This is a genomic window from Verrucomicrobia bacterium CG1_02_43_26, from assembly GCA_001872735.1.
Taxonomy (GTDB): domain Bacteria; phylum Verrucomicrobiota; class Verrucomicrobiia; order Opitutales; family CG1-02-43-26; genus CG1-02-43-26.
Window position 1 is genome coordinate 57,672 of record MNWT01000006.1, and the last position, 115,343, is coordinate 173,014.

The 115,343-nt window shown below is 43.6% G+C and carries 103 protein-coding genes, 5 tRNA genes and 1 pseudogene (2 of these 109 cut by a window edge); 58 read left to right on the top strand and 51 right to left on the bottom strand.

All coding sequences use genetic code 11. From position 1 onward, the window contains the following. Both AUJ82_02435 and AUJ82_02440 read right to left on the bottom strand, forming a co-directional pair. On the bottom strand, window positions 1-8 hold the 5' end (the start) of the coding sequence (locus AUJ82_02435) for a hypothetical protein (protein ID OIO60300.1). It extends 1,117 nt beyond the left edge of the window; the window shows 8 of its 1,125 coding nt (coding positions 1-8); the start codon lies at window positions 6-8; the stop codon falls past the left edge of the window. A 254-nt stretch (window positions 9-262) separates the two neighbouring features. Continuing rightward, window positions 263-1,594: an ATPase gene (locus tag AUJ82_02440; protein ID OIO60301.1), complete on the bottom strand. Its 1,332-nt coding sequence runs from the start codon at window positions 1,592-1,594 to the stop codon at window positions 263-265. A 77-nt stretch (window positions 1,595-1,671) separates the two neighbouring features. Here AUJ82_02440 and AUJ82_02445 point away from each other — a divergent pair, with 77 nt between their 5' ends. The 3 genes from AUJ82_02445 (at window position 1,672) to AUJ82_02455 (ending at window position 4,467) form a co-directional block, all read left to right on the top strand. Beyond that, window positions 1,672-2,478 (top strand): bifunctional hydroxymethylpyrimidine kinase/phosphomethylpyrimidine kinase, encoded by an 807-nt coding sequence (locus tag AUJ82_02445; GenBank protein OIO60302.1) that lies wholly within the window; start codon window positions 1,672-1,674, stop codon window positions 2,476-2,478. Then, window positions 2,444-4,114 carry a hypothetical protein gene (locus tag AUJ82_02450; GenBank protein ID OIO60303.1) on the top strand — a complete coding sequence of 557 codons (1,671 nt, stop codon included), beginning with the start codon at window positions 2,444-2,446 and terminating at the stop codon, window positions 4,112-4,114. Before AUJ82_02445 ends, AUJ82_02450 begins: the two co-directional genes overlap by 35 nt. Window positions 4,115-4,182: 68 nt before the next feature. Next, window positions 4,183-4,467, top strand: a complete 285-nt coding sequence (locus AUJ82_02455; protein ID OIO60304.1) for a hypothetical protein — start codon at window positions 4,183-4,185, stop codon at window positions 4,465-4,467. A gap of 17 nt (window positions 4,468-4,484) precedes the next feature. Here AUJ82_02455 and AUJ82_02460 read toward each other — a convergent pair whose 3' ends face one another. Beyond that, entirely contained in the window at window positions 4,485-5,618 is a 1,134-nt protein-coding gene (locus AUJ82_02460) for a DNA polymerase III subunit beta (protein ID OIO60305.1), read from the bottom strand. 259 nt (window positions 5,619-5,877) lie between these two features. Between AUJ82_02460 and AUJ82_02465 the strand changes: the two genes are divergently transcribed. After that, window positions 5,878-7,476 (top strand): hypothetical protein, encoded by a 1,599-nt coding sequence (locus AUJ82_02465; protein ID OIO60306.1) that lies wholly within the window; start codon window positions 5,878-5,880, stop codon window positions 7,474-7,476. An 88-nt stretch (window positions 7,477-7,564) separates the two neighbouring features. On the opposite strand, the gene AUJ82_02470 is transcribed toward AUJ82_02465, so the two are convergent. Continuing rightward, the gene (locus AUJ82_02470) at window positions 7,565-7,981 is read right to left on the bottom strand and encodes a hypothetical protein (protein ID OIO60307.1); all 417 of its coding nucleotides are present in this window, start codon (window positions 7,979-7,981) and stop codon (window positions 7,565-7,567) included. A 107-nt stretch (window positions 7,982-8,088) separates the two neighbouring features. On the opposite strand from AUJ82_02470, the gene AUJ82_02475 reads away from it, so the two are divergent. Further along, window positions 8,089-8,748: a 16S rRNA (guanine(527)-N(7))-methyltransferase RsmG gene (locus tag AUJ82_02475; GenBank protein OIO60308.1), complete on the top strand. Its 660-nt coding sequence runs from the start codon at window positions 8,089-8,091 to the stop codon at window positions 8,746-8,748. A 4-nt stretch (window positions 8,749-8,752) separates the two neighbouring features. On the opposite strand, the gene AUJ82_02480 is transcribed toward AUJ82_02475, so the two are convergent. The 7 genes and pseudogenes from AUJ82_02480 to AUJ82_02510 all read right to left on the bottom strand — a co-directional run bounded on the left by AUJ82_02480 (window position 8,753) and on the right by AUJ82_02510 (window position 19,988). Further along, the gene (locus AUJ82_02480; GenBank protein OIO60309.1) at window positions 8,753-9,334 is read right to left on the bottom strand and encodes a peptide deformylase; all 582 of its coding nucleotides are present in this window, start codon (window positions 9,332-9,334) and stop codon (window positions 8,753-8,755) included. Between the two features lie 38 nt (window positions 9,335-9,372). Next, on the bottom strand, window positions 9,373-11,400 hold the full coding sequence (locus AUJ82_02485; GenBank protein OIO60310.1) for a hypothetical protein: 2,028 nt from the start codon (window positions 11,398-11,400) through the stop codon (window positions 9,373-9,375). Window positions 11,401-11,421: 21 nt separating this feature from the next. Continuing rightward, window positions 11,422-12,696, bottom strand: a complete 1,275-nt coding sequence (locus AUJ82_02490) for a hypothetical protein (protein OIO60311.1) — start codon at window positions 12,694-12,696, stop codon at window positions 11,422-11,424. A 107-nt stretch (window positions 12,697-12,803) separates the two neighbouring features. Next, window positions 12,804-13,274: pseudogene (locus AUJ82_02495) on the bottom strand (hypothetical protein). 325 nt (window positions 13,275-13,599) lie between these two features. Beyond that, a complete protein-coding gene (locus tag AUJ82_02500; protein OIO60312.1) occupies window positions 13,600-16,599 on the bottom strand; it encodes a hypothetical protein in 3,000 nt (999 codons plus the stop codon). Window positions 16,600-16,604: 5 nt separating this feature from the next. Beyond that, a complete protein-coding gene (locus AUJ82_02505; protein OIO60313.1) occupies window positions 16,605-19,544 on the bottom strand; it encodes a hypothetical protein in 2,940 nt (979 codons plus the stop codon). A gap of 21 nt (window positions 19,545-19,565) precedes the next feature. Further along, a complete protein-coding gene (locus tag AUJ82_02510; GenBank protein OIO60314.1) occupies window positions 19,566-19,988 on the bottom strand; it encodes an osmotically inducible protein OsmC in 423 nt (140 codons plus the stop codon). A gap of 101 nt (window positions 19,989-20,089) precedes the next feature. Here AUJ82_02510 and AUJ82_02515 point away from each other — a divergent pair, with 101 nt between their 5' ends. From AUJ82_02515 to AUJ82_02535, 5 genes are all read left to right on the top strand, one after another. Beyond that, window positions 20,090-21,394, top strand: a complete 1,305-nt coding sequence (locus AUJ82_02515) for a hypothetical protein (protein OIO60315.1) — start codon at window positions 20,090-20,092, stop codon at window positions 21,392-21,394. Window positions 21,395-21,474: 80 nt separating this feature from the next. Further along, entirely contained in the window at window positions 21,475-21,933 is a 459-nt protein-coding gene (locus AUJ82_02520) for a hypothetical protein (protein ID OIO60316.1), read from the top strand. Then, on the top strand, window positions 21,930-23,033 hold the full coding sequence (locus AUJ82_02525) for a hypothetical protein (protein OIO60317.1): 1,104 nt from the start codon (window positions 21,930-21,932) through the stop codon (window positions 23,031-23,033). The genes AUJ82_02520 and AUJ82_02525 overlap by 4 nt, the downstream gene beginning before the upstream one ends. Beyond that, complete coding sequence (locus AUJ82_02530) at window positions 23,033-26,161, top strand: MFS transporter (protein OIO60318.1); 3,129 nt, start codon at window positions 23,033-23,035, stop codon at window positions 26,159-26,161. Before AUJ82_02525 ends, AUJ82_02530 begins: the two co-directional genes overlap by 1 nt. Before the next feature lie 82 nt (window positions 26,162-26,243). After that, the gene (locus AUJ82_02535; protein OIO60319.1) at window positions 26,244-26,504 is read left to right on the top strand and encodes a hypothetical protein; all 261 of its coding nucleotides are present in this window, start codon (window positions 26,244-26,246) and stop codon (window positions 26,502-26,504) included. A gap of 8 nt (window positions 26,505-26,512) precedes the next feature. On the opposite strand, the gene AUJ82_02540 is transcribed toward AUJ82_02535, so the two are convergent. Continuing rightward, the gene (locus tag AUJ82_02540; protein ID OIO60320.1) at window positions 26,513-27,778 is read right to left on the bottom strand and encodes a hypothetical protein; all 1,266 of its coding nucleotides are present in this window, start codon (window positions 27,776-27,778) and stop codon (window positions 26,513-26,515) included. Window positions 27,779-27,924: 146 nt separating this feature from the next. Here AUJ82_02540 and AUJ82_02545 point away from each other — a divergent pair, with 146 nt between their 5' ends. From AUJ82_02545 to AUJ82_02560, 4 genes are all read left to right on the top strand, one after another. Beyond that, window positions 27,925-28,287 carry a hypothetical protein gene (locus AUJ82_02545; protein OIO60321.1) on the top strand — a complete coding sequence of 121 codons (363 nt, stop codon included), beginning with the start codon at window positions 27,925-27,927 and terminating at the stop codon, window positions 28,285-28,287. A gap of 16 nt (window positions 28,288-28,303) precedes the next feature. Beyond that, complete coding sequence (locus tag AUJ82_02550; GenBank protein OIO60322.1) at window positions 28,304-29,119, top strand: CDP-diacylglycerol--serine O-phosphatidyltransferase; 816 nt, start codon at window positions 28,304-28,306, stop codon at window positions 29,117-29,119. Continuing rightward, window positions 29,092-30,756, top strand: coding sequence for a hypothetical protein (locus AUJ82_02555; protein OIO60323.1), 1,665 nt, complete (start codon window positions 29,092-29,094; stop codon window positions 30,754-30,756). The genes AUJ82_02550 and AUJ82_02555 overlap by 28 nt, the downstream gene beginning before the upstream one ends. 155 nt (window positions 30,757-30,911) lie before the next feature. Next, the gene (locus AUJ82_02560) at window positions 30,912-32,723 is read left to right on the top strand and encodes a capsule biosynthesis protein CapD (protein ID OIO60472.1); all 1,812 of its coding nucleotides are present in this window, start codon (window positions 30,912-30,914) and stop codon (window positions 32,721-32,723) included. Window positions 32,724-32,729: 6 nt separating this feature from the next. On the opposite strand, the gene AUJ82_02565 is transcribed toward AUJ82_02560, so the two are convergent. The 3 genes from AUJ82_02565 to AUJ82_02575 are packed head-to-tail and all read right to left on the bottom strand — an operon-like array spanning window position 32,730 to window position 35,912. After that, on the bottom strand, window positions 32,730-34,379 hold the full coding sequence (locus AUJ82_02565; GenBank protein ID OIO60324.1) for a hypothetical protein: 1,650 nt from the start codon (window positions 34,377-34,379) through the stop codon (window positions 32,730-32,732). After that, window positions 34,345-35,103 carry a hypothetical protein gene (locus AUJ82_02570; GenBank protein OIO60325.1) on the bottom strand — a complete coding sequence of 253 codons (759 nt, stop codon included), beginning with the start codon at window positions 35,101-35,103 and terminating at the stop codon, window positions 34,345-34,347. The genes AUJ82_02565 and AUJ82_02570 overlap by 35 nt, the downstream gene beginning before the upstream one ends. Continuing rightward, window positions 35,100-35,912, bottom strand: coding sequence for an ATPase (locus tag AUJ82_02575; protein ID OIO60326.1), 813 nt, complete (start codon window positions 35,910-35,912; stop codon window positions 35,100-35,102). The genes AUJ82_02570 and AUJ82_02575 overlap by 4 nt, the downstream gene beginning before the upstream one ends. A 2-nt stretch (window positions 35,913-35,914) precedes the next feature. Here AUJ82_02575 and AUJ82_02580 point away from each other — a divergent pair, with 2 nt between their 5' ends. The 4 genes from AUJ82_02580 to AUJ82_02595 all read left to right on the top strand — a co-directional run bounded on the left by AUJ82_02580 (window position 35,915) and on the right by AUJ82_02595 (window position 38,781). Further along, window positions 35,915-36,280, top strand: a complete 366-nt coding sequence (locus AUJ82_02580) for a hypothetical protein (protein OIO60327.1) — start codon at window positions 35,915-35,917, stop codon at window positions 36,278-36,280. A gap of 9 nt (window positions 36,281-36,289) precedes the next feature. Next, entirely contained in the window at window positions 36,290-37,714 is a 1,425-nt protein-coding gene (locus tag AUJ82_02585) for a hypothetical protein (protein ID OIO60328.1), read from the top strand. Between the two features lie 121 nt (window positions 37,715-37,835). Continuing rightward, window positions 37,836-37,912: transfer RNA gene (locus AUJ82_02590), tRNA-Val, on the top strand. A gap of 104 nt (window positions 37,913-38,016) precedes the next feature. Next, a complete protein-coding gene (locus AUJ82_02595) occupies window positions 38,017-38,781 on the top strand; it encodes a hypothetical protein (GenBank protein ID OIO60473.1) in 765 nt (254 codons plus the stop codon). 48 nt (window positions 38,782-38,829) lie between these two features. On the opposite strand, the gene AUJ82_02600 is transcribed toward AUJ82_02595, so the two are convergent. After that, window positions 38,830-39,381, bottom strand: a complete 552-nt coding sequence (locus AUJ82_02600) for a hypothetical protein (GenBank protein OIO60329.1) — start codon at window positions 39,379-39,381, stop codon at window positions 38,830-38,832. 212 nt (window positions 39,382-39,593) lie between these two features. After that, window positions 39,594-40,139: a hypothetical protein gene (locus AUJ82_02605; GenBank protein OIO60330.1), complete on the bottom strand. Its 546-nt coding sequence runs from the start codon at window positions 40,137-40,139 to the stop codon at window positions 39,594-39,596. 327 nt (window positions 40,140-40,466) lie between these two features. On the opposite strand from AUJ82_02605, the gene AUJ82_02610 reads away from it, so the two are divergent. The 7 genes from AUJ82_02610 (at window position 40,467) to AUJ82_02640 (ending at window position 46,245) form a co-directional block, all read left to right on the top strand. Then, window positions 40,467-40,994 carry a hypothetical protein gene (locus AUJ82_02610; protein OIO60331.1) on the top strand — a complete coding sequence of 176 codons (528 nt, stop codon included), beginning with the start codon at window positions 40,467-40,469 and terminating at the stop codon, window positions 40,992-40,994. A gap of 322 nt (window positions 40,995-41,316) precedes the next feature. Next, window positions 41,317-42,522 (top strand): hypothetical protein, encoded by a 1,206-nt coding sequence (locus tag AUJ82_02615; GenBank protein ID OIO60332.1) that lies wholly within the window; start codon window positions 41,317-41,319, stop codon window positions 42,520-42,522. Window positions 42,523-42,600: 78 nt separating this feature from the next. Further along, entirely contained in the window at window positions 42,601-44,556 is a 1,956-nt protein-coding gene (locus AUJ82_02620; protein OIO60333.1) for a phosphoglucomutase, read from the top strand. A gap of 152 nt (window positions 44,557-44,708) precedes the next feature. Further along, the gene (locus AUJ82_02625) at window positions 44,709-44,996 is read left to right on the top strand and encodes a 30S ribosomal protein S16 (protein ID OIO60334.1); all 288 of its coding nucleotides are present in this window, start codon (window positions 44,709-44,711) and stop codon (window positions 44,994-44,996) included. Window positions 44,997-45,023: 27 nt separating this feature from the next. After that, on the top strand, window positions 45,024-45,707 hold the full coding sequence (locus tag AUJ82_02630; GenBank protein OIO60335.1) for a tRNA (guanosine(37)-N1)-methyltransferase TrmD: 684 nt from the start codon (window positions 45,024-45,026) through the stop codon (window positions 45,705-45,707). A 13-nt stretch (window positions 45,708-45,720) separates the two neighbouring features. Continuing rightward, a complete protein-coding gene (locus AUJ82_02635; GenBank protein OIO60336.1) occupies window positions 45,721-46,083 on the top strand; it encodes a 50S ribosomal protein L19 in 363 nt (120 codons plus the stop codon). 77 nt (window positions 46,084-46,160) lie between these two features. Continuing rightward, window positions 46,161-46,245, top strand: a tRNA-Leu gene (locus AUJ82_02640). Window positions 46,246-46,285: 40 nt separating this feature from the next. Here AUJ82_02640 and AUJ82_02645 read toward each other — a convergent pair. Further along, window positions 46,286-47,242, bottom strand: coding sequence for a mannose-6-phosphate isomerase (locus AUJ82_02645; GenBank protein ID OIO60337.1), 957 nt, complete (start codon window positions 47,240-47,242; stop codon window positions 46,286-46,288). A 262-nt stretch (window positions 47,243-47,504) separates the two neighbouring features. Between AUJ82_02645 and AUJ82_02650 the strand changes: the two genes are divergently transcribed. The 3 genes from AUJ82_02650 to AUJ82_02660 all read left to right on the top strand — a co-directional run bounded on the left by AUJ82_02650 (window position 47,505) and on the right by AUJ82_02660 (window position 52,144). After that, on the top strand, window positions 47,505-47,948 hold the full coding sequence (locus AUJ82_02650; GenBank protein OIO60338.1) for a hypothetical protein: 444 nt from the start codon (window positions 47,505-47,507) through the stop codon (window positions 47,946-47,948). Between the two features lie 278 nt (window positions 47,949-48,226). Continuing rightward, the gene (locus AUJ82_02655; protein OIO60339.1) at window positions 48,227-49,585 is read left to right on the top strand and encodes a hypothetical protein; all 1,359 of its coding nucleotides are present in this window, start codon (window positions 48,227-48,229) and stop codon (window positions 49,583-49,585) included. A gap of 105 nt (window positions 49,586-49,690) precedes the next feature. Beyond that, the gene (locus tag AUJ82_02660; GenBank protein OIO60340.1) at window positions 49,691-52,144 is read left to right on the top strand and encodes a hypothetical protein; all 2,454 of its coding nucleotides are present in this window, start codon (window positions 49,691-49,693) and stop codon (window positions 52,142-52,144) included. A 591-nt stretch (window positions 52,145-52,735) separates the two neighbouring features. Here AUJ82_02660 and AUJ82_02665 read toward each other — a convergent pair. Further along, window positions 52,736-52,810 (bottom strand) — tRNA-Arg (locus AUJ82_02665). 113 nt (window positions 52,811-52,923) lie between these two features. Between AUJ82_02665 and AUJ82_02670 the strand changes: the two genes are divergently transcribed. The 3 genes from AUJ82_02670 (at window position 52,924) to AUJ82_02680 (ending at window position 54,502) form a co-directional block, all read left to right on the top strand. Further along, window positions 52,924-53,130 (top strand): 30S ribosomal protein S18, encoded by a 207-nt coding sequence (locus AUJ82_02670; protein OIO60341.1) that lies wholly within the window; start codon window positions 52,924-52,926, stop codon window positions 53,128-53,130. A 27-nt stretch (window positions 53,131-53,157) separates the two neighbouring features. Continuing rightward, entirely contained in the window at window positions 53,158-54,177 is a 1,020-nt protein-coding gene (locus AUJ82_02675; GenBank protein ID OIO60342.1) for a threonylcarbamoyl-AMP synthase, read from the top strand. Window positions 54,178-54,268: 91 nt separating this feature from the next. Beyond that, on the top strand, window positions 54,269-54,502 hold the full coding sequence (locus AUJ82_02680) for a hypothetical protein (GenBank protein OIO60343.1): 234 nt from the start codon (window positions 54,269-54,271) through the stop codon (window positions 54,500-54,502). Between the two features lie 46 nt (window positions 54,503-54,548). Here AUJ82_02680 and AUJ82_02685 read toward each other — a convergent pair whose 3' ends face one another. From AUJ82_02685 to AUJ82_02700, 4 genes are all read right to left on the bottom strand, one after another. Then, window positions 54,549-56,840 (bottom strand): hypothetical protein, encoded by a 2,292-nt coding sequence (locus AUJ82_02685; protein OIO60344.1) that lies wholly within the window; start codon window positions 56,838-56,840, stop codon window positions 54,549-54,551. Between the two features lie 32 nt (window positions 56,841-56,872). Next, window positions 56,873-57,529 (bottom strand): hypothetical protein, encoded by a 657-nt coding sequence (locus AUJ82_02690; GenBank protein ID OIO60345.1) that lies wholly within the window; start codon window positions 57,527-57,529, stop codon window positions 56,873-56,875. A gap of 77 nt (window positions 57,530-57,606) precedes the next feature. Beyond that, window positions 57,607-58,770, bottom strand: coding sequence for a hypothetical protein (locus AUJ82_02695; protein OIO60346.1), 1,164 nt, complete (start codon window positions 58,768-58,770; stop codon window positions 57,607-57,609). Window positions 58,771-58,896: 126 nt separating this feature from the next. Beyond that, window positions 58,897-60,183, bottom strand: coding sequence for a hypothetical protein (locus AUJ82_02700; protein ID OIO60347.1), 1,287 nt, complete (start codon window positions 60,181-60,183; stop codon window positions 58,897-58,899). A 111-nt stretch (window positions 60,184-60,294) separates the two neighbouring features. On the opposite strand from AUJ82_02700, the gene AUJ82_02705 reads away from it, so the two are divergent. Further along, window positions 60,295-60,370: transfer RNA gene (locus AUJ82_02705), tRNA-Met, on the top strand. 121 nt (window positions 60,371-60,491) lie between these two features. Further along, complete coding sequence (locus AUJ82_02710) at window positions 60,492-61,298, top strand: prolipoprotein diacylglyceryl transferase (protein OIO60474.1); 807 nt, start codon at window positions 60,492-60,494, stop codon at window positions 61,296-61,298. Here the strand turns inward: AUJ82_02710 and AUJ82_02715 are convergent. Next, complete coding sequence (locus AUJ82_02715; protein ID OIO60348.1) at window positions 61,287-62,135, bottom strand: hypothetical protein; 849 nt, start codon at window positions 62,133-62,135, stop codon at window positions 61,287-61,289. The two genes, AUJ82_02710 and AUJ82_02715, sit on opposite strands and share 12 nt — an antisense overlap. 21 nt (window positions 62,136-62,156) lie before the next feature. Next, complete coding sequence (locus AUJ82_02720) at window positions 62,157-63,422, bottom strand: glucose-1-phosphate adenylyltransferase (GenBank protein OIO60475.1); 1,266 nt, start codon at window positions 63,420-63,422, stop codon at window positions 62,157-62,159. A 109-nt stretch (window positions 63,423-63,531) separates the two neighbouring features. Between AUJ82_02720 and AUJ82_02725 the strand changes: the two genes are divergently transcribed. Continuing rightward, entirely contained in the window at window positions 63,532-65,385 is a 1,854-nt protein-coding gene (locus tag AUJ82_02725) for a glutamine--fructose-6-phosphate aminotransferase (GenBank protein OIO60349.1), read from the top strand. Between the two features lie 10 nt (window positions 65,386-65,395). Here AUJ82_02725 and AUJ82_02730 read toward each other — a convergent pair whose 3' ends face one another. The 3 genes from AUJ82_02730 to AUJ82_02740 form a co-directional block, all read right to left on the bottom strand. Further along, window positions 65,396-66,187 (bottom strand): hypothetical protein, encoded by a 792-nt coding sequence (locus tag AUJ82_02730; protein ID OIO60350.1) that lies wholly within the window; start codon window positions 66,185-66,187, stop codon window positions 65,396-65,398. A gap of 124 nt (window positions 66,188-66,311) precedes the next feature. Then, entirely contained in the window at window positions 66,312-67,445 is a 1,134-nt protein-coding gene (locus AUJ82_02735) for an alanine dehydrogenase (protein OIO60351.1), read from the bottom strand. Window positions 67,446-67,554: 109 nt separating this feature from the next. Next, window positions 67,555-67,911, bottom strand: a complete 357-nt coding sequence (locus AUJ82_02740) for a hypothetical protein (protein OIO60352.1) — start codon at window positions 67,909-67,911, stop codon at window positions 67,555-67,557. A gap of 87 nt (window positions 67,912-67,998) precedes the next feature. Between AUJ82_02740 and AUJ82_02745 the strand changes: the two genes are divergently transcribed. From AUJ82_02745 to AUJ82_02755, 3 genes are read left to right on the top strand one after another with little or no spacing between them, the layout of a single operon-like run. Next, on the top strand, window positions 67,999-68,208 hold the full coding sequence (locus AUJ82_02745) for a DNA-directed RNA polymerase subunit omega (protein OIO60476.1): 210 nt from the start codon (window positions 67,999-68,001) through the stop codon (window positions 68,206-68,208). 15 nt (window positions 68,209-68,223) lie between these two features. After that, entirely contained in the window at window positions 68,224-68,700 is a 477-nt protein-coding gene (locus AUJ82_02750) for an SsrA-binding protein (protein ID OIO60353.1), read from the top strand. A gap of 7 nt (window positions 68,701-68,707) precedes the next feature. Next, window positions 68,708-69,175 carry a tRNA (uridine(34)/cytosine(34)/5-carboxymethylaminomethyluridine(34)-2'-O)-methyltransferase TrmL gene (locus tag AUJ82_02755; protein ID OIO60354.1) on the top strand — a complete coding sequence of 156 codons (468 nt, stop codon included), beginning with the start codon at window positions 68,708-68,710 and terminating at the stop codon, window positions 69,173-69,175. 36 nt (window positions 69,176-69,211) lie between these two features. Here AUJ82_02755 and AUJ82_02760 read toward each other — a convergent pair whose 3' ends face one another. From AUJ82_02760 to AUJ82_02790, 7 genes are all read right to left on the bottom strand, one after another. Continuing rightward, window positions 69,212-69,649 (bottom strand): hypothetical protein, encoded by a 438-nt coding sequence (locus AUJ82_02760; protein OIO60355.1) that lies wholly within the window; start codon window positions 69,647-69,649, stop codon window positions 69,212-69,214. A 115-nt stretch (window positions 69,650-69,764) separates the two neighbouring features. Further along, window positions 69,765-70,385, bottom strand: coding sequence for a hypothetical protein (locus AUJ82_02765; protein ID OIO60356.1), 621 nt, complete (start codon window positions 70,383-70,385; stop codon window positions 69,765-69,767). 78 nt (window positions 70,386-70,463) lie between these two features. Further along, window positions 70,464-70,886, bottom strand: a complete 423-nt coding sequence (locus tag AUJ82_02770; GenBank protein OIO60357.1) for a hypothetical protein — start codon at window positions 70,884-70,886, stop codon at window positions 70,464-70,466. A gap of 135 nt (window positions 70,887-71,021) precedes the next feature. Continuing rightward, window positions 71,022-71,882: a peptide ABC transporter permease gene (locus AUJ82_02775; protein ID OIO60358.1), complete on the bottom strand. Its 861-nt coding sequence runs from the start codon at window positions 71,880-71,882 to the stop codon at window positions 71,022-71,024. Then, window positions 71,879-72,799 carry an ABC transporter gene (locus AUJ82_02780; GenBank protein ID OIO60359.1) on the bottom strand — a complete coding sequence of 307 codons (921 nt, stop codon included), beginning with the start codon at window positions 72,797-72,799 and terminating at the stop codon, window positions 71,879-71,881. Before AUJ82_02780 ends, AUJ82_02775 begins: the two co-directional genes overlap by 4 nt. A gap of 6 nt (window positions 72,800-72,805) precedes the next feature. Continuing rightward, window positions 72,806-73,153, bottom strand: coding sequence for a hypothetical protein (locus AUJ82_02785; GenBank protein OIO60360.1), 348 nt, complete (start codon window positions 73,151-73,153; stop codon window positions 72,806-72,808). A gap of 115 nt (window positions 73,154-73,268) precedes the next feature. Beyond that, complete coding sequence (locus AUJ82_02790; protein OIO60361.1) at window positions 73,269-74,333, bottom strand: hypothetical protein; 1,065 nt, start codon at window positions 74,331-74,333, stop codon at window positions 73,269-73,271. 172 nt (window positions 74,334-74,505) lie between these two features. Between AUJ82_02790 and AUJ82_02795 the strand changes: the two genes are divergently transcribed. Genes AUJ82_02795 through AUJ82_02820 form a run of 6 tightly spaced genes read left to right on the top strand, consistent with a single transcriptional unit; the run spans window position 74,506 to window position 79,114 of the window. Continuing rightward, window positions 74,506-75,363, top strand: coding sequence for a hypothetical protein (locus tag AUJ82_02795; GenBank protein ID OIO60362.1), 858 nt, complete (start codon window positions 74,506-74,508; stop codon window positions 75,361-75,363). A gap of 35 nt (window positions 75,364-75,398) precedes the next feature. Further along, a complete protein-coding gene (locus tag AUJ82_02800) occupies window positions 75,399-75,953 on the top strand; it encodes a nucleotide exchange factor GrpE (GenBank protein OIO60363.1) in 555 nt (184 codons plus the stop codon). Between the two features lie 12 nt (window positions 75,954-75,965). After that, window positions 75,966-77,120, top strand: a complete 1,155-nt coding sequence (locus tag AUJ82_02805) for a molecular chaperone DnaJ (protein ID OIO60477.1) — start codon at window positions 75,966-75,968, stop codon at window positions 77,118-77,120. Window positions 77,121-77,126: 6 nt separating this feature from the next. Further along, a complete protein-coding gene (locus tag AUJ82_02810) occupies window positions 77,127-77,639 on the top strand; it encodes a hypothetical protein (protein ID OIO60364.1) in 513 nt (170 codons plus the stop codon). Next, entirely contained in the window at window positions 77,639-78,214 is a 576-nt protein-coding gene (locus AUJ82_02815; protein ID OIO60365.1) for a phosphoribosylglycinamide formyltransferase, read from the top strand. Before AUJ82_02810 ends, AUJ82_02815 begins: the two co-directional genes overlap by 1 nt. A 12-nt stretch (window positions 78,215-78,226) precedes the next feature. Next, the gene (locus tag AUJ82_02820) at window positions 78,227-79,114 is read left to right on the top strand and encodes a hypothetical protein (GenBank protein OIO60366.1); all 888 of its coding nucleotides are present in this window, start codon (window positions 78,227-78,229) and stop codon (window positions 79,112-79,114) included. Window positions 79,115-79,116: 2 nt separating this feature from the next. Here the strand turns inward: AUJ82_02820 and AUJ82_02825 are convergent, their stop codons facing one another. From AUJ82_02825 to AUJ82_02840, 4 genes are all read right to left on the bottom strand, one after another. After that, window positions 79,117-80,586: an excinuclease ABC subunit C gene (locus tag AUJ82_02825; protein OIO60367.1), complete on the bottom strand. Its 1,470-nt coding sequence runs from the start codon at window positions 80,584-80,586 to the stop codon at window positions 79,117-79,119. 24 nt (window positions 80,587-80,610) lie between these two features. After that, entirely contained in the window at window positions 80,611-82,983 is a 2,373-nt protein-coding gene (locus AUJ82_02830) for a hypothetical protein (protein OIO60478.1), read from the bottom strand. Between the two features lie 769 nt (window positions 82,984-83,752). Then, window positions 83,753-85,531 carry a hypothetical protein gene (locus AUJ82_02835; GenBank protein OIO60368.1) on the bottom strand — a complete coding sequence of 593 codons (1,779 nt, stop codon included), beginning with the start codon at window positions 85,529-85,531 and terminating at the stop codon, window positions 83,753-83,755. A 492-nt stretch (window positions 85,532-86,023) separates the two neighbouring features. Beyond that, window positions 86,024-87,382, bottom strand: a complete 1,359-nt coding sequence (locus AUJ82_02840) for a tRNA (N6-isopentenyl adenosine(37)-C2)-methylthiotransferase MiaB (GenBank protein ID OIO60369.1) — start codon at window positions 87,380-87,382, stop codon at window positions 86,024-86,026. Between the two features lie 159 nt (window positions 87,383-87,541). Between AUJ82_02840 and AUJ82_02845 the strand changes: the two genes are divergently transcribed. The 4 genes from AUJ82_02845 to AUJ82_02860 all read left to right on the top strand — a co-directional run bounded on the left by AUJ82_02845 (window position 87,542) and on the right by AUJ82_02860 (window position 90,587). Next, on the top strand, window positions 87,542-88,225 hold the full coding sequence (locus AUJ82_02845; GenBank protein ID OIO60370.1) for a hypothetical protein: 684 nt from the start codon (window positions 87,542-87,544) through the stop codon (window positions 88,223-88,225). An 89-nt stretch (window positions 88,226-88,314) separates the two neighbouring features. After that, entirely contained in the window at window positions 88,315-88,728 is a 414-nt protein-coding gene (locus tag AUJ82_02850; GenBank protein OIO60479.1) for a hypothetical protein, read from the top strand. A 55-nt stretch (window positions 88,729-88,783) separates the two neighbouring features. Continuing rightward, on the top strand, window positions 88,784-90,181 hold the full coding sequence (locus tag AUJ82_02855) for a dihydrolipoyl dehydrogenase (GenBank protein OIO60371.1): 1,398 nt from the start codon (window positions 88,784-88,786) through the stop codon (window positions 90,179-90,181). Window positions 90,182-90,185: 4 nt separating this feature from the next. Then, window positions 90,186-90,587, top strand: a complete 402-nt coding sequence (locus tag AUJ82_02860) for a glyoxalase (GenBank protein ID OIO60372.1) — start codon at window positions 90,186-90,188, stop codon at window positions 90,585-90,587. Between the two features lie 18 nt (window positions 90,588-90,605). Here AUJ82_02860 and AUJ82_02865 read toward each other — a convergent pair whose 3' ends face one another. The 8 genes from AUJ82_02865 to AUJ82_02900 form a co-directional block, all read right to left on the bottom strand. Then, window positions 90,606-91,223 (bottom strand): thiamine-phosphate diphosphorylase, encoded by a 618-nt coding sequence (locus AUJ82_02865; protein ID OIO60480.1) that lies wholly within the window; start codon window positions 91,221-91,223, stop codon window positions 90,606-90,608. A gap of 63 nt (window positions 91,224-91,286) precedes the next feature. Then, window positions 91,287-91,814, bottom strand: coding sequence for a hypothetical protein (locus AUJ82_02870; protein ID OIO60373.1), 528 nt, complete (start codon window positions 91,812-91,814; stop codon window positions 91,287-91,289). 3 nt (window positions 91,815-91,817) lie between these two features. Beyond that, on the bottom strand, window positions 91,818-92,264 hold the full coding sequence (locus AUJ82_02875) for a hypothetical protein (protein ID OIO60374.1): 447 nt from the start codon (window positions 92,262-92,264) through the stop codon (window positions 91,818-91,820). Between the two features lie 22 nt (window positions 92,265-92,286). Beyond that, on the bottom strand, window positions 92,287-93,660 hold the full coding sequence (locus AUJ82_02880) for an acetyl-CoA carboxylase biotin carboxylase subunit (GenBank protein OIO60375.1): 1,374 nt from the start codon (window positions 93,658-93,660) through the stop codon (window positions 92,287-92,289). 22 nt (window positions 93,661-93,682) lie between these two features. Beyond that, the gene (locus tag AUJ82_02885; GenBank protein OIO60376.1) at window positions 93,683-94,150 is read right to left on the bottom strand and encodes an acetyl-CoA carboxylase, biotin carboxyl carrier protein; all 468 of its coding nucleotides are present in this window, start codon (window positions 94,148-94,150) and stop codon (window positions 93,683-93,685) included. A gap of 200 nt (window positions 94,151-94,350) precedes the next feature. Continuing rightward, window positions 94,351-97,074, bottom strand: coding sequence for a hypothetical protein (locus tag AUJ82_02890; GenBank protein OIO60377.1), 2,724 nt, complete (start codon window positions 97,072-97,074; stop codon window positions 94,351-94,353). 10 nt (window positions 97,075-97,084) lie between these two features. Then, window positions 97,085-98,938 (bottom strand): hypothetical protein, encoded by a 1,854-nt coding sequence (locus AUJ82_02895; protein OIO60378.1) that lies wholly within the window; start codon window positions 98,936-98,938, stop codon window positions 97,085-97,087. 117 nt (window positions 98,939-99,055) lie between these two features. Continuing rightward, window positions 99,056-99,280, bottom strand: coding sequence for a hypothetical protein (locus AUJ82_02900; protein OIO60379.1), 225 nt, complete (start codon window positions 99,278-99,280; stop codon window positions 99,056-99,058). Between AUJ82_02900 and AUJ82_02905 the strand changes: the two genes are divergently transcribed. From AUJ82_02905 to AUJ82_02945, 9 genes are all read left to right on the top strand, one after another. Beyond that, window positions 99,279-101,378, top strand: coding sequence for a hypothetical protein (locus tag AUJ82_02905; protein OIO60380.1), 2,100 nt, complete (start codon window positions 99,279-99,281; stop codon window positions 101,376-101,378). The genes AUJ82_02900 and AUJ82_02905 overlap by 2 nt on opposite strands. Window positions 101,379-101,485: 107 nt before the next feature. Continuing rightward, window positions 101,486-102,070: a hypothetical protein gene (locus AUJ82_02910; protein ID OIO60381.1), complete on the top strand. Its 585-nt coding sequence runs from the start codon at window positions 101,486-101,488 to the stop codon at window positions 102,068-102,070. Continuing rightward, the gene (locus tag AUJ82_02915; protein OIO60382.1) at window positions 102,070-103,242 is read left to right on the top strand and encodes a hypothetical protein; all 1,173 of its coding nucleotides are present in this window, start codon (window positions 102,070-102,072) and stop codon (window positions 103,240-103,242) included. Before AUJ82_02910 ends, AUJ82_02915 begins: the two co-directional genes overlap by 1 nt. Before the next feature lie 86 nt (window positions 103,243-103,328). Continuing rightward, a complete protein-coding gene (locus tag AUJ82_02920) occupies window positions 103,329-106,646 on the top strand; it encodes a hypothetical protein (GenBank protein ID OIO60383.1) in 3,318 nt (1,105 codons plus the stop codon). Between the two features lie 146 nt (window positions 106,647-106,792). Then, window positions 106,793-108,043 (top strand): TIGR01777 family protein, encoded by a 1,251-nt coding sequence (locus AUJ82_02925; protein ID OIO60384.1) that lies wholly within the window; start codon window positions 106,793-106,795, stop codon window positions 108,041-108,043. 50 nt (window positions 108,044-108,093) lie between these two features. Beyond that, entirely contained in the window at window positions 108,094-109,203 is a 1,110-nt protein-coding gene (locus tag AUJ82_02930; protein ID OIO60481.1) for a redox-regulated ATPase YchF, read from the top strand. Window positions 109,204-109,293: 90 nt separating this feature from the next. After that, window positions 109,294-110,034: a pyridoxine 5'-phosphate synthase gene (locus AUJ82_02935; protein OIO60385.1), complete on the top strand. Its 741-nt coding sequence runs from the start codon at window positions 109,294-109,296 to the stop codon at window positions 110,032-110,034. Window positions 110,035-110,053: 19 nt separating this feature from the next. Further along, window positions 110,054-111,577, top strand: a complete 1,524-nt coding sequence (locus AUJ82_02940) for an NAD(P)H-hydrate dehydratase (GenBank protein OIO60482.1) — start codon at window positions 110,054-110,056, stop codon at window positions 111,575-111,577. A gap of 47 nt (window positions 111,578-111,624) precedes the next feature. Next, on the top strand, window positions 111,625-112,767 hold the full coding sequence (locus AUJ82_02945) for a DNA protecting protein DprA (protein OIO60386.1): 1,143 nt from the start codon (window positions 111,625-111,627) through the stop codon (window positions 112,765-112,767). Between the two features lie 4 nt (window positions 112,768-112,771). On the opposite strand, the gene AUJ82_02950 is transcribed toward AUJ82_02945, so the two are convergent. Genes AUJ82_02950 through AUJ82_02960 form a run of 3 tightly spaced genes read right to left on the bottom strand, consistent with a single transcriptional unit; the run spans window position 112,772 to window position 114,148 of the window. Continuing rightward, window positions 112,772-113,113, bottom strand: coding sequence for a histidine triad nucleotide-binding protein (locus tag AUJ82_02950; protein ID OIO60483.1), 342 nt, complete (start codon window positions 113,111-113,113; stop codon window positions 112,772-112,774). A 14-nt stretch (window positions 113,114-113,127) separates the two neighbouring features. After that, a complete protein-coding gene (locus tag AUJ82_02955; GenBank protein ID OIO60387.1) occupies window positions 113,128-113,580 on the bottom strand; it encodes a transcriptional regulator NrdR in 453 nt (150 codons plus the stop codon). A 4-nt stretch (window positions 113,581-113,584) separates the two neighbouring features. Further along, a complete protein-coding gene (locus AUJ82_02960) occupies window positions 113,585-114,148 on the bottom strand; it encodes an anthranilate/aminodeoxychorismate synthase component II (GenBank protein OIO60388.1) in 564 nt (187 codons plus the stop codon). Window positions 114,149-114,348: 200 nt separating this feature from the next. Between AUJ82_02960 and AUJ82_02965 the strand changes: the two genes are divergently transcribed. Both AUJ82_02965 and AUJ82_02970 read left to right on the top strand, forming a co-directional pair. Next, window positions 114,349-115,149 carry a hypothetical protein gene (locus AUJ82_02965; GenBank protein ID OIO60389.1) on the top strand — a complete coding sequence of 267 codons (801 nt, stop codon included), beginning with the start codon at window positions 114,349-114,351 and terminating at the stop codon, window positions 115,147-115,149. A gap of 64 nt (window positions 115,150-115,213) precedes the next feature. Beyond that, window positions 115,214-115,290, top strand: a tRNA-His gene (locus AUJ82_02970). A gap of 48 nt (window positions 115,291-115,338) precedes the next feature. On the opposite strand, the gene AUJ82_02975 is transcribed toward AUJ82_02970, so the two are convergent. Beyond that, window positions 115,339-115,343, bottom strand: partial view of a 5'-3' exonuclease gene (locus AUJ82_02975; GenBank protein ID OIO60390.1) — the 3' end only. Its footprint extends 874 nt past the window's final position; only the last 5 of its 879 coding nucleotides appear in the window; the start codon falls outside the window, past its right edge; it ends in the stop codon at window positions 115,339-115,341.

Below are 115,343 nucleotides of genomic sequence, written 5' to 3' on the forward strand. Positions count from 1 at the left end.
CTATTCATATATTTATTTCATTAAATTATTTTATCCCACTTAAAGTCGCACGAACGATAATTAATAAAGCCATCAATGTCAATCACTTAAACAACCCAATCAATAAAATCAAATAACAATACCAATAAGAGCACTTTATTAAAAGATAAACTCAAAATTGGCAAAGATGAAAACACCCAGGGACTGGTGCTTAATAAAACGCCACGCTTTCTCGGTCCACACAGAATGATCCATATGATTTTCTAGAGTGGCTAAAAGAGGACTAATTCTCCTTCGAAGCACATTCTTTTTTGAGCTGCTTCCAGTCAACTAGACGTTGCGCAATGGCCGCTTCTGCACCCGTTGCCTTAGGTTGGTAAAATTGTTGCGGCTTTAGCATGTATTCTTGGCCTGAAATAGCATCTGGGTAGTTATGGCTGTAGCGGTACTCTTTGCCATGGCCAAGAGTACCGCCGATTTTATTATGACCATCACGAAGCCAATCAGGAACGTTTTGCACAGGGCCTTTGCGGATAGTGGCTTGGGCTTCGCCCAGCGCCAATGTGGTGCTATTGCTTTTAGGTGCGGTGGCCAAGAAAACGGTTACATGAGAAAGGTTCAAGGCGCACTCCGGCATACCGATGATCTCGCAGGCCTGGAAGGCTGCTGTAGCTAAAGGCAAAGCACGGGAATCTGCTAAACCAATATCCTCTGATGCCAGGATAATTAAGCGCCGAGCAATAAAACGAGGATCCTCGCCACCTTCCAACATTTTTGCAAGCCAGTAGAGCGCAGCGTCCGGATCACCTCCGCGAATACTTTTTATAAATGCGGAAATCGTGTCGTAGTGTTCGTCTTCGTTGGCATCGTAACGAATTTGACGCTCGGAAGCAAAGATTTGAACCGTTTCATGCGTAATCTCAGAACAAATAGGTTGGCTAAGAACAATTGTTTCGAGCGCATTTAAAGATCTACGAACATCGCCATCCGACAATGCTGCAATTCCAGATAGAGCCTCGTCTGTCAAAGTACAGCGAGTTGATTTCAAACCATGTTCCTCGTGATTTAAAGCAGTTTGAAGAATAGTTACCATTTCCTCTTGGGACAAGGCCTCTAGGCGAAAGAGATGACTGCGACTCAGTAAAGGAGCATTGATATAAAAGCCAGGATTATGAGTTGTAGCACCAATTAAACGGATATTACCCGCTTCTACATCAGGAAGGAGGAGATCTTGTTGCGCACGGTTAAAACGGTGAATCTCATCAATAAAGAGGATGGTGCGCTGGTCTTGGCGGTAACGTGCCATCTTTAGAATTTCACGCAGCTCGGCCACATTGGACAAAACGGCGTTGATGGAAACGAATTTACTACGGGTTTCCTCTGCGATGACAGAAGCCAGCGTTGTCTTACCACAGCCAGGAGGGCCATAGAAGAAGAGACTGCCGAATTGATCCTTTTCAATGAGTTGCGGCAGAAGCTTCCCTTTACCGAGAATGTGGGATTGGCCAACCACCTCCTTCAAACACTTCGGGCGCATACGAACAGCCAGCGGCTGGTTATTTACCAAAGGCTGCTGCTGAGTTGATGAAAAGAGCTCCAGGTTATCCGTATCCATTGTTAGTTGAAGGTTTATTATGAAGAGGGAAAATGTTTCTTGCAAGAATGCAAAGCTGTCCGTTATCGTTTTGCGCAATGGCGATCATTGTACATACCAACAAACAAAATATAGCGCTCACGATTGCAGGGTCTGACAGCGGCGGCAATGCCGGCATACAAGCTGATCTCTTGACCATGAGCGCATTAGACGTGCATGGAACCAGCGCTATCACCTGTTTAACGAGTCAAAACCCAGACAATGTTTCGCAAGTCTTTCCCGTGCCCCCGGAATACGTGATTGGGCAGATAGACCAAGTATTGCGATTCTTTGACGTAAAAGCCTTGAAGACAGGTATGCTCTTTAACGAAGCGGTCATTAAAGCAGTAGCAGACTATTTTAAACGAATACCCCATATATTAAAAGTCATCGACCCAGTGATGATTGCCAGCAGCGGGGCTAAATTACTGGAAGATGCTGCCATCGATGCCTTAAAAAGCAATTTATTACCCCAAGCAACCCTCATAACCCCCAATTTAGACGAGGCCGCTGTATTAATCGGAGAGCGGCCAACAACACCTAAAGCGATTGAAAGTTGTGCTCAAAAAATTGCAAAGCAATATGGCGTAGCCTGCTTATTAAAAGGAGGGCATATGGAAGGGGATAGGTTAATTGATATATTGGCGGATAAAGAGGGCACGCTTTATAAATACGAAACCCACAGAATTCCTAATGTAAACACGCATGGCAGCGGCTGCACCCTATCTGCCGCGATTACCGCCTTTTTAGCAAAGGGATTAACACTCCCTGATGCCGTCGGAAAAGCGCACCGTTATTTACAAAAGGCCTTACTTGCTCCTAAGAAACTCAATGGCCAATCCTTCATCCAGCATAATATCCTCTGAGCCCCAATTGCTGCGCTCGAAGACCCGAAGCCCCTTGCTATGGTTCCTGCTGCCTCTCTTAATCGGCTATTATCTCGGGAGCCTTTGGCATAATGCATGGGCACTTACAATCGTTGGCGTAGTAGTTTGCATGGCAGGCGCTTACTTGTACTATAAGCAGTTGACATATGCGCGGTGGTATGGGTTGGCTGGTTTAGTAATATTATTAAGCTGGGGATATTACATAACACGCGTAGACCATGGCAAAAACTTCCCTCCCCTAGCCCCTCGGGAAGCAATTTTAACCCTGAAGGTTGATCACGTTTTTGCGCAAAACAGTGAGAAACAGACTGTTTTGGGAACCGCCGTAGTCTACCATGCCCCTCTTCACTTAAAAGCATATGAAGGGAAACGGGTATATTTTCAGGCAAGAAACCCGTTGGATATTCCCGTTATAAAAACACAGCTCATAGAAAGCCGTGCGGTGTTAAGCGACCTGAGAAACCAGGAGGAAACAACGGATTTTAACCAATATCTCCTACGCTCAGAAGTGCATCTTGGCTTTACGCGGGGAACTTTATTGAGAGAAGTGACTTCTGCAAACGCATTCTTTCGCTTTTTCAACCAACAAAACGAACGTTTCGAGCGCATATTACGCCAACATATTGACTGGATCAAAGCACCAAACGGCGCTACCGCTGTTTACATTGCCATGCTTTTAGGGAATAAAGTTTATTTAAGCCAGGAACAAAAGGATATTTTCAAACAGTCCGGGACCTTGCATTTGTTTGCAATCAGCGGATTACATGTAGGCGTAATCGCCGGTTGTTTAGCCTATATATTGGGATTAATGCGCCTGCCTAGAAAAGTAGCCGCAATTATTGGGCTTAGCTGCTTACTGTATTATGTATTTGCCACGGGAGCCAGCCCCTCAGCCATGCGAGCGTACTTGATGGTCTTGTTTTTTTGGGGCGCCTACTTCTTTGCACGAAAACCGGCACCGTTTTCGGCGCTGCTTGCCTCCGCAATCTGTACTTTGGTGTGGAACCCTTTACAATTATGGAACATTGGGTTTCAATTATCATATTTGGTTGTCGGTGCAATTTTGCTATACGGCCTGCCGCTGTATGAATGGATCAATATTAAGTTACGAGATGACGAAGACAATAAGTGGATTAATAATCGGTTTATACATGGAGCGATAGGATTATTGGCAATATCGATTGCGGCTACGCTGGGAAGCGCGCCTTTATCCATGATGTACTTTCATATCACAACACCCGGAGGGATATTGATCAACTTGCTCTTAATGCCGATGGCTTCGATTGTGATTGTGACCGGGTGCGTTAGTTTGATAGTGGGAATCATCGGTATTCCTATTTTGTCTTTATGGATGGGGTCAATCATTAACATGATCGCGGTTTATGTCATTGCGGCCATGGAAGCAGTCATTCCGTGGTCATTTCATATAAAAGGCCTTTTTTTTAGAATCGAAACACCCAGCTTAATGATATCAATAGGCTTTTTGCTCTTATTATTTGCCTGGCTGTTGTGGGGACATGCGCGCAACAAGCTAAACGAGGTTTATTACTACACAGCACCGGTGCTTTTGCTGACCATGATTACCGCATATGAAGTCCTTAAGGGGTTTAGATAACTCCCTTATGCCTAAGCGTTTATTTAAAAGACCTTGCCGATAGCGCAATATATGAATACACTATTCTCATGAAAAGCGCATACGAATTAGCCTTGGAAAAACTGGATGCCGAGAACGGAGCTCCTAAGCCATTAACACAAGAACAAAAACTGGCTCTTAAAGGAGTTGAAGAAACGTTTAAGACAAAATTGGCCGAGCGAGAATTGTTTCTTGAAAAGAAATTGGATGCCGCTGAAGCTGCAGGCAATTACGATGAAGCCGATAAAATACGCCGCCAGTTAACCGATGAGCGTGCGATCGCGGAAGAAGAGAAAGAAAAGGAAAAAGAGAAAATACGGAACCAAAACGGTTGAGTATTCAATCATTCCCCTTAGTCATCCAACCGCAAAGGCATGACAACGCACATAAACGCGTCTAATGTCTTTAAGACACCCGGGCTAAGTTCATCCTTAAATTCGAAGAAAACCTCATCCTTGGCAACTGCTTTTAGCGGATCCATTAAGAATTGCGGATTAAAAGAAACCCCAACGGAAGGCCCTTCATAAGCAATTGCAATTGTTTCGTGGGCTTGGCCATATTCCGGGCTTTCGCATGAAATCTCCATATTATTAGGATTCATGGTCAGACGAACCGCATTACTTTTCTCGCTAGTAACGATCGATGCCCGCTGCAAACAATCCAAGAAAAGTTCGCGCTCGATTTTGACACGCTGAAAAGTTTCTTTTGGAATGACCTGCTCGTAATTAGGATAGTTACCCTCTACTATTTTAGAAACGAGATAAATATTAGAAACAAGACCATTAGATTGAGCTTTGTCGCTGTTTACCTCTATTTCAAAAGCAATTTGTCTATTATTGAAAGCAATTTTGACCTTTTCACCCTGGCCTAAGAGCCGCTCGAGCTCATTTGCTGTCCTAGCAGGCAGAATAAGTTTTCCACTATTCTGAGCATTCACGGTAGCATCCTTGCTCATGACCCCTAAGCGACGGCCATCTGTAGCGACAAGCGTTAACTTGCCATCTCCGAAACTCCAATAAATGCCATTTAAGACATGCCTATTTTCGTCCGTTGATTGTGCGTAAGCAACCCCCTTAAGCATTTGGCTAAGGTCTTGCTGAGCCATTGCAAACTCGTTCTTGTCTGAAAATGCGGGCAATGGAGGGAATTCCTCGGCATTGATGCCCATAATTTTAAAAGAAGCGCCCCCAGCCTTAATGTGAGCTTGGTTAGTGGAAGCCTCGAATTGAACCTCGAGATTAGGTAAAGAACGCACCAATGTGGCTAACTTCTTGGCCGGCAACGTAATCGAACCGGGCTTTTCCACCTCTGCCTTAATGTGACAGCGGATACCCAAGTCAAAGTTTGTTGTGGTGAGGGATAGGGTATTACCTTCTGCCTTAATAAGAACATTGTTTAAAATCGAAAGGGAAGCTCGAGAGGAAACAATATTCAAAACTTGCTGCAATCCGGTACTAAAATGATCTCGATTAATTTTAAATTTCATGGGCACGCGTCTTTAAGAAAGATTAATTTATGTAATTTTTTTTAGTTTTTTGCAATACATAACTGCATTTTTGGCCGGAAAAGCTTAATTAAGCTTCGCCGAAGGCATTCGGCGGGTACTTTTAGGTCGATTTTCGAAGAAATGAGCCACAAAACGAGTAAAAAAAGATTGCATATCTACAATTTGCGGTTCAATATTCTATACCTTAATCGTTTTCAACAACTTGATAAGTATAATTTTTAAATAACAAAAAATCACTATGACAAACGAAAAACAACCGCAATTTTCTAAACTGAGGTCGATGCTATTCCCAGTTTATGCTTTCGAATTGAAAAAGGTCCTGCCGATGTGCTTGATCTTCTTTTTTATTCTGTTTATCTATACCTGTTTTCGTAATATCAAGGATAGCTTGATCGTACCTGCGTGTGGCGCGGGAGCGATTGCGTTCTTAAAACTATACTTTGTATTACCTTGCTCGGTATTGTTTTTCGTATTTTACGCTAAAGCGAGTAACATCTTCAATAAAGAGAACTTGTTTTACGTATCCATTATACCGTTCTTAGGCTTTTTTGCTCTATTTGCGTTTGTACTGTATCCATTAAAAGATCAGCTACATATGGCTCCGGAGACGATGGATTCATTAATCGCATCTTACCCGCAATTTGAATATTTCTTCCGCGTGATTGGTAATTGGACCTTTACAGCGTTCTATATCTCCGCAGAACTTTGGGGCAGTGTGGCGTTAACACTTCTATTCTGGCAGTTCGCTAACCGCGTGACTCGCATTCCTGAAGCAAAACGTTTCTATGCTCTTTTCAGCCTTGCAGCCCAATTTGCGATGATTCTTTCCGGAGAATTAGGCTCTTTCTTCTCAAAAGTTAAAAGCAACATCCCAGCCGGTGTTGACCCATGGGGTGAATCATTAAAGCTGATCATAGGTACCGGTGTTATCTTTGGTATTCTATGTATGGTCATTTACTGGTGGATGCATCGCGCCGTCCTTACCGACCCACGTTTTTATGACGCAACAGAAGCAGCCAACAAACCTAAGAAACAAAAGGTTAAGTTGAGCGTTATGGAGAGCATGAAAGTGATCTTCACCTCCCCTTACCTAGGCTTGATTGCTATGCTAGTATTTTCTTACGGGACAACGGTAAACTTGGCTGAAGCGGTTTGGAAGAGCCAGCTGAAGCTTAACTATCCTGACCCAAATGCATACAACATGTTTATGAGCACGTTTACGACCTATACAGGTATTGCAACGATGATTATGCTTGTGGTAGGTGGTAACTTGCTTCGCATGTTCCGCTGGGCAACCTGTGCTGCGATCACTCCATTAGTGATGCTTTTGGGCGGCGTTGTATTCTTTAGCTTAGTAGTCTTCCGCGAGCAATTGGGCCCAATCATGGCAAACATAGGCACTAACCCAGTCGCATTGGCCGTCCTTTCAGGCGCGATTGTTGTGATCTGTATCAAGGCTACCAAATATGCTTTGTTTGATTTGACCAAAGAAATGTCTTACATCCCCTTGGATGAGGAACTCAAAGTAAAAGGTAAAGCGGCAGTTGACGTTATCGGTGGCCGATTTGGTAAAGCCGGTGGCGCTTTCTTTATCTCTACAATCATCATGATTGCTAGCTCCGTTACAGGAGAAAAGACACAATTGTTGGATATCGCTACAATCCTGTCAGGAATATTCATCGTATTCACTGTCTTGTGGATCTTTGCAGTTAAGGCTCTTGGAAAACGGGTTGAGGCCATCTCTGGTGACCAAAGCAAGCACAAGAAATCTGCTGACGCAACAAAGCCTCAAGTTGACATAAAGGCAGCTGAAGAAGCACCTGCTCCGGTTAAATAAAGTTGGTTACAAGCAAATTTACATAACAAGCAAAGAAGCCGAGGTTATTTTTCCTCGGCTTCTTTATTTACCTAGCTGACCCAATGCGTCAAACCTCTAAGCAATAGTTGTCTAACATTTCTGCTACCTGCTCCCGTAAAGACATACTCCCTTTGTTTTCATCATTTTCAATAACCCCCTCGATATAAGCGAGAATGGAGGGTAGACTGTAATAACGTTCATTAAGACTGAGCCACTCATAAAAGTAATCCAGCGCTTCGAACCAATCCTCCACCAAGTAAGGGGATTTTGACTGATATTCTTGAAGTAATATAAACCCATTTATTACCTCCGGATTTTCCTTAGCATATCCTGCAAATGCCTCTAAAATAAGGTTAAATCGGCTTGTTGACTCGCATTTGACCATGATCTCCCCGACATCTTCTTCCGATAGTCTTGCTTGTTCCACCAAAATTCTTACTTCAGACAGGGTAATCATTCTCTCCATACGCTTTGGGACTTCCATTGGGGTTTTAACGAGATTCTACGCTAGACATCATCTCATTTAGGTACTATACCTTATAAACAAGATACACTGAAAATCTAAAATAATAAAGTTATAGCGCGTTTTTTATGAAATTTGTTCCTACAATATATCCTTGGTTATCCGAAGACGCATTGGCCAAGATGGAGCAATTTCTGGAAGAGATACGGGATTGGAATCAAAAAATTAACGTTATCTCGCGTAAAGATATCGATTTTCTAGAAGAAAGGCATTTGTTGCCGAGCTTAGCCATTGGCGCAGTGTGTCCCTTTAAAGAGGGCGCTACCATATTAGATGTGGGCACTGGAGGGGGGTTCCCGGGGATTCCACTGGCAATCTGTTTTCCTGAAGCGCATTTCACCTTAATAGACTCTATCGGAAAAAAGGTGCATGTTGTAGAGAATATTATCAAAAATCTTGGCCTAAAGAACGCTGTAGCCACGCAGAACAGGGTCGAAAACATCAATAAAAAGTACGACTATGTGGTTGCGCGAGCGGTCACGGCGTTGCCCAAATTTATCCCTATCGTGAAGAACAACTTAAGAAACGGGGATAGCGGGCGCTTAAGAAATGGTGTCTTGTATCTCAAAGGGGGTGATTATTCTACAGAAATAGAAGAATTAGGCATACAGCCCGGCAAAATATATCCTTTGGTTGATGTTTTCCAAGGAAAAATAGAGACGGATAAGAGTATCGTTTACTTTCCCGCAGACAGGCTTCTCCCACAAAAGAAGCTTATTGAGCGTTAATCTTTCAGCTCGTTTCCTTCAGGAAATCTCGAGATTCCCGCTTCAATTTGTTAAGCTTTGGCTTAACTTTAGTCAGCTCGTGCGGTGGAAGTTTGTCCACAATCAAGATACCATTGATGTGATCCACTTCGTGTTGAATGCAGCGGGCAAGTATGCCATCGCACTCGAGTACGTGCACCACGCCCTGTAAATCCTGGTATTTGACACGAATATTTTCAACACGCTCGATATTCGGGCAAGTTATTCCGGGGAGCGATAAACAACCCTCGTCATGAACAGCTGTATCCTGTCCTACAAATTCGATAACTGGGTTTACTAACACCAAAGGCATCAAGACTTCAATGGGTATACTGCGTTTATCTAGCGCAGCTTTCTCGTCATCTCGAATACGGCAATCCGAGGTATCCACAACACATAATTGTATAGCTTGACCGATTTGCTGGGCAGCGAGGCCAATGCCCTCATAATCATACACGGTTTCAATCATATCCGCGGCTAATTGCTCTAGCTTAGCGTCAAAGCGGTCAACCCTTACCCCTTTTTCTCTTAAAATTGGCTCTCCGTACTGCGTAACCCTTAATACCATAAGAATATTGTATCAAGCAAAACAGCCTAGAACAAGGCTCAAGTATGGAATCGGGAGATTTCGCCCTGCAGGGATTTGGTCGTATTTCGAAGTTTATCGATCTGGTTAGACGTGTTTTTCAAAGAAGTAACCGTTTGTTGAGCAGAGTTGCTCAAGCGGTTAATAGCTTCCTTAATTTGGTCTGCCCCATCCGCCTGGGACTGCATGCCCTGGAGCACCATTTCAAAGCGAGGAGGAAGCCCCTGAACTTGTTGAATGACATTTGCCAAATGGCTACTGACGGTCGTGATTTCATCCACACTATACTCAACTTTTTGAGACAAGTGCTTCATGGCGTTTACACCGGTTTGTACCGCACCTAACATTTCGCCGATCATTGACTCGATCTCAAGGGATGAGCCGGCAGTTTGGTCTGCTAGCCGGCGGATTTCTTTAGCAACGACACGGAAACCGGTTCCGTACTCCTTTGCCTTGCGAGCCTCAATGGCTGCGTTGAGCGACAAGAGGTTGGTTTGGTCCGCCACCTTTGTCATAGTGGTGATAATAAAACTGATATCTGCTGCCTTTTTCTGGATGACCGCGAGTTGAGCAGAGACGGAGCTATTCGCATCTGCCAATTCACCCATGGAAGCCTCCATAATCTGGAGCCCATCGATACCAGACTCTGCAAGGAGGGCAGTATCCTGGGCGACCTCGTTTACCTCTTGCATAGTACCGGCCAAATCTTTCGCGGTAACAGAAATTTCCTTAGCGGAAGCTGTGATTTCTAGCGCGGCTCCACCGTATTGTTGCGCGGCATCGCTTTGTTCACGAACGGCTTGAGAGAGGTCTTGGGTGAAATCTGCCACTTGGGTACTAGAATTTTTCACCTGGTTGACCAATGATTTTAAATTCCTGGCCATGGTTTCGATTGCGCGAGCCAAAACGCCGATTTCGTTACTAGGAGCTCTCTCCACATGAGGCGTAAGGTCCCCCCTAGCAATACGGCTAGCAACTTCTGTCAACGCAATGATCGGTTGAGAAATCGTACCTGCTGCGAGAATAGCGGCTGCCAAGACAACGATGAGCGTACCTAGCCCAATAAAAATAGATAGCTGGCGCAGTTCGACAACCGGAACCAAGGTTTCATCACGATCAATCTTAACCTCTAAACCCCAACGCAGTTTAGGAAAATACTCCCAAGCTGCCAGAACCTTTTTTTCTCTATAGTCCACTATATCCTCTCCGTAGCCGCTTTGGCCTCTCAATGCTTTTTCAATTGGTAGCAATTGCCCTGCGGAGCTCTTGGATTTAAAGAATATATTAAACGCTGCATCCGGGATATGCCTTAACGGGTTGAGTGCAACGATACGCCCCCCCTGCTCAGAGGCGAGGATAGTCTCACCCGTTTCCCCTAAGCCATTGTAATTTTCGGCAATTCGATAAATTTTGGAAGGATCTAATTGCAGAATGAGCATTCCTTTGAGCCTACCCTCCTCGAGAATAGGAGCTCCTATAAAAATAGCCGGACCATTATTCGGGGCAAAAAGCGCAAAATCGGAAAATTGGGGCGACATCAGCATAGAAGTATCCTGAAAAGCCTGCGCCAACGGAGTCTGGCTCAAGGGTCCCGTTAACAAATTAGAATAAATAACAGAATTTTTACCCACACTGATCATGATGTCCCCTGCGTTACTCACCAAATATAATTGGGTAAAGCCATATTGGTAAGCTAGCCCCTTGAGTACCGGTTCGAAACTAGCACGAATACTATCTAATTCAGCGGAATTGCGTTTTACCTCGGCATCATACACGGAACCTAAAAGGCTTGCAGCTTGGGTAATTTCCGGCGTGAGGGCTATAATCGAAGCAAATTGCTCTTTATTTTGAAACAAATTGCGTAAAGAATTAGACTGCCGTTGCGCGATAGCCCATAAATTTTCTGATACTTGTCTTTCGACTGTTCTAGCCGCATTCTGGTAGTTAAAGAAGGTGGCTATCGTAAGCGGAAACAAAGAAATAGCAGCGAACCAAATAACCATTTGAATGGCCAGTCTATTTTGCATAATTGTGGGTCGTTGCGCCATAATGTTATTTCGCGAAAAAAATCAATTTAGCCCCCATTTGTCGTGTATGATATTCGAAAGCTCTTCCCACTCTTGTTGAGAACGGAACATAGGGTAAACAACAGGAGACACAGGATAGTCACTTTCCCAAACGAGCTTATATTGTCCATTAGACAACGCTTCCCCGATGTAAACCGTCTTATATAAATGATTGGTTTGGGGGTCGACATAAACGAGCCCACCAGGTGATTCCATACTCTTACCGCCAACATGATCCAATACATCTGCTTCACGGAAAGATTTTCCGGATTTCACCGCCTCTGCCCAAAGCTTCACGCCTATGTAGGCGGACACCATAGTATCTGAAACGGCTCTATTTTGGCCGTATTTCTTTTTAAACTCGTTAAGAAAAGCGTGGTTCTGCTGGCTTTGTATGCTTTGAAAATAGTTCCAGACACCGTAATCGCCAGCCATATCAATGTTTGCCTGCATCAATTGCTGGAGCAGTACCTCATCAATCGTAAACCCAATAGATGGAATGTCATCCGGGCTAATGCCAGCCTTTCTCAGTGATTGGTAGAGGGCAATCGTGGTCTTTCCCAAGGTTGTGCAAACAATCACCTCCGGCTTAACATTTTTAATGATGCTGACAATGGAATCAATATCCTCGCTTTCAATGGAAATGTACTCTTCACCAACAATGCTGCCTCCTAGTGCATAAATATGGTCCTTGATAACGGTATTGGCGGCATAAGGAAATACTTCCTTTGATCCCACTAAAAAGAACCGTTGCCCTAAATTGCGATAAGCCCAGCTGATTCCGGGAACGACTTGTTGGTTAAGCAAAGCGCCTGTATTAACCACATGCGTGGATGAAGCCATGCCCTTACTTTGGTAGGGATAGAACAGCAGAGATTCTCTGTCCTCAAATACAGGGCGTACAATGTCCCTACTGAGAAGCATCCAGCCACCGAAGATCACTGCCACCTTGTCTTTCTCAATTAAATTAATCGCTTGCTCTTTAAAGACGGATCTCCTCGAAGCACCATCCACGACTACAGGTTCTATGCGCCTACCCAGCAAACCGCCACTTTGATTAATCTCATCAATAGCGAATAAAATGGCGTCCACAACAGGCTTTTCTTCGGACTCCATTCTGCCGGACATCGAATAAAGCACACCTACGCGAACAGGTCTATTATCTGTGGCTTGCGGCCCTTCACAGCCAGAAAATAATAATACGCCAAAAGCGACTGCGATAAAAAGAAAGCAAGGTACAAAAGGGCAATTAAACTTATAACGACAGGAAGTCCGCATTTGTTTTAATTCTACTGGAGATTACCGCCGCGACAACCTTTTTTGTCGCTAGAATGGTACATCTCCACTTTTAAGTTAAGCGCGTATTATCACGTTTACACCCAAAACTACTCTTTAATATACTGAAAGGCCTTGGCATCCATCTTAATGACCCGTGTCCGGCAAATATAGTCATGCAGTCCGCATTTTTGGGAGGTAAAGGCTATCATAATATACCCGATGTAGAAAATGAGGGCAGAAAGAATTTTAGCAAAAAACCTCCCTAGGGCTAATCCATAACCTACCGGTGAACCGTCTTCTCGGATAATTCTGATGCCAACTGCTTTTTTGCCGGGTGTTGCTCCATATTTTCCGACAAAATAAACAGAATACAAGATTGGCAAAAGAACTTGGAAAAGTTGCGCCAAAATAGCGGTTCCTCCTCCATGGGCACTACCTGGTTCCATGGCACTCCACATAAAGACAGAAAATCCGAAAAGCAGGGCAACCCCCAGATCAATCCCAAGCAAAATAAAAATGTCTATCAAAGTGGCAGCAACGCGAATCCAAAAACCGGCAAAGGAAAGGTTACTTAGGGAAGTTTTTTGATTAAACGCAAAAGCAGGTTGCGTTAAACCGGAGGAAGCGCTTTGTTGAAGACGGACTTGCCCCAAGTAAATTTCACGGACATCGCCAAAAAGAGCCCACTGCTTTAGCCCATGCCACCAGACGTATGTCGCGTTATCAATAACGCCTTGCTGAACAAGCTCATAAAAATCGGCCTCTAGGTACGGGCCTTTTTTTTCTCCATCGGAAACATAATAAAATTTCATTAAAAATAACTTTAAATTGAGACAAGGGGCTACCTTTATAGTAGCGATTAGCGCTCATTTAGTCAAGCTATACGAACAGTATAAACTCCGCTTATAATGGTATGAGCTCACCCTTATGCGTGCTATAAATAAAGCACTTGCCCGGTATTTGGTAAATACCACCGAGCGCCTCCGCATACAGGTTTATCTGGGGAGCGTAGCGTTGTTTGAGAATATCTGCTGCGGTAGCGCTATCTCCTTCAATAAAATCCGTTTTCCAATCGAGCAAGAGCCATTGCGCTTCCTTTTTGTTAAATGCGAGAAAATCGATAATCCCTTCAATCGCTGTTTTATCATCCTTTTTCCAGAGAAAGGGTACTTCCGTAACCGCCAGCCAAGTCCTGCCTGATAACAGATCCAAAAATCCAGAAGCGAGCAATGTATCGACCTCAATTGCGCCCCGCTCTGGAAGTGGACATAGAGGGAGCTTGCTTTTAAAACAATCAGCCAATTCAGATTTCGAAAGACTCCAAGGGGCGTGCTCCATCATCTCATGCCACCAGTTGCCATAATCTATGCCAACATGAGTTATCAGGCCTTCGTCTTCTCCCTGATAAAAATCCCGCCCGTGGCTTGCAAGGCCACTTGGCGTGTATCGCGAAAAATAGGCCTTTGCGTTTCGCTTTCCTCGAGCAAATGTTGCGCTATCAATAGTCGCAATTTTGCGTATCCAATCTTCGGTTACAGAAGGGGCTTTATCGTCAACATCATCTTCTGGGAGCACTGTTTCGGGCAAGGATTCCCAATATTCACGGTTACCTTTTTCTGGCAATATGGCCAAAAGATCAGCAAAACTGTTATCGGATTTTTTAAAAAGGTTCTCGTCATCAATCAGGATTAATTTTTCGCGAGGGCGCGTCATAGCAACATAAAGCAGACGCTCATACTCAGCGTGCTTTTTATTTTTTTCAAAATCCTTATCCTCTTCTGTTATCTGAGAATTGTCTAAAACAAAAACAGCATCCCCTCTCCTTTCGATAATTCTTGGATACTCCGGACGAGGCTCTCGAATAGCGCGAAAAAGACATGGCAAAACTACCACTTTCCATTCTAGCCCCTTTGCCTTGTGGCATGAATAAAGTTGAATGTGATCCGGCAACGGAACGACCTCTCCTGACACTTGGTTATACTTTCTCTTTAATATTTCAACCCAATCATGCAGAGATAGCCCTTGTTCTTCTGCGGCAGAAGCATTTAGCAACAGATCATTAACCATATTCTCTTGCAAAACATAGCCCGGCAAGCAGTTTACACGCGCGCGCAAATCCGTTTTATTAACCCAGTACTCTGCCAAAGCACGCAGGGAAAGCCCCCTTGCTGCTCCCGAGATGTTATTCAAATCATTTAAAATAGCCTCAACAGGACCCTCCCCCTCGCTTTTATCGGTAATCTGCAACGAGCAACCTGAGCAAACATAAGTGGCTATATCATGATCCGAAATGCCATATATTTCCCGTAACACGCCAGCGAGCTCAAAAGAGTCATCCGGCTTATCCGCTATCAACATTAAAGCCGTAAACCAAGCATAAGCAGGATTATCCCCGAGTATGTCATTCTTGGAATGTATTTGGCATTTTAATCCCTGTTCTTGCAATGCCTTTGCAAAAGGAATCAACCACCTATTGCGAGGAGAAAGAATCGAAACGAACTTCCAATCATCTATTCCAAGACCTATTTTTCCTTCCTTTGATAACAGCTGGGCCACCTCTTTTGCCTCCCATTCTATAGCATGGTCATCTTTCTCAAATTCATTTTCAACGGAAAGTGGTATTTTAATCACTTGGCCTGCCCCTGCCCAAGGCCGTGGCTCTAGCACTGAGAATTCGATTTGACCGGCCCTAATGGAGCTATTTAATATATTAGGGAAAATGCGGTTGGCGTGGCTGACAATCTGCCGATCGCAGCGCATTGTAACTGAAAACTTAAGCGCAGTGGATACCCCACTTGTTGTCATTTGATTGTGAATACGAATATAGGTCGGCAAATCAGCGCGTGAACTATAAATAGATTGCTGAGGATCCCCTACCATACAAAAGCGCCCGTTGTCTTCCGCAGCTATGCCACCACGATCAAAGCCGGCAATTTTCAAAAAAATGTCAAACTGCGCCGCATCCGTATCCTGCGCTTCATCTAATATGACGATTGATTCGGCTGCTTGAACTTTCGCAAGTAAATTATCATCTGCCAATATACGCGTAGCCAGCTGGATCATATCATCATACTTAAGCACTCCCTTTCTTAAGCGAAAGCGCTGGTAATCTTCAGCTATCTTTTGCAGAACAATGCTTCCCACTTCAGAAACCCATTGCTTTAGTGGAGAAAAAACCGCCTTCCACGCTTCTTGAAAATCCTTTCCCCCATAATCGTAATCAGGCATACCTAAACCCGTAATATGTTGTTCGTAGTCCCTCAACCATTCCTCCAGAAGACGCTTCCCCTCTTCTACTTTGGCTTTGTTTCTTGCAGTAGGCTCGAAGTTTAATAATTCATTAAAATTAATTTGTGGAAACGCGGGATAATTATCCCCTTTTCTTGAGGCACAAGAATAGCTTTTAGCGTATTTTAATAAATGCGATAATGATGCGAATCTCAAAAATAAGCTTTTTACATCATCTGGCAAAAAATCAACAATTCGATCCTTCTGGCGAATGTAGGAAAGCCAAAGCTCTTCATCATCCTCCAACAAGTCTAGCTTGCCAGGTATCCCTAAATATGATCCGTATTTATTTATTAGATACAGGCAATAACTGTGAATCGTCCCAAAAAACGCTTGGTTAAAATGAGAGATGATATTCCCAGATGCTTTTTTGACAATTTCCTGACGCGCCCTTAACTGCATTTCATCAGCTGCTTTTTTGGTATACGTAACCACTACGAGCCTGGGCAAACGCACCGCATCCTTTAGTGCTATGGCGACAATCCGGTTGACAATAGACGTTGTCTTACCTACGCCTGCCGGCGCGATTACGGAAAAATTACGATCAATTGAATTGCAAAATTCATCTCGTGCGGGCTGGTCAGCTAATTGAACTGGATTTTTCGTTGTTCCCATAACTTTTACTCCACAAGCAAAGGATTAGTAAGCGCCCATTTTTTCTCTAGTATTTCCGAGTCAACAAATAAGCTAGCGATGGGGTAATCTCCTGTGTAAGAAAAGTTGGATCGCTTATCGCCCCGATCTCCAAAGATTCCGGTTATTGAAAGATTCTCTAGCCCCTTAAAAAAAGCCGCTTCGTCTAAAAACACTTCTAGTTTTTGAGTTTCCAACGTTGCATTATTCTTTTTCGCCAAGCATAAAGAAACATCCCTAAAGCCAAGCTGCCGAATGGCTAGCCCATATAAAACAAGTTGAAGAGCATTTCCCTTCTTAAGGTTCTTGGCAGTAAAGGGATCCATATTGCCTGTCTTAAAATCGACCACTGAAACGCTGTTTTCGCTACGACTACTCTCTTTCAAATCAAACGGCTTAGCCGATGCTAATAAATCGATACGCCCGTGAAGCTGTATATCATAAAATCGCTTATCATTACAGTTTTCCGGAATATCGTATTCACTTATAAGATACGAACAACACCCTTCTTCAGCCCCTAAAACGGCAACAAAATGAGCAACGATTCTTTTTGAGGCATTCCAGCGCTCTGCCCATATATCGGGTAAACTTCTCCCAGAAGAGCGATAGGCTTGCGTAACACGCCCGCGCACTACCTCTGCTTTCTCGCAGGCCAATTTCAGCCAAAGTTCCGCGTCGGGTCTTTTTTGTGAAAAGGCTTTTAAGCTTATCCAATCATGCACCCAGAGCCCCTCCACCATAGACGAGATATCTTTTTCCGAATCCAGGTTGTTTCGCTTCAACTTAAGCACATGTCGATACCACGCCGATGCCGGATACTTTAAAACGTCTTCCCAGGCCTTACAGGAAAGTCTAACAAGAGCCCCAGGGGGTGTTTTAAAAGCAAAGGAAAATTCATCGAACGGTCGCTCTTCGTCTCTTCTTTTTGCGTATGCGATCCGAGTATTATCCAGAGACAGCAAAGCTGCCTGGTCCTTTTTATCATTAATAATTGAATACAGGTTACTCGCACCTGCTTCCTGTATTGCTCTAAAAACTTCAGGGCCGGGAACTTTTCCTGAAAATGCTGATACAATTTGAAGCAACAGTTCACTTGGTACGCATTCACCTCCGCCGTCTGCTTGATTTTTAATAGAAAACGTCAATGCTAATTTTTGAGTAACATTGCGAATTAATCGGTAAAACGTGCGTTGCAAATACGTGCACCTTTCTCTGCCAGACATCATCCACCTATGACCTTCTTTTAGACAAAGATCGCCTTCGCCATGCAGCCCTTGTTTTAGAGCCTTTTGATTATATTCATAAATACAAGCTTCGCTTAACAGGGAAGCATCCTTCACTTCTCCTGGCCAATCTTCTTGCCGCATACCGACTAAAATAAGATGAGACCATTTCTGGCTAACCGCTTCATTCGCAGTCAACAAATGCACCTTAGCAAATATTTGTTGGCCGGTAACGTTACTGGTTCGTTTTGGCGGCATAATGATACCCTTCAACCAGTTTTGGAAATAGCCGCGCTGTACCGGTTTTAGAATTGCTTTCGTTAATAAATCCGATCTTTCCTGGAGGATTGCTACCTTATTCTCCCAGCTGATTTTTTCACAAAATGCGGATGCCACCTTCACAAAAACATCCCAAGACGCTATTTTGGGCCACAATGGCCAGTCTTCCAAAAATTGAGTACACTCTTCTGAACGCGAACATTTCAGCATATAAGCGCGCAGCACTTCAAAATCATCTGTCAATACCTCTCGAAACGCTTGAGAAAAGCCCTTCCTTAGCTTTGATATTGTCTCCTTTTTTTCAGGATAATACCTATAAAGTGATTCCAAAAAATGATCCCATTGCTTTAGAAACGGCTCGTCTTGAAAAGCACACCAAGCGGAAAAAATCATTTCCGGCATTTCTCCGGAATCATTGTATCCTAAATGGTTAAAATGCGGTATAGATTGGCCTTCAAGGCTCGCGGCAATCTCACGCGCAATCACTAATTTTTCACGCGCCACAATGATCCCCACTCGATCGCACGTTGGGTCCGCCAAAAAAGCCAAAGTTTTACCAAGCACGAAACAGGCTTCTTTGTCCGGGGAATCTGAAACATAAATATCCGGCAAAACGCATGCGTTGCCCTCTGGAACAACCCTGTCAGGAAACGCTGCTTTATGAGCTAAGTTTAAATAAGGCCTCAATGGAGGCTTATCCCCCAATAAAACTTCCGCGAAGGATCCAAAAGCATTCTCCCAACTTCCCTTCCAGACGGCTGCCACATCAACGACATCGCCTGTACTCTCAAAACAAATACAAGTATTTTGGGCATGCAAAACGGCAATTCTAGCTATAGTATATGCATCCCAATGCCTCCAGGAAAAGCCCCAAAGAAGAAAGCGATCGAAAGAGATATCCACTTGCTGTTTCTCCGAAATCACCTGATCTACAGCCTGCACGGTAGATACTCCCGCTGCATCAATTTTAGTTTGAAAACGTTCCAACAGCAGCCGAATCTCTTCTTCCGGATACGATGCAACCGGCCAACCGGCTTTAGTCCATTGGTCATAAACCTGAACTACTTCATCTGGCTGCATTTGGGTCGCAGCAGCAAAGGGTGTATGCGCTAACTCTTCGGCAGCCGTGCGCATCAACAGATGGAGATCCTCGCGAAGCGCCATAGGAGAATTTAACGAATAAATAGCTCGTAAGTACTTACGTATGCGCCCAGGCGTACAGAATTCGACTCCAATAGCAGGTATATTTGCCTTTAATAGCTCGTTCTTAATGAAGACTGTAGCAGAAGTACTTGGCGAAAGAAAAATATTTTTCTGGTGTGGCGATTTCAAACAATCTAAAAACCAAGGGGCAATAATGCGTTCCCAGGCTTGATCAAACCAAGCGTATTCCCACAAATCCACATTGGGCGATTTTGCATCCATAGTCTCAATCGCCCATAAACCTTACTCGGAACATACTTTATTCCAATAAAACTGCACCTCAATTTCTATATCCGGGTGCAAGCTTTGGTGCACAGGGCATTTTTTAGCCGCGGCCTCGAGGCGTCTCTGGTTATCTTCTGAAACATCGTGCGGAATATGTATCGCCATCGTAATTTTCCCGATACGGCGCAGGCCTCCTTGAGCCATTACTTTTTCGGAATCAATTTTCGTGCCCGAAATATCCAGCTTTAAAATATTAGCCTGAATACCCATTAAGGTAGCATAACACGTGGCTAGTGCTGTTACACAAAGGTCGGTTGGGCTAAAAAACTCCCCCTTGCCATGATTGTCGACAGGAGCATCTGTCATGATCTTCGTCCCGGAGTCGACATGCTCTACCTCGCAGCGCAAATCCCCCCTATACTCAACTGCTATTTTAGTCATACCTACCACTACACAAAATCTATTCAATAAAGGCAAACCCCTAAATTCGGGATTGCTTGCATTTTCTGGCATAATCAAGCTATATAATAATTAAAGCCCCCATGATCACCCAAGAGGATTACAAACGTCAAAAAAAACTTGAAATTGATTGCCTCAGCAGTTTTACCGGAAAGCCATATTCGCTAAACACCTTTTCGCCAGATGAAGTATTTGCAGTCAAAGAGGAGATCAAAATAGAATTACAAAAACAAGCAATCGATACCTTGCTCCCTTGGGGGGAAACAAATTGTTCGCCTTTCCTGGATTTTGAATTCCATGATCACCACTTCAGATATACCTATCAACGGGAAGATTTGCATGCGGAGCCCCAAACTCTCTTTTCCAAAACCTACAATTTCCCACTACCAAAAGAAGTTGATACAGCGGGGTTTTACACCAATTGCGGCATGTCTGCCATTTCAGGAACCTTATTCACGATCGCTAGCATTTTCCCAAACACATATCACCTCTACTGCGATGAGGATACCTATTTCGAAACACGGTTATTAATCAAACACCACATCCCCTCCCTTCTTCAAGCGGGATCAAACGGTACAGGCCCTTACCTGTATATTGTAGACACATCTGCTGTACCCGATATTGATTCATGGACTCCAAAGATAGAGGCTTCGAAAAACGGTGATCTCTCAATTGTTATAATAGACACTACTTGCTACCCATTACAGTCTCATAAAATACAAAATTTCGTAGAAATCGCATTACAAAAAAATGTTCTCGTAGTCCTCGTGCGAAGCCATGAGAAACTGGATTTTATGGCCATGGAATATAGCCGCCTCGGTTCTGCCAATTTTATATACAATAACACACTGCCAGACCCCACAAAGCGCAAAATATCAACACTCATTGAGGGGTTCAAGCAAACCATGGCTCTTTTGGGGCTCAACTTCAGCCTTACAAGCATTCCTCCCTTTTTGACCAACAAGGAATTTCACGAAATAAACGCTACGCGCATACAACGTTCTGCTCAAAACAACCTGGAAATAGCAATAAAGCTTAATGCAGAGATAACCGGCAAGACGCCCTTTTCAGTAAAGCGATCAGCGCACAATCTCTTTTTTTGCATCAATTTTAACAACTTTTTCTCGGATAAAAAACTGTTCGCGCTCGAAGATAATCTCGTCAAAATATTGAGCAAAAACAACATCCCAACAAGAGAAGTTGCTAGCTTTGCTTTTGATTTTATAGCCATTATCGATTTTGCGCTTCCCAATGAAGACAAACTGCTGCGTTTTTCCATACCCGATTTCCCATCGGAGAACATAGCTAAATGCGTGTCCATTATAGCTTCAGCCGTAATTGAGGCTTCACGCGACCCCAATTCGCCGCTTCTGGTCAAGCATAAATAACTCGTTTTGGCGCTCATCAATTTTCTTTGCGCTTTTCATATGCTTTTGCTAGCTTATAAAACCGCTAATAAAAATTGATTATGTCTGACGAAAAACATTCCCATACCCGCAAAATACATATTACCCAAATCACACCTCAGGGAATGAATTCCCTTTCCTTTTCAGCGGATGAAGCACAGCAATTTGGCTTCTTGAACCCAACGGGGTACGATCTTCTGGCATACTACAAAAGTTTGAAAGATAACTATGCTTGCCCCACGTGCGATCGCACTCGTGTGGAAATCGAAACATTAGGTAAGGTAGGTTGCGCGGATTGCTACGAAACATTTAGCGAAATTTTAAATCCCTTCATCACAACATCTCACAAGGACACGATACATTGCGGAAAAGTTCCCGCGATTAACGAAAAATGCCAATATTTCTGGAAAAACAAGGTCGTACAGCTCAAAAGCGCTCTTGGCGAAGCCATCAAATCTGAACGTTTTGAAGATGCGGCTGAATTCCGTGATCTCATCACTCAAATAGAATCCACTTTATGAAATTATCTTTTAAGAAAAACTGGTTAATTGCCTACATTACCTTCATCATCCTATTTTTGTGGCTGATCAGTGGTTGCTTTTCCTCCAGGGAAACCCAATTCGACATAAATGGTCCCGAAAAACATCTTTTACTCAAGGTTCAAACAAAGAAAATGCGCGCCGAAAGCGTTGACAGGGAAATCGTTGTGAGCGCTAAAACAGAACCGGCCCGCCGCGTGAGCTTAAAAGCTGAAATCACCGGAAAAATTGTGGCCACGGGCGCACACCGCGGTGCTATTGTTAAAAAGGGCGAGTTAATTGCGAAAATTGACGAACGCAATCTGCCCCAGCGACTAGCAGAGGCAGAAGCTTTGCTTCATCAACGAGAACTAGAATACGTTGCCTCAAAGAGTTTGTTTGAGAGTAACTTTCAGGCAGAAACTAAACTGGCAGAATCAAAAACATTACTCGAGCAAGCCAAGGCGAATACCGAAGCACTCAAAATAGATCTTCGCAATTCAAACGTTCTCGCCCCCTTTGACGGGCTTCTTGATAACCGCTTTGTTGAAATTGGAGACTTTTTGTCCGTGGGCGATCCTATCGCAGAAATCATTGAAATTAACCCCTTTATCGTTGTCGCACAAATCACAGAGTATGACGTTTCGCGCATTCAAAAGGGTATGACGGGCTATGTAACCCTTGCTTCCGGAGAAAAATTTGAAGGCGAAATTCGCTACATCGCCCCAAGCTCGAACTCAAAAAGCAGGACATTCACGGTTGAGCTGCTTGTCCTAAATGGCAACCCCCATCTTCCTGTTGGAGAAACTGCTGAGCTTCGTTTACCCGTAGGAAAAGTGCTTGCTTACGCTATCTCACCCGGTCATTTAACCTTAAATGAAGAAGGTGATCTTGGAGTAAAAGTTGTTGGCGAAGATCATAAAGTAGTTTTTTATCCAATCGATATAATCAAAACCTCTGAGGATAATATATGGATCGGTGGGATGCCGGAATCAATAGAACTGATCACGATCGGCCAGGGTTTTGCGGCAACAGGCCAAGAAGTCGTCCCCGTTCCTGAAACATCTGAGCCAACACATTCCGCTTCAGTACTCAACATATAATGGATCGTTTACTTGAAATTATTTTAGGCCGTTCCAGGACCATCCTATCCCTGCTCGCCTTCTTATTAGTTGTTGGGTTATACGCCTACATGGCAATGCCTACGGAGTCTAACCCAGATATTCCGATTCCGATTATATACGTTTCCATGACGCATGAAGGCATTTCCCCCGAAGATGCCGAACGGTTACTCATACGCCCTATGGAAAAGGAGCTTCGCTCTATTGCCGGGGTAAAGGAAATGACGGCTACGGCAAACCAAGGTCAAGCCTCTGTTGTCCTCGAATTCGAGGCCGGTTTTGACAAAGCTAAGGCTTTGCAGGATGTTCGTGAACGCGTAGATATCGCTAAGCCTGACCTCCCGAGCGAAACAGACGAACCCACTGTCAACGAAGTGAATTTCTCTTTGTTTCCTGTGCTGGTTGTTTCTTTATCAGGGGATGTACCCGAGCGCACTTTGCTTAATTTAGCCAAAAAATTACGTGATGCCATCGAAACAATCCCCGAAATTCTAGAAGTAGATATTGCAGGGGAACGAGAAGAAGCACTTGAAATCATTATAGATCCAGCCTCCTTCGAAATGTACGACCTCAAGTTCGAAGAGCTTAACCCGCTTTTTCAAAGCAACAATAAACTCGTTGCCGCAGGAAACCTGGATGTTGGGGCAGGCCGCATCCCTATAAAAGTTCCTGGTCTTTTCGAAACAGCCGAAGATATTTTCAATGTTCCTATCAAGGTGGTTGGGGATAACGTCATACGCCTGCGGGATATAGCTACTCTGCGCAAAAGCTATAAGGATCGTACCGGTTTCGCACGCTCCTGGGGCAAACCTGCTATCGCCCTGGAAATCAAAAAAAGAGCCGGGGAAAACGCAATTCAAACGATCGAAAAAATTCGAGAAATGGTTGCGCAAGAATCTCAATATTGGCCCGAAGGCATTGCCATTGATTTCTTCCAAGACCAGTCCAAGGACATCCGTAACATGCTCGCTAGTCTACAGAACAACCTCATCAGCGCAATTGTCTTAGTAATGGTTGTAGTGGTTGCCGCTCTTGGTTTAAGGTCTTCTATCCTCGTTGGCATATCCATTCCAGGATCTTTTCTCACGGGCATTTTCGTCCTCTATTTGATGGGCGTAACCATCAATATTGTCGTCCTCTTTAGCTTAATTCTCGCAGTAGGGATGCTCGTAGACGGCGCAATCGTGGTAACAGAATACGCGGACCGAAAAATGATTGAAGGCGTTCACCGCGCAAAGGCTTATTTATTAGCCTCCCAGCGTATGGCTCTTCCTATTATTGCCTCCACGGCAACGACTTTAGCAGCTTTTATGCCCCTTCTTTTCTGGCCGGGCGTAGTGGGTGAGTTCATGAAATACTTGCCAATGACGCTTATTTGTACGTTGTCGGCATCCCTCCTTATGGCGCTTATTTTTGTACCCGCGCTTGGAGCCCTAATCGGCAAACCGGGTGAAGGAAATGAAGAAGTCCTCCGTCACCTTGCTGCTGCAGAAAAAGGAAACCTGGATGAACTGCATGCGTTTACCGGTCTTTATATTCGCACGCTCAAAAAATTACTAAAGCACCCAGGTCGCGTCTTTTTAGTGGCTGTCGCCATTCTCCTCGCCACTTATGCTGTGAGCATCATCTTCGGCAAAGGAGTAGAATTCTTTCCAAAGGTAGAGCCAGATCGCGCCGCTTTCCAGATGCGCGTTCGGGGCAACTTATCCATCTATGAAATAGATAGTCTCTTAAAAGAAGTCGAAAATCGTATTATTGATATGGATGAGTTTTCGACTTTATATTCCAAAAGTGATCAAACCCTACAGGGCGAGGATATGCCAGAAGATGCCCATGGCGTGATTTATATCGAATTTAAGGATTGGCGCGTGCGCAGAAAAGCGGATGTTATTTTAGCAGAGGTTCAACAACGCCTAAACGATGTTCCCGGCATCATCGTTGAACTCAGCACGGAGGAAGCCGGCCCTCCTGTTGGCAAGCCAATTAATATCCAACTTTCTTCCCGTTATCCAGAGCTTCTTGAGCCGGCAATCGCTAAAATATATGATAAACTGGCAAGCATGCCGGAGCTTAAGGACGTGGAGGATTCTCGCCCCGTTCCCGGCTTTGAATGGCGTATCGATGTGGATCGTGCCGAAGCCAGCCGCTATGGCGCCAATATTCAACTCGTAGGCGATATGGTGCAATTTGTTACCAATGGCCTTAAAATCGGGGCGTATCGACCGCTTGATTCTGATGACGAAGTGGACATTCTTGCACGTTATCCCGTAAGCTACCGAAGCTTGGATCAAATTGCGCGCATGCGTGTTCCCACTGCCAGTGGCTCTGTTCCGCTCAGTAATTTCATTACGTATAAAGCTGCGCCAAAAGTCAACGCGATCAAACGCTCAGATGGCAAAAGAGTCCTAAACGTACGCGCGGATGTGCAACACGGCGTACTGGCAGATGACATGACACAAAAATTGAAAACCTGGATCACTAAACAAGCTGATCTCGATCCCAGTATTGATGTAAAATTCAAAGGTCAAGATGAAGAACAGCGGGAATCCTCGGAATTCCTAAATAGAGCCTTCATAGTAGCGCTAGCGGTGATGGCCATCATTCTGATAACGCAATTTAACAGCTTCTACGATGCTCTTTTAATTTTGACCGCTGTTATCTTCTCAACTGTAGGTGTCTTCCTCGGCCTCCTCATTACAGGACAACCGTTTGGCATCGTTATGAATGGCATTGGAGTAATCGCCCTTGCTGGAATTGTTGTTAATAACAATATTGTGCTCATAGATACCTATATACGTATCCGGCATGATGAAGGGCTTTCTGCCGTAGAGGCAGTTTTAAGAACGTGCGCGCAACGCCTGCGCCCTGTCATGCTGACCACCATTACGACCATATTGGGCCTTATTCCCATGGTACTTGGTATTGATATTGATTTCATTCAACGAGGTATCGACATCGGCAGTCCTTCCACCCAGTGGTGGACTCAACTCTCCACATCTGTCGCCTTCGGCCTAGCCTTTGCTACCGTACTGACATTGGTGCTGACACCCGCATTGCTCGTTTTGGGAGATCGTACGGCTACCTACTGGAAAGCGAAGTTTCAAAAATAATTTCAAGGAAAAGAGATTGCACAAAAGGTCGGTTTTCGCTTCAATAACGCTGTTACCAAACAAATGAGGCTAAAATACAGTCATGTCTTTCATCCTGGATATTATACTTTACCTAATTTTTGCATCTGTCATCGCATTTACTGCCTTTACAGGCGCAACCCTTATTCTTTTACCCAGAAGAAAACTGCTTGTCTATTATCAGGATTTTGCCCTGCGTAAATCCAAGCGCTCCCTTAAGGATGAAGATTTTAAAGGATTTTATAAAAAACTGACATTGGCCAAACCAATCGGAATGCTCCTCATCCTGCTAAGCGCCATGTTCTCCTTCTTTATTCTTTCTTAAGGAACGGGTTATCCCGGCATATCCGGGCCAAAATCACCAGGCAACTTATCTGCATTATTGCCCCCCATTGCACCGAATGCTTTTTGGGCTAAATCTCCCTGAAAATAAATACTCCTGGATGGGAACGCGATGGACGACCCTCTAGACTGGATCGTTTTCATAATTTTCACATTTACCCGCTGGCGAATATCCATATACTCTTTCCACACAATCGTGGCCGTGAAGTAATATACTAAAATATTGAGCGAACTCTCCCCAAAATCGGTAAAATTAACCAAATAATAGGTCTGATCCACCCCAGTATCCTCTTTTAAAATGGTTCGTATATCCTCCACAATCAAATCCACGACATCAGGCTGAGTATCATAACTAATACCCACAACTTGCTTCACCCGACGTTTAGGCATACGTGACCAATTATTAATAAATTCGTTTGCCATCACGCTGTTGGGCACAGAAACCAAGGTCTTCGGCCAAGTACGTATCCGCGTAGATCGTATACCGATAGACTCTACATCACCATCAACTTTGTCTCCAATTTGGATCCAATCCCCCACCTTAAACGGTCTGTCCAAAACAATACACAAGGAGCCGAAAAAATTAGCCACAGTGTCTTTCGATGCAAAGGCTATTGCCGCACCCCCTATACCCAAAGTTGCCAGTATACCGCTAATTTGATAGCCCAAATTATCCACCACCATTAAAGCACCCACGACAAAAAACAATATCTGTATCGTCTTCTTTATTAACGGCGTAAACCCTTTCAATACAGATTCATTACCGTGCGCAATCACACGAGCAATGGCTATCGTAAAAATATCACTCAACCGCATTAAGGCCCAGAAGATGATCACCATCGAGGCACCTCGGTAAAACTTTGTAACCAAAAGCTCCACTCTCGCATCTAACGGCAATGCCAATATCCCTAAATAAATACCTAAAACCAAAATAAATATCGAGGCCGGCTTTTCAAGCGCCTGCAGCATTATTTCACTCAAACCGCTCTTATTGCGCTGAATCAAGGCATGCAGCTTCTTAAAAACGGCTTTCGCGATAACGTTTCGAAAAATCAAAGCTAATAAAATAATGGCAAAGCTTGTGATCAAATCAATCAACGCATACCCGCCAATTTCGTAACCCATAATGTTGCCCATCCAGACACGTAGAATAGATCCACTTATTGATTCTTTTTGAATAGTGGGCTCGGCAAACAAAAATCCACCGCCAAGCACTGCAATAATTAGTAAAATTGTTAATAATCTATTTTTTCGCATATTGGAAACTTTCGTTAACTAGCTATGCTGCCCCATATATCACATTTATTCAAAAGAAAAATCCCCTTTCTCTATTTCCCATGTCTGAAGTTAAGAGTTGAGATATTGGCGCTAATGGTTAATCTTCAGTATTATTAATTCTAGCAATGAGCTCACCTACGCTTTATCAACTCATTTTCTGCGAGCAAGCTTTAAAAGAACTTTATAAGCTCGAACCTGCCATGCAATGCGAGCTCATGGACAAATTAAGCCAACTCAAGCCCAAGGATTTGCAAAAAAACAATTCCAGCATGGGAAGTTTTCAGCGCGATGGCAAAACGTACTATCGTTTCCGCGCCAATGACTTTCGTATCTACATTGAAATCGAAGGTGAAATCATCCACTGCCGCTACATTTTGCCTCATCACTCTCTTTCAGACTTCTTATTCCGTTTCAAGTTGCCTATATCGGAAGAGCAAATGGTAGAACACCATCACTCCTTTTGGAAATATCTCGATAGCTTAAAGTAAAATCAAAAAATATTATATGAACGCACCAAACAAAATTGAGCCATCTTCTCATGCACGCATCTACATAATACCCAATGCGATCACGGCAGGGAACCTCTTCTTTGGCTTTTTAGCCATCATTCGCTGCATACAAGCACGGTACACCGCGTTGACAGAAATCGAATCAACAACGCTGTATACGCAAGCGGTGTGGTTCATCATTTTGGCGTTTATTTGCGATGCGCTGGATGGCCGAGTCGCTCGCTTAGGAGGCAGAGATTCTCTCTTCGGTAAGGAGTTTGACTCCCTGGCTGACATCGTTTCCTTTGGGGTAGCGCCAGCCCTCATGCTCTTTTTCCTCATCCTTTCTCCAACGGAAGGCTATCCTATATTTCGCCAAATCGGATGGCTCATTGGGTTCATTTACCTCATGTGCGCCGCCGTTCGCTTGGCTCGATTTAATGTGATCACACACCCTTTACTTCCAGAAAAAGAACGTCCCATCAATTTAAAACAGTTTCTAGGACTGCCTGTACCAGCCGCTGCCGCTTTAATCGCTTCTCTTGTGCTTGTTTTGACGAGACTGGAAACGCGGGTGATCTGGCTTGCCATGCCTGGCCTCATGCTCCTTATTTCATGGCTCATGGTCAGCTCTATCCCCTACCCAAACTTTAAAAACATAGATTGGCATACGCACGCTCCTTTAAAAACCTTTTTAGCGCTCGTGATTTTAGTAGCCATCATTTTCATATTTCAGGAATTCGCTTTCGCACTCATATTTGTGAGCTATATCTTTTACGGTCCTATTCGACACTTTAATAGTAAATGGCGCAGACGAAACAAGTCCACATAGAAAATAATACGCTCATTTTTGGAGATCCCTCCTTTTCTAAATCAACTGAATTAGAAGGGCACTTGGCCGCTTTTGCCTTTGAATCTTTAGCAAGAGACCCTTCCAGGGAAATCATAACCGATTATTCGGGCAAAGGTAAGCAACCCATAAAAGCCGGTATGCTATTGGCTTTGGCGTACTTACTTTCGTCTAAACTAAAACGCCTCTACCCTGATCAAGAGCATATCGGCATTGTTCTGCCTCCCGGCATTGGAGCATTTATCGCGAACCTGGCAGTCACATTGGCTGATAAAACACCGGTAAATATAAACTTTACCGTCAGCCCTTCAGCAATCGCAGTTTCAATATTAAAAGCAAACATACATGTCATCATTTCTTCGCCTGTTTTACGCGAGAAGTTGCCGAACTTCCCCTGGACAGAAACGTTTTTCGATCTCTCCAAACAGTTGAAAAAACTTTCGAAAGTAAAAATACTGGCTTTCTTAACAAGTCTAAGTGTTTTTTCTTCAAAAAACCTCATTAAATGGCTAAAAGTCCCTACAGTTGGAGGGGATAAAAAGGCCGCCATTATTTTCACCTCCGGTAGTTCAGGTACCCCCAAGGGCGCAATCCTCACCCACCGAAATATCCTTGGTAATATCTTTCAAATTCAATCCCTCAGCCTGATTACGCCTAAGGATAAGATACTTGCGTGCTTACCTATATTTCACAGTTTTGGCTTCACCGTCACACTCTGGTATCCGTTAATATCAGGAACCCTTGTCACGACTGTACCAAATCCTCTTGAAACGCGGAAAATCGCAGATGTCATCGAAGCAGAGAAAGCTACCTTACTCCTGGGCACGCCGACATTTCTTCAACCTCATTTAAAGAAAACAGATCCTGCGAAAATCGCTTCCCTCAAGGCAGTCATTGCAGGTGCTGAAAAAACTCCTCCGGCTTTCAAAAAGGCGTGGGAAGCTCAGTTTAACAGTCGTTACCTGGAAGGTTATGGTCTTACTGAAACTTCTCCGGTTGTTTCTGTAAACCTTCCCTACGTCTTTAATAACAATGTTTTACATAAACCGGGTTCTGTCGGAATCCCCTTGATCGGGCACGAGGCTAGAATCGTTGATCCTGAAACAGAGGAAGTGCTTCCCCCAAATAAATCCGGTATACTGGAGCTTTGTGGCCCTAACATTTTCGCTGGTTATCTCAACGATCCCGAGGAGACAAATAAGGTCTTTCGGGGTAAATGGTTCCACACAAAGGACATTGCTCATTTCGATAATGAGGGGTTTTTATTCATACAAGGGCGAACAGCTCGTTTCTCCAAAATTGGCGGCGAAATGGTACCTCATATAACAGTTGAGCACCACATTCTGGAAGCATTCGATATTCACGCTACTCAAAAAATGCCTATTGCGGTCACTTCTCGTGAACATGCGTCAAGGGGCGAAATTCTGGTTCTCCTCGTAACAATTGAGATCTCCCAGCAAGAATTGATCTCAAAATTGCAAGCCTTCGGCATTCCCAATCTTTGGATCCCAAAGGAAATCGTGTCCGTTGATGAAATCCCCTGCCTTCCCTCCGGAAAAATAGACTTATGCGCCTGCCAGAAAATTGCCTCAATCCGACACACCAATACCACCGCCTAGATGTTAGGCAAACGGCATTCTAAAAGAATATCCGTATCCAGTCTTGTCAATTCATTGGTGTCCGTTTAAAATTTTTGCAGTAATTACTTCTATACAACATGATGCATCAACCAAAATCGTTTCGATTTCAACTTCGTTTTTTTGCCCTTCTTTTCATATACACGTGTTGTTGTACCTTTAGCTTGTATTTAGCGTACTACCTGCGCTACGACTTTATTATCCCCGAAGATGTTCAAATAGAACGATGGGAATCGCTCATTTGGTTTATCCCGTTCGAGCTCCTCTTACTCTATATGTTCGGGCAATTTAATGGCTTGCTTTCTTACTTTCGCTTACCCGATTTGTACCGAATTTTTAGCGCTTTCACGATTGCTTCTACCACGCTTCTGTTTCTCTGGTTCTTATTTGGGGGCAATTATGTCCCGCCTCGCGGTGTTATTTTGGCAGATTACATTTTGTCCATCTTATCAATTACAATCTTCCGAGTGGCACTGCGTATTTACCGAGAGCGTTTCCTCAACTCTAAATCCCATACGCATACCGCACAGCGAGTTGCCATCATCGGTGCCGGTGATGTGGGCGCTACATTGGTTGCAGATCTTCTCATGCGCCGTTCTCTTGGCATGAGGCCTATCATATTCCTTGACGACAACAGAAAAAAAATCGGCAGCCATATACACGGTATCCCCGTGGTCGGCACTCCCGACAATCTGGAAGCAATCAAAAATGCCTACATGATTGATAAAGTCATCCTAGCCCTCCCCTCAAGCGCATCGCAACGCATTCGCAAAATAACAGAATCCGCAAGAGCGCTTAATATTAAAGCAGAACTTGTCCCTTCATGGCATGACATTGCGTCAGGCCGGATCAAAGCCTCACGCATTCGTTCTGTAGAACTGGAAGATATTCTAGGAAGAGAGCCTGTAAAATTAGACTCCGAGCACATTCGAGATCTCCTTAAATCTAAATCCGTCTTAGTAACCGGAGCGGGCGGGAGCATAGGAAGCGAGCTTTGTCGACAAATAGCGGCAAAAACACCCAACAAACTTATCCTCGTGGAACAATCCGAGGGTCAGCTCTTCCAAATCGAGCAAGAACTGATTGAGGATGGCTATAAGGGGATAATTTTCGCTGTTGTTGCCGATATCCTGGACGAGCCTCGTATGAACCATATTTTCAAACAATACCAGCCCTCTATCGTGTTCCACGCTGCCGCGCATAAGCACGTCCCCATGATGGAATACCAACCCCATGAAGCCATCAAGAATAACGTCCTGGGCACAGACATCCTGACTCGTCTGGCAGCTAAATTCCATGTCGAGCGCTTTGTGTTTATATCGACCGATAAAGCCATTAATCCCACTAATGTCATGGGCGCAACCAAGCGTATGGCCGAAATCATCACACAATCAAACCAATGTTTACCCGATAACAAAACGAATTTCATGGCCGTACGCTTCGGGAACGTCCTAGGCTCCTCAGGCAGTGTTATTCCTATTTTCAAAAAACAAATCGCAGCTGGAGGCCCTATTACGGTAACGCACCCCGAAGTCACGCGTTACTTCATGACAATTCCGGAAGCCGTTGGGCTTGTCTTGCAATGCGCCACACAAGGCAATGGCGGCGAAATATTTATCCTCGATATGGGCCAACCGATGAAAATTGTAGATGTCGCCCGTCAACTGGCGGAGCTCAGTGGATTCAAGCCAGAGGTGGATATAGAGATCAAGTATGTTGGGCTACGTCCAGGTGAAAAATTATTTGAAGAACTGCTCTACAACAAGGAAGAGGTTACTTCTACCAATCACCCACGTATTCTACGATTAAAATCTCAGCCGCAAGCACATGCAGCCATTCAAGCAACGGCGACATGGATACGCGATGATCTTTACCATTTTTCTGCAAACGATCTCAAGAAGCGTTTACAAGATTTCGTACCGGAATATTCCCCGTTCATCGATCAATAAACGCTTTTATTGTCGCTTCAGATATATATTCCCAAACTCGTCCTGAAAGTATAATTCGTGCTTGGATGCATGTACTTTCACCCATCGTAATTCCCCCCTGGGGTTAACAACGGCTCCTAGGTAAAAAATCTTTCCGTCGAGGATCATGCGGCTGCTATCCCCTTTAAAAATAACACTCGTTATTTTAACGCCTTCCAACCACGTAGCCAATACAGGATCAGGTCCCGTGAACACATCTTCTGCCGCTTCAGTAACGACCTCTTGCGTTGCCTTATCTTTTTTGATTTTCGCATAAGGCAAACGATCGCTTACCCCTAAAGTATTTTCTTCGCCCGCCTTAAAAACTTGAACAGCTTTCACGGTTGATTCTGTAGCAGGTGCCTTCTCAGCCTGCCCGTTCACTAGTTTGTTACTTGGTTTTCCTGCGGCAGATGCCTCTGCTGGTTGCTCCGAAGCTAATACATCAGCAATCGCAGCTTTGAGCTCTGCTTCAGATACCCCCATTTCAGCAGCTTTTTCCTGTATCACCTGTTGGTTAAATTCGTGCTCAGATAACTCAATCGTTGTCGTCTCTTTAGCTCTTGGTTGAGACACTCCATTTGCAGCCGCAGAAACACCGGTCTTTGCCGTTGAACCGTTTTTAGCAGCACTAACCGCTTCTTGTAATTTTTCAGCAGATACGCCCATCTGGGAAGCCTTCTCTTGAACCTTTGCTGCGCTAGCCGGCTCTTGCGCTTTTCCAATATTAGACTGCACGGCCTTACTATTAAGTACTTGGTCAGCTGTCACGGCATTGGGTTGTTGCTCTAAAGCAACTCCTGGGACTGCCCCTTCTTGTGCTGGCTGAGTCTTAGCACCTTGGCTTTTCGAGGCAACCGGCTGTTGCGGTTTATCAAATTCTCCGGTCAATTTTTTTAGCTCTGTCATCGCCTCTTCCACAACGGCGGTATCGCTCACTCCTGCTTTTTCGTCTTTAAGGAAAGGTAACCCTATCATCACAATTCCCGCAATAACGACAAACAAAACCGCAATCATGCCAATTATCGGCAAAACTCTTTTGCTCACCCTGTTACCTCCATTTCCTCCATTAGATTTTGGCAACAAAGCCTCTGGAGGTAATACTGGCGGCTCCTCGCCTTCTTCATCGTTAGCACCGGGCATAGATTCAGGCTCGTTAAAGGGTTTTGGTGTTTTTAATAAATAATGAGAATGCTTTGGCGGCGGCGGTGGCGGTGGTTTAATCTCTACCTTTTCCTCCTCCTCTTGGGGGATCCCTTTAGAATTTGAATCCTTATATCGCGGCGATTGCTTGGAATGAAATGCCATGCGAAAAGGAATCGCAGTATTGTTCAAATCCGGCATGCCTTCCGTTTCTGCATGAGTCTTCTCTGTTGCCTCTGGCGGCTTGGGCAACTTTACTTCAGGTTCATTCGCTTGTTCTACAGGCTTCTTCCCACTACCATCCAAAGGAATACCGCTTTGGGTGCGTTTGATCGGCCTTCTTGAGCCCATTGTGTGCGCATCCGTTCTGCGTTCTAAACGCAGTTTACGTTTCTCCTCTTTTATTTCAGGAGATTTTTCGGGACTTGGGGGGCCTAGCTTACGCCCCTTTTTCTCTTTATCAGAGTTCCCTTCTGTATTCCGTTCCTGACTCATCAATAAACACAAGCTCCTTGGGGGTGATTTCTACAATTTTTACGGGTAATTGATAACCTATGTATGAACCAATACTGTAAACTCGATTATTCAGCAATACCTTACTGTTTTCGCCCGCAATCTTAAGACCCGAGATATCCAACGCCTCTATATAGTCTTCTATCTTCTGTTCCTGCGCTTCGCGTACCTCTATAATCGCGGATTCTGTTTTGGTAGCCTCCATGCCTTTATTTAAAGGCGATACACTCGTATCTTTTTCTGGCAAAACAAGCTCACGTCCAGGAGTGGGTGCGGGTGATTTTTTCAAAACAGCGCTTGATTCCCGGTCTTGGGCGAATAAATGATCCGTCTGTTCTTTTATAGAATCCGCAATCGCTGCTCCGGTTATTATTTCCGGTACAGGAGCTTCTATTTCATCCCCTGCTTTTACGATTGTAACTTCCCCAAATGCCGATCGCTCTATTGCCTTAGTTGGTTTACCCAGACCGCCTTGGGATGTTTTCTCTAAATCCGTAGCACCATCCTGCGGTTTTAATAAAACAACGAGCAATAATATAAAAAGCATGCCGATAAAAGTGCCCCCTATCAATAATCCCCAAAACAACTTGGGGTTAGGTGGCGAAGAAGATACCACAACTCGCTTCTGGGGCTTATGCCCTTGTGCATGCGGCGCGTTCATTCTATCTCGCTGTGCTTTCTTTAAAGCTTCACTTATTAAACTCATGATAATTGTCTCAATTCCTTATGCGCCCGACGTACATGCCTATAACTCACACAATCACTCATACCAATATATGCCGAAAGCAACGATTTGTCACATAAATTGTTGATTATACGGGGTATGCCTTTGCTTTTTTTGAAAATCGAGCGCAATGCCCAATAACTAAATTGCGGCAGTTTCTTTCCTTTAGCTAAAGTAAGCCTGTGCTGAATATACAAAAATGTTTCTGAAAAATTTAACGGCGTTAGCTCATAGTAAACCAACACCCGTTGCTTCAATTGCCTCAGCCTCTTGGCTCTCAATTTCTCTTTAAATTCGGGTTGGCCCATTAGAATAATTTGCAACAATTTCTGATTATCTGTTTCTAAATTAGAAAGCAAACGTATCTGCTCTAAAACCTCATCAGAGAGGTTTTGAGATTCGTCTACGATCATGATGATTTCTTTACCACTAGCAATCTGCTTTAATAAAACTTCGTATATCTTGTTTACTAAATCAACCTTCGTATTGAGAGCCACTTTTACTCCCAGCTCCCTCAAAATATCGCGCAGCAACTGGTCTTTTGTCACTTCAGGGTTTAATAACAATACCGTTTCAAAATTCTCTTCATCCAGCTCCTCTAGTAATTTGCGGCACAGGGTAGTCTTTCCGCAACCCACTTCCCCTGTCAGCACGATAAAGCCTTTGCGTTGCTGTATACCATACCGCAAATGCTCCAACGCTTCTTGATGCTTAGGGCTTAAATATAAAAACCGTGGATCTGGGGTTATATTAAAGGGCATCTCTTCAAATCCGTAGTAATCCTTATACATACATGATTATACCCTATCTTTTTTTAACGGCCTTGAAAATACTTTATTTTATTGATAAATACTTAACCTTCATGAGTATGTTTCAAAAAATTATTATCGTTTTCTTGTGCCTCTTGTTATTGATCGTCTCAACATTTTTTCTTTCCCTCTGGTTTAAAACTAAAAAGGAATATCAAGGTTTTGCTAACCGTGAACAAAAATTGTCAAATGAGCTCTGCGAATTGCAGAGCGCGCTAAAGGCTCAAGAACTTTATCTCGATAAACTCATTTCAGATCCAGAGTTCTTTGAGCGTGTCGTCCGCCAAAAACTGGGATACTCAAGCCCGAATGAGCTCATATTCCGCTTCCCCAATCAGCAGACCCAATAAACCCATACTATGTTTGCTACAGAAAACGAAGTCGTTCAAACCTTTAAAAATGCGGGGCAATCTCACGTTTTTGAATCCTATAGTGTCCTTTCGCTTGAACAAAAAAAAGCGCTTCTTGCCCAAGCATCACAAATAGATCTCCCCTTCCTGCACAGCTTAGCGAGCAAATTTTTGCCGGTCACACAGCCTACTTCTCATACTAACGCAGGGCATATTTTACCCCCAAAAGCGCTTCGACTTCCTCAAAACGGGGGTGATCCTTCCGCTTGGAATTGCGCTCGTACTCTGGGCGAAAGGTACCTGACAGCAGGAAAAATAGCCGTCTTAACCGTTGCAGGGGGTCATGGGACGCGTCTTGGCATTACTTGCCCGAAGGGGACGTTCTCCGTCACGCCTATTAAGGAAAAATCGCTTTTCCAAGTCTTTGCGGAAAAAATCGTTGCTGCTCAAAATAAATATGACTGTGTGATTCATTGGTTTATCATGACCAGTTTTGCTAACCACGAGGATACCCTCGAGTTCTTCAATCAACATAACTATTTTCGTCTCTCGCCCAACCACATCCATTTTTTCCAACAGAGCCAAATGCCGGCAATTGATTTTGAGGGCAAAATAATCATGGAATCCCCTGCTTCCATTTCCATGAGCCCTGATGGCCATGGCGGTTCCTTTTATGCGCTAAAAAATCACAAATTGCTCGACTACATGGCCGAGCGTAATATCGAAATTATCAGTTATCATCAGGTAGATAACCCGCTTGCAAAAATTATAGACCCCGCGTTTATCGGTTTTCATATCGAGGCTCAATCAGACTTTTCGTCCAAAATGGTTCCCAAAACAAAGCCGGAAGAAAGGGTGGGGCTTTTTTGCATCATAAATGGACAGCTTCAAGTAATCGAATATAGTGATTTCCCTTCAAGCTTGGTCGATCAAAGGGATCCAAACGGAAGGCTCACGTTCGATGCGGCAAACGTGGCAATTCATCTCTTCAACAGAACTTTTGTCGAAACGGTTACAGAAAAACAGGGTTTATTAGAAAGCTTGCCTTACCATAGAGCTATAAAAACAATACCGGCATTCAAAGAGGTCAAAGCAATATCTCCCAAAGAGCCTAATGGCATTCGTTTTGAGCGCTTTATCTTCGATGCCCTCCCGTTAGCCCATAATCCCATTCTCATTGAAACAGAACGTACTTCAGAATTTAGCCCTGTTAAAAACAATACCGGCCCGGATTCCCTGGAAACGTGCCTGAAGGACCAGCGAACCCTTTTTCTTTCTTGGATTTCCCATGCTCTCCCTGATGAAACATTGGCCACTATCAACAAAATAGAAGTCTCACCGCTTTTCGCGGATTCCAAGGATGATTTTGTGAAGAAGTGGGCGCAACAGCCCCAAATCGTCTCCCCGGAAGCAAATGAACTGTATATCGAATAAGCGTTTTACTTCGCCTATTTCTTAACAGTTCAGGTTTGAAAATGCCCCCTAAAACAGCTCAAAATAATCTTGCCATTGCCCCTTGCCATACTTATCCTACAAAGATCTCGATTGACTTCAAGGGGGATTAGCTCAGTTGGTTAGAGCGCTTGCATGACACGCAAGAGGTCACTGGTTCGAATCCTGTATCTCCCACCATTTTTATTAAATATTGCCCCGCAATCACTTGTGGGGCATTTTCTATTTTAAAGACACTTATGATCACCTTGGCCAACATAAATGCTCAATCTTGGGTAAACGCCATGCATCGCCTGCCACCAGAAGCAATCTGGGGCATTCTGCTCGTTGCCTGTTTTGCCAGCATTATCCTATTATTACGGCTGTTTGGAGCAATAGGGCTTTATGTCTACATGGCTATTGGGGTTATTGCCGCAAACATTCAGGTACTCAAAGTCGTCCAATTCTCTCTGCTTCCGGAGCCCGTAGCCCTCGGCACAGTCATCTTCTCGACCATCTTCCTTTGCACAGACATCCTTGCCGAATATTATTGCGCGAAAACCGCTCGCAATGGGGTTTATTTAAGCATGCTAGGTATGTTCCTGATGACGCTCTTTATGCACATTACCCTCGGATTTCGTCCACTAGACCCTGCAACCGCTCCCGAAGGCCTTCAATGGGCACTTCCTGCCCACGATAATATAAGCGCTATATTTACCCCTGCACCGGCTCTTTTCCTAGCAGGAATGGTCTCCTTTCTAACCAGTCAATTGTACGATGTTTGGGTTTTCACTGCCATTCGTAAACTCACCCGCGGGCGCTATCTCTGGCTACGAAATAATGTCTCTACGATCCTTTCAGCTCTAATAGACAGCGTCTTATTCAGCACACTTGCCTGGATAGTCCTGGCTCCACACCCCTTGCCCTGGAAAACTGTTTTATTCACCTATATACTAGGCACCTACTGGATACGCGTCATTTTCGCCATTATAGACACCCCCATCATCTACCTGGCACGCCATTTCATACCGCAAAAGGATCCATTACTTATAGCCAATAAGCTAAAGTAAAATCCCTCATGGGCAATTAGGCACACTCGTTTATGCCTACATGTCAGGCTACAGTGGGGCTTTCTTGAAATCAAGTTTTTCAATAGCACTTGATCCTGAATTCATCCTAATCTCAGTTATAGCACTCGTGCGTTCATCAATAAACACTTCAACCCCAGTATTTCCCACCAACTCACCTTTATCATTCAACAACTTTGTATCCACAAACATCCCCTGATTAAACGGCTCAAAGAACGAAACTGACTCTATTTCCCCCGTAGCGATATCCGTGTACAGGGTAAGCGGCCAATAGGTATATCGTTCAATCGTAAATTTACAAGAATGTACCATAACCTGAACAACATCATAAATTTTATTATCGCCCAACTCTATCACCTGCCCTAAATCCCCCTTAACAACAAGGGGTACTCGAGAACTATCCCGAGTCACAAATTCCAAACTAAGTTCTATAAACTTAATGTTCGAAAATTTTGTATTCCAACTGACATGAAAATTTGTCTGAATTCTTTCGATATCCCCAAATGCGGATACTGTTAGTCGTTGAAGCCCAAAAATAAGACTCACAGTACTTATTAAAAAACATATTTTCTTTAAGATCATAATCAACACACTCAAATTTTTATTTATGTAGCTAAATGTATGATATGAGATAATCGAAATCTGTCAAAAAAACATGTGACCTTAAATAACTATTGCAAGAAATCGTACTTTAGCAATTTCAAGCATCAAAAAAGATGAGCTAAGGTTCTACTTAAAGCCCCTTAGCTCATACAAGTGAAAAACCATTTAGTCTTCCCTCTAAAAAATGCTTACTATTTTCTGTATGTGAGGTTGCCTAAGTCTCGCCCCCATGAATTCGCATGAATTGAGGTCAATTTACCCGTAGCTTCATCCAATACTATTTTGAAATATCCATTTCCGACTTCAACACCCTGATCATTCTTAAGCTTTACCATAATTTCCTGGTTATTATTAAACGGCTCAAACAAAGATATCCCTTCAAGTTCTCCTGTCGCGTTCCCTTCCCAAATCGGAAAAGGCCAATAGCTGTGCTGCTCAAGCGTAAACTTACACGAGTGTATAATAATTTGAGTCACATCATCCATACCAGGATCTCCTACACTAACTTCCCCTCCCTCACGTCCGGTGAAAGTCATCTCTCTTGTCTCACCATCTCTTCCAACAAATGTTATTGCAAAAGGGGCATATTTTATATTGGAAAATTTTACACTCCAATGGACATAAAAAGGTATTGTGTATTTTTCTACTTTAATAGATGCAACACTCTGGACGAGCTGCAAACCAAGAAAAACTCCCATTATTGCAACCAAAAAACTAATTTTCTTCAACATAACCATAAACTCCACTTAATTAATAATATTACAAACTTAGTATACCATTATTTCGATATTTGTCAAAAATTGGAAAGGTTTTTTATCTCCCTATTTAATTTCATCAAAAATAAGCTGTTCTTGTTATTCTTCACAGTTTATCCAGAAAGCTACTGACAAATGCTAACCTTACCTTTATACACAAAAAAATAGTGCGTCTCCGTCGTAAATTTACAAGAGTGTATAATTATTTGAACTCGGCATTTTTTGTATAAAAAAACTGCCACTCATTGACGAAATGTCATATTTGGCGTATGCTTAATTATTGCTATATCAAACAAGAATTAAATCATTATGCTAAAGAAAATAACTCTAATAATAGCTTTTTTGGGAATCTGGATGGGTTTCCAAGTTAGTCAGACTGTCGCATCGGTTAAAGTAGGTCAACTTACAGTTCCCTTTTTCGTGCAGTGGAATGCCATTGCCCATTCCTTTCACATATCTAATATAGAATTTGATATAACATTTGTCACTAGAGATGGCGAAAGGGTGGCCATTTCTTACAAGGGCACTCCGGGGCGTGAAGTTAGCGTAGGAGATCCTGGTATAGATGATGTGACTCAAATTGTCATAACTTCATTTAAATTTACTGTTGATGAATATATTGTGGGCGTTTATTCTAAAACAGCCAAAGGAGAGCTGAAAGGCATATCATTGCTAGAACCGTTTAAGACGGGAGATGTCGGGGCAAAGCTTTTGAATGCCAGAGGAGAAGAGGTAGGCTGGGGCTTTTTTAGACTAGTATTGAGCGATAGCGGCGATAAGCTGATTTCTATTCAAGCACAATCTTGGAGAGTTGACCTTTGGAGGCTTTTCCGCTGATAAAAAGCACCGGGTAATTTCTCTGCTAATCGCTCGAGAGACTGCTGAAAGTGATTCAGACTATAGATCACACGCTTGGCCACTTCGAAAGTACTTCATTACGCCCTCGCATCTCGAGCTAGAGGTCGTGTCTCTCCTGAAGTAACAACTCCACCAAGACATATCATTTATTCGATATTTGCCAAAGATTGGGGGGTATTTACTACAGCCCTGAATAGCACCCGAAATACTCATCTGATGTCATCTTCAGCCCAAAGATCATAGGAATAATGACTGCTTTCCTCTTGCGCTTACCCCTTATTGCCTTCTATAAATTCTACCAATGGATACCACCCATCGCAAATCTGTCTTTCGTGCGACATTATTAACCGCCATTGTATCCATTGGCATGATGGATCTGCACGTACCCTCGATGCCTGCAATGGCAAAATATTTTGATGCGCCGGATACCCAAATCCAATACACCATAACGCTGTTCCTCTTGGGGTTCAGTCTATTTCATTTAGTGCTTGGACCTTTATCAGATCGCTACGGCAGGCGGCCTATCCTCATCATATCCCTTATGACAGGTCTCGTGGGATCTGTTATGTGTATGCTTGCCTATAGCATTCCGTTTTTACTCTGGGGAAGGTTTATCGCAGGCATTGGCTGCGGCGGGGCTAGTCTTTTAGCGCGCGCCATGATGAAAGATGCTTTCAGTGGAAACGATTTATCCAAATACAGTTCGTTTATCGGGATCGTCATATCAATTACGATCGGCCTAGCACCTGCCGTAGGCGGTTTTGCACAACAATATGGCCATTGGCGCTTAAATTTCGGCATCGCGTCCATTCTCTTGCTCAGCGTTTTTATTTATATATTTTTCAGATTCCCGGAGACGCACCAACGGCCAAATGCATACGCGCTTCATTTCCGCACGCTCCTGTCTAATTTCCAAAAACCCTTAAAAAGCAGGCATTTTTGGGGCTATACCATGTGCTCGGGGATCGCGTTTTCCGGAATAATGACATATGCCACTGCCGCTCCTTTCATTTTACAGGTTCAACTTGGCGTATCCGCAGCCGTCTTCGGCTTACTTTCTATTTTTATCGCAATCGCTCAATCCGGCGGGTTTAGCCTAAATATACGATATTTACCCATCTTGGGCTTAAACAGAGCCATATTAGTTGGATTGGGCTTTATGCTGCTTGCGGGTCTTTTTTTAATAATAATAGCTTCCACGGGATTTATCTCCGTCCCTTCGATTATTTTAGCCATCGTATTTTATGCCACAGGAGCCGGTTTCATTTTTAGTAACGCTTACGCGGGCGCGTTTGACAATTTTGGGCATATCGCCGGTGTTTGCGCTGCCGTCTACGGATTATTACAAATGGGCTTAGGATCCTTAACCACTTTTATTGTAGCCAAATTAAAGGAGGGCTCCTCCCTGGACATTGGGTTTGTATTTACTGGGTTAGCCATTTTAGGCGCAATACTTTACCACTTCCTCATCCACAGAGCTCCGAAAAAAATAGCGCCTGGTTGGTAAGCATGAAACACCTCATCAGGCTACATCCTAAAACGTTTAAACTTGCCCCAATCGCAGGATTCATTAGCGTAAACATTAATGGTTGGTACACTAAAAAACGCACTTGCTGAAGGAAAACTGCTTGAATCCACTCATGAAAATCTGGAAGGTTGGATTAATAAAGACTTCCTCCCCCAATGGGCAAAGGATTCCATCTATGAATTAATTCAGCAATCAGCCTGGGACGAGTTAAATGACCGTTTCTACAAGACCTTGGAATTCGGAACCGGAGGGATGCGTGGCCGCACCATCGGAAATATTGTTCCCAAATCAGAACTGGGTACCCCCAGCAAAGAGGGCGCTCCGGAGCATGCCAGCGTTGGTTCCGCTTATTTAAACGACTTTAACATCGTGAAGGCCACGTTAGGATTATTTAACTATTGCCAATCTTACCTCAATAATCTGGATGTCCCTAAGCTTGTAATTGCGCATGATATGCGTCACTACTCACGTCATTTTTGCGAACTAGCAGCTTCTGTATGGACTCAATGCGGCGGAGCTGCCTTTATTTTTGACGGCCCTCGCTCTACCCCACAGCTCAGTTTTTCCGTGCGTTATCTCAAGGCAACAGCCGGCATCGTAATCACTGCCAGTCATAACCCACCGCATGATAATGGTTATAAGGTATATTTTGAGGATGGCGGGCAAGTCGTCCCCCCTCACGCAGATGGTATTATTAATGCCGTCAATGCAATTCCCCTAAATGCGATCCCTCTCTATTTAGCAAAGAACATTGAACACGTTATCACCCTCCCAATGGATGCAGATGTAGCGTTTCAGGATGTGTTGCAAGATTCCATCATAGACGAACACCTTTTAAAGGAACAAAAGGTTCAGGTAGTCTTTACTCCGATTCATGGTACCGGGTATATTTCAGCCGTGCCCGCCATGAAGCACTACGGCATACGAGTCGAAGTTGTACCGCAACAAATGGTAATGGATCCTCGCTTCCCAACGGTTAAATCCCCTAACCCGGAAAATCCTGAGGCCATGGCCATGGGAGTAAAATTAGCCAAAGAAAAAAATATTGAAGTCGTCCTCGCAACAGACCCTGATGGAGACAGAATGGGTGTCGCGGTACAAAATGCTAATGGCGAATACCAATATCTCACCGGCAACAATATAGGCTCTCTTCTCCTAGAGTACCGCTTGAGCCGATTTAAGGAATATGGCCTTCTTCAAGAGGGGGATAACTCCAACACCGCGCTCATCAAAACATTTGTCACTACCCCGATGCAGGAAGTCATCGCGGATTCCTACGGCCTTAAAATTATTAACACCCTGACGGGTTTTAAATGGATCGGTGAAAAACTCTACGACTACGAGCTCGCCTTAAAGGCTAAGTTGCTCGAAGAAGAGGGAATCGCACTCGATTACGATAATACTCCTCGAATTGAGCGAGTAAGCCTGCTCCAAAACTATAGTACCTATTTTGCCTTTGGCGGAGAAGAAAGTTACGGTTACTTAGCCGGTGATAAAGTGCGGGACAAAGATGCTAGTGCCGCTGCGTTACAATTTTGCGAGCTCTACTCTTACTTAAAGAAACAGGATATAAGCATTTTGGAGTATTTGGATTCCCTTTACCTAAAATATGGTTATTTCTGCGAAAGCCTCTTAAATGTTTACTACGAAGGCGCCTCTGGTTCTCAAAAAATTAGCAATATTTTGGCGAGTTATCAAAAATCTGCCCCCAAAGCGATCGGGAACCTCGCGGTGAAGGATGTACAAGACTTTTCCAAAGGTGGCATAAAAGATGCCGACGGGAAACCCATTCCGCAACAAGATTTCTTTTTCGTTACCCTGGAGAACGGCTTTAGTTACGCCGTTCGCGCCAGTGGAACAGAGCCTAAGATTAAATTTTACCTATTCGCCCAGTCTCATGTCGCTTCCCCGGAAGAGCTTGAAACGGTCAAAAACACGACTCAGCAGGAAATAGAGGCCTTAAAAACCGCCATCAATGAGGATGCTCAGAAAAGAGCTGACAGAGCTCTTTAAAATAGGTAGATATTTATTAACCCTGACCCCCGTCAGGCACACAATAGCGATTGTTAGGGATGAATTATTTCTCGATTACGCTTGACAATAATCCCTAATTAACGTTTCATGAATAGACTTAGAAAAACTGCTAACATTACGGATATTATACCATGTTAAAAATTAGACTGCAAAGACACGGAAAAAAAGGACATCCTGTTTATCGAATTGTTGTTGTTGATTCACGCGCTCCCAGAGATGGCGGTAACGTTGTTGAATTCCTCGGACACTACGATCCACAAGCATGTGGCCAAGCTTGTGTTTATGACATCAAGATTGACCGTGTTGATCACTGGCTATCAGTTGGCGCACAGCCCTCTGACACCGTCACCAATCTCATCAAAAGAGCTCGTAAACAAACACCGGAAAACGGAACTGTACAATCTTTTGCTGCGGCTTAATTAAGCCACAAAAGCCCTTTCGCTACCATGGAACCTTTGTTAACCATAGACTTGATATCGCTTTTTCCAAGCATGGTCAGTGGTTTTCTAGAGGAAAGCATGCTGGGGAGAGCCCAAAAGCATGGGGTTTTAAAAATCAACTCCCATAACCTACGGGATTGGGCAGAAGATAAGCACAAGTTGACAGATGATAGGCCGTTTGGCGGTGGTGCCGGAATGGTTCTTAAACCTGAGCCACTAGGCAAGGCCATAGAGTCGTTAAAACGCGAGCACACGAAAGTCGTTTATTTGTGCCCAGACGGAAAACCGCTAAAGACTTCCATTGGCAAAACACTGGCCAAGGAAAGTCACATCATTTTGATATCGGGTCATTATGAGGGGGTTGATCAACGTATTCGTGATCTTTACGTAGACGAAGAAATTTCTATCGGTGACTACATTCTCACAAACGGAACAGTGGCAGCGGCTGTATTAATCGATGTTGTCGCACGATTTGTGCCGGGAGTCCTTGGGGAAGAAAAATCCTTGGATCAAGATTCGTTTAGCGATAGCTTACTGACGTTTCCGCAATACACACGGCCCCTCCAATATAATGGCATGGGCATCCCGTCCATATTACTTTCGGGAAACCACCAAAAAATCGATGAATGGCGCAAGCAACAACGTGTTCAAAAGACGCTTGCCTGCCGGCCTGATTTAATTTCAAATTAACCAATTATTTATTATGAATCAAATTATTGAAAACATTACCAAAGAACAATTAAGACCTGAAAACACCAATTTCAAAATTGGGGATGGAGTACGTGTTCACTTACGCATACGTGAAGGCGACAAGGAGAGAGTCCAGATTTTTTCCGGTATCGTAATTGCTCGCAAGGGTGGAGGTATTGAAGAATCCTTTACTGTGCGTCGCTATCATCAAGGTGAAGGCGTAGAGCGCGTTTTCCCTGTTCACTCACCTAGTATCGTAAAGGTTGAAGTGGATCGCGAAAGTGTCGTGATGCGTGCTAAAATGTACTGGTTGCGCACTCGTATTGGTAAAGAAGCCAATAAGGTAAAAGAACAGCGTTATGCGAGAAAGGGTTAATCCCTTTTCCTATAAAGGGTGATATTTTTAGATTGATCCCTTTCGCTAAATGTTCTTTTATTGATGTTTTCCCGGATGCTCAGGTGGTGGAATTGGTAGACACGCACGCTTGAGGGGCGTGTGGCGCAAGCCGTGCGGGTTCGAGTCCCGCTTTGAGCACCATTTTTTTACTACCCCCAAAATCCCCTCTTACATAATCTGCTTAACGAGTAAAGTTGCTTGTTATGAGAATCGTTGCGCTTGGCGATGCCGCCTTAAGTCTAAATTCTCCCGCGTACGGCAGCAATATATTAGTCCCAATCGGGTATGCATGGTCATTGACTGCAATAGCACCCGCTACAACCGAAAGGATGCGGGGCTGTTCGCCGCGAGGGAAAATCATTGCGGGGTCTTCTTCGGCAAGCCTCACACGTTCAATATTGAAGATTTCGGCATCGGCTAATAGTGCAACCTTTTGTGACTCATCCGGATGAACAACTTCTGGCTCGAAGTCGTTAAAATCAATACTTGTTAACGCTTCCTGAACATGCATTTCGCGCGGCTTGCCGTCTAGCCCCACCCTGCCCCAGTCATAGACTCGGTATGTGGTATCTGAATTTTGCTGAATTTCTAGAATAAGGTTTCCCGCGCCAATAGCATGAAAGCGTCCGCTGGGAACAAATAAGCTATCACCCTTTATGACTTTGATTTCATGAATACAGCTTTCCAGATTATTTTCAGATAATGCAGCCTCAAAATCGGCTCTTTTCGTTCCTTTTTTAAGTCCTGCCATCAAAAGCGCCCCGGGCGCTGCATCAGCAATATACCAATTCTCTGTTTTGGGCTCTCCTCCTAATTCTCGAGCAATATCAGCTGGCGGGTGAACTTGTAGGCTTAATTTTTCCTGGCAATCCAGCCATTTTATTAACACAGGAAAGGGCTTAGTGTTGTCCCAATGGCTCCCCATGACCCTGGGTGCATGGTTTTTCAGCAGCTCCCTTAAGGAAAGTCCTTTAAATTCGCCATTCACAACCACGGATTGATCTTCCGCGCGGTCCACGATTTCCCAACTTTCACCGATTTTTTTAACCCCGGGTAGCTCTCTACCCAAGAAATGGGCAAATTTATCTCCACCCCAAACACGTTCCTTATAAAGCGGGTCGAATAAAATACAGTCCATAGCATACCTATGCTGGCCTATATGGAGATAAACGCAAGCCTGAATTCAGGGCGCACACAAATTAACACTATAATCATACTATAGCCATAGCAATAATATTGACAATTTACTAAAATCGTATATAATAAAGTATAGTTAAATTAATCACTCAATAAAAACAACGCAATGTATAAAGCTAATAGCAATTCAAGGGATTCAATGTTTTTTAGGGATTGCTAACTAAGGGATAGACATGCGGGAAAAAGCGGTCTAAGATGAGGGGATGAAGTGCCCAAGATGCAAAACAGAGACAGTAGTAAAGAACGGGAAAGTTCGAACAAATCAGCGGTATAGGTGTAAAAGTTGTGGATATAATTTCACGCTAGAACGCAAAGAAAGAGGCAAGTCAAAAGAGATCAAGCGCCTTGCGCTGCACTTGTATCTGGAAGGGTTAGGGTTTAGAGGGATAGCTCGGGTGCTGAGCGTCAGCAATGTAGCCGTACTGAAGTGGATACGCCATTTTGGTTATACAATCAAAGAGCTGAGTAAAGATAAAAAGCCGGAGGCTGTTGAGATTATGGAGCTTGATGAGATGTGGCATTTTATTCAAAAAAAAAGAAACGATGTTGGGTCTGGATTGCTTTTGATCGAAATAGAGGATGTCCCATTGCCTTCGAGTGCGGTAGTCGTGAAGATGCCACGGGTCAAAAATTATGGAATAAGGTAGCGGATATAAAATGCAGCTGGTATGCTACAGATCACTGGCTCTCTTATGAAACCTTCTTAAATCCATGGAGACACTTAAAGGGTAAGCGATTTACCCATGTCATTGAAAGTTTTAATGCTACGGTCAGGCATTACCTTGCTCGATTCCATAGAAAAACCCATTGTTATTCCAAGTCAAAAGAGATGCTTGAACTCTCCTTACTCCTCTTTTTCTTTAAAAAATATATCAAGTCTATCCCTTAGTTAGCAATCCCGTTTTTTAACCCTCTCGCTAAAAAGATGGAGGTTAGTGAAAAAAAATCCAACCACGAGCTTTTTCAAAAGCGAATTTGTGTATTAAGTGGGCTTGGCAGCACGGGGCTTGGCATAGGTGTAGGTATTGGTGGCGGTATTTTTCTTGGCGGTGTACTGGGAAATGTGCCCGGGGCGGTCATTGGGGGCATTGTTGGCGGTTTTATGGGGGGTGCATTTGGAATTGCATCCGCACTATTTTTAAATGTCGGCATTATTGCGTTAACAAGCCGAAAGGTTGAGGTTGTCGAAAATAATACCTATGAGATCAAAAATAATGAAGAATCAAGCGAAAATAAGGTGTCATCACCTCCGGACGAGAATAGCGTAACCAACGGCACCAAAGGAGATTCTTCAACGATATCCACAACCATTTCCTCTAAGAACGATGAACGAGAACTGCTCATCAAAGAAGAGTCAAAAGATCTTTCTGGCAATGACGATAAGGGCTCCGAAGTTTCCGCAAATGAAATCAAAGAACGCAACAACGACACTATAGAAACATCTAAGGAAAGCGATACCGATGAGTCCAATGAAGAAACGGATCTATTGTCCGAAAATACAGAAAATTCTTATGATAATTACGAATTCTTTTCTGCTCTTGATGAAAATGATGATTATCAAAAGGAGTTTCCAGAAGATGACAATTTGAACGTCAGTAATGATGAGGTTGAAGGCATTGAACTCAAACCAGAAGAAGAACTTGAGTCCGAAACTATTTCCACAAAAGAAACACCGGAAGACAAAGAAAAACGCATTCAAGTAGATGTGGATAACAAAATGCAAACGTTAACGAAGTGTCTCGGAAAAGAAATTCCGAAAGAACACGTACAAACATTGAAAGATTTATTTGCAGACTGTGCCGAGTGGAAGAGCCTCCAAGATAAGCCTGAAAAATACCCGGTTAACGAGACATTTAAAAAGCTTATAACTGATTACGTTTATTTTAGCGGACTACAATCTGATGACAAAAAACAAGAAGCCAGAAAATTCCTCGAAGATAACCTTTATATCACAGAAGGATTCATCCTTACCTACAAAACAGCCGGAGGAGATCCTCTTGCCATTCTAGCAGCTTTTGGGCTTATAGACCAGGACGATGAAACGTTGGTAAAAATAGCTTACGCACTCGTTGACGAAAGCAGTGACATTAGAGGCAACCTTCAAAATATTACCTATTTTCGCCATTTCTGTGAGGTTATTAAGAATGGCAAAGAAAATTCATATGCAGATAATATCAAAGAGTTTAAAGATGGAATTGCTTCGAATAGTAAAGTATACCAAGATTTAGGACGCAAAGCCGTCGATGGTGTTAAAGATTACCTTGCGTCTTGGTTTGGCAATTAATAGCTATATCGAAATCGTATTACGAATTGGGGCACGGTAAATAAACGTCCTTGTTTTCTCTACATAAGCGGGTATTCTGGTTTCAGAACCTAGAAGAAGCCCGTTTTGAGAGAAAAAAAGACCAGAAAAGACACACGATCACCCAATAATAGCAACACGCTTGGCCAAAGAACGATCCAGCCCAAACCACTCTGGGGAATGCTGTTTTTGACACTCGGGATATTAATCTCGGTTGCCTTTTGGGACTATAAGCCTGGGCAAAGCCGCTGGATTACAACTGCGGCACTCGATCCCCACGGGCCAATCAATTTGGTCGGTAAATTCGGGGCAACCCTTTCATTTTGGTTTTCTTATCTACTGGGCTTCACTGCCTGGTTTGTGCCTGTGCTTTTATTTTGGCTCGCCTACGCCTTTGCGTTTCGATTGAGCCATTTGTTTGGCATGTGGAAGTATGTTTTTTTGGGCATCGCGCTGCTCAGCTTTGCTGGTCTTTTAAGCATGGCCGAAACCAGTATTCTTTCCCCTGCATTTTTACGAAAAATCCCCACGAACCTTTATCCAAATGGTTTAGGTGGCTCTGTAGGTTCTTTTTTATTTTCCGGCCTCTTGGTTAGTAATTTAGGAAAATTTGGCGGAACCCTTCTGCTATTAGTCACGTACTGTGTTGGCCTAGTCGGCACGTTTACGCGAGCAGAAACCCCGGCTAAAACGTTTGAAAACATTCAGCGTAATCTTAAAACCTGCGCGCTCCTTTCTGCCAATTTAACTTCTGGCTCAGGAAAGCGTTTATCACAGGTAATCAAAAATATTTTTAAACGAGATGAAACCCGAGTGGACGGTGTTGTAGAAAAATCTGAAACCGTTCGTCTCCCTAAGGTGAAATCTGCTAAAATCAAAGAGGTAGTACCTGTTGCAAAAGAACAGCAGTTCGCTGTAACTGCCCCCAAGGCCGATAAAGGCATCTCTAAAGAATCTGATAATGGTTTGAAAATTTATACCGAAGAGAAAATTGAAAAGGCAGCTGTCGAACTACCGGTTAAACGGGGTAATTATATTTTCCCAACTTTAGAGCTTCTTCAACAGCCGACCGTACAACAACACGCCCAAGAGGACCACCAGCAACGCGCGGACAATCTGGTAAAAACACTTGCTGAATTCGGGGTAGCAGTGATTCCTGCCGAAGTTCATACTGGACCGGTGATCACGCGATATGATGTGACACCTGCTCCTGGCGTGAGGGTTGAGAAAATTGCCAACTTAGAAAAAAATATCGCCCTTGGGCTAAAAGCATTATCAGTCCGTATTTTAGCACCCGTGCCAGGAAGGGGTTGCGTGGGAGTAGAAATCCCCAACCAATACCCCATGCCGGTTTGTTTGCGAGAGATCATTGAATCTACTGCATGGGCCAACACCAAAGCGGAAATTCCAGTTGTCTTGGGTAAAGAAGTAACGGGTAAACCGTTGGTGGCAGACTTAACTAAAATGCCTCACCTTTTGATTGCCGGTTCTACTGGTGCCGGTAAAACAGTCTGTATTAATGCCGTGGTCGCGTCTCTGCTCTATCACTCCAGCCCGGAAGATTTGCGGTTCATCATGGTTGATCCAAAGATCGTGGAAATGCAGTTATATAATTCGCTTCCCCATATGTTGATCCCAGTCGTCACGGAGCCTAAAAAGGTACCGGGGGCTCTTAAATGGCTGATTTCAGAAATGGAGCGGCGATACCAAATTTTTGCAAAAATGGGCGTGCGTAATATTGCCGGCTTTAACGCAAAGGTATTAAAGGACAAGCAAGAAGGGCAAAAGGCCGCCGCTCTAGAGGCTTCCCTCTCTCCTGAGGAGCGTGTTGCCGTAAACAACATCGAAGTCCCACGAGACGCTTCCATCGAAGTTCCTAAATCAAAGTTACCTTACATTGTTTGCATCATAGACGAATTGGCTGATTTGATGATGGTTGCTCCAGCTGATATTGAGACCTGTATCGCACGTTTGGCACAACTAGCTCGCGCAGCCGGTATTCACTTGATTTTAGCCACTCAGCGACCCTCGGTAAATGTAATCACGGGTGTCATTAAAGCCAACTTGCCTTGCCGAATTGCTTTCAAAGTAGCATCTAAGGTAGATAGCAGGACAATTCTAGACTGCGGTGGGGCAGATCAACTCATTGGTCGTGGTGATATGCTTTTCTTGCCTCCCGGTAGCGCGGATTTGGTAAGAGCTCAAGGTGCTTTTGTTTCAGATGAAGAAATTAATGCGATCATCGATTTCTTAAAACAAAACGGTCCTCCACAGATTGCAAAACATATTCAGCAGGAAATAGACTCCGGAGATGAAGGCGGAAGCTCAGATGCCAATGAATGGTCAGATGATCTTGTACCAGAAGCATTGGAAGTCATTCGCACCTCACAAAGAGCCTCGACTTCCATGCTACAAAGGCGTTTAAAGATAGGCTACAACCGCGCCGCGCGCATCATGGAAATTCTGGAAGATGCTGGATACGTAGGGCCCGAAAATGGAGCCCAGCCTCGAGAAATCTTGCGCGACTTGGCTCCGTATTGAGGATAAATCACTTGCAGCACTATCCCGTCTCTATCTAAGAATTTTTGACTGCTTTAGCAAACGCACCTGAAGGAGCCTCAATGACGAGAAATGCATTATAATGAAGTGTGCATAAGTTTTTTTGCGCTAAAGAATCCTACAGCCATTAGCGGATCTTTATAACCCTTGTGAAGTTATCTCACATCGCCAAATCGTAAATTTCGCCCAAAAAAGCTGTCTTTGGGGGAAATAAAGGAAAGAAGTATGCCAAAAATACCGACTGTGAATATCTAGGGAATAAGATCTGAAAAGCATGGGGAGTTTTTGGGGTATCTAAACATATCCACAAGACATGGGAATAACCCCCGAAGTTATTAACAAAGAAAATAATTCGCAAACAACTGTTATTCAATTGCTTAATAAGATTTTAGCGCAAATCCCGAAGCATAATAATAATAAGAAATTTATTTATTTAATATAGTTATATTAGGGTTTGTGAAAAAAAGACGGTCAATAACCCCAGAATTTCATATGATCAAATGTGTACCCAATCAAAATCCTCTAAGAATATCGCTAAAAATCTTAGCCATAAGCAGTTGCAAATGGCAGAAATGGTGCCCCCACCCAGAATCGAACTGGGATTAACGGTTTAGGAAACCGCGGTTCTGTCCATTAAACTATGGGGACCCAAAAAACTTCGTTTCTAAAAGGGTTAGAATAAGTGTCTTGTTAAAAAAGTCAAGAAAGGTTAATTTTTGTGTTGTCATTCTTTGAATAATGAATTTTAATCAATTCCTTCTATGAGTACAGAAAACGAAACAGAACAAAAACCGAAGCATTCTTTGAATCCTTTAGACTTTACGTGGGCTGACGTACAAAAGCTGCAACGCTTCGTAACGGGAACAGGCAAAATATTGCCACGCCGCATTACCCGTTTATCCGCCAAGCAACATCGCCATATTACGAAAACGATCAAACGCGCTCGTAATATGAAAGTGATGATGTAAGGCTGCTAAAAACCGTTTAATAACGGCTTGTTGCACGCGAATACAATTTTACAGGCTGCCCATTTTCTTAAAGAAGGGCAGCTTGTTTCGTTACCAACGGAAACTGTGTACGGGCTTGCGGCAAATGCCCTGGATACTGTTGCCGTACGAAAGATCTTTGAGGTTAAGGGTCGTCCCTTGATTGATCCTTTGATTATCCATGTGCGCGACTTAAAGCAAGCAGAAGCATTGGCTCATTTTACCACGGAAGCTTATAAAGTCGCAGAAGCATTTTGGCCTGGCCCATTAACAATTATCCTTAAGAAAAAGCCGGTTGTGCCAGATTTAGTAACGGCTGGATTGGATACGGTGGCAATCCGCATGCCGAAGCATCCGCTTTTTAGAGCGGTCCTAGAGAAAGCTGGCATTCCCCTAGCCTGCCCAAGCGCAAACCCGTTTGGTTACGTGAGCCCTACAAAGGCTGAACATGTTGAGAAGACTTTAGGAAAAAAAATTGCCATGGTGCTGGATGGCGGAGCCTGTGAAATTGGTCTAGAATCAACTATTTTGTATCTAGGACATAACGAGCAGCCGAAGATCATGCGCTCAGGGCCGATTAGCCGAGAAGATATTGAAAAGGTCTTAGAATGCGCGGTTGCGCAGTTGGAAGCTTCCGCCACTAAGAAAAGTAATGCAGATGAGGAGAGCCAAAATATCGCGCAATTAGCACCTGGTCTGCTGGAGAAGCATTATAGCCCACGGTGTTCAATTTACTTATTTGAGCAGGGCAGCGCGCCGAAAAGTTCAGCAATCGAGGCCATTGAGGGAAAGAAAATCGCTGTCGTTTATCAAAAAAGACCACAGGAGGACATAAAGCCGGTTTTTGAAAACGAAGAACGTTTTTGGTTAAGTGAGCATGGCGACCTTGAAGATGTTGCTCGCAATCTCTTTGACCTGATGCAGGTGCTTGATAATGGGCAATATTGTGCTATGTCTGTTGAAAGAGCCCCTGATAGTGGAATTGGTCGAGCTATTAATGACCGATTATCCCGTGCGGCAGCAAAATGAGCATAGCAGTTGAATTAAGTGATGTTTCAATCGTTCTTCCGGATGGTAAAAAAACCTTTTCAGAACTTTTAGCCTGGGCTTGTCGGAGACAATGGTACCCGCAACGGGAAAAATCGTTTATTTGCCCCAGAACTTCCTTTTAGCTAAAGAACAGACAACTTGTCTATGTCTGGGTATATCTGCGAAATTTGAGGCATTGAGGCGCATTTATAAGGGGTCTGAAGCTTTAACGGATTACGATATATTGGATGATGCCTGGAATATAGCGGAAAGAACCCAAAATCGTTTGGAAAGCTATCGGCATCACTCACGAACTGGAGATTAGGAATGGGCGCTTTTCAAGCCTCTAAAATCCGACTTTCTTTAATCGGCTAAACCAAAGTCTTTTCTTTATTCTTCTTTTTAGACAAAGCAGATTTTACTCGTGTGGCGAGTTTGGTAGCTTTATCTAAATTACTCTTTTTTTCAGGCAGTTCACCGTTGTTGTAATAATCGTAATACGTTTTGTCGTAATAATTACTGTAATAATAGTTGACGATATCCAGGCTGATTTGATTAATAACCGCTCCAAACACAGGCACGTTTGACTCTAATAGTCTAGAGAGATGAGCCTTGGCGGTTTTGCGTTTCACGGAATTGAATTTGACAACGAAAATAAGGCCGTCCGTATAAGGCAAAATATTCATGATATCACTGACGACCCCCAACGGTGGCGTGTCTATAATAATTTTTGAATATCTTGATTTAGCCTCTTCCAGTAATTGCTGAAAGCGAGGGCTTAAGAAAATTTGAGTTGGGTTTGTTGCTTTCCCACCAGCGGTGATAACATCAAAATTAGAATACACATTTTTGTTAACAATATCGTCTAAAGTCGCCCCTTCTTCGCAATATTGAAGAATACCCTTTTTCTTATCGAGCTGGAGTGAACTTCCAATACTCGGCATGCGCAAGTCTGCATCAATAATCAATACCTTTTCATCATTGGCGGCAAAAGTTAACCCAAGGTTGGTCGTAAAGAAAGACTTGCCTTCACTCGGGAGAGTACTGGTAACGGTAATGACTCTAGCGGGTTTGCTGGCTTTATTAAGCCGTAAAAGAGAATCAATGGCTCTAAATGACTCCAGGACGGTTTTTTCTGTACCCTTAACGACCGTTTTTGCCTTTTCTTGTGTATTTAAGTTGGCCATGCGGGGAATGACGCCAAGTAACGGAAGGCCAACAACGGATTCTATATCAAAAGCAGTTTTGATGCGGTCATCAAAAAATGCTATTGCAAACACGGCTCCTAATCCACTAGCTATACCGCCCATAAGCCCAAGCGCAAGTATAATTACTTTTTTGGGTTTGGCTGGGTGCCCGGGGGCAACCGCAAAATCGATGATGCGCGCACTTGGCTTTTTTAAATCTATTTGTGCCATTTCGGTATTAAGCCGTAGCACCATGGACTGATAAAGCCCTTGATTCACTTCGAAATCTCGCGAAAGTGTGCTGTACTCTACTTTTATTTTACTCAGATTAATAATGCCTTTTTCCTTTTGAGCCAATCGTTTTTCGGATTGTATTAAAAAGTCTCTTGCGTGGTCATAATTAGCATAAACCTTGTTAATGGAGGAATCTAACGCGGACTTTAATTCTATTTCTGTTTGCTCTTTTGCGCGAGTCGCTTCGATCATTTTAGGGTGTTTTGCGCCGTATCTTTTCTCTAAGGAGCTGATTTCAATATTTTTTGTAGCAAGATCTGATAGAAGCTGCTCTACTTGAGGGATAGAATTGATGAAAGAAAGATCCCATAGCTTACCCCCAGACTTTATATATTGGTCAACGAGGTTTTTTCTGGACTGAGCGATATCGAAGTCCCTACGAGCATCGGTAACCGTTTTATTAATCTCAGTGAGCTCTTGGTGGTCGATATCGGCTTGCTGTTCCAGGGAAACAGTACCGTACTTTTCACGGTATTCTGCCATTTGGGTTTCAATGTTCTCGACAACTTTTTGTTGCTCTTTCGCACGCTCTTTCAAGTCGAAGATTGCCTTCATTGAGCCATCTATGTTGAGCGTCATATTGTAATTAATATATTCTTCCGCGAACATGTTAGCAACTTTTGCCGCAATTTCAGGATCAGGGTGATTATAGGCCAGCATAATCATTAAGCTGGATCGCTCTGGTACGATTTTTCTGTTATGAAACAGAATCTCTGCAATCGCCTCCTTTGATTTGTTAGAGACGCTATAAGGCGCTAAGAACACATCCGTCAAATTTTCTTTTTGAAGACGATCAGCAACTGCTTTTGCTAAGGTAGAACTCTCAAGAACCTTAATTTGGGTATTTAAGTCCTCACTCGTACGAACTTCATTAGATTCTACGCTACGGACGCCCAAAACCGTTGTGTCATCTCTTAAAATTTGAAGCATAGCCTCTGCTTCATAAATTGGGGTCGCCTTTATCAAATAAATAATACTGCCTAAAAATATAATCGCAAAAACAAACACTAAGAGCCATACGCGCTCCCTGAGAATGAGGAGGTAATCTTTGATGTTTCTTTGGTTGTTTTCTTCGTAAGCACCTGAACCGTAACCGTAAGAGTAACTACCATAGCCGTTGTAATATCCGCCGTAGCTCTTCTGGTCTTCTGGTTCGTTTTTGTTGGAATGATTATCTTTCATGAAAATAGGGTAAGAACTGTTTATCGTTTATTTTAGAAGATACTTTCGGGGACAAAAATGGTGTCTCCATTTTTTAAGTAGATATCTTCTGAATCAGGCTTTTTCAAAATGGACATGAAATCAACTTTCACCACCTCAATTTTGCCATCAGTATTTAATCGTCTGATTTGTACCGCATGGCTATCGGCTCGTAAATTTAGGCCTTCCGCGCCGCTGATTGCTTTTGTGAGGGTAAGGTTTTCTTCAGGCGGAATTAATACATTTCCTGGTTTGTTGACTTGCCCCAATACTTGTACCTTGCGCTCTGCATACTCAATAATTTGAATTTGTACTTGGGGGTCAATGTAGTAACCGTCAAGATAAAGATCTGTAATGATTTTTTCAGTTTCATAAAGTGTTTTACCACCTACAGCTACTTTTCTGATGTGAGGGAGCGAGACTGTCCCGTCCGCAGCTACGCGAACTTCTTTAGGAAATTCAGGTTCTTCCCCAATCTCAACCCTTAGCAAATCCATCGGCATGAGCTTGTATATTTGTTTCAGGCTCTTTTCTTTTTCAATGCCGGCACTGGTTAGCTGAGAAACCTGCATCTTCTTTATAGCACTGTTGTTATTTCTGAATGTGCTGTCTGAGAATGCTGAATGTAGGGATAGAAAAAGGGATATAACGATCAGGAGTTTTTTGTTCATCAGTTCTTGAAATATAACAAAAAAAATGAGGGAAACAACTCTTTAATTTCCCTCATCAAAGTTTTTATTTAAGCTTCTTAATAGCGCAATGATGCAGTGACGTTAACAATGTTATTAACATAACTATTTGCACTGATATTAGAATCATTGTACTGGTAGGTATACCCAGCACCTAAACGTACATATTTATTATAATCATAGCCTACGCCTATGTTACCGTTGTACGTATTGTCTTTTCTATTAGAAAATTGGTAATTGGCGCGATTGTAACTAAACCCAGCCAGAGCAGATATTATTTCGGTAAACTGGTATTTACCATTAACATTTCCACCGAAGTTGTTGATAGACTGACCGGTAGAACCCACGCTATAGTCTCGATTGACGCCACCATCAACGGTTATTTTTTCTGTAGCCTTGTAGGTTAGTTTGGAAATAAGCGCAAAACCTATTGTGTTTCTTGCATTTCTGGCGGTTGTGCTTCGGCCGTAAATGTGACGATGCTGAACACCCACGTTGACTTCGCCCATAAGCTTGGGAGCCAGTTCTCCACGAGCCGCAAAATTGACGAAATGGTCTACTCGATCTCTGCCGCCAGCTCTCATGTCTGTGTACCGGAAGCGATACGCAGGGCCAAATTCGAGCTTAGGTGAATACTTATACCAGAAAACTACCGGGATAGTATAAATTTGATAGTTTACAAGACCGGGCTGCCCTGAACGAAAATAGGTATCATGAAACTCAAATCCACCGCCGACTGCCGTTTTGGTAGATATACGATATTCTTCCTGAATTTTTGCTTCCCATACGGCACGAGATACGAGTGCGCCACGGAAATTAATTGCCGGGGTTGGTTGGTCGGTTTGGTAAAACGTGAAAAAGAAACGAGAGCTCAATCTGCTTTTGTCATAATTGGCAAAGACAATGACGTTGGCATTCTGGGTGTCTAATTTTGTCCTTGTGGCATAAAAATAAAAGTCTTCTCTAAAAAAGGCTTTTACTTTGAGTTCCGCATTCTCGCTGGTCATCAATTCCACACCGGGAGACAAAATGGAAATAAAGTCGTCTTTTCTGTTGGTATTGTCCGCAAAAACATTAGAAACGTAACGTCCGGTTGCACTTCCGTTGAACAGGAGGTACACTTTGTCATTAATATTAACAAGTGGACTTGTAGCAAAACCCGAGGTTACAACCGTAGTTGCAAAAAGGGCTTGTAGGATCAGTTGGTTGATTTTTCTCTTCATGATTGTGAAAATTATCAATAGGTCTTGGGTAACAAATCCTAACCATATGAGGATGTGGTAAAAAAAACAAGAAAAATAATGCTTTTTTAATTTTTATACTATAGATGTGTTTTGTTAACAATTATGCTAGTACGGTTTATGCCTCTTTTCCAATGACACGGTCCCGTAAATGACTCTTTTGTCATCCACGGTATCAATGGTGATTTCCATTCCGTGGAGGTGTAGCTTTTCGTTTTTTTCAGGAATGCGGCCTAATTCAGTAGTAATAAGGCCACTAAACGTAGAAACAGCGTTATTATCGATTGATATGCCTAAAAAGTGCTCTATTTCGTGAATTGTAGTTAACCCAGCCACTTGGTAGCGATTGCGCGCCAAGGGTTTAATATGCATTTCCTCTTCGGTATCAAATTCATCGTGAATGGCACCTACGATTTCTTCCAAAATTCTCTCTAATGTTATTAGCCCAACCGTTCCGCCAAATTCGTCAATGACAATTGCCATATGAATTTTGAGATGCAGCATGCGCTCTAGTGCTTGTTCCACGGGTGTTTTTTCAGGTACGCGTAGAAGTTTCCGTTGTATTTCTCTAAGATCGAGGGATTCATACTTTTGATCGTAATGAAACAGGTCTTTAATATGAATAATGCCGATACAATGATCCAGGTCGCCATTACATAGCGGAAAGCGGGTGTGTCCGCTTTCTTTAGCAACTTTAATGTTTTCACCAATATCGTCTTCCAGGTCTAGATACTGAATTTGATTTCTTGGTAAGAGGACATCAGAGACATCTAACCCTCTGATTCGGAGTGCGTTGAGTGCTATCCTTTTGGTTTGTTTCGAGAAAATGCCTTTTTTCCCTTTAAACTCTTCGGCAAGATAAGCGAGTCGTAGTTTTTTAGCAATCAGGTTACGGTAATTGCTTTCTTTATTTATATTTCGTTGAAATTTCTTTACGAGGGCACGTGAGGGCGCAAATAGCTTTCCTACAACGATAAGGGGCAAAGAAAATTCCGTTAAAATGGATTCGTTGTGCTTATATATCCATTTAGACAGGGAGAATTCGGTCACAAGATACAATACAAGGCTTATCAGTAAAGAACTGAGAACAAATAACAGGAAGACATCTTGTATGCTGGCCAGCTGTTTTGTGTAAAAGAAAAAAAGATATCCCCCAAGACAGGTGAGGCTTAATGATAATAAAATTTTAAGACTCAGGATGAGGTGATCTACATTGTGGATTAGCCGATTTAGCTTGGGCGAAAGGCTAATTCTTTGAAGCTCTTCGTCGTCAATTGTATTGTAGATCGTGAGTAAGAGGGACTTGCGTAAAACGATAATGAGGATGTTGAATATCGTCCAGGTAAGTATGATAAGGAAAGCAAAAAAGATTTGGAGCATAGGAGAATCGTCCATCTGCGGTACGATTTATCGTGTTTTACAACATTAACGCGCTTTCATCCACACTAAAATACATAAAAGCTTGCAAACAACTCCTTTTTTTTCAATATATCCTTAAGCATGATCGGGCTCTTAGCTCAGCGGTTAGAGCAGAGGACTCATAATCCTTTGGTCGCTGGTTCGAATCCAGCAGGGCCCACCATTTTGGAAAACCTGCCCTACCCTGTTTTTCTTTTTTCCTATACGCTTTCTTCTACGAGTTGTTTAATGGCTACTTAACTTTTGCTTTTATGAATGTGTGTTTAGCTTATTGGGTACATGATTTGGATCCCTTCATTGTCCGCTTCCCAGAGGGGTGGTGGCTGGATGGCATCCGTTGGTATGGAATTGCTTACTTACTGGGTTTTTTTGCAGCAGTAGGATTGCTTCGTCTTTATTATAAATACGGAAGATCGCCTTTCAACCCGGACCAACAAGGCGTTTTGATGACCGGCTTGATTCTCGGGGTTTTAATCGGGGGGCGTTTGGGCTACATGTTGTTCTACGATTTTCAGAATTTTATTCATCAGCCGTGGACGCTTTTTTATATCTGGCAAGGCGGTATGGCCAGCCACGGTGGCTTCATGGGTGTTTTTATTGCTATCCTGTGGTTTGCAAAATCGACAAAAACATCTCCGTTTTTAGTAGGGGATATTGTTGTCACGTTAGCCCCCCCGGGGATCCTGTTCGGTCGTTTAGCAAATTTTATTAATGGAGAAATTTGGGGAACGGTTACGGATGTTTCTTGGGCCGTTATTTTTCCCCGCAGTGCCGCTTGGGCGAATATGCCAGTGGAAATGATAGCTCCCCGGCATCCAGTGTCGTTGTATGCTGCTTTTCTCGAGGGACTTGTTCTATTGCTGTACACGCAGCTTCGTTTTTGGAAAAAAAGGCCGTTGCCGGTTGGCTGTATTGCAGGGGAGTTTTTAGCGGCCTATGCCGTTTTGCGCATCGTGGATGAGTTTTTCCGCGAACCCGATGCATCCCTCTTATTGGGGATGAGCCGCGGACAGTTTTATTCCTTGTTTTTACTGATTGCGGGAGTGGGTATTGTTATCTATTCCCGTTTAAAAAGAAAATCAGCGATATAACAGAACGGGTATATGGCATGCGCGAATTAGGTCCATGGAATGGCTGCCCACGAAAAAATCTCTTATGCGGCTATGGCCATGAGCCCCTAAGACTAAAAGACTAATGCCTTCTTTTTGAGCATAACTCGGAACAACGTCTTCAATTTTACCGTCCAAAATTTTATGTATAGGCTGAACGCCGGCATCATGAGCGACAGCGACAGCTTGATGGATGAGCACATTTGCCTTATCCCTAACAACGCTATCATCTAATACCGTTACAATATGCATTTCTAAATCTTTAAAAAACGGATGTGAGACAAGGTGCTCAACGGCCTTAGCGCAAGTAAAGCTGCCGTCATAGGAAATCAATATTTTTTTCGGTTCGATAAATTTTGAAGCGGTTAATAAACAGGGTTTTTTGGTAATACGGATTAGTTTCTCCATTGTTCCCCCTAAGTGACCTGCTGCAAGGTTTGCATTTTCACCTCTTTTTCCCAGAACAACATACTCCGCATCGTGCTCGATGGATTGTATCACGTCTACTATGTGGCCTGTTTTGTGAATAAATTCCCATTTGCCCTGGAACCCCTTCTCTCTAAGAAGTTCGCCAACTCTATTTTTTATCGACTCGCTTTTAAGGGCTTCCATTTCTTGGTATTGCGAAAAGAAAGCTTGGTAAGATTCTGAAGCAATCCCGGTTCTGGTAAGGGGGATCATGGAAAGTTCAAACTGTTCGCTGCTGGAAACGTATAGGCAGTCTATGTCTTTGCGACAATGATTAGCTAACCAACAAGCATATTCAAGTGAAACTTCCGAGTAATGAGAGCCATCGGTGCAAAATAGAATTTTGTTCATGTATGTAGGGGTAAAATCTGATTATGCGATAACTGTGCCGTCCGGAACAATACCATTTTTTGTAACAATGAGAACGCCATCGCGTACGTAAACAGCACCCTCTTCGTAATGATCGGGCTTTCCTTTTGGAGAAAGGACGACATTATTTCCGATGCGCGCGTTTTTATCTATAATTGCGTTTGAAATACGACAATTTTCTCCAATGCCGACTTCAGGGATTCTGCCGTTTTTTGAAATTGGTTTTTCGTCGAGCGTTTTTAAGTCATCTCCGCCCATCATGTATACATTTTCAAGGACAGACCCATCGCGGATGATCGAGCGCACGCTAATCACGCAACGGTTTAATGTCGCTTTTGATATAATGCAGCCTTCCGCTATAATGGAATGGTTTATGTGGGCGTTATTAATCTTCGATGCCGGGAGATATCGCGCATGCGTGTAAATCACATTATCAGAGTCGTAGAAATTAAATTTAGGCAGCGTATCCGTTAGCATCAAATTAGCATTGAAGAAGGCATCAATTGTTCCGATATCCTCCCAGTAACCCTCAAAAATGTAACTGACCATTTTTGATTTTCCGATCATGCTGGGAATGATCTCTTTACCAAAGTCTGCTAAATCCGATTCAAGCGCTTTTTTTAGCGTGGAAGCGTTAAAGACGTAAATCCCCATCGATGCCAGGCAGTATTCTCCTTGTCCTAAAGTAGATGGGGAAGACAGACTTTGCTTGATATGATCGTTGATGACAAGGTCATCCGTTTGTTGTTTGCTTTGTGGTTTTTCAATAAACTCAGAAATCGAAAAATCGTTTCTTATCTTCATAATCCCAAACGAGTGAGCTTGCTCTTTCGGAACCAACGTAGTGGAAATGGTTACTTCGGCTTCAGACTGGCGGTGCTTTTCTACGATTGATCTTAAATCCATGCGGTACAATTGATCACCGGATAAAATGACAAACAAATCGTCATCATTAGCCCGAAAGTGCTTCATGTTTTGGCGTACGGCATCCGCGGTGCCTTGATACCAGTTAGAGCTCATTTCCGTTTGCTCTGCCGATAAAATGTCAACAAAGCCTCCGCCAAAGGGATCAAATTTATAAGAATCTTGAACATGCCTGTGCATAGATGCGGTATTGAACTGGCTCAACAAATAAATGCGATTGTAGCCGGAGTTAAGGCAATTACTGATGGAAATATCCACAAGCCGATACTTCCCTGCTAACGGTACCGCCGGTTTGCATCGGAGTTTCGTTAAGGGGTAAAGCCGCGAGCCACGCCCACCGCCCATAATAACGCATATGATCTTATTTCTCATGGTTGTCTATTTGAAGGTAACAAAATTATGTTTGATTATAAAACGAATTCAAGCAAGTATGCCATAGAAAATATTTGATTTCATGTGCGGTATTATTGGCTATATTGGAGATAAAGACGCAGCCCCTGTTGTCGTTGATGGGTTAAAACGTTTAGAATACCGGGGTTATGACTCCGCAGGGCTTGCCGTGATTAATGGTGGTGATAAAATCAAATTGATCAAGCGCAAAGGGCGAGTGGCTGTCGTTGCAAAAGAAGTTGCCGAAAAACATTTGTCTGGCCATATCGGTTTAGGCCATACGCGTTGGGCGACCCATGGTAAAGTGGATGATTTAAACGCACACCCGCATTTAAGTTCGGATGGGCTTTTCGCGCTTGTTCACAACGGGGTTATCGAGAACTATCACAGCATAAAAGAGTTTTTATTGGGAAAGGGCTATACGTTTAAGTCCGAGACGGACTCCGAAGTCCTCGTTAATTTAATTGCCTACCATTATCATAAAGAACCCAAAGATAATGGCCGAAATAGGTTTATGGAGAGTGTTCGTAAAAGCTTGGCGCATATAGAAGGAACTTATGGGATTGCGGTCATATGCGAAGAGCACCCCAATGAAATGGTCGGAGCGCGTAAGGGATCTCCTTTAGTTCTCGGCATTGGCCACGATGAAAATTTGATTGCCAGTGATGTGGCGGCCTTTGTTCGTTTAACTAAAAATGTTATTTATTTAAATGACGGCGAAGTTGCCCATCTCACTAAAAATAAATTTACCATTTCTACGATCGGAGATGAACGCGTAGAAGCGATTATTCACCAAGTAGACTGGAAAATCGAAGATTCTAGTTTGGGTAAGTATAAGCACTTCATGGAAAAGGAGATCTTCGAGCAGCCAACTGCCTTAGAAAATGCAATGCGGGGGCGCTTTTCTGATGACAACAGTACGGCTCACTTCGGCGGTTTAAACACATCGCCTGCTGAACTCCGTCAAATCGATCGTATTCTCTTTTGTGCTTGTGGAACCGCTTGGCACGCTTGTTTAGTTGCGGAATATTTGATTGAAAAATTTGCCCGTATTCCGGTGGAAGTAGAGTATGCCTCTGAGTTTCGCTATAGGAATTCCCCTATGGAAAAAAATACTTTGGTATTCGTTGTCAGCCAATCTGGCGAAACCATAGATACGTTGGCCGCTTTGAGGGAGTCACGCCGAAGGGGATACCGAACACTCGCCATTTCAAATGTGGTAGGGTCAACTATTGCTCGGGAGTCAGACGGCGGTATCTACCAACATGCCGGTCCTGAAATCGGTGTTGCTTCGACAAAAGCGTTTACCTCGCAATTGCTCATAGTTGCTATGCTCGCTCTTTATTTTGGCCGCATGCGAGATATGGGGTACGAGGCTGGCATACAATATGTTGAAGCCTTAAAACAAGTTCCCAAATTGGTAGAGCAGGTCTTAGCACAAAAAGACCACATTCATGCGATTGCAAAAAAATATGCCGGAATGAACGACAGTCTTTTTCTTGGTAGGCAATTAATGTTTCCCATTGCTTTAGAGGGCGCCCTTAAATTAAAAGAAATATCTTATATTCATGCGGAGGGCTATCCGGCTGCAGAGCTCAAGCACGGACCCATTGCCTTAATATGCCCAGAATGCCCAAGTGTTTTTTTAGCCCCTCAAAGCGAGGTATTCCAGAAGACTCTGTCGAATATCCAGGAAGTAAAAGCCCGTAAAGGCAAAATCATAGCCATAGCCTCAGAGGGGAGTAATTTTCCTAAGGACTTAGTAGACGACCTCATCCTCGTCCCCCAAGCCCATGAAGCTATACAGCCCATTTTAGCCAGTATTCCCGTGCAACTCCTTTCATATTATATAGCTCTAGAAAGAGGATGCGATGTCGATAAGCCTAGAAATTTGGCGAAATCAGTGACGGTGGAGTGAGGTTTTTTAATTACAAATTCTCTGAATAGCTTCCACAACCTTGGTACAAAAGCTTAATCAGCTTATGAAGCTTACTTCCGTGATATAAATCAATTAGCTTTGATTTGAGGTTTGGTTTGGCGAATTTGTACTGAAAAGGTTTTTCGCTTGTTGATTTTTTGTTTAAGACAACTTCAAAAGAAATAGGTGCTCCAAATCTTTTACCGCGCAGGTATTGTCCATTAAAATAATTTATTAGCTCATGATTTTCAGTCCACCCGAATTCATTGAATTTTTTTAGCCACCAAGCTTTGGGGTGCACTGTTTGGTGTAGATTAATGCCGTTTTTCATGTCATCGCATGTCGTGACTGAAAGAATTAAAAGAGCATGGTCAGACGTGTGATCGCTAATGTTTCGAAATAAACCACAGAGGTCTTCTTCTTTAATATGCTCTAGTACTTCAAATGATGTAATGATGTCAAACTTTTTGATTTCATCGTCATTCTGTATCCGAAATTTTTTAGTGATATCTGCAGTGAAAAGACATTTGTCTTTCAATCTTGCCCATTCTGCTCGGTTTCGTTTCTTTGAAAAATCACTCCCCTCAATACCGACGGCATTAAATCCAAAGTCATACATGTCAGAGATATAACCACCTCCAGCACAACCGAGATCTAGTATAGATGAAAAATCATTTTCTTTCATCAGAAATACAAGCTTCTGCTGGAAACGTAACTGTCTTGTTGAATCTCGTCTTGTTCCCCAAGGCACTATATGATCTGGCGAATCCCAAGCAACTTCGTGTTCTGTAATGATTTTCATAGCAACAATTTTCTTAACTCACGATTTATCATACTTTACGGCTTTCGATATGCAATAAAAAATCGCCCCATAAGTGCCTGAGGCGATTTTTCTAAAGATAGAGTTGTTAAGCCTAAGAAATCTCCTAACAAACCTTCTCTGGTGAGCCATTTAATGCTTCTTTAAGCGGAGTGTAAGGCAAATTAAATGCTTCTGCGACTGCTTTATGGGTGATTCGGCCAAAGGCAATATTCACGCCTTTACTGAGTTCTGGATCTTCCTTTAGGAGCGGAATACCACCATTGGCAATTTTGCTGATATATGACAATGTCACATTTGTCAGCGCAATCGTTGAGGTTATTGGCACAGAGCCCGGCATGTTGGTCACGCAGTAATGAATGACTCCTTCTTCGATAAATACTGGCTTATCGTGCGAAGTCGGGCGTGAGGTTTCGAGCGATCCGCCTTGGTCGATACAGACATCTATAATGACACTGCCTTTTTTCATCGTACGCAACATCTCGCGTGTAATCAATTTAGGTGCTTTTGCTCCTGGGATCAGTACGCCGCTCACGACCAAATCCGCGTTTTGGATAAGTTCCCGAATGTTGTGTGGGTTTGATGCCATGGTGATCACATTGGCTGGCATAATGTCACTTAGGTAACGCAGGCGCTCCATCGAAATATCAAGTAAGTAAACTTTTGCACCTAGGCCAGCTGCCATTTTCGCGGCGTTTACACCGACAGCGCCCGCTCCTAGCACAACAACTGTGCCGGGCTCGACTCCAGGAATTCCGCCCAAAAGGAGTCCCCTGCCCTTATTTTCTTTGTGGAGATAAAGTGCTCCGCTTTGTACGGCAAGGCGACCGGCTACTTCACTCATCGGAGTCAATATTGGCAAGCTGCCATTGGCTTTTTCAATGGTTTCATACGCAATTGCAATGCTGTTGCTGTTCTGTATACCACGGGTCAACTCCTCTGAAGAAGCGAAGTGGAAGAAGGTGAAAACAAGCTGACCATCTCTTATTTGAGCATATTCCTCGGGTAGTGGTTCTTTAACTTTTACGATCATCTCAGCCCGGGCAAAAATTTCTTCAGCCGTTTTTGTGATTTCAGCCCCGGCTTTCTGATACGCATTATCGGAGAAGCCACTTGCTTCGCCTGCGGATTTTTCTATTAAAATGTGGTGTCCTTGCTCAACCAGCTTTTCTACGCCGGCAGGCACTAAAGCAACTCTATTTTCCAGGGTCTTTATCTCTTTTGGTACTCCGATGATCATACGTTTTTTAATGTTAGTTTGTTCGTACAAAAAAAACAGGCGTACACCTGTTTAAGTATTTAAATATTTATTCTCGAATGTTACCCAAAGTAAAGCGAAAAACGGGGCATCACGTACTTTCATAAGTAGAGGTAATGACCCAGTTTAGATAACCCGATGAGACTTTATCGACCTCAATAACAATCCACTCAGGAGTATCGTAAGGATGGAGCGATTTTACAAATGCCTCTACCTCAGTAGCTTTCTCGGTGGGGAATTTAAGCATAATGCGATATTCTTCTGCTGAATTAACTTTTCCTTCCCATCTAAAAATAGAGGTAATTGGGCCGTCTATTTGTACGCAAGCCACCAGGTTTTGATCAATTAGCTGCCGCGCAATAGCCTCGGCATCCTCTTTTCTCTCGGTTGTTGTAAGGGCTATGCATAAGGTTGACACGGCAACAGGTAGTCGGCTTGATTTTGTCATAAAGATTCCCTTAATTTTAAGCTTGTTTCGGGTGTCCAATCGATTGTATAATATCCAGTTACAATTAAATCAACAGAGGAATTGGTTTTGAGAAAAGATTATTTAGAACAAGCAAGTAAAATTATTAAAGATCCACGCGTGCTTATCAACGTGGTATCACGCCGCGTCAAGCAATTGAAATTTGGAATGAGGCCTTTGGTGGAGTCACTCGAAAAGCTTGATCCAGAAGATATTGCATTGCGAGAAATTATCGAGGGCAAGCTTTCCTACGAATTCTGGAAGGCACCTGCGCAATAAGGGTAGTCTCCAGGGGTGGCCAAAGAAAAAAAAAGTAAAGGCGCTTTTCAAGAGCTTCGTAATAAAAAAGCCTTCCATAATTATATTATTGAAGACAAGTACGAAGCGGGCATCGTCCTTACGGGCACAGAGGTAAAATCTATTCGTGCGGGTAAGGCTCAGATCACAGAAGCTTTTGTGCGCGTGGAAAATGGGGACGCTATCCTTTACCACGCGCATATTGATGAATACAAGTTCGGAAACGTGAATAATCACAATCCCTTAAGGCCACGCAAGCTTTTACTCCACAAAGCGCAAATCAATAAGCTGCAGTCTGCTATAGATGCCGGGGGCTGTACAGTTGTCCCCTTAAGGCTCTATTTCAAAGGGGCTTTGGTAAAAGTCGAAATCGCTGTTGGCAAGGGTAAGAAACTTCATGATAAACGCGATTCTATAAAGAAAAAAGAGGCTTCGCGTGAAGCCGAACGCGCAATGAAGTTTCGTAGAAAATAGGATTATTTTGATGCTCCACATCATCCTTTATCAACCACAGATACCTCAAAATACAGGCAATATCGGCAGGTTGTGTGCTATTACAAACGCACGGCTTCACCTCATCCACCCGCTCGGATTTAGTATCTCTGATCGCCATCTCAAGCGTAGTGGTATGGATTATTGGTATGATCTGGACCTCTATGAACACGAAAACTGGGAAGCTTTTTTAAAGAGTTCGTCTCGCCCGGAGCGTATCTGGCTTTTCACGACAAAGTCCGAACGTTCTTTTTGGGATGCTTCGTTTCGGGATAATGATGGCCTTTTGTTTGGCAACGAAGGTTCTGGAGCCCCAGAGGCAGTGCACACTTGTTCGAATATCCATGCGCGCATAAAAATCCCGCACATGAATGCTTCTTTGCGCTCCCTTAATCTCTCCACCAGCGCCGGTATAGCGACATACGAAGCCCTACGCCAGATTCAACTTCCAGCGTAACTCACTTTTGTGTTCCTGTAATTTTGTGTTGCTGTGCTAGTTTTGCGAAACTGCGTGTTTCTTTTCGTTTAATTTTTCCAGATAAAGCCGTGTCTTTTCCATATTATCTTTTCTTTCATCCCTTAACTCCAAGGCTTTTTTCAACCGGCTGTCTATGCGGTCCGCCTTTTTGTTTTTCTTAACTTCATCTGTGAATGCCAATTGATGTCTCTTTTCAATTTGTTTGATCGAGCTCAAGGCGCTCAAACGTGCATTTTCCTGTAGATACTGTTCTTTATTGGAAAGTTGTTTTGATGTAGACGTGTTTGTCTTGTTATAACGGTCTATCAACCCAACATATCGATTATACTCTTGGTCGTTTAGCTTTGATTGAGCATTACTAGCTGGCTTCAGTGTTGTGGCATCTGCGTATAATGTTACCAATCCCACGCCCGAAAATGAACATGCCAATATATACACAAGTACAAATGGCATTCTTCTTATTAACGCGCTCATACCTAAATGTACCCCCATTTTGGCATGAAATCAAATTAGAGTGTAAAATATCTCTAATTATTGACAGTGTACTTGGTTATTGCTTTAAAAATGATTAAAGTTTATGAAAAACGTCGATATAGGATCGGGGTGTCAGGGATATGTTAAATACGCCTCCGCCGGCTTTATTTTTAATGAATTCAATGCTTGCGGTGGCCACCACAATCGCTTTCCCGGAATACAATAGGTAGATTTTCCTGGGGCTCCCTTCTGTAATAAATATGGAGTTACGTTCGTACTCGATGGAAAGTTCGGGTTGCGTCTGCTTTTTGCCAGCAGCATACAGGACGTTTACTGTGGTATTAAGGGTTATTTTGTAGCCTTTTACAGACGTTTCCAAATCCAGCACCGCTTCTACAGGCTTATAGTTGCCTTTTGTATCAGGTGAGAACGTAATATCATGTTGCGTGCCGTTTGCTAATTTAACGCTGATATCTATCGATCCTGGCTTCACGTTTTCCAGACCGCGAACTTTTCTGGATATAAAATTAAATGTAAAAAGGTACTTCTCTCCTTTGGGCTGTGTTGCCTCAACAATGGGTGAAGGGGGAGTAGTCGGTGTTTTTGCGGAAACACTGTTAGATGAGTCTGTCGCAGAGGTGAGTGGAACGAACAGTCCACATAGCACGCTGCTAAACATCAAAACATTCCAGCATTTTTGGTAAATTCTCTGCATAGGGATGTTTCAAATATGCATTCGGTTTATTAAAAAAGCAAAATCAATCGCCTCTATTTTTTAACGCATAGATTAACTTTACTCTTCAATTACCCAGGTATAGCGGTCGCTTTCCGTCTTTATAAATTGGCCGGTACTCAAATTGCCGTCATCGATATCAGCATCAATTTCTTTCATTTGTGCGTCATCTCGATTGGGTGTCTTAACACTAAGGCCGGCTGTTACTCCAAAGGCGCCGTTTTCCCAATCCCATGTTCCGTCGATTGCACATTTGTCCGAGAAATTAAATCCTTTTGGCAGATAGTTGGCCATGCCTGCCGGTGTTTGTCCTCGGCTCACATCAGCAGGATGCTCTCCATTTTCAAGCGCGTAAATTTGGAATGCATTACTGACCAAGCGCAAATCATTCATGAAGCGCTTGTTTTGGGACGTTTCGCGCAGTTTCTTGAAGGTCGGAATTGCAATGGAGGCCATAACGCCTATAATCACAACAACCAACATTATCTCTAGCAAGGTAAACCCCCTTCTAGATCTTATTCGGCGATTCATGTTTGTATTATAGAATATTAGGGTATTATACTCCCTATACACAACTTACTACGGCTTTTTTCATTTTACAACCTTTTCTGTAAGAATCTAACTATGAGGGTCTAATGCGCTTCTTAAGGCATCGCCTATATAGTTTAATGAAAATAGGGTAATCGAAAAAAATAGGCTTGGGAAGATCAGCAGCCAGGGTTGTGTTTGCATGGCATTGGCTCCTTCTTTAATCAAATCACCCCAGGATGTCATCGGGGCTTGTATGCCTAGCCCTAGGAAGCTGATGAAGGATTCCATCAACATGACATTTGGAATCGTCAATGTAATGCAGATAATAATAGGGGTCATCGCATTCGGAATCATATGTTTCCATATGATCTTGAGGGGCTTTTGCCCCAATATTTGAGAGGCTTCTACAAAACTTTGTTGTCTTAAGTTCAGTACCTGACCTCGCACGATGCGGGACATCGTTAGCCATTCCACTGCTCCAATAGCGCATAATAAGGGGAATAGGCCTCGGCCTAAAAAAACCATCAGTAAAATGACAAAAACGGTATAGGGTAGAGAGTAAATAATTTCAACAATTCGCATTAACAGTCGATCAATCCTGCCCCCTGCCCAGCCCGAGATCGCGCCATAAGTCACGCCTATTGTTAACGAAACAAAGGTAGCGGAAATGCCCACTAAAAAGGAAATTCTCCCGCCGTATAGAATTCTGGCAAACAAATCTCGGCCTAAAATATCAGTCCCTAGCCAGTGTTCCGCAGAGGGGCCTTCTCCTGCAATGGCTAGATTTTGCTGATCATAGGTATGATGCGTGAAAAAAGGTGCCAAAAAACATAAACCTCCAATAATGACTAGGCAACACACACCAAATACGCCCATCTTGTGCTCGAGAAATTTCCTGGTCACACTTTGGTTTATGTCGCCTATGCTGCTATTATTTGGCGGACTCATGAAAACGATTGCTTTGGGTTTAATAGCACCAATACGATATCTGTTAACAGGTTAAACACAACAATCAGGGCAGCAAAGCAGATCACGGTTCCTAGCACGAGAGTATAGTCTCGGTTAAACGCAGCCATGACAAAAAAACGGCCTATGCCGGGTATGTGAAAGATCGTTTCCACAACAAATGATCCGCTTATCACGCCTGCTAGTGCGGGTCCTAGATAAGATATTACGGGGTTGAGTCCATTGCGTAAGGCGTGCGCCAGAACAACTCTTTTCTCTGAAAGGCCTTTGGCGCGAGCCGTTCTAATAAAACCTTGGTTCATGACTTCCAGCATGCTTCCGCGCGTCAGTCGTGATATATAAGCTAGGTAAAACATCCCTAATGTTATGACGGGAAAAATCTTATCCGGAAAAGTATCCCAGCCCGATGCATTTACCCAACCCAATGTCAGGCCGAAGATTAAAATAAATAGGGGCCCAATCACAAAATTAGGTAAGCAAATACCGGCAAGGGATGCCCCCATTAACGTATAGTCTCTAGTCGAATTAGGCTTTAAGGACGATATCACGCCGACAAATACCCCGCCCACAACTGCAAATACAATAGAATAAAAGCCAAGTTCAAAGGATACCGGTAATTTGTCCAAAATCAATTCATTCACCGTCCAGCCGGGATACTTGAATGAAGGGCCCAAATCCCAGTGAAAGACAACGTTATCGAGGTAACGGAAATACTGAGTGTACAAGGGCTCGCTTAACCCATAAAATGTTTCCAAGGCAGCTTGCGTTTCGGGAGGAAGGCTTTTTTCTTCATCAAAGGGCCCTCCTGGCGCTACTCTTACCATGATAAACGATAAGGTGACTACTATCCATAACAATGGAATCGCCTCAAAAAAGCGTCTTGCGACATATGTTAGCACTCTGTACTAAATATTTGATTTATCCAAATTCTCTAGCGCTTCCTCTAAAGTATCAAAAATAGGAAAAATACTGGTAAAGCCTGATATATCAAACACTTGCTTCACGTTTGGGTTAAGCATGCAAAGACCAATCTTACCATTGTTTAACTTCAACGTTTTAGCTGTTGTTAATAATACTCTTAAACCAGCACTGCTAATGTAGTCTAGCCCGGCACACTGAACAATGATTTTTAAATCAGGTTTCTGTGTCAGGGTTTGAAAAACGGCCTCCAGCTCAGACGCTGTATTAGCATCTAATCGCCCAATAAGACTTATTATTTCATAGCCGTTTTGTTGCTCTTGATTAATTTCCACAATAATGTCCTCTTTTTAGTTTAGTTGGGTCAGATGATTACTTACTTATGATAAGGCTACTTCTTTTCATCTTTCAAGTTAAAATTGTTTTTAAGGGGGAGCCTATCCTTAAGGCTTACGGCTCAAAGTGATCGTAATTGCGTTGCGGCTGGGTTGGCTTTTTCTTGTATCGATTACGTAAGGATGAGCGTTTAACAGGCTTTTTCTCCTCAACTGGTTCTATAATAGGTGCAATAGGCGGCATAGGCGCTTCTTCTATCACTTTGGCTTCTGGCTTAGGTCTACGAGGGGCTTGTTTTTTCTTTGGCCTTTCTGCTAAACTTTCCTTTTGTGGCGGTCTCTTTTGCCTGGAGGGCCTTGGAGTCATCGATTCTTTACCAGATTCTTTTTTTCGTATTGGAGATTTTTTTGCCTGTGGTGTCGGAATCAATGTTTCGTGTTGTGGAATATTATCTTCCGGGGGCAATTGAATATTGCTGTACTCATTGATTCTGTTTTCCATCTTGGGCAAACTCTCGAGTTCTTCAGTCGCTTGAGGTCGAATCTCCATATGCGTGATAACGTTTCCTTCTCCATAGCGAATAAGGCGTTCAACAGCATCGGCTACGAGCTCAGGATTTATAATGCTCTGAGGGGAGTTATACGGATTAATGGGTTTTGAGGATTTAACTAAATTTCTATAAGGGTAAAGGGTGGTTACTTTAATACCGGTGTTGCGTGTTTCGTCAAACAGGGTCTCTGAAAAGGCTTTTAATCCACTGGAACAGGCCATGCTCGTGGGGTCTTGCTCAGGCCAACATAGGTTAATGATATAGCCTCGTTGCTGTTTAAGCGAGGATAGAGCCAGCTTTACGACGAGCATGGGGGCTAGTAATTGTGTATGGACGTGTTTAACCAGATGCTCAGGGGAATCTTCACTGTCAGCTTTAGATTCAGGTGTTTGCGCAGCATGGATAAACGTATGGATCGCTTGCCCTGCGTTTAAAATTTCAAGTGTAGCGCTTTCTATTGCTTTGGGGTCAGTCAAATCCACTTGTTTGGGGATAAAATCTTTATGCGAGAATCCCAATGATTGTGAGGATCCGGAAAAAGCGTATACGCGAAAGCCCAGCATGATCAGTTTTCGGCCAATGCTTTGTCCTATAATATTATCTGCGCCGGTTATTAATGCGACATCCATATATGTTCTTTAACTCTAATTTAGGACGACAGTGTAGGGGGAATATCTTTAAAATGCAAGGGGCGATCTTGTTTCGGTTCTTTATCTTGCTTTTATTTTCAGTGTTTGCAATTTTATCATATAGTGTCTTAAGATACTGTTTTACCCAAAACCACTTTACCCAAAATTATTTATGCCTGCTGCTAAATCTAAAATGAGACCTCTTGGTTGCTTCATATCCTTTATCGGCGCAATTTTATTGCTGTTGGTTATTCTGCTCTCCATTGCTATATGGGGAAGCGATCGCATCGCTGTCAAGGTGGCTCAATATGTGGTCGAAGAGAAAACGGATTTCACGATCACGTTTGAGAAATCCTACATCAGTGTCTTTTCCGGTGAGGCTCGTTTTAACGGTATCCAAATCACTAATCCTCCTAGTTATCCCGAGTCCGGCTTCCTAACCGTAAAAGAAATCGCGGCTAGCGTAGCGCCTATGTCTCTTTTTGGAGATGAGCTTTATGCCCGAGAAATTATAGTCGATGTTGAAAATGTCACTTGGGTTCGTACGGCTTCAGACACGAATAACATCTCCGAATTTGCGGATGGCTTTAAGGGCGAAGAAAAAGAAGAGGCTGCGGAAAAGCCTGCTGCTCCTAAAAAGGAGAAAAAGGAAGCTAAATATCTTATTAAAAGCTTGAAGATACGTTTGGGGACGGTTCGTGTTGCAGATTACTCTAAGGGTGGTTCGACTCCCGATATTAAGGAAATTAACGTAAATTATTCGCGTGAATTCCAGGATGTCCGTTCCGAGAAGGATGTTCGAGATGCTTTGTTGGCCGATTTCACCAAAATTGGGGTCGGTTTCCTTATCCAATCTACGATGCAGGACCTTATCACCGCTCCTTTGGATATTTTAACAAATCCTCAAGAAATTCCTGAAAAAATCATGAATCTGGGTAAGGGTGTGGGTGAAACCGGCAAGGATGTCGGCGAATCCATCGGCCAAGGATTTCAGAGTCTATTTGGGGGCTTGAAAGAGTCTGATGAATAGTATACGATTGATTACTTGAATTTTAAGAAGTAATCATGAGCGAAAATAACCCAAATGCGGAAACAACGGAATCTTCCTTCGAGGAAAACGATATGAGCCAAGTGGCAGGTTTGCTAAAGCGTATCGATGCCCTACAGGAGGAAGCTAATAATAATAAAGAGCATTACATGCGCGCGATGGCTGATTTGGAAAACTATCGCCGTCGTGTTGTTCGAGAGAAAAATGATCTGCGTATCTCTGCGATCTCAGGGCTTATTGAGGAACTATTACCTGTTGTGGATAATCTTCAACTAGGACTCAAGTCTGCTAATGAGCACCACGAAAGTAGCGATGTCATTAATGGCTTTCAAATGGTTCTGGATCGTATGCTTTCTGTTTTAAAAAATCAGGGTGTCGAGATGCTCAATCCCTTGAATGAAGCATTTAATCCGCATGCTCACGAATGTATCGCTCATATGCCGCACGCAACCCTTCCGGAGGGGCATGTGTCAGAGGTCGTGCGTATCGGGTACAGGTTTAATGAAAGGCTTATTCGGCCCGCAAGCGTTGTCGTCTCTAACGGTAAAGCTCCAGAGGCTCCCAAATCCTAACACATGGCAACCATGACTGAAGAAGATTACTACGGATTGCTAGGTGTTTCTCGAGACGCAACAGCTGAGGATATTAAAAAGGCTTATCGCAAAATGGCTGTAAAATACCACCCGGATAAAAATCCTGGGAATGCTGAGGCAGAGGAAAAATTTAAAGAGGTTTCCCACGCTTATGAGATCTTAAAGGATCCTAAAAAGCGCGAGGCTTACGATCGCTATGGTGCTGCGGCCTTTCAGCAAGGAGGCCCAGGTGCCGGAGGTGGTGGCTTCGGTGGGGGTGGTTTCCATGATCCGTTTGATGTCTTTCGTGAGGTCTTTAGCGGGGGTGCCGGTGGTGGCATTTTTGAGGAATTTTTCGGCGGTGGGGGCGGTGGCGCTCGTGCTCAGCAAAACCATGGCGCGGATCTTCGGTATGATCTTGAAATTACGCTCGAAGAGGCGGCTTTTGGAACAGAAAAAGAAATTCGATATCGTCATGCGGCAGCTTGTAAGCCATGCCATGGTTCCGGTGCGGAGCCTGGCTCTAAGAAGGTTACTTGTGGTACTTGTAAGGGGGCGGGGCAAGTCATCTCGTCACGTGGTTTCTTTACGGTAAAGCAGGTATGCCCTACTTGTCAAGGTGCCGGCAAAACATTTGAAAAACCTTGCCGTGCTTGTAGTGGCGAGGGGCGAACAATTGAAACAAATACGCTAAAGTTACGCATTCCTCCTGGAGTAGATACGGGCTCTAAGCTTCGTTCCGGAGGTAATGGCGAAGCCGGGTTACAGGGTGGCCAATCAGGGGACTTATATATCATTATTCATGTTCAGGAGCACGATTTCTTTGAGCGCGAGGGCGATGATCTATCCTGCACCGTAGGGGTTCCTTTTTCATTAGCTGCCCTGGGGGGTACCATTCACGTCAAAACACTCAAGGATCAAGTGGCTTTGAAAATTCCGGCAGGTACGCAAACCGGTACTGTCCTTCGTTTAAAGGGGCATGGTATGCCTAGTATTCGTGGTAAATATCATGGAGATATGTACGTCCGTGTTCAGGTAAAGGTGCCCAAGAAGTTAACGTCAAAACAACGCGCGCTTCTCGAGGAGTTTGCTGTTGCTTGTGGCGAAGCGGGTCAGGATGATGATAAGGAAACTTTTTTCCAAAAAACAAAGCGTTTTTTTGAATAACATTGTATGAAAACACAAGCGAGCACACTTAATAATCCCAAACTGCTCTCAATGGATGAGGCGCTAAAGCTTCGCCAAGCATTGCGAGCTTTGGGTAAAAAAGTGGTTATCACAAATGGTTGCTTCGATCTCATGCACGTGGGGCACTTAACTTACTTGGCCGAAGCCGCCGCTTTGGGTGATGTTTTCTGGGTTCTGTTGAATGGAGATCAAAGTGTCCGTGCGCTCAAAGGCGATTCTCGACCTATTTTATCGGAAGCTGAGCGCGCCTACGCCTTAGCTGCTTTGTCTGCGGTAGATGGTGTCATTGTTTTTAATACTAAGCGTTTAGATAACGAAATTAAATTACTCGAGCCGGATGTTTACGTTAAAGCAGGAGACTACACAATCGAGACTCTCGATGCTGCCGAGCGTACAGCTCTAGAAAGCGTAGGTTCCAAGGTTTGTTTCATGCCTTTTGTGCCTGGTTATAGTACGACTAATTTAATTAAAAAAATCGCTGCTCTGGAAAAGATGTAATGCGAGTTGCTCTCCTCGGTTCCGGTTACGGCTCAAATGCCGAAGCGCTCTTAAGGGCTGGCCAACGTGGGGCGCTTAATTCTGCCGAAATAGTCGGCATTATCTCGGATAATTCTACTGCTCGCATCTTAGAGCTCGGTAACTCGTTTAACATTCCCGCATTATACCTTGATCCTGGCCATTTTCGCACAAAATTAACGCCTGAGGCTGAGCAGGTATATATATCAACACTGAACACCTGGGGGGTAGATTTAGTTGTCTTGGCTGGCTTTATGCGGGTGTTAGAAGCACATTTTTTGAAGGCATTTGAAGGGAAAATTATAAACCTCCACCCTAGCCTTTTGCCGGCATTTCCGGGGTTAGATGCCATTAAACAAGCTTGGGATTCCAGGGCAAGGGTGACGGGGTGCACCGTACATTGGGTTAATGAGGAGATTGATGGTGGCCAAATTATCGCCCAAACTCCGGTTCCTATTGAGCAGGGTGATACGCTCGAGTCCCTGCGTAATAAGGTGCATGCGGCAGAACACGAGCTGCTTCCTTCTATTATTGCGCTTTTAGCAAAAAATGCTTAGCATCTTCTTCTTATGGTAGAAGTTTATGCTGAAATAGATTCCGTCTACGTAGACGCTTTAGAGGAAATTTTTTTTGAGGAGGATGCTGGCGAATCCCGCTGGGTCATCTCTCAAAAAACTAATAATGATCCTTATGTCCTACAGGGTTTTTTTGATAGTATTGAAGAGGCTCGTCTCGCATGGGGCAAGCTCAATGGCAATTTTGAGCAATTCCCAACGCCTCAATTTCGCCAAATCAAAGATGAAGATTGGCAAAATTCCTACAAAGCTTTTTTAAAACCTTGGCATTGTGGACCCATTCACTGGGTTCCTGTTTGGGAAGAAGGCCATTATAATATACCGGCAAACGAGCACGCTATTTGGATGGACGCGGGTATGGCGTTTGGTACTGGTACGCATGAGACTACCCAGTTGTGCGCTATGCGTTTGGTAGACATTTATCGTAATCAATCAAAGGAGGCGTTGTCACAGCTTTCTCTTGTAGACGCGGGTTGCGGAACCGGTATTTTGGCAATGACGGCTAAGCTCCTGGGTTTTGGCAAGGTTGCGGCATTTGATAACGATATCAAGGCGATCACGGTTGCTCAGGAAAATCTTGAATATAACCACTTAGCTGGCCAATTAGAGCTCTTTCACGCGGATCTCATTTCTGGTTTTGCCGGTCGTAAGGCGGATTTTATCGTGGCAAACATTTTAGCGCATGTTCTTAATGAATATGCGGAAAATTTACTACAAGCGCTTAACCCGAAAGGGGTACTTATTCTCAGTGGCATTCTCACTCGGGAAATTGAATTAGTCCATGCACGGTTTTCGGAAACGGCAAATCGCCTCGGCATTGCTTGTAAACTCGGATCTCGCGAATTAGGCGAATGGTCAGATTTGCTGCTAGAGCTTTCTTAACATTATCGGTGTAACCAATCGTGCACCAGTTGAGCGAATTTAGGTCCAATCCCTTCAACGCTTTTTAGCTCTTCAATTGTTGCTTTCTTTAGGTTCAGTATGTTCTTAAAGTGATTCAATAAAAGTTCTTTTCGCTTCTCTCCTAGTCCTGGAATGTCATCGAGCGCAGATTCTTTTATTTTTTTGCTGCGTAATTCGGCATTAAAGCTGTTGGCAAATCGATGAGACTCGTCACGCAATCGTTGCAATAACTGCAGTGCGGGGTTTGTTAATTCTAAGCGTAGCGGTTCGCGTTCGTCTGGGAAAATAATCGTTTCATGCTTCTTTGCTAGGCCAATGATTGCCGGAGGGGCTTTATCGATCATCATAAACGCTTTTAATGCCGCTCGCACTTGTCCCAGTCCGCCGTCTATTACAACGAGGTCAGGGTATATCGAATCCTCGGGCTGTAGTCTTGAATAACGCCGGGCAACAACTTCTTCCATCGCCCGGTAATCATCATTACCGATAAAGGATCTGATCTTATATCGTCTATACAGCTTTTTGTTCGGCAGGCCTTCCGTGAAATGCACCATTGAAGCTACCACAAACTCCCCCGATATATGTGATATATCAAAGCACTCCATTTCTTTAGGTTTCTTCTCTAGGTGGAGTAATTCGTGAAGAAGCTCCAGGGGCTCGTCCATCGATTTTTCTTCAAATATTTTTTTGGAAAACTTTCTGGAGGGCTGTAATGTCTGATGGATCGCGGCGATCAGGTCGCGTATTTCAGCCGCTTTTTCATATTCTTGTTTTTCGGATGCGACATACATTTTCTCTTTCAGCTCATCTACCGTCTGGCGCATCTTGCCTTCTAAGAACGCGCAGGCTTTGTGCGCCCATATTTGGTATTCTTTAGAGCTCACTTCATTTGCGTGGCCGTAAATTTCACCTCTCGCGTCTCCATATAGTTGATACAGATCTTCGCCTATTTTTTTTGGTTGAGCGTCTCCTAGTAGAATGCCGTACTTTGTTCGCAGTTCATGCAGTGTTTTTCGCAGGGACTGTGAATGTACAAACGGGCCAAAGTAAAGTGATCTGCTATCTGTCCGATTTCTTGTCATACGAAACTGCGGTATGGGCGATTGTATATCTACGCGCACTAAGAGGAATTGTTTGTCGTCGGTAAACGCAGTATTGTACTTTGGTTTCCATTCCTTGATCAGTTTCGCTTCGAGTACCAGGGCTTCGGTTTCTGATTTTACTTCGATGTGCTCTACGTCATGAATTAAGGGCAGCATCGCAGCCACTTTGGGTTGCGTTTCTATGATCCTCGATTTCTGGTTCGGTCTAAAGTAAGAGGATACTCGTTTCTGCAAATCTTTTGCTTTCCCTATGTACAGGACGCATCCCAGCCTGTCTTTCATTAAGTACACTCCGGGTGAATGGGGCAATTTCCTTACCTTTTGTCTCAATGTTTCGGAGTGCCCCATAGCTTATCTTCTCTAATGTGTTGGCTAGCTTATCAGTTCTTTGATTTGTTTTAATCCAATAGACGCTGTCGCACTTGCGCTTTCATCTAGTATTTCTTTCAACATTTCGGCCTTATTTATTTGAAGTTCAAGCACTTTCTCTTCCACGGATTCAGTCACAAGGAGTTTGATACTTGTAACCACGCGTTTCTGGCCTATTCTGTGCGCACGGTCTGTTGCTTGTGCTTCTACTGCGGGGTTCCACCAGGGGTCATAGTGCACTACCATGTTTGCGCCGGTTAAGTTAAGGCCTACGCCCCCTGCTTTTAGCGATATTAAAAATACTGGTATCGTGTCATCAATATTAAATCGGTCACACACGGCTGCTCTGTTTTTTGTTTTTCCGTCTAGGTAGCAGTACTCTACTCCCATTTCTTCAAGTTCTTTTTTGAGTATCTGAAGAACGGATACAAATTGAGAGAACACGAGCATCCTATGTCCACCATCAATCGCTTCTTGCAGAATTTCTTTAAAGGCTTTCAGTTTGGTGGAATCTTCGGAATCCATGCTGTCATCCAATATACGAGGATCCGCGCATATCTGGCGTAATCGTGTCAATTGCGCCAATGCTGCAAATCGTATTTGTCCTTCGGATGCACCGGACATTTCCAGCTCTTGGATTGCTTTTTGGGTCTGCTCTTGCACGCTCTTGTAGAACTTCTCTTGCTTGGCGTCCATCTCGCAATAAAATACTTGCTCGATCTTCTCCGGCAATTCAGGCGCTACTAGCTTTTTACTACGTCTTAAAATATAGCGTGTTACCTGATGTCTCGCCCGTTCATCATACCAAGCTCGATTATCCCGTCGGCAACCTTTAGGTGGCTTGGCTAAATAATCGGGTAGTAAAAACTCAAACAAGGATCGCAGGTCATCCATGCTATTTTCTAGGGGTGTTCCTGTTAATACAAATTTGCCCTTGGATTTTATCCCCATCAACGCCTTTGCGTTCTGCGTTTGTCTGTTTTTGATGTGCTGGGCTTCATCAGCGATCACGGCGTCAAAATCTATTTTATGAAACGTTTCCGCGTCTCTTCTTAATGTTGAGTAAGAGGTGATAATCAAATCATACTCCTCTAATTTGCTTAAACTCTTCTTCCGGCCTATTCCGTGGTGTATATAAACTTTGAGTTCAGGTGTAAACGTGTGAGCTTCTCGTCTCCAGTTCTCGAGCAAGCTCGCAGGGCAAACTACTAGATTTGGTCCGATACGCTCTTTCTTTCGCCAGATGCAATCCAGGAAGGCCAATGCTTGCACGGTTTTACCAAGACCCATCTCGTCTGCTAAAACGCCTGCCAATCCTTGGTTATAGAGGTGCCACATCCATGCCGTTCCGATTTTTTGGTATTCCCGCAGCTTCGCGTTGAGAACTTTGTTAACGGGCGCAGGATGTAGTTTGGAGAAGTCTTTTAAAGCCTCGCTTTTCTTGCGCCATTTTTCCGGTACTTCAAATTTGGATACAAGTCCATCCAATAAATCATGCGCTTCTACTAATTCAGCCGCACTCAGGTTTGTGGCAAATTGCGGAGAAAAGGGTCTGTCAACGTCTTGGCTTAATGCACGCTGCACCGTCCTAAAGCGGTCTATTTTTTTGGGTTCAATTAATACAATGCCACGAGGCGTTTCTAGAAACTGCTCTCCATGGGTCAACGTGTTACGTAACGCCAGATTATCTGCGCCTTTGGCATCCAGTTTTAACTGTATTTTAAACCCATCGTCTTGAGCCGTTGCCTTGCAGGCTATTTTTGCAAAACGTATTTTTTTAGTGCGACGTAAAAAGTTTTTAGAAAACTCAGCTCGGAATCGCTTTTTAAGATCATTCCAGTAGCAGGCCAAAAAGTTCAATGTCTTGCGGCGATCCCTTAGCCACCACATTTTATTAGAAGGTTCAAATTGAAACCCGTTTTGCCTCACCAGTTCATGCGCGCTTTCGTACAAAACGCTTTCTTTGGAGGGTAGGGATATTGCCAAATACTGCATAGAGCCGTCTACTTCCATGGTCGTGCCATAGTCGAAGCGTTTGGGCACGTTTTTAGCGGCCTCTTCGTGCTCTTCGTCATCGTCCGCATCGTCATCTTGAAGGAGTTCGTAGACTTCGGGTATAACGCCGTTCTCCCACTTCAGCGCTTCGCTCATCTGGTCTGGGCGAAAGACTGCGGGTTCGTCTTTTAGTTCATCAAGTAGGGTGCGTAATCTGGCTCTGGTTAATTGTATCAGTCCAAACAATCGTCCGTCGCACCAATCTTCCAAATGTTTGGCGACTTTTAAGTACGCGTCAGATTCAAATCGATACGCTCGCCCACGGTCCAGTTTTTCGGGCGGAAGCGCTTTGTTTTTAATCATGGCATCCACTTTTATCATGATCGAATCATGGGGCGCTGTATGGACAAGGTTTGGTGGCAATAGTACTCTAAATTTAAGGGGCAAGCCTCTCCGCTCAGAGAGTACTAAGGATTGTACCACAGGCAGGTCCCCTTCTTGTATTTCCAGCTGGGGTTGTGGCTGAGGAATAACTGTTTTTTTCTCTTCAAATGCTTTTTTGTCGTCTGCTCTTTGCTTCGCATACAAACAAAGGGCAAGGGCGTGAGGGCATATCAACCCTTCTTTGCCTAAGGAGCAATTACAACTGTTTTCGGGTATCCTTGGGTTGCTTAAGTTTAACTTTGTTTGGAAAGTAACTCCGCCGAGTCGTGTGCTCCCGATTAAATAGGGAGGTTCCCATGAACACGATTTTACTGCGTTAGTTTCTATCAATTGTTTGGCATCGCCAAATGTTGTCCAACCCCCGTAATCTACCAAAAGGTCGCGATTAAAGTCGGGTAAATCCTTCCACGGATCTTCCATAATTTATATAAGTTATTTTATTGAAAAATAAGTAATATCCTATCGGGTTCAAAAAAACAGGATAATTAAGTTATAAAAATAAATTTAATAATTAAATTTATCAACGAAACGCAACGATCGGCCTTAGGGTTTTCTCCAAGGCTAATACCGAAGCTCCATTAATATAGTATATTCTCCCGTACTATTGCAAGGGCAAAAATTGGCTGAACTCGGAAAGTCTCAGGTGCGTGGTCTCGGGGGTCTTTAAAGACCCCTTATTTTGACCTTATCTGCATTCAGTGTTCGCTTACATTCCAATCTCTCGGAGGACGTAGAGTATTTTCGAAAGATCGTCTCCTGCTAACTTATAGGCTGCGGCAAAGGCCTCGTGCGCGTTTTTCTTAAACCAAAGATATTGCTCCAGTATATTTCCCTGTAAACGATCATCATTCTTATGGGCAAGTACAAATGATTTCCAATGCTCCTCATCAGCATCGATTAAACTGTATTGAATACCCTCTGCGATATCTTCCTCCTTCAAGTTATCTAATGCTTTATCCAAATCATCCAATTCTTGCTTAGAAATAGCTTCCTTACATTCCAGTTTTCCGATTAAGGCTTTCGCTAGGCCTTGGGGTGATACTGGCTCAGACTTTAACTGTTCTTCGCCTTCTTCTTTTTTTGCGAGTACCTCGTCTTTGTCGTCCTCAACTTTCGAATTGTTAGATAAATCAACGGCACTTTGCCGAGTTTGAGATGGGGCTTCATTTAATTCGTCACCGTTAATGATTTTTAAAGATGCAACAATTTCGTTATCAGAGAATTGGCCTGAAAGACCACAATAATGTTTCATGAAAATATACTGAAGGTGTATATCGCATAAGAAAACATTCTTATCGGTAAGTAGGTCTGGGGAGGGGGTGTTTTGTGCGAAAATTATGCACTTTTCTCCCACTACTCGCATAGCCTCACTGGGTGGATAGTTTAATTCTTGATCACTATAACCTAGTTGTTCGGCGACAACTTTTGGGCTAATCTGGGGGTGAAACAGAAATAGTTTTCGTAAAAGAGTTTTAAATTCACCATTTCTGCTATTTACGAGATTGACAATGCTTTCTGTCACTTGCTTGTCCGTTTTTTCTCCATCTTTGCTATTTAAAATCTTATTTAGGAATTTATCTTGATTTGCTAAATAATTTAATTCTTCTTGCGAATAAGTATGTCCTTTCTTTTGCTTGCATCTAATGCCTTCGTTGATGAAATGCAGGTCTTTCTTCGCTTCAGAAAATGATTTCTCAAATCGTAATTCTACAGCTTCGGCGTCTTGAGGTTCAGCTGTTTCAACTGCTTGCTTAAGATAGTTTAAAGATTTTTGTCTGTTTTCCCATACCCATTTGCTTGTGCTGCTATAATATGGGTTATTTGCCTTTTCTTTATAATAAAGCCCTAATTTTAAGGCGGCAGCGGAGCATTTGTATTCTGCGGCGATTAAAAGTACTTCGAATTTATCCGTTTTTTTTACCAGATGGTTAAGGAGTTCCTTTTGTGGCACAAAATCTTTTCCAAGAAAGGTTTTTAATCCGTCATAATCTTCCATTTCTATGTAAGTTTCAGCAATTGTTGTCGCTTCTTTCAGAGAGATTTTTCCCTCTTTCTGGGAAAATTTATTAATCGTGGTATCTATTTTTTCATATTTGCCAAAAACATGATCGAGTTCTTTTGCGCTCACTAAACTTGCCTTCCCAGTATGGCTTTTGATAGCAGCTATATAGGCTTTGACGTAATTCTTTTCCGGAGAAGGAGAAGGCTGTATAAGATAATCGTTAATCTGCTTGGACTTTTTCTGGTTCTCATTTTCAAATTTGAAATTCGGGAAAACCTCGCAAAAAAAACTTATTTTTAGTTCCTCAGCTATTTTTGATGTTAAAACCGGTTTTAATCTTAATATATTGATAAAGTCTAGTTGTACTACAATCCGCCGAATCCAGCTCATGTTAGCGTACATTGCTTTATATCCCGTATGCTCATTTTGCTTTTCTTTATTATGCCAGGGTGCAGAAGTAAGATTGTTTTTTAAACTATTCATAGATTTTTTGTTATCTCTTCCCCAGCTCAAACTCGAAGTGCAACAGTATTTTGCCACACTGTTGCACTTCGAGTTTGAGCTCGGCTTTTGTTAAACTTATTTTATTATTAGTAATAATATAGGTATAATTTTTTTTGTCAATTTAATTTTAGTGTTAATTAAGGATTATCTAATTGATTTTTAATGGATCAATATTCTACTAAATTAGGCAGATTCGGCACAAGAAGTCGGCCACAGCACTCTTTTTGTGGAATATTTCTTTTTTCTAGGTTTGCACCGTTTTTCTTGTGCGGGAGTCCATTTTTGAGTCAAGTTTGTTCCAGGTGGAACAAACTTGACCGCTTATAGCGAATCATTTTTCAGAATCTCGATCCGTTATAACTAATTTATAGCGAGTAACGGATTTATTTTATGGCTAATTTAAGCCAATTTTTGGAATGTCTTTTATGTAGAGTTTGTGCATAGATAGCCGGGGGGGCTGGACAGAGCAACTTAATCATTAATCTTAAGTTTCCCCATAAGCGTGCTCACACCACCTTCTTCAATGCATACGGGTACGAGTTCGCCGATCAAGCGGGAGTTGCCTTTGAAGATGGTTTTTCGATACCCGCGGGTTCGTCCTACGTACATATCTTCGCCTTTCTTGGCGGGGCCTTCTACAAGAACTTCCTGGGTCGTGCCGATCAATGTGTTATTCCGTTTCAGAGAGCTGTTCTCCACAATGCGCAGCAGGGTTTGATTGCGTTCTTCTTTTATTTCTTTGGAAATTGGGTCGCCTAGGGGTTCCGCGGCTGTGTTTGGGCGTACGCTGTATTTAAAGATATACGCCATATCGAAGCCAACGGATTCCAATACTTGTCTCGTTAATTCGAAATCTTCTTCTGTCTCGCCGGGAAAACCTACAATAATGTCTGTCGAGAAATACATATCAGGGACGACTGTCCTCAGGGCATCAACGATTTGTAAGTACCTGTCCCTGGTATAGGGGCGGTTCATTGCTCGTAGGATTTTGTCAGAGCCGCTTTGTATCGGTAAGTGTACGTATTCGCACAACTTGGGTACATCGCGGTACGCCTCTACCAAGTCCTGCTTAAAGCCTCTGGGGTGCGGGGAGGTGAAGCGAATGCGTTCTATGCCTTTAACGTCATTTACGCGCTCAATAAGCTGTACAAATGGGCTTTTGCCGTCTTTAAAGGGTATTTCTCGGCGTCCATAACTGGTTACGATTTGGCCCAACAGGGTCACGTCTTTCGTTCCGTTGGCGGCGAGTTCCTCGACTTCTTCAACAATATCTTCTATCGGGCGCGCTCGTTCTTTGCCTCGTGTGTTGGGTACCAGGCAAAACGCACAGTTCATGTTGCAGCCTTGCATAATCGATACAAAGGCGGATACTTGGTGTTCTTTCTCTAGGTGCCCTCGAATGGTGTTCTGCGAGCCTTCTTCTTCCTCTAGGTCTACGATTTTTGAGGGCTTTGGGCCCTGAGCCTGCATGATTTTGATTATGTTGTCTAAATGATCCGGTACTTGGTGGAATTTTTGTGTCCCCACAATCAAATCCAGATCAGGAAGGCTGTCTAATAGCTCAGATCCTCTGTTTTGAGCCATACAGCCCAATATGCCTACCAGTCTTTTCTGGTTCTTGCGATGGTTTTGAGCCATCAGGTGTCCGGCTTTCCCAATAGCCTTTTGCTCGGCTTGATCTCGTACGCTACAGGTGTTTAACAGAATGATGTCGGCATCTTGCTCCTCGGAAACAATGGAATACCCTCGTCCGCGCAGCATCGCGGCCACGGCTTCGGAATCCCGTTCATTCATTTGGCAGCCGTACGTTTTTATGTAAACACGATTCATAAGACCTTAATAGAGAAACGATAAAACGGGTCTGCGTAAAGCAAAAAACGTTACAACCTTTCGCCTTGTTTATTAGGATCTTCTCGACTAGATAACCTTTCGGGTCAGCCCAAAAATAACGTTTACCTGCGGGAAAAACGCATGTAGTGTGTAAATACTATGCACTCGTTACGTTTTTTCGTTTTGTTTTCGTCTATTCTGGCAAGCGTTACCCTAGGCGCGGCCACTATCGGAGATAAGCTAGAGGACGGCTTGGGCGTTTCATTGCCTTGGCAAGAGGGCAATATCAATGTTCGCATGGCTAACCATCGTTTCCAGCTTTATTTCCTGGATGCTGACGGTGAAATAATCGCCCCAAATGTGCCCATGGCTTCTATTCGTTATGCTACCTATGCAGCGCCATACGATTATAGTTTTGCCACTTTCGATTTATCTCCATCCGGAGATTCTTTTATCAGCTCTCGGTACGTTCCGCCGCCCAATCTTTACTGGGTCAGTATCGCCTTCTTTAAAAAGGAAAATGGGAAAACCATTAACCTGAAAACATTTGATCCCGTTCAGCTCTCCCAAGTTGAGTCTGAGCTTGCCACCACCCCTTCGGCAAATTCAACGCAACAATACACTCCCGACAATCCTTGTTCAATTTTCGGCTCAAATGCCAAACCGGCACGAAATAGTTCTAATAAGACATTAGGGCCAGATTACCATGAGGTAAAAGAACCCGATTACTCCTCCGACAACCCCTGTTCAATTTTCGGCTCAAATGCCAAGCCAGCACGAAATAGTTCTAATAAAACATTAGGACCAGATTATCAAGACATAGAAGGAGCTAATTACCAATGAACCCTGCCCATCAAAACCAGCCTAATAACGAAAATAACTCGAGCCAGCCTCGCCCCGAATATAAATTTCGTTGGCAAGACTTCCTCCGCATTATAGAGAGTTGGTTGCTAATCGCCCTAGCCGTCGTCATAGCCGCCCACACCACCGACAAAATAAATTATTCCACCTTCGGCACGCTCGTCCTGGTGGCCATCACGCTTAGCTTGCTTAATGTCATCTTGAAGCCTTTATTGATCCTGTTTACGCTGCCGTTTATCTTAATAACGTTTGGTTTGGGTATATGGATTATCAATGCTCTGTTGCTTTTATTGGTAGCTAAACTCATTCCTGGTTTCGAGGTATCGACGATGGGTGCGGCGTTATGGGGCGCTTTAATCATCAGCCTCATATCAATGATAGCGAACCGTTTTATTATAAGGCGTTTCCCGATGGAGGACATGTTCAGAAAGAATAGCAAGCGTTTCGGCAAAAGTAAAAAAGATGACGATGTTATCGACATTTAGGCCTGTATCCTTTTTACTATATTTTTTAAATTAACTTTAATTATTATAGTAAAAGATGGCTGAAGAGAATGTTTACGATCTTATAGTTATTGGCGGCGGCCCTGCAGGTTATGCGGGCGCTATTAGAGCAGGCCAATTGGGGAAAAGAGTCCTATGCGTTGAAATGGAAAGAGCTGGCGGAACATGTCTTAACTGGGGCTGCATTCCTTCAAAGGCACTTCTAAAGAGTGCGGAACTCTATCAAACCATGAATCATTCGAGTGATTATGGTTTTACGTGCAGTGATATTACGGTTGATTTCCCCAAAGTCATGAAGCGTTCTCGCAACGTGGCAGACAACATGGGAAAGGGCATAGAGTTTCTTTTTAAGAAAAATAAAGTCGATTACATCGTAGGAAAGGCAAAAATAGCCGCTCCGGGAATGGTGGAAATTACTGAAGGAGCATCAACGGGAAAATTTTTTACTTCAAAAAATATTCTTGTAGCAACTGGCTGTAAGGCACGCTCTCTGCCTAATATCACCGTAGACGGCAAAAGAGTTATGACTTCCAGGGAAGCATTGGCTATGCAGGAGATGCCAAAATCGATTACTATATTGGGCGCAGGCGCCATAGGGGTTGAATTCGCATACTTTTTAAACGCATTTGGTTGCAAGGTTACGCTTGTTGAAATGCTGCCTGAGGTTGTGCCGGTAGAAGATGCTGAGGTTGGTCAAACGCTTCGCCGTTCATTTATCAAGCAAGGCATTGATGTGCACGTAGGTACCAAAGCAGAAAACATTAATGTACTGGAGCATTCGGTTCAGTTAAACTTAGTGAAAGGCGACCAAGCAACTACGATCGAAACAGACAGTTTACTGATTGCTATTGGAGTCGCGCCTAACACGGATGGGCTATTATCTTCAAAAATAAAACTCAACGAAGACAGAGGTTTTATTGTTGTAGATGACAACTACCAAACGAGCCAAAAGGGCATTTATGCCGCAGGTGATATTATAGGTGCACCTTGGCTGGCACATGTCGCTACATTTGAAGCGATACAAGCTGTTAATGGTATGTTTGGAGCCGCAAAGCCTAAACGCGTAACGCTTTTCCCTGGTTGCACTTATTGCCAACCTCAGGTGGCTAGCATCGGCATGACAGAAGCGAAAGCTAAGGAAAAGGGCATCGATTACAAGATCGGTAAATTCCCTTTCACTGCTTCCGGTAAGGCTGTAGCCATTAATAAGTCTGAAGGCTTTGTGAAAGTAATAACAGATTCTAAATTCGGAGAGATATTAGGCGCACATATTATTGGAAATGATGCGACAGAGCTCATTGCCGAATATGCGCTTGCCATGAATCTAGAGGCGACAATTGATGATGTTCATCATACCATCCACGCCCACCCTACCCTTTCCGAGGCATTAGCTGAGGCTGCTGCTGCGGTACGCGGGGAAGCTATCCATATATAAACTCATGCAATCCAAAATATCCATTATCACACTTGGGGTTAAGGATTTAAACAAGGCCATCCAATTTTATAGAGATGGCCTTCACTTACCCATGCGGGAACAACAAGGCGATATCGCATTTTTTGAGCTACAAGGCACTTGGCTTGCATTGTATCCCCTCGAAGAGTTAGTGAAGGATATCGGAGGTGAAGTTTTGCCAGCAAAACCCGGTTTTGCTGGGATGACATTGGCGCACAATCTTTCCTCTAAAGCAGAGGTTGATCTTGCCATGAAAGAAGCTAAACAAGCGGGAGCAACGATTGCTAAACCGGCTCAAGATGCTTTTTGGGGCGGTTATTCGGGTTACTTTACCGATCCCGATGGTTATTATTGGGAAATTGCCTGGAACCCCTTTTTGCAAATTTAGTCAACTAAGGGGAGCGATTTAATCGTTTAAATTAAATGTATTCAGAGCTTCTTTGTAGCAATGAATGCGTTTTTCCATATTTTCAACCTGAAAAACGTCAGAGACGGCGACTACTCGTTTTGCGCCCGCTTGGGCAACCTGACTTATATTCTTGTGGGTAATCCCTCCTATGCAAAAGAAGGGTATTTTGGGATTTAAAGCATTTACTGCTTTTATTAATTCTAGCCCAACGGGGGGATAGTTAGGCTTTGTTTGGGTTGCAAAAATGGGACCAAGCGCAAAGTAGTCCAGGTAATTCTCTAGCGCTAATGCCTCGGTTGCTTGTTTGAGTGAATGCGTTGAGAGGCCTAAAATACGGTCAGGTCCTAGCCGAATACGTGCAATCCGAGCAGGTGTGTCTTCTTGTCCAATATGTAACCCTAAGGTAGGGTAACTGAGGGCTAGCTCTAGATCATCATTGATGATGAGGGGAATTGTGTTTCCCTTAAATAGGGGCAATATAGCTTCTAATAATTCTCGTCGTTGCTCTGGGGTTTCTCTTTTTGCCCGCAATTGTATCAAGTCTGCTCCGCCACTGATGAGTTTTGCACACGTTTCAACCCATACCGACTCTTCAACATAAGCAGTGTCTAGAATGGCATAAAACCGAGCTCGATTAAGCAATTCTTCTTTGTGCATAACAGGTTTGAAAAATCGGGCTTAGAGATCTCTCTGGAAATCCTCTTCCGTTTCAAGAGTCGATTTCTTCTTTATGAGGGCATTGGAAGCTTTTACTTGCTTCTTTTGACCAACCTTGAACCCTGAGACATAAATGTTAATATCTCCTAAATTTTCTATACGCAAATTTTCTTGTAATGCTTGAGCGATGTAGCTTTGAAGATCAGTTGTTATTTGCCCAACATTTTGATCAAACCTCATTTTGAGCTTAATGTTTAAATGTATTTTTTTGTTTTTGTACTTAACATTTACTCTGGGGCGGTCTTGTACGCCTAGTTGAGTACAGATATTGCCTATAAGGGCACGAAGGGCGCCTCTGGATAAATTGATTTGGCCGGAAGTGCTTTGAAATAGGGCAATGCAGTGTGATTTTTTTAAGAAAAGAATCCAGCTAAAAAATATGGCAACTACTAATAGAGTTGTCGGCCAAAAATAAGGCAGTTCCAATAGTTTTTGGAGATAATTAGACCAAAATTCAGCCGTGAAGAAATGCGCTACAGAGTTATACATCTATTATTGTATCGATTTTTCGTAATCAGGGTGCTCTTCAGGGCTTGCTGTTTCCATTTTCACGCCATCGATGATAACATTCACGCGAGAGACATTTTTCATGGTCATACGAGTAACCATAGAGCGAACATTTTCTTGTATTTGAACCGCAACTTTTGCTAGCTCAACTCCGAAACTCAAAATAACCCTGATATCGATTACATAGTGGCCGGCTTCATCTTCTGTGACACGGACGCCGCGCTCAGTTTCTTTTTTGGAAAAAATCTCCGCAATCCCGTCAACAAAACTGGAACCGACAGCGTGTACCCCGTCTATTTCAGTTGCAGCTAAACGGACTATGCTAGCGACAACAGAATGGTTAATTTTGATATCCCCCATCATATCATTACTCTCTTCATTAATGGTAGGGATTTTTGTGTCTTCAAAGGTGTCTGTTTTTTTTGCGCTCATGGTATAAAATTAAGATTTATGGTTATTTTGACTCTACAGGAGTTTTTTTAGGAGATCTACTGAAAAAATCTGGCAAATAGTTGGTTGTCACATTCCCTTCACGGAATACAGGATCCATCATAATAGACTTGCACAAAGGAATTGTTGTCGGAATCCCTCTAATGATGCATTCACTCAAGGCTCTATTCATGCGGTCGATTGCGATCGTGCGATTGCGACCAAAGGTGATTAACTTCGCAATCATGCTGTCGTAATACGGCGGGATCTTGTACCCGCTATATACGTGGGAGTCCACTCTTACACCATGCCCACCAGGCGCGCAGTAAAATGAGATTTCCCCAGGACAGGGAGCAAAATTGCGATCCGGGTCTTCCGCGTTAATACGGCATTCTATGGCGTGACGGAGGAACTTTACATCCTTTTGGTCGTATTTTAAATGCTCTCCGCGGGCAATCAATATCTGCTCTTTTACAAGGTCTATGCCCGTTACTTCTTCAGTGATGCCATGTTCTACTTGGATACGAGTATTCATTTCCATGAAGTAGAAATCTCCATTTTTATCCACGAGAAACTCCACAGTGCCCGCATTCTGGTAGCCGCAAGCTTCTGCAAGCTTGATAGCTGCTTTGCCCATCTTTTCGCGCAGTTTTGGCGTGATGAAGGGAGATGGTGATTCTTCAATGAGCTTTTGGTAGCGTCGTTGAATGGAGCAATCGCGCTCGCCGCAATGAATGATTTTGCCATGTTCATCAGCCAGTAGCTGGATTTCTATATGGCGTGGGCATTCGATAAATTTCTCGATGTAGACATCCCCATTACCGAAGCTCTTTTGGGCTTCGTTTCGAGCAGTATGAAATTCTTTACCGAAGGCGGCTGCGTTATGTGCAAGGCGCATGCCCTTGCCACCACCGCCGGCTACGGCTTTGATGATAACAGGAAAGCCTATTTTTTTGGCAACTTTGAGTGCTTCTTCTTCGTTTTGGATAATACCATCACTGCCGGGAACAATGGGAACCCCCGCTTTCCTTGCCATGTCGCGGGCGGAGGATTTGTCTCCCATGAGGCGAATGGCGGAGGATTTTGGCCCAATGAACTTGATGTTGCACAGTTCGCATTGCTCGGCGAAGTCTGCATTCTCGGAGAGAAACCCAAAGCCCGGGTGAATTGCATCCACGTTGCCGATTTCAGCAGCGCTCAAGATGCGATCGGGTTTTAGGTAGCTATCCGAAGCACGAGGGCCTCCGATACAGATAGCTTCGTCTGCGAGCTGTACGGGAAGAGATTGTTCATCAGCTTCGGAATAGACGGCTAAGGTTTTGATACCCAGTTCGTGGCAGGCTCGGATGATGCGTAAGGCTATCTCACCCCGATTGGCTATGAGTACTTTCTCAATCATGCTAGAAATGTGCTAAAGTTGTTTAGGGCTTTCTTACCTTGAACAGGTTTTGGCCATATTCTACGGAAGAACCGTCTTCTACGAGGACTTCGAGGATCGAACCGTTTGTTTCAGCTTGGATTTCGTTCATGACCTTCATGGCTTCTATGATGCAGACAACGGAGTCTTTGTTGACTTGAGTGCCTTCGGATGCATAAACTTTGCTGTCTGGTGATGGACTTCTGTAGAAGGTGCCTACCATGGGCGACTTTATGTATTCGTAGTCTTTTACAGTCTCTTGCGCACTTGAAGAAGCGTGCATGGGGAAAGGAACATTGGTTGAAGAGGAGACAATAGCTGGCGCAAGCTGTGTGTGAATCAAATCATGCGTGCAGTCTTTGGCTTTGCCGCGGCAGATGCGTAGCTTGAGGCCTTCTTCTTCAATTTCAAATTCAATGAGATCTGATGCCTTCATCAGGTCCACAATTTCGGTTATTTTTTTAGTGTCCAAGGTTAATAGTTTGTTAATTAATGGTTTTAGTTTTTACCGAATAATTATTTAAACGCATTCCGACTTTGGTTGCAATGCTCTTTTTTGGGCGGATTTGCCTTCGGTATAGGTTGCTTGAAATGGCAATAGAAATGCTGATAAACGCTCTTAATGTATTGCAGCCGTAGAGTTTGCAAACGCGCTTTCTTCTTCTGGTATCTCTAGAAATTAGTTTTCTTCTTAAAGAGGCCGAATGGGGTGAGGCGCAAGGACCATTTGGGGTCGGCCAATGTATTAGTGAGCTCTACTTGGAAGAAATTCGAGATGGGGTTGATGACGGCAAGCGCTTGGGATATGACCGGTATCTTGAGCTCTGCGGTGGGGAATATGTCCATGAGAAAGTAGACCTCATCATTCATGATATTGTAGGTGCCGTTGGCTTGGATGCGGGCGCTTTGGCCAAAAATTTTTGTGTGATTGAAGTAGAGTACTTGGTGTTTGAGGCGAAACATGGTTTCTCCTTCCGTGAGATCAAAATTACTGAAGTGGAAGGGAGGAATGTCTAGCATTTCGGAGAGAAGGCCTAGGAGACGAATTCTGCCTAAATTGGCATTTTGGAGCATAAGGACGCCTTCGCCCATGTAGCTATCTGTGTCGCCCAAGTACCCGGTTCCGGTGAAGACCCCACTGAGTTCGCCATGGAATGGTTTGTCTGGCTTACTGGTTTGGTTATTACCTTTAAGTGAGTTTAAGTTTGCAAGCGTTTTGTCAAAAGAGGCTTTTTCTATTTGTACATCGTAGGCGATGCTATTTTTTTCGTTGGCCTCTAAGGTGACGGTTGCGCTGGCGTTTCCGATACCCCCCGCGAAGCCAAAGTCGATTGGCGCGATGATTGTCTTTGTAGTGTCGTAGTTTGCCTTAAATCGAAGATGATCCAACGCGATGTCGTGGTAGGTGAGAGGATGCTTTGTTAAGAAATAAATGTATAAACGATCCTGGTGGGAGTAGAACAAGTTGGGTAAGGTGTACTGGCCCCTTATATGGACAGCAGGTGGCTTAGCGCAATGAAACGGTTTAATGATGGCTTGTGCTTCAGGGCCAAGAAGATTACCTAGGTCTGCTAGCCTTAATGTGCTTTTGATGTCGTAGTTGAGTTGCTCGTAGTCGGGTTCCTGCTGCGGTTTGAATTTCCAAAAAAGATTAGCGTTGGCGCTGCCTGTAGGCGTCTTCAGGTAGAGCTTAGAAATGCTTGTGTGGTTTGGGTTAGCTTGTAGGGTGAGGCGACAGAGTTGGTTGAAGACTTTTCTGAAGATAAAGTTAGTGCCCTCTATTTTGCCAAAAGTGAAATAGTCATCCTCATTGTCCCAGTTGCCGCTCACTTCAATATCGGCGTAAGGTTGTTCCTTTAAGAAAGAAAAGTCTGACCAGAGTTTCTGCCACCAAGGGCCCATCCAGGGATCAATGTCGGCAGGGTTGAGTTGTCCTTTGGCGAGAGCTTGATAATTGTTTGTTTTGAAATTATGAATATAGCTGGCTTTGGCGTGGCTTTTGGGAGTTTTTAAGTAAAGGGTATCTAGTGATAATTGCTGCGGTGTGACCTCCCCCCTCGCATACAGAGAAGAGAAGGGTGTACGGTACATGACCGTCTCGTCTGCGTTTATCCAGGCTTTTGCTTTATCGAATTTAAAACGCTTTTTGAAGTGGAGATCTACTGCGCAGAATGGTGTTTGATGGAATATTACAGGGCTTTCCCCGTTTGTTGTGGAGAAGAAAGCGAGGACAGACGGGCGCGTGGGGTTGAATTTGCCTTGTGCTGTGATGTCTGCTGTTTGGCGCGTGAGGTTAACAGCCGCGTTGGCTAAGATCCATTCTTTCCCGTCTACGATTTGGAGGGTTCCCGTGAGCCGAGGAAGCGTTTTTAGTGAGAGGTTTCCCGTGCTAAACGGAATGCTTGCTTTATTCTTTATTAAAGTAGTTTGAGCTGAGAACAATAATTTCTCCGGTAACGCGGTAAAGGGAGCATGTGAGCTTAAGGTAGCGATTGCTTCGGCGGCTTGGGTATTGAATAGACCCTTCCAGGTTGCGTTATTGATTTTTAGATAAACTTCCGGGGATAAAAACGGAGTTCCAGAGAGGTTTATATCGGCTTGAGCCGTGAGGTGGCCGATGGTGAGTGTTTGGTTGGGTTTATAATTATTGCCAAAGAAAATTGCAGATAGGTGTGCTTTTTTTTTATCTACCGCAGGCGGTGTGAGGACGATAGAGACTTTCTCGAACGCATCGATGTATTGTTTTAATGAAAATGACTTTTTGATCCACGGAGCGTAAAGGGCTAGCCAGGAGGTTGCGGCATCGGCGTAATCAGCGGTAGTTAGAGTATTGTCCGTTGCTTGATTTTTTTTAGGAGGAAGGGGAATGCTTAAAATACCATCTGAGAGAATGTTGGAGGAGAAGAGATTGAGCGCGAGGGATTCGACCTGAATGGCATTTTTTTTGAAAGCAACGCTGGTTCGAATGTTGCTGATAATCGGTTCTTGTATGCCCGTGGGGGAAAGGGGCGCGGGGCAGTACAGGGTGCCGGATTCTATTTGAGCCTTATCGATTTCGAATTGGCCTATGAGGAGCCGAGGGAGATCGGGGTGCAAGATGGCTTTTTCGCATTTTAATAACAAGGATCCTGTACCTTGTAGCGAGAGCGTGAAGTCCGCTACTTCAATGGTGCCGTTTGGTTTTAGCTTTATACTCGTGGCATCAGCTTCTAGGTTGAAAAGATTAAGACCGGAGTTGAGTTTCTTTTCTAAGAAGTCGGAAACGGCTTGGGTGTCGTAAAAAATGAAGAAAGTGATCAGGAGTATTTGGAAAGCGAGTATGAAGGCTAAGGCGATGTTAAGTGATTGCCTTAGCATATACGTGATCCAATTGACTGATGCTTGTAATAAACTCATTCCCCTGGTCTTAGTCCGTTACGTTTGTATTGTTGTAGGCTACGGGGTCAGTGAATGAGAACAGAGCATCTATCCAGTTTTGGTTGAGGGTAAAGGTACGCTTTGTCTGAGGGGAACCTCCGATTTGCATGCTGCCAGTCAACCGCTCTGTGAAAAAGTATTCCAGCTTTTGAGTTTGGCTTTTTTCTCCGGAGGGGAGATCAACATCGGCTTCCAGTTTAAAACTCCAGGGAATAGATTTTTCGTTTTCTAGCGGAATTACCGATTGAAATGCATATGGCAGATAGGTTTGTACGGAAAATTGGTGGAGGCCTGCCAATAACGTATCAACGGCTAACTTACGCGTTTCGGGAAGGTTGTTTAATAGAGCATCCCATTGTTTGGCGTTTGCCGGTTTGCCTTGATAAATGGTTTGCCCGTCTTTTAAATTGACGAGGCGAATTTCTTTGATTTCCGCGACTTCGGGCAGTTTTTCGATTATGCGTGTTTCGTATTTAAGCGGGCTTACGGGAGTCTCCGACAGAATGAAGTTATCGACTTCATAAACGAAGGGGGCGTTTTCTATTTTTGCGTAAAACTTTTGTGTCTTGGGGTTCATGTCTCCAATTAATAAAGTGAGTGCCTCCTTTGTTTGTAACCGGATGAGGCGTTGAGGATCCGTGAGGCCATAATGTGCTAAATCTTCCTGCGTGGGCATATCGCTGATAAAATTGACAGCCTCGAGTTGTTGGATGGAAGTGATGAGATCGGCTATTTTAGCAGGGTCTGCGCTTTTGGCGATCAATTCGCCTGATTTATCGTGATCCATGACCTGCCAATTGCCGTCTTCAAGCCGTTTGAGCTGCACCTTTTTGCCGGATTGTTCGATGTCAACGGCGTTGAGCTCAGCGACATCAAACTTGACAAAAAATTTGTCCCGCAAATCTTCTTGAGCATCCTCTAGCTCTTCTAACGCTTCTGCATCTACGATAAAGTAGGTAGGCGTATTTTCGAGTTGGGCGTAATAGCGTTTTGGGTTTTTGAACGCAAGGTTGCCCAGCAGCAACGTTTGATTTTTGTGATTACCCTGAAGCGTGATTCGTGTCTGGGGTTGATCCAACCCGAATTTCTCCAAGTTGATACTGTTCTTATTAATAAACTGATAAACCTTGAGGTTGGTTAATTTGCTGATCGCGTTATTGACTAGCGCATTATTGGCCGCGGCCTGTATAGGAGATTCAAAATACCAACCATCTGCTTTTCTGGAGATACGGATGCTCAGATTTGCCGGGTAAGAGCGCTTTAGTATGAGGGCATGCAGCTCGAAGACAGGAATATTGAAGATTTCCGGGTTTCTCAAATCCTCCAAATCCACGAGTAACGTGTTAAATTGATCCTTGTCAATGACCAAGACCTCATCTGTGGAATGGTTTAGTAGGTAAAGGCGATTGGCCAGCGATGTCGTGTTGCCGAAGCTGATCTGTTCACGCACGATTTCATTATTAACGGAAAGTGTCATAACGGGGTCATCTAAGCCGTAATCCGCTAACGTTTGGCCCGTTTTTTCGATTTCAGAACGCGGGAAACGAGCATCTGCTTTCAGGAATTGCAATTGATTTAAAATACGCTGAACCGCATAAAAATTAGCAGGCCAGGAGACTGGTGTTTCTATATGCCAATTATTATTAGCCTTTTTCAGAAAAATGGGGTCGGCTAGGTTTTTGCCCTCGATGGCGATTTCCTGAACGTTGATGAGACTGTTACCCAAAATGTAGCCGCTGGCAGACGCATCCTCTACCGCGTGTTCTTTTTTGTCCAAGAAGTAAAGTGCGCCGAATGCAATAAGATTAAAAGCAAGTAGAATTAAGGTAAATTTGTATCGCATTATTGTGGATGAATTCTTGTTGATAATGAAGATTTACGGGCAAATGGCAAGCCCATCATTGGCTTGGACTGAGGGGGTTGTCTGTATGTTCAGTTTTTTTGGACTTTTTATTGCAGTTCAAAGGCGAATACCGAGGTCAAATTTAATTATAATTAAATTAATACCATGTAATTTATATATTATGATTAGTTTATATATTGACTTTAGTTTTATATTGTTTATAATTGAGACCAGTGAATTAAAAATAGGAAAACGACTCATGTCTAATACTAATATAAGGAAATCAACGGAAACAAAAAGCATTTTTGCCCAAAACGGCGATAGTAGGACTAGGGCTCCCATGTCCCTGAAGGAAGATCTTTCAGGAAAGAGCTTCTTAGGGAGAAGTAAAGTGAAGCAACTTTTGTTTAAAATTGATGTATTTGGTATCATTGGAAAATTTATAGACCTTAAGCCCGGCACGATTAATGGGGATGCCCGATTACAACTCCTTACCCGTATCTGTACTATTTTTGAACTAGATGCAGATACTTCTAAAGAAGGTATGGAGCGTGTTGATTTCAAGGCAATAGACGTAATCAAGGACAGCACAGAAAGGGATTTGGTCAAGGCCTACATCAGTGTTTTATTTGATGATAACAGAGATTCAAGCCAGCCTATTTCTCTGCAAGAGGTGGCAGCAAAATATAACAAAAGTAAGATTGAGGAAATACTTTATGATAAAGACATGCCCATCGAAGTATTGGTCACAAAGTGGTCCGTTGGCCTGAGAGAATCCTCAGAATGGGGCGATGATATTTTGAATGGCAGGATATTGCTTCCAAATCCTAAAAAAACTCATGCACAATATCAGCTGGCTCTCAAAAACCAAGAACAACTAGAAAACTGGTTTGATGCCGAGCCTGAAAAAACGGATAGCCGAAAATCCTTTTTCTTCTCTTTGTCTCAAGATGCGCAATCTGATATTATTAAGGGGCGTACTGCGATTAATATTTCTAAAATACAAAAGAATTTTGATATATACTGTAATCGCAGGTCAAATGAAGCGCATATAGCTGCATTTAGGAAAGAACAGGGCATGTCTAAGCAGGAATTTGCGGTTATGCTCAAATTTAATGGTGATCGCAATGCTATCGCTGACATATATTCTGGACAACATGCGATCAGCGCAAATGAGCTGAATACTTTTTATAATGCGTATCAGGAGGCACTTAGCTCTGAGGAAGTGATGCTAACTCAATGGCTTGAGGGCCGTGGGGTAACTGCGGTGCCTGGACAAGAGAAGCTCTTTCTGGAGTTGTTATCGTTATCAAACTTCAACAAAAAAATAACACTTACAGAAACTTTTTTAAATGACCAATTGAGGACATTGTATGTTCTGGAAAAAGGGGTCAATGCTATGTCCGACATTGTAGATGAGCTTTCAGAGGAATTAAAAGGCAACGAAAAGCGCTTATCCCTCAGCGAATATACTAAGAAATTGCACACAAAATTGTTAGTTGATTTAGGCATTACTTCGGGTAGCACCGAGGGATCCTCCGTTAAAAAGGATAAAAAAACGACTAAACATGAAACCTGCCAGAGTTCTAATGTTTCAGGAAAGGAGCTCAAGCGGCTTCCATTACACCACTATTATTCATATTTGTTGAGCACAATGATTTTAGAACCTAAACGTGAGAATCAACTCTTCGTGGATAAGGATGTGGTCAATGGTTCCGGCAGAACAATAGTGATGCCTCAGATCGGGTATAAAGATATTTCACGCGGTGAAAACATTACTGTTATTAATCAAGAAGAGCGCAAAAATTTTTATGGCACCGGGAAAAAAGAAGTTAAAGATGTGAGCAATGGTGAGTGGGTGCTTGATACTTGGACAACGGACGATAAGGAATCTGATTTTGTTAGTATTAATACTGCTACTAAGCAAGCAGGTTATAGTACTGACGACCAAATTGTTGAACACACAGAAATCTTAAAAAAATATCTAGGTGAGCACGGAGTTGAGTCCGAAAAAATCGACAACTTGGTGTGGTTGCTGCAGGGTTTGATTTCTCAAAACTTTACAACATCGATGGATGAAAGTAATTTGGCAGGAGGATTTATTTGGAAGACGGACGAAGGTCGCGTTATACAAATGGCCGGCGCCGGTAGAAAAACAAATTACACGTTAGATTTAACCGATCCGAAGAACCCCAAGTTTACCTTTTGTATGTTTTGGGAAAAAGGCTCGCTTGATCAGGTTCTCCTCAATGAGATGGACTCATCGGGCCAAGGTTTGTGTAATGCACTTAGCGTAAACAAAGATGAGACCGAACTTTATTACGAAATCGATTTTAATATCAACTTGGATAAAGTTGAGGACAAATATGCCTTAATAGAAGGTGCCGTTACGGTCGATGACGTTCGCTACGATTGTAATATCGTGGAAAAAAAGAACTAAATTTCAAGGTTCCGCTACGGGCGATTAGCTCAATTTTATAACGATTTTTGGGAAATGACATAAAACTAAAGGTTGTTTCCCGGGAATTATTATTTAAACTAGCACTCATGTACTATCGTTATTTATTCTTGAGTGTGGTGGCTTTATTGGCCGGTTGTGACAAAGGCGGCAAAAAAGAAGTGACCACCTATGATGTTCCCAAAGAAGAAAGTAAGGCAGAGATGCCTATGGCCACGATGGCTCAGCAACCGCCGATACATGGGCTGGCTGAAGTTACCCAAGGTTTTTCTATTCCAAAATGGGACGTGCCGGAAGGCTGGGTTGCTCAATCCCTGGGCACAATGCGTAAAGGAAGCTTTTTAGTGACAGAGGGCGATAAATCTGCCGAAGTCTCTGTTTTGGCTTTTCCGGGAGACGTTGGGGGCGTGTTGCAAAACGTGAACCGCTGGCGCGATCAGATTAATCTAGAAGGCATTTCTGAAGCGGTTTTAAGCAAATTTCCCACTGAAAATGTAGACGGTTTTAAATCCATCATAGTGGATGCGGTTAATAGCGAGACCGGTAAAGCTGTTTTGGGGGCGATCGTTCCACAAAGTGCGGCCTCTTGGTACTTTAAAATGATGGGAGACGCCTCTGTTGTCGAATCGCAGAGAGACAATTTTATGAAATTCCTTAAAAGCGTACAGTTTTAATGAATCGGGTCTATAAAAGCTTAAGCTCATTGCGTTTAACGGTAGCGCTTTTGGGTTGTTGTTTTTTATTAGTGTTTTTCGGTACACTAGACCAAGTTCATATAGGTATTCGAGAAGTGCAATTACGCTATTTTGAGAGTATAATTGCACTCTGGCACTACCCTGCTGCCTGGCCTGGTGGCGCAGTCCTAAGTAAACTCTTTATCCCTTTGCCGGGTGGGTTTTTATTGGGCGGGCTACTGGTCATCAACCTCATTTTCGCGGCCGTTCGCTATTTTCAATTTAAGCCGAAAAAGATCGGCATCATGTTGATACACTCGGGGATTTTATTACTGATTGTTAGCGGCTTTTTGACCAGCTATTTTCAAGTGGAATCTCAAATGTGGATTGATGAAGGTGGGCGATCTAATTATTCAAAATCTACGGACGAAAACGAGTTCGTGATTATTGATAAATCAAACCCCTCCTTTGACCGCGTCGTGAGTATGCCGGTAGTATTGTTGGAATCTGGCAAAGAGGTGCAGGTTGGAACCTTCCCTTTTACAGTCAAACCAGAAGTGTTCTTTGCTAACGCGGGCATACAAATGCGCCGAAATGATCCCAGCTTACCGCCCGGGTTAGCCAATAGGGGCGCCGGGATGAAGATGGATTTGGTTGCTGTACCCCTAGCCCCTACCTATAAGCAAAATGAAGTGAACACGGTTTCTGCGTATGTGACCTTGGTAGCGGGGGATGGTGAAATCGGTACCTGGCTTGTTTCAAATGTTTTTGATGAACGCTTTCCTCCCCAACGCTTTTCTTACAACGATAAGGAGTACGAGATCGCGATACGCTTCAAGCGTTATTATTACCCCTTTTGGTTGGAGTTGACCCAGTTTCGTTTTGATCGATACCCGGGAACCGAGATTCCTCGTAACTTTTCCAGTGAAGTGAATATCCTGGATGCAGAGAAATCGACAGGCAGAAAAGCTTTAATTTACATGAACAATCCCCTGCGCTACGAAGGATATACTTTTTATCAGGCATCCTTCACTCCAAATGAAACAGCGACTATGTTACAAGTGGTCCGAAACCCAAGCCGAGTACTGCCCTATATTGCAGTGTTCCTTGTGGGTATGGGTTTGCTTGTACACTTTTTGTTAAAGTTGGTACGTTTTTTAAAAGTTATCTAATACAGTAAAAGGGTTTTTTTTGAGGGTGCGTTTGTGGCAATTCTCGTTGCATTACGTAGGGATAAAATATCATAATAGAGGGTGTGATGCCCCAGCGTTTTATCAAATTCCTCACCTGTTATTGTATTCTACTACCTCTTGCCTGCTTAGCTTCAGAGAAAGATATACTCCCGCCTGGAGTATCGCTTAATTGGGGTAATGAAACGGAAGAAGTGATTAGCCAGACAAGAAGTAAGATGGCGCTGGATGGTCTTTGGCAGTTTTTGCCTGCGACAACAGAATTTGCAACTGAGCTGCCTTCCAGTGGCTGGGGGTATATTCAAGTTCCCGGAAGCTGGATGCGTGAAAATTCGGCAACGTTTGTACGTGCACCCGGAAGAACCCCTTTGTGGCACGCTATGGATTGGAATCGATTGACATCGGTTTGGTATCAGAGGATTTTTGTGGCTCCACAAAAATGGGGAAACAAAAGCGTGTCCGTAAAGTTTGATCGTATAGCGGATAATGCGGATGTGAGTTTAAATGGATATCCACTCGGGAAAATTACTCGACTTGGCGGAGAAGTGGATCTGACAAATGTGCTACGCATCGGGCAATCAAATGTGCTGCAAGTACTTGTCTCATCAGCTCCAAATAGTTATGAAAGAGGGTTAGTAGGAGAGGTTAACTTGTTTACCCGGCCTAAAGACGCGTACATTGAAGGCGTTTGGGTGAGACCGGATACGACGGAAAAATCATTTGAAGTTGCTGTGGATTTAGCCGGGGTTCCTAAGTCCGGACCCTTAACCTTCACAGTGGATGTTAAGAAACCAGACGGGACGCTGGCCAATTCATATTCTCAAGTGATCAGTGTAGATGCGAATTCGGAGTCTCAGAGCATCACCTTAAGATTTCCATGGGAAGATATCGATCTTTGGGATTACTCTAGCCCGAATCTGTACCGTATGGATATAACAGTTCGCGGGGTTGGCTTTTTTGATTCGTTTCGCCAATCATTTGGATTTAGAGAATACCATTTTGATCGTGCATCGTGGTTCTTAAATGACCACCCCTTCCCTCTGCGTGCGGTTATGGTTCAGGTGCATAACTATACTAAGGTGCATGATTATTTAAATGCGGGCTTTTCCGTGGGGCTTATTCCGCAGTTTGATATAGAAGATCCTGATAATATGGCAGATCTGGAGAATCTGTTGAATCTGGCAGATAGTATTGGTTTCCCGCTCGTTTTTGAAGTTCCTGATAACAAGATTGATCATTGGTCTAAGAAAGTAACCCAGTTATGGAAAAAGTTAAGGAACCATCCTTCCTTTATGCTCTTTTATAGCCAAGAGATTATTCCGCACCCGGATGGGTTTACTGAACCGATTACCCAGTTTGAAATGATTCCCATGAGTACGCCCGTTGTCGCACCTTACCTATTAGTTAATAAAGAGGATGTGGAGCAGTTGACAGAATACGCGGCTCGTTACTTTGGTAGTAAATCATTTGTATATGACTTTGATTTTCCGCCGGAGAAACCGTTTACAGATCGATACTCTTACCAGTATCTGCAATCTTATTGCCTGGATCTTACCTGGCGGTTATCTAGGTTGGCAAGCAATCTGACTTCCGGCTTTATGTGGAAAGTTGCCCTCGATGATAAAAATGCTTTAATCTATAAGACATTAAAACGAGCCAATAGGCCGATTGCTGCATGGATCAGTGGGCCGAAGGATAATTTAGTTTCCCGAGATCACCATTTTTATGGCGGGACTGTTGTTGATAAATGTGCTTCATTTATAAATCAGTCTTTCGAGCCGGTTGATTATGAAGGGCACTGGCAAGTGAAAGTTGCTCAAAATGTCGTTTACGAAGAATCGTTTAGCGGGCACATTAACGTGAACGAAGTCGTCTTCCTGCCTCTTCAGTTTACCATACCAGAAGTAGGGCAAAGAACGGATGGCGATGTGAAGCTGGAAATCAAGGCAGGAAACGAGAGCATTATAGACCAGTTCACATTTGAAGTATTTCCCGCTACACCTACGCAAAGAAGCAAGGCCGTTTTTTTATTTGACCCCGAAGGGGATTCTAAGGCTCTGTTAGAACGCTTGGGCTTTAGGGTCATTGATTGGACGGGAAAACCTTCCTTGAGTAATGTTCTCGTTATTGGGCGAAACGCGTTGTCCAACGGTGAAGGGCTACCAGGCTCGATCCGCGAATTTCTTTCTGTCGGAGGCAGAGTACTGTTATTAACCCAGAACCCTGATTGGTTGACCCGCAATTTTTCGTTAGAAATCATTAAGGGTGCTAAACACCGCTTTTGGCCCATTGTCACCCAAAAGAAGCATCCCGCTTTGCGAGATTTGGAGGATAAAGACTTCTCGTTTTGGAACGGCAGGGGGGCTTTGTTGGAAAATGAACAAGGGAATACAGATATTTGGCTAGAGTCCAATGATTCAGATTTCTTGCCGTGGGTTTGGCAATACGGAAATTTAGGCAGTGTTTCTAGCGCGCCTATATTCAAGCCCGTTGTAGGTGGATGGGTGCCTGTAATCGAGGGGGGGGAGAATTTAGTGTGGACACCGCTTTTGGAAAAACATTTTGGCAAGGGGCTAATGCTGCTTTGCACGCTAGACTTGGAAAATCGAGGAAAAACGGATCCTGTAGTAGACCGATTGATGGTCAATATGGTGGATTATCTCGATAGCCAAAAGGAAGATACTCGCCCGCGCAATATCTATTACATAGGCGGTAGAGAAGGTCAAAAACTGCTTGACCACCTCAGCCTGAAATACGTGCCACTCAATCGGTTGCCTTCGATGCCGGCAATTATTGTTGCTGATGAAACCTTTGAAGCTTCAGAGAAGGCTATCAACGGATTCTTAGATATTGGTGGTCAGTTTGTTTTTCTTGCCCGAAAGAGTACGCAGCTGCCTCTTGGGTTTGTCGCCAAACAAGAACTGTCTAAGGGCGCTTGGCAATTGCCTGCTTGGCCTGATCTGAAAGGAATTTCAATTGCCGATTTCTGCCTAGCGGTACCAGAAGAGTTGTTTGTCTTGCAGTCCGGTTCTGGTAAAATAGCCGCTAATGGCTTATTAGGGCTTTACGCTAATCGAACAGGGAGAGGCTATTTCATCCAAATAGATCCTCAAGCTGTGGGAAACAAGGGTAATCAGAATGGCCTGAGGGATAAGCTGGGTTTTTATCGAATTTTGTCCCTGTTTTTAACCAATGTAGGCGCGCCTTCTTTGACGGATGACCGCATGTGGGGTTGGGAAATAGGAGCCTTGGAGAGACAGAAAGAATCTCCAACACAAGAGACCCGCGCTCCGATTTCAGCAGAATCTGCCCCTGTAGATGAAAAACAAATGTATGATTACAGCCGCCAGGATAACCCCACGAGATTGGGTGTTCCTGCGAGATAATCTTGAAAATAAGTTAGAGAAGGATAAAATAAATGCCCCGATTTTTGTACCATAAATCATTTGCGCTAGATGTACCTTCGGAAACCGTCTACAAGTGGTATCAGCATCAAGGAACATTTGAAAGATTGACTCCTCCGTGGGTAAAGATGCGGGTAAAGGAATATGATGGGCTTAAGGAGGGTGTGCTGGTTAAATTTCAGATTCAAAAAGCTTTTTTCAATTTGGAGTGGCAAGCGAGGATAGAGGCTGTAACAGAAAATGCTGGCTTTACGGATAGGCAGGTGAAAGGGCCTTTTGCTTTTTGGAAGCACGAGCATGGTATCAAATATGTGGCCGATAATAAGTGCCGCGTGAATGATCACGTTCAATATGAGTTGCCCTTCGGCAAGCTGTTGAACAACAGATGGGGCAAACGGAAAGCGCAATTAGAGCTCGCTAGGCTATTTCGGTATCGAGAGGAAATTACCCGAGCCGATTTGGTTGATTTTTATAGGCCATGCGATCGCTCGATGACTTTTCTTGTGACGGGTGCTACGGGTACGGTAGGCAGCGCTTTAAAGCATTTCTTGCGCTCTCAGGGGCACGTTGTAAAAGAACTCTCATTGACGCGTCCTTACAAAGGCGCATTTTATTGGGATTATTATAAAGAAGAACCCAATCGTGAATGGTTTGAAGGAGTCGATGTCGTTGTGCACTTGGCGGGGTACCCCATTTTTTGCCGCTGGACAGCTCAGAATAAGAAAAAAATATTGGAAAGTCGTTGGACGAGTACCGCCAAGTTGGCAGACTATTTAGCAAAGGAACCGTGTAGGCCTCCTGTTTTCATATGTGCTTCTGGGATCAACTTTTATGGGACTGATAGGGATGGTGTTCTTGATGAAAAAACGCCTGGAGGAAACGGGTTTTTAGCAGAGGTGACAAAACAATGGGAAGAGGCCTGTGATCCCTTACGGCGAGTTGGTGCTCGTGTTATTAATATAAGAACAGGAATGGTCTTAACGCCTGCTGCAGGAGGTTTAGCTGCCATGTTGCCTATTTTTCGTCTGGGCCTAGGCGGTCGAATTGGTTCTGGTAAACAAATGGTGAGCTGGATAGCGATTGATGATTTAGTGGACGCGATTTATTATATGTCCACTCAGGGTTCTATAGAAGGCCCTGTTAATGTATGTGCCCCTGAAAGTCTTACTAATAAAGCATTCTCGGATACTCTGGCTGATAGATTGGGGCGCATCGCGATACTTCCCCTCCCTGAAATTATGGCCAAACTGTTCATGGGAGACCTCGCTAAAGAAACCGTCTTGGCTAATCTGAAGGCTACCCCTAAGGTGTTACTCGAATCCGGATATCGATTTCGTTATCCTCGTTTAGAAAGCGCTTTAGCACATTTGGTTGTATAACGCGGCCTTCACTATATATATTGCCTTTTTCTGTAAATGGAACAGAATACTTGATTATGAAAGCTGGGATTTTAGGTTTACCAAATGTAGGAAAAAGTACTTTATTTAATGCGTTAACACGCACGAGAAAAGCAGAATCTGCCAATTATCCGTTTTGCACGATTGAGCCTAATGTTGGCATCGTTGTCGTGCCTGATTGGCGTTTGGCGCGTTTGACACAGATTGTTAAGCCAAAGGAAGTGGTGCCTACAGCTATTGAGATTGTCGATATTGCAGGCCTTGTCAAGGGAGCAAGCCAGGGGGAGGGTTTAGGAAATCAGTTTTTAAGCAATATACGCCTCATGGACGCACTCATACACGTTGTACGTTGTTTTGAAGATGATGATGTGATTCATAACATGGGCTCTGTAGACCCGATACGAGACATAGAAGTGATTTCAACCGAATTGATATTATCGGATCTGCAATCCGCACAAGCTCAATTGGATAAAAATATTAAACGCGCACGTGGACCAGATGCGGAAGCCAAGGCAAATGTCGCTTTATTAACCCGTCTTTTAGATCACTTAAATGAAGGTAAACCCGCAAATATCCTTTCAATAGAACCTGAGGAATTGCCACGATTGAAGCAGTTTAATTTATTATCATCAAAGCCGATTGTGTACGCCTGTAATGTGGCTGAAGATGAGTTGGAAGACGCGGACCAGAAGAACCCTTATGTTCAGCAAGTAAAGGCATACGCGAAAATGCACCATGATGCCAATAGCTGTGTGATTTCCGCCAAAATCGAATCGGACCTCGTAGACCTTGCCCCTGAAGAAGCAAAAGAATTTTTAGCCGAATTAGGCGTTGAGGATAGTGGCGTTTCCCAGCTTATTCGTGCAACCTACGATTTACTAGGCTTGGCCAGTTATTTTACCGCCGGTGAGAAAGAAGTACGCGCATGGACGTTTGTGAAAGGAATGAAGGCTCCCGAATGCGCGGGTATTATCCATACGGACTTTCAAAAGGGGTTTATCAAAGCAGAAGTTGTTTCTTTCGAGGATTTAGACAAATACGGCAGCTACAGTGCCGCACGCGAAGCCGGCCGATATCGCCTGGAGGGCAAAGAATATCCGTTTAAAGACGGCGATGTGGTGTTGTTCCGCTTTAATGTTTAGCGCTATAACTGTTTTAAAAAAAGCTTTTAAATTACGTCCAATTTAGGGGATAATGTTCTTGTAACCCATTTATCCTAAAATTTTGACTATATGAAACTAGGAGTGAATATTGACCACTGTGCTACCTTACGACAGGCGCGGTATAAGGATTACGCGCGTACAGCGGGACACATGGTGGAGCCTGATCCCGTGGCATTGGCGACTATCGCAGAACACGCAGGCGCAGACGGTATAACCGTGCACTTGCGGGAGGACCGCCGCCATATCCAGGATGAAGACGTACACCGTCTAAAAGAATCCTTACAAACACGAATGAACCTGGAGATGGCCTGTACCGAAGATATGATTTACGCTGCCTCTAAAATTATGCCTGAGTACGTTTGCCTTGTTCCGGAAAAAAGGCAAGAGGTGACCACTGAAGGAGGGCTGAACATTTTAGCCCAGGAACACAAAGTGCTTAAGGTAGTGAAAGACCTCAGTAACATGGGTATTACCGTGAGTCTCTTTATTGACCCTCATCCGGAAGATATTAAAAAAGCAGCCGATATTGGTGCTCCGGTAGTAGAGCTACATACAGGCGCTTTTGCGAACAAATACTACACGCCCGATCGTCAAAAAGAATTGAACCGATTGATCGAGGCAGCAAAGCTTGCGCATGATCTTGGGTTGATCGTAAATGCCGGGCATGGGATTAATTATGTCAATATAAACGACATTAAACAGATCCCTCACTTGCACGAGCTCAACATAGGGCACAGCATTATTGCTAGAGCTCTTTTTGTTGGACTGGGCGAAGCAGTAAGAGAAATGAAAGCTCTCATGAGAGCCTGATAAGAATGGTTGCTTTATGATTTTCCCCCTCTCCCACCCCGTTTTAACCTGCGCTGAATCAGGCTGCTTTGAAGAGAAGCTTTTGGGTGGTGATGAAAATGGCATCTTGGCGGCCATGAAAAAAGCGGGCCAGGGCGTAGGGCTCGGGATTCTGCAAGATTTTCAGGAAATTAAACCGTTTCCGCAAAACGCAAAAGTCCTTGTCTTAAGTGGTAAAGGCCATAACGGTGGGGATGCGCTTATAGCTGCCCATACCATTTTAAGACAACACCCCCAAGTAGTGGTAGAAGTGATGTTTGTCTTTGGCAAAGATGACCTTAAGCATCTTGTACAAAAAGCATTTGATGAGCTTAATCAAGCAGGCAAAGTGACTGTATTGGAAAACGTTTTATGCGATACTTCGTATGACGTGTGTATTGATGGCGCACTGGGAATGGCCTTTCATTTACCTCTCAAAACAGCTTTCGTTGCCTTATTGGAAAAAATAAACCAACACCCGAATATTCTCCTGCGTGCCGCAGTGGATTTGCCTAGCGGATTAGGAGACGAGTCTGCTAATATCGCATTTCGTGCGGATTTTACCTACGCGACCGGGATTGCCAAGAAACCTGTTTTTGAAGAGAAAAATAAGCAATTTGTAGGGCGTATTCGATATTTGGATATAGGATTTTTTCAAAACAGCCAGCCGGAAAGCGAACAGAATATTTTATTACCTGGAGTGTTAGACAAACTAAGGCGCTTGCGGGATCCTCAATCCTATAAACGTACGTATGGCCATTTGTTTATTGTGGCTGGGTCTAGACGTATGCCAGGAGCGCTATTGATGGCAGTAAAAGCTGCGGTTCATTCCGGTGTTGGTCTGGTGACAGTTATAGCTCCTGATTCTGTGGCCAGGAATTGTGCGCCCCACGTTCCTGAAGCTATGTGGCTCCCTTGCCCCGAAACGAGTGATGGCTGGTTCTCGGTAGAAGGAAAGGCAATCATTTTAAAAACACTAAGCTCGGCCAGCGCAGTACTAATCGGCCCCGGGATCGGTCGAGAAGATGAAACGAAACAGTTGTTTGCACAATTGGTACGCGATATTAAATGTCCGATCGTGATAGACGCAGATGCCTTGATGCCGGAAATAATCGATGCGCTTGCTGGAGGCCAACTCGGTATTATTACCCCTCATTTGGGTGAGTTTAATAGAATTAGACAGACTGCGGATGAAGCCTATTCATTTGAAAAATTGGCTTCCTATTCGAAAAACAATCCGTTGGTAACCGTTCTAAAAGGGTCAATTACCAAAGTAGCCTATCAGGGAAAAGTATATCTAAGTCCCTTTGGGGGGCCGGTGTTGGCTAGAGGGGGAAGTGGTGATATCTTGTCCGGCTTGTGCGGAGGATTATTAGCACAACAACCTTCCGAGGCGCTAAATGCAGCTTGCCAAGCAGTTGTTTTGCACGGGTCCGCGGCAGACGCGATGGCTCGAGAGCGAGGGCAGACGGGTATTAGCACAACAGAGATTATCCCTTATCTGAGTAAAATTCTTCATGGATAGGGCATTTTTTGCTTAGGTTTACTGAAGTACGTGCTATTATGAGCACCATGTCTCATCCCCTTACCCGAGAAAACGCATTTTTAGCGTTAAACGCCCTCCCTCATGTGGGCCCTATAACCGTTCAGAAGCTAATGGAGGTTTTTGAAAATGACCCCGTTAAAATCTTAAAAGCGCAAGCCGATGAGTTGCAGGGCATCGAAGGTGTCGGCAAAAGCATTATAGAAACGATTACGCATTGGCGGGATCATTTTGATTTAGAAAAAGAAGCGGCTAATATGCAAAAACTAAACGTGCAGTTTATTTCGAGCACGCATGAAGACTATCCTCCTTATTTAAAAGAGATATACGACCCCCCTATCGGCCTTTACTGTAGAGGGAGCTATCGGCCCGGCCTAAGAAGTGTGTCAATCGTGGGGAGTCGTAGATGTTCGCTCTATGGCACGAAAATGGCAAAAGAACTAGCGGCACAATTAGTTCATTTAGGTTTTTGCGTAATCAGTGGAATGGCTCGGGGGATCGATACTGCCGCGCATGAGGGTGCTCTGGATGCTGGAGGAAAGACTGTGGGCGTATTTGGCTGTGGTGTTGATATCATTTATCCGCCGGAAAATTTTTCGCTGAGTGAGCGTATTAGGGAGCATGGGGCGCTCGTTTCCGAATTTAAACTAGGCCAACGAGCCGATAAACGTAGTTTTCCGATGCGTAATAGAATTGTTTCCGGAATGTCTCAAGCCGTCATCGTGGTGGAAACGAATTGTAATGGGGGGAGTATGATCACCGCTCGCATGGCTGGCGAGCAAGGAAGACAAGTCTTTGCTGTTCCGGGTAGAGTCGACCAGGCCTCCAGTAGCGGTTGCCACCAATTAATCCGAGATGGCGCGGTTTTACTCAGAAGTATCGATGACCTTCTCGAGGAATTGAGCTACTTGCGTCAGGTGGAGTTTAACTTTAAGGATAACGCAAACGATTCCCCTCAATTGGGCAAGCAAGCTAGTATGGGAGCTGCTCCAAATTATTCCACTCAGGAAACTTTGATTTTGAAAAATCTAATGGGTGAAAAGCCGTTGACGATCGATGAAATCTGTACGCGAACACAGTTGGCATCCAAGGATGTTACTTCTACCTTGATGCTTTTGGAACTAAAAAAAGCTCTGGTGAAACGAGCTGATGGGACGTTTGAGGCGGCTTAAGGGCTCAACCCGGAGGCCACATCATGCCGCGGCCACCTAGTAGGTGGACGTGTAAGTGGGGAATAGTCTCGCCACCATGAGGGCCGTTATTGATAACAACGCGGTAGCCCTTCTGTAGATTCTTTTCTGCTGCTTGTTGTTGGGCAATGAAAAGTAAATGGCCTAAGAGTGCTTTGTCAGATTCCTCGATTACGGATAAACGTGGCAGCGGTTTTTTAGGTATGATCAGTAAATGTGTCGGTGCCTGAGGGCTAATGTCCTGCAATACAAAGCAAAGATCATCCTGGTATTCGATTTTTCCTGGGATTTCGCCATCGATGATTTTTTGAAAAAGCGTTTTACTCATAGTTAGGGGCATAGCTAGTTATCGTTTAAGGAGTGAATTTCCTTAGCGAGTTCTGTGATGTCTCGAAAGTCTTTATAGACACTGGCGAAACGCACATAGGCAATTTTATCTACCTGCTTGAGTTGGTTCATGATTTCTTCGCCAATACGCACGCTGGGGATTTCCGCTTCGAAAAGGGTCTGTAAACGATCCGTGATCGCACTGGTAATGCGCTCAATTTGCTCGATGTTAATGGGTCGTTTTTGAGCCGCCTTTTTAATGCCGTTGATGATTTTAGTACGGTCGTAGTCTTCACGACGACCATCACGTTTAGTTACAACAAGTCCTTCACGAATTGTCTCCTCAAGCGTACTAAAACGCTGGGAACACTCCGGGCACTGACGCCGCCGGCGTATGTTGGTGTTGTCTTTATTTGAACGAGAATCAACAACCTTAGTGTCTGGATGCAAACATTTTGGGCAACGCATAGCGTTATATATTCAGGAAATTTTGTATAATACGCAAGCCTTCTTCCGTCGCATAGGATTCCGGGTGAAATTGAACGCCGTAGAGCTGAAATTTTTTATGTTGAATGGCCATCACTTCGCCTGCGTCTGTCCACGCGGTCACATCAAGGGAATCCGGTATAGATTCTTTTTCTAGAATAAGGGAATGGTAGCGAGTGGCTTGAAAGGGACTGGGGATTTTTTCAAACAATGTAGAGCCATTGTGCTGTATCGAAGAGGTCTTGCCATGCATGGGGTTTTTGGCGTGGACAACCTTGGCCCCCATGAGCTGGCCGATGGCTTGATGTCCGAGGCAGACTCCTAAAATCGGAACCTTGCCCATGAAGTAGTTAATTAAATCAAGGCTCGAACCCGCATGATCCGGGTCTTTTGGCCCAGGGGAAATGATCATGCGGCTCATTGGAAGGCCCATTACTCTTTCCACGGTAATTTTATCATTACGAAAAACGATCGGATCAAAGCCCAGTTTACCTACGTATTGTACGAGGTTATAGCTGTAAGAATCGTAGTTATCGATGATTAAAATCACTGTGTAAATGGTGCCAGAAGAGCGACTTTTTGCCAAACAAAGATTTAGTCAGAATTAAAATATAAGCAAAAGATTTGCTAAAATCAGTAAAATATGGTTATCTTTTTGCTAGTTTTGGGGATTTTAATATAAAGTATACTTTTAATTGTATTATGTTTGGGAATATTGGCCGAAAGAGTTTAGGGTGCTTGCTGGGATTAATGATTGTTATAGGGACCGCATCAGCGGTGCCTTTTTCTGGTACTGTCGTGGATACGGGTGCGGCTTCTGTGTTGACGGTTAAACCGGATGATGGAACCGTTTTCGGTGAGGAAATGCGAGTGGAGGTGTCTGCCGGAGATGCCAAGATCGGCTATCTCAATGAATGGGTGAGGGGTAATTTGCTTGAAGGCAATAATGGGTGGTACTTAGACAGTATTTGGCCGGGATATGGTAAAAATGAGGCTCAGGCAGAGGTCCTGAATAGAAAATTGTGCGCTGCTGCTGCTCATAAAAACCTAGGAATGCCTATCAAAGAAGGAGAAATTATTCCCGATTTTGCCTTGTTTAACCAAAAGGGTGAGGTGGTGTTCGCAAAAGATTTACGTGGCAAAACGGTCGTCATGACTTTTGTGTTCTCTCGCTGTGCAACGCCAACCATGTGCCCATCTAATCTTGCTAGAATGATGCGTATGCATCGGGAGGTTAATACTATGGGATTGAAGGATGTGTTGTTTGTCTTAATGAGCTTTGACCCGGATTATGATACTCCCGGGGTTCTCAATGCCTATGCGAAAAGCCATCGTATCGATAATGATGATTTTATGCTCCTAACGGGTGACAGGCCGGTAATAGACGCTTTGATGAAAGAGTTTGGCGTTTTTGTCGTACCCGCGGAGGGAACGATCAGCCACACTTCCGTTGCGGTGATTGTGAACAAGCAGGGCGCGTTGGCGCATCGTAAGGCAGGTTTCCGCTGGAATGTACGGGATTTCGTAGATCGAGTGAAGTTGATCAATTAGGTTTCTGAAGATTGGAAGCTTGACTTTTGGGTAGAAATAGGATGTTATATCATCATCCTGTGTGGTGGTTGTAGCTCAGTTGGTTAGAGCACTGGATTGTGATTCCAGGGGTCGCGAGTTCAAGTCTCGTCAGCCACCCCATTTTATTTTGAGGAAAAAATATTTCTTTAAATAATAATCACAAACCGTTTAGG

Excerpts from the sequence above, each read along its gene's own strand:
- AUJ82_02440 (OIO60301.1), bottom strand. The coding sequence starts at position 1,594 with ATGGATACGGATAACCTGGAGCTCTTTTCATCAACTCAGCAGCAGCCT.
- AUJ82_02445 (OIO60302.1), top strand. The coding sequence starts at position 1,672 with ATGGCGATCATTGTACATACCAACAAACAAAATATAGCGCTCACGATT.
- AUJ82_02450 (OIO60303.1), top strand. The coding sequence starts at position 2,444 with ATGGCCAATCCTTCATCCAGCATAATATCCTCTGAGCCCCAATTGCTG.
- AUJ82_02455 (OIO60304.1), top strand. The coding sequence starts at position 4,183 with ATGAAAAGCGCATACGAATTAGCCTTGGAAAAACTGGATGCCGAGAAC.
- AUJ82_02460 (OIO60305.1), bottom strand. The coding sequence starts at position 5,618 with ATGAAATTTAAAATTAATCGAGATCATTTTAGTACCGGATTGCAGCAA.
- AUJ82_02465 (OIO60306.1), top strand. The coding sequence starts at position 5,878 with ATGACAAACGAAAAACAACCGCAATTTTCTAAACTGAGGTCGATGCTA.
- AUJ82_02470 (OIO60307.1), bottom strand. The coding sequence starts at position 7,981 with ATGGAAGTCCCAAAGCGTATGGAGAGAATGATTACCCTGTCTGAAGTA.
- AUJ82_02475 (OIO60308.1), top strand. The coding sequence starts at position 8,089 with ATGAAATTTGTTCCTACAATATATCCTTGGTTATCCGAAGACGCATTG.
- AUJ82_02480 (OIO60309.1), bottom strand. The coding sequence starts at position 9,334 with ATGGTATTAAGGGTTACGCAGTACGGAGAGCCAATTTTAAGAGAAAAA.
- AUJ82_02485 (OIO60310.1), bottom strand. The coding sequence starts at position 11,400 with ATGGCGCAACGACCCACAATTATGCAAAATAGACTGGCCATTCAAATG.
- AUJ82_02490 (OIO60311.1), bottom strand. The coding sequence starts at position 12,696 with ATGCGGACTTCCTGTCGTTATAAGTTTAATTGCCCTTTTGTACCTTGC.
- AUJ82_02500 (OIO60312.1), bottom strand. The coding sequence starts at position 16,599 with ATGGGAACAACGAAAAATCCAGTTCAATTAGCTGACCAGCCCGCACGA.
- AUJ82_02505 (OIO60313.1), bottom strand. The coding sequence starts at position 19,544 with ATGGATGCAAAATCGCCCAATGTGGATTTGTGGGAATACGCTTGGTTT.
- AUJ82_02510 (OIO60314.1), bottom strand. The coding sequence starts at position 19,988 with ATGACTAAAATAGCAGTTGAGTATAGGGGGGATTTGCGCTGCGAGGTA.
- AUJ82_02515 (OIO60315.1), top strand. The coding sequence starts at position 20,090 with ATGATCACCCAAGAGGATTACAAACGTCAAAAAAAACTTGAAATTGAT.
- AUJ82_02520 (OIO60316.1), top strand. The coding sequence starts at position 21,475 with ATGTCTGACGAAAAACATTCCCATACCCGCAAAATACATATTACCCAA.
- AUJ82_02525 (OIO60317.1), top strand. The coding sequence starts at position 21,930 with ATGAAATTATCTTTTAAGAAAAACTGGTTAATTGCCTACATTACCTTC.
- AUJ82_02530 (OIO60318.1), top strand. The coding sequence starts at position 23,033 with ATGGATCGTTTACTTGAAATTATTTTAGGCCGTTCCAGGACCATCCTA.
- AUJ82_02535 (OIO60319.1), top strand. The coding sequence starts at position 26,244 with ATGTCTTTCATCCTGGATATTATACTTTACCTAATTTTTGCATCTGTC.
- AUJ82_02540 (OIO60320.1), bottom strand. The coding sequence starts at position 27,778 with ATGCGAAAAAATAGATTATTAACAATTTTACTAATTATTGCAGTGCTT.
- AUJ82_02545 (OIO60321.1), top strand. The coding sequence starts at position 27,925 with ATGAGCTCACCTACGCTTTATCAACTCATTTTCTGCGAGCAAGCTTTA.
- AUJ82_02550 (OIO60322.1), top strand. The coding sequence starts at position 28,304 with ATGAACGCACCAAACAAAATTGAGCCATCTTCTCATGCACGCATCTAC.
- AUJ82_02555 (OIO60323.1), top strand. The coding sequence starts at position 29,092 with ATGGCGCAGACGAAACAAGTCCACATAGAAAATAATACGCTCATTTTT.
- AUJ82_02565 (OIO60324.1), bottom strand. The coding sequence starts at position 34,379 with ATGAGTCAGGAACGGAATACAGAAGGGAACTCTGATAAAGAGAAAAAG.
- AUJ82_02570 (OIO60325.1), bottom strand. The coding sequence starts at position 35,103 with ATGAGTTTAATAAGTGAAGCTTTAAAGAAAGCACAGCGAGATAGAATG.
- AUJ82_02575 (OIO60326.1), bottom strand. The coding sequence starts at position 35,912 with ATGTATAAGGATTACTACGGATTTGAAGAGATGCCCTTTAATATAACC.
- AUJ82_02580 (OIO60327.1), top strand. The coding sequence starts at position 35,915 with ATGATTATACCCTATCTTTTTTTAACGGCCTTGAAAATACTTTATTTT.
- AUJ82_02585 (OIO60328.1), top strand. The coding sequence starts at position 36,290 with ATGTTTGCTACAGAAAACGAAGTCGTTCAAACCTTTAAAAATGCGGGG.
- AUJ82_02595 (OIO60473.1), top strand. The coding sequence starts at position 38,017 with ATGCATCGCCTGCCACCAGAAGCAATCTGGGGCATTCTGCTCGTTGCC.
- AUJ82_02600 (OIO60329.1), bottom strand. The coding sequence starts at position 39,381 with ATGATCTTAAAGAAAATATGTTTTTTAATAAGTACTGTGAGTCTTATT.
- AUJ82_02605 (OIO60330.1), bottom strand. The coding sequence starts at position 40,139 with ATGGTTATGTTGAAGAAAATTAGTTTTTTGGTTGCAATAATGGGAGTT.
- AUJ82_02610 (OIO60331.1), top strand. The coding sequence starts at position 40,467 with ATGCTAAAGAAAATAACTCTAATAATAGCTTTTTTGGGAATCTGGATG.
- AUJ82_02615 (OIO60332.1), top strand. The coding sequence starts at position 41,317 with ATGGATACCACCCATCGCAAATCTGTCTTTCGTGCGACATTATTAACC.
- AUJ82_02620 (OIO60333.1), top strand. The coding sequence starts at position 42,601 with ATGGTTGGTACACTAAAAAACGCACTTGCTGAAGGAAAACTGCTTGAA.
- AUJ82_02625 (OIO60334.1), top strand. The coding sequence starts at position 44,709 with ATGTTAAAAATTAGACTGCAAAGACACGGAAAAAAAGGACATCCTGTT.
- AUJ82_02630 (OIO60335.1), top strand. The coding sequence starts at position 45,024 with ATGGAACCTTTGTTAACCATAGACTTGATATCGCTTTTTCCAAGCATG.
- AUJ82_02635 (OIO60336.1), top strand. The coding sequence starts at position 45,721 with ATGAATCAAATTATTGAAAACATTACCAAAGAACAATTAAGACCTGAA.
- AUJ82_02645 (OIO60337.1), bottom strand. The coding sequence starts at position 47,242 with ATGGACTGTATTTTATTCGACCCGCTTTATAAGGAACGTGTTTGGGGT.
- AUJ82_02650 (OIO60338.1), top strand. The coding sequence starts at position 47,505 with ATGAAGTGCCCAAGATGCAAAACAGAGACAGTAGTAAAGAACGGGAAA.
- AUJ82_02655 (OIO60339.1), top strand. The coding sequence starts at position 48,227 with ATGGAGGTTAGTGAAAAAAAATCCAACCACGAGCTTTTTCAAAAGCGA.
- AUJ82_02670 (OIO60341.1), top strand. The coding sequence starts at position 52,924 with ATGAGTACAGAAAACGAAACAGAACAAAAACCGAAGCATTCTTTGAAT.
- AUJ82_02680 (OIO60343.1), top strand. The coding sequence starts at position 54,269 with ATGGTACCCGCAACGGGAAAAATCGTTTATTTGCCCCAGAACTTCCTT.
- AUJ82_02685 (OIO60344.1), bottom strand. The coding sequence starts at position 56,840 with ATGAAAGATAATCATTCCAACAAAAACGAACCAGAAGACCAGAAGAGC.
- AUJ82_02690 (OIO60345.1), bottom strand. The coding sequence starts at position 57,529 with ATGAACAAAAAACTCCTGATCGTTATATCCCTTTTTCTATCCCTACAT.
- AUJ82_02695 (OIO60346.1), bottom strand. The coding sequence starts at position 58,770 with ATGAAGAGAAAAATCAACCAACTGATCCTACAAGCCCTTTTTGCAACT.
- AUJ82_02700 (OIO60347.1), bottom strand. The coding sequence starts at position 60,183 with ATGGACGATTCTCCTATGCTCCAAATCTTTTTTGCTTTCCTTATCATA.
- AUJ82_02715 (OIO60348.1), bottom strand. The coding sequence starts at position 62,135 with ATGAACAAAATTCTATTTTGCACCGATGGCTCTCATTACTCGGAAGTT.
- AUJ82_02720 (OIO60475.1), bottom strand. The coding sequence starts at position 63,422 with ATGGGCGGTGGGCGTGGCTCGCGGCTTTACCCCTTAACGAAACTCCGA.
- AUJ82_02725 (OIO60349.1), top strand. The coding sequence starts at position 63,532 with ATGTGCGGTATTATTGGCTATATTGGAGATAAAGACGCAGCCCCTGTT.
- AUJ82_02730 (OIO60350.1), bottom strand. The coding sequence starts at position 66,187 with ATGAAAATCATTACAGAACACGAAGTTGCTTGGGATTCGCCAGATCAT.
- AUJ82_02735 (OIO60351.1), bottom strand. The coding sequence starts at position 67,445 with ATGATCATCGGAGTACCAAAAGAGATAAAGACCCTGGAAAATAGAGTT.
- AUJ82_02740 (OIO60352.1), bottom strand. The coding sequence starts at position 67,911 with ATGACAAAATCAAGCCGACTACCTGTTGCCGTGTCAACCTTATGCATA.
- AUJ82_02760 (OIO60355.1), bottom strand. The coding sequence starts at position 69,649 with ATGCCATTTGTACTTGTGTATATATTGGCATGTTCATTTTCGGGCGTG.
- AUJ82_02765 (OIO60356.1), bottom strand. The coding sequence starts at position 70,385 with ATGCAGAGAATTTACCAAAAATGCTGGAATGTTTTGATGTTTAGCAGC.
- AUJ82_02770 (OIO60357.1), bottom strand. The coding sequence starts at position 70,886 with ATGTTGGTTGTTGTGATTATAGGCGTTATGGCCTCCATTGCAATTCCG.
- AUJ82_02775 (OIO60358.1), bottom strand. The coding sequence starts at position 71,882 with ATGAGTCCGCCAAATAATAGCAGCATAGGCGACATAAACCAAAGTGTG.
- AUJ82_02790 (OIO60361.1), bottom strand. The coding sequence starts at position 74,333 with ATGGATGTCGCATTAATAACCGGCGCAGATAATATTATAGGACAAAGC.
- AUJ82_02795 (OIO60362.1), top strand. The coding sequence starts at position 74,506 with ATGCCTGCTGCTAAATCTAAAATGAGACCTCTTGGTTGCTTCATATCC.
- AUJ82_02800 (OIO60363.1), top strand. The coding sequence starts at position 75,399 with ATGAGCGAAAATAACCCAAATGCGGAAACAACGGAATCTTCCTTCGAG.
- AUJ82_02805 (OIO60477.1), top strand. The coding sequence starts at position 75,966 with ATGACTGAAGAAGATTACTACGGATTGCTAGGTGTTTCTCGAGACGCA.
- AUJ82_02810 (OIO60364.1), top strand. The coding sequence starts at position 77,127 with ATGAAAACACAAGCGAGCACACTTAATAATCCCAAACTGCTCTCAATG.
- AUJ82_02815 (OIO60365.1), top strand. The coding sequence starts at position 77,639 with ATGCGAGTTGCTCTCCTCGGTTCCGGTTACGGCTCAAATGCCGAAGCG.
- AUJ82_02820 (OIO60366.1), top strand. The coding sequence starts at position 78,227 with ATGGTAGAAGTTTATGCTGAAATAGATTCCGTCTACGTAGACGCTTTA.
- AUJ82_02825 (OIO60367.1), bottom strand. The coding sequence starts at position 80,586 with ATGGGGCACTCCGAAACATTGAGACAAAAGGTAAGGAAATTGCCCCAT.
- AUJ82_02830 (OIO60478.1), bottom strand. The coding sequence starts at position 82,983 with ATGATAAAAGTGGATGCCATGATTAAAAACAAAGCGCTTCCGCCCGAA.
- AUJ82_02835 (OIO60368.1), bottom strand. The coding sequence starts at position 85,531 with ATGAATAGTTTAAAAAACAATCTTACTTCTGCACCCTGGCATAATAAA.
- AUJ82_02840 (OIO60369.1), bottom strand. The coding sequence starts at position 87,382 with ATGAATCGTGTTTACATAAAAACGTACGGCTGCCAAATGAATGAACGG.
- AUJ82_02845 (OIO60370.1), top strand. The coding sequence starts at position 87,542 with ATGCACTCGTTACGTTTTTTCGTTTTGTTTTCGTCTATTCTGGCAAGC.
- AUJ82_02855 (OIO60371.1), top strand. The coding sequence starts at position 88,784 with ATGGCTGAAGAGAATGTTTACGATCTTATAGTTATTGGCGGCGGCCCT.
- AUJ82_02860 (OIO60372.1), top strand. The coding sequence starts at position 90,186 with ATGCAATCCAAAATATCCATTATCACACTTGGGGTTAAGGATTTAAAC.
- AUJ82_02870 (OIO60373.1), bottom strand. The coding sequence starts at position 91,814 with ATGTATAACTCTGTAGCGCATTTCTTCACGGCTGAATTTTGGTCTAAT.
- AUJ82_02875 (OIO60374.1), bottom strand. The coding sequence starts at position 92,264 with ATGAGCGCAAAAAAAACAGACACCTTTGAAGACACAAAAATCCCTACC.
- AUJ82_02880 (OIO60375.1), bottom strand. The coding sequence starts at position 93,660 with ATGATTGAGAAAGTACTCATAGCCAATCGGGGTGAGATAGCCTTACGC.
- AUJ82_02890 (OIO60377.1), bottom strand. The coding sequence starts at position 97,074 with ATGAGTTTATTACAAGCATCAGTCAATTGGATCACGTATATGCTAAGG.
- AUJ82_02895 (OIO60378.1), bottom strand. The coding sequence starts at position 98,938 with ATGCGATACAAATTTACCTTAATTCTACTTGCTTTTAATCTTATTGCA.
- AUJ82_02905 (OIO60380.1), top strand. The coding sequence starts at position 99,279 with ATGTCCCTGAAGGAAGATCTTTCAGGAAAGAGCTTCTTAGGGAGAAGT.
- AUJ82_02900 (OIO60379.1), bottom strand. The coding sequence starts at position 99,280 with ATGGGAGCCCTAGTCCTACTATCGCCGTTTTGGGCAAAAATGCTTTTT.
- AUJ82_02910 (OIO60381.1), top strand. The coding sequence starts at position 101,486 with ATGTACTATCGTTATTTATTCTTGAGTGTGGTGGCTTTATTGGCCGGT.
- AUJ82_02915 (OIO60382.1), top strand. The coding sequence starts at position 102,070 with ATGAATCGGGTCTATAAAAGCTTAAGCTCATTGCGTTTAACGGTAGCG.
- AUJ82_02920 (OIO60383.1), top strand. The coding sequence starts at position 103,329 with ATGCCCCAGCGTTTTATCAAATTCCTCACCTGTTATTGTATTCTACTA.
- AUJ82_02925 (OIO60384.1), top strand. The coding sequence starts at position 106,793 with ATGCGGGTAAAGGAATATGATGGGCTTAAGGAGGGTGTGCTGGTTAAA.
- AUJ82_02935 (OIO60385.1), top strand. The coding sequence starts at position 109,294 with ATGAAACTAGGAGTGAATATTGACCACTGTGCTACCTTACGACAGGCG.
- AUJ82_02945 (OIO60386.1), top strand. The coding sequence starts at position 111,625 with ATGTCTCATCCCCTTACCCGAGAAAACGCATTTTTAGCGTTAAACGCC.
- AUJ82_02950 (OIO60483.1), bottom strand. The coding sequence starts at position 113,113 with ATGAGTAAAACGCTTTTTCAAAAAATCATCGATGGCGAAATCCCAGGA.
- AUJ82_02955 (OIO60387.1), bottom strand. The coding sequence starts at position 113,580 with ATGCGTTGCCCAAAATGTTTGCATCCAGACACTAAGGTTGTTGATTCT.
- AUJ82_02965 (OIO60389.1), top strand. The coding sequence starts at position 114,349 with ATGATTGTTATAGGGACCGCATCAGCGGTGCCTTTTTCTGGTACTGTC.